Source organism: Halorussus caseinilyticus (assembly GCF_029338395.1).
Taxonomy (GTDB): Archaea; Halobacteriota; Halobacteria; order Halobacteriales; family Haladaptataceae; genus Halorussus; species Halorussus caseinilyticus.
In genome coordinates this window covers 283,273-393,955 of sequence record NZ_CP119810.1, presented here as the reverse complement: position 1 = coordinate 393,955, position 110,683 = coordinate 283,273, and the positions used below count along the sequence as shown (strand labels likewise).

The window sequence follows — 110,683 nt, the reverse complement described above, 5'->3', positions numbered from 1 at the left end:
GCGAGGTGTATCAGCTCTGTGACCCGAACCCGCCCACCGTCGCGGGGATGGTCCGGACGTTCGCGGCGGCGACGGGCACCCGGATTCTCCGGGTGCCCGTGCCGGGCGGCGCGAGTCTCGCCCGGCGCTCGCTCGACGCGATTCCGGGACTAGCCGACGCGCTCGGGGTCGAACCGGCGGTTCTGGACTACTTCGTCCACCCGACGAGTTACACCTGCGCGAACGCGATTCGGGACCTGCACGGGAGCGGGGTCGCGTGCCCGGCGTTCGAGGAGTACGCCGACGCGCTGGTTCGGTTCTTCCGCGAGAACCCCGACGTGTCCGCGGACGCGATGACGTAGACGCGGCGTCAGAGAACGATTTACCTTCGGTGGAGACGTGTTCTTCTTTCTCTACAGTATCTATATCCATTTTATAGAATTGTATATCAGTCTCTAATCGGTCGCGGCCGTCGCCGACTCGTCGGCGACGGCCGCGTGATTGTGGCGACCGCGACGACTGCGCGGTGGCCGTGCGACCGACGAACCGTTCTGTCGAGTCGAGTCCTCCTCTTCGGAAATCCCTCGCGTTTCGGTCGCTCGCCGAGAATTTTTCAATAAGCATTTATAGGATTCATACGAAGAATGTGGCCATGCGACGCCGCGAATTTATCGCTGGTACCGGCCTCGTGGCCGCCTCCGCGCTCGCAGGCTGTTCCAGCGGCAGTAGCTCCCCACCGCCGCGAAAGTCGAACGTCTTCCGGAACATCGAGACCGAGAACGGAAAACTCCAAATCGACCTCGAAGAGAACACGTGGGTCGTGTCCCGGTACGACTCCGACGGCCAGAGCGCGCTCGCCGACCCCAACGAAGTCGGCGGCTTCAGCCCCGTCGGGAGCGCCCGCGCGAAGGGCAAAGGCGGGAGCGGCGGCCGCGGTGCCACCGGCCGCGCGGACGGTGGCTACAGTAGCGCCCCCAAGACCGGCCACGGACGCGCGTGGTGGCACGGCGGCGCGTACGCCGACGACTGGTACGACGACCACGACGACGACGTGTCGAGGTACAGCGTCACCGCCGCGACGCTCGGGGTGGCTTACCTCGGGAGTGACTTCGAGATGGAGGACGACGCGCCCGGCGCGGGACCGGTGCCGTGGGACTGCCGCGTGAGCGACCCCGACGGGACCGAGACCTGCGAGATTCGACGGGACGGCTGGTACCGCGTCGGCGCGGAACTCGTCGGCGGGCCGAACAACCACGACTTCGAGTGGGAGTGCGTGGACCTGAAAGTGGACGAGGGTCTCGGGACCGACGCCGGGTACGAAGTCGAGAAGCAGTGGAAAGTTTCCCCACGGATTTAACTCCGTCCAGTTCGCGGGTGTTTCCGACGCGAAGACTCCGCCGCCTTCCCCGACTCCCTGACCTATGCCGAACGTCTCCACGCGGACCAAGACGCTGACCCTGCTGGCAATCACGTACGTCGTGTCGTTCTGTAGCTTCGCCTACGAGTTCGTCTACTCGGAGTTGCTGACCGTGATGTACGGCGGCACCGTCACCCAGTACGTCATCACGGTCGGTCTGTACTTCTTCAGTCTCGGCGTCGGGTCGGCGATGTCCGACGACTTGCAGGCCGACGCGCCCTCGAACTTCTTCCGGACCGAGGTGTATCTGGCCGCAGTCGCGCCCGCGGGGTTCATGCTCGTCGTCGGTCTCAACAGCGTGACGATTCCGAAGGCCGTGCCTGCAGAAGCCGTGTGGGTCGCCGCGCGACTCCCCGCCATCGCGGTCGGGTTCCTCTCGGGCTTCGAACTCCCCTTGCTGACCCGGATGGTCGAACGGACCGACGAGTCGGGGCGCGTCCTCCCGACCGCGGTCACGCGCGGGTTCGGCCGCCTCTACGGGGCCGCGCTGGGCGTCCTCGGACGGTTCTGGAGCGTCGAGCGCACGCCGGGCGACCGGAGCGGTCTCTCGGTCGTGCTGGCGATGGACTACGTGGGCGGCCTGTTTGGGGCCGTCGTCTACGCGAAGGTTCTCTACCCCGCGCTCGGACTCGTGCCGACCATCTTCGTGCTGGCCCTGCTGAACTGCGTGGCCGCGCTGGTGTTCGTCGCCCGGTTCAGCGAGCGCTCGTGGGGCCTGTTCGCGGGCGAGCGCCGCGTGCTGGCGAGTCGGGAGTCGGCCGCGCTCCTCGCGGCGTGTCTCGTCCTGACCGCCGGGTACGCGGGCGCGGTCGCCAACCACCGGCAGGTTGACCGCGGCGTGACCGAACTCTACCTCGAACAGCAGATAGAGTCCGAGTACGCGAAGGGCGCGATGGACGCCGAAATCACCAGCCAGTGGACCACCCAGTACCAGCACGTCGTCCGCTACGACCGGACGTGGACCGGAAGCGGAGCGAACCCTTACTTCCCCGGCGAGACCGAGCAGTGCCTCCGACTCGGCACCGCGGTCCAACTCTGCGAGAGCTGGGCCGACTCCTACCACCGGGGACTCGTGGACGTGCCGATGTCGATGTACGACCGCGGACCGGAGACGAACGTCCTCGTCGTCGGCGGCGGCGACTGGATAGCCATCGACCACCTCCGGAAGTACGACGTGAGCGTGGACCACGTGGACTTGGACGCCGAGTTCATGGCCCACGCGCGAAACGACTCGTTCTTCGCGCGCTGGCACGACGACGCCTACGAGTACGACCGACTGAACACCACGGTCGGCGACGGCTACGCCTACCTCAAGAACACCGACGAGACCTACGACCTCGTGTTGCTCGACATCCCCGGCGCGACGGACGACGACCTGCTCAAGCTCTACTCCAAGGAGTTCTACGGGTCGCTCCGGCGGCACCTCGAACCAGACGGCGCGGTGGTCGCGTGGGCCTACTCCCAGTACGGCTACCCCCAGCACCACAAGGCGTACCTGAACACGGTCCGAGCGGCCGGGTTCGACCGCTACGCGCCCTACTGGGCGTGGGAGGACGTGGACCGCGACGGCGACGTAGAGCGCGTAGAGCAGTTCTACGTCCTCGCGCCCGGCGAGCGAGCGCCGTTCCCCGACCCCGATTCGGCCCGCGCCACCGAGTACGTCCGGCGCTACGCCGACCGCTACCGCGACCTGCGGTGGCGCGCGATTCCGGGCTACCGCGGCGTCGAAGTCAACTCGCTGTTCGACCCGAACTACGACATCATCGTAGATACCTGACGACCGACCACCAACACCAATGTCATCGCAACACGCATCCCGACTCTACTTCGCGTACGCCGCCAGCGAGCCGAATCTGGAGGTGTTCGACGTGAAGCGCGTGGTCCCGAGCGAACTGCTCGGCGCGCCCGCGGCGCTGACGATTATCGGCGAGTCCCACTACGTCGGCGTCCCGGCGCTGGGATTCCACGAGGTCTGTTCGTGCAAGCCGATTTCGGGCGACTCGACCGCCGAAACACCGCTCCGGCGCGGCGTCGAGCGCAACTTCGCGTTCGAGAACGACCGCCTCCGGGTCGAGACCAGCGCCGAGGTCCGGCCAATCGAGGCGTTCCCCGGTCCCGAGGGGGCCGACGCCGCCTTCCGGTTCGGCCCGGACGCGTGGACGACCATCGAACTCGGCGAGGCGGACGGGACCGACGCGTCGGTCCCGTCCGCCGGGTCGCCCGCGGGCGATGAGGCGACCTACGAGACCTACCACACCTACCCCGAACACGGGATTGCGGTTTACACGTATACCATATTGTCTCCCGCACGCGAGCGCGCGAAAGACGAGCGAACGGACGAACCGACGCGAACGGACGAACCGACTTCGACCGCTCTCCGACCGACAGACGACTGACACACCACCGATTCATCATGACCGACCACACCGCAGAGACCTACGACGGCGACGTAACGCTCACCGGCCACGAAGACGCCCCGGTCGAAGTCCGGGACCCCGAGGACGTGTACCTCCGGACCGGAAGCGTCGAGGGCGACCTCGAACTCCGGAACCCCGAATACGTCTTCACTCACCAACCCACCGGCGACGCCGACGTGGGCGACCCCGAGACGGTCGTCCGGGGAAACCTCGAAGACGGGTACGCCGAACCCGGCGGCGTGACCGGCGACGCAATCGTGGCGGACGCCGAAGACGTGTTCGTCTCGGCCGAAACTTCGGGCGGCGACCTCTCGGTGGTCGGCCCCGAAAACGTCTACGCCGACGACGTGGCACTGCCCCGCGACCCCGACGACTACGACGTGTCGCTCACCGGGTGGAAGCAGTCGGGCAGTGCCAGCGACCCGGACGCGGGCGTCCGGGTCGCGGGCGCAGACCACGAGGTCAGCGTCGAGAAGGCTCGGACCGACCTCGACGTGTACGTCGTGGGCCGCGACCACGAAATCGAGATTACGGGCCGGAGCGCCAGCGTCTCGGTTTACCTGCTGGGGTACGACAACACCGTCAGGGTCGGGGCGTACCTCGACAGCGAGGTAGTCGCCGACACCGGGTTCGACAACGAGGTGATTTCCGAACCCTATCCCGTTGAGGACCTCATCGAGACATCGAAAGACGAGGCGTTCGACCGCGCCGGGTTCGGCCGCCGGAAGGTCACGTATCAGGTTCCCGCGGAGGGCGACGACTGGTGTCCCAACTGCGGCGAACCCGCCGACGCCATCGTGGAACGCCACCAGATGGAAGCCCTGTTCGTGTTCGGCCGCCCGGTCAAGACCTACGACCGAAGCACCAACCCCGCCAAGGAGTGCGAACACTGCTCGCGGAGCGCCTTCGACGCGAGTCTCACCGAGCGCGAGCGAAAGGACGTGTTGAAGTGACGACGCTTCGCGGTTGGATTCCGGCCGGAAGAGACCGAATCTATATATCGGAGGGGTGAGCAATGACGGTACGTGTGACAACCCCCCTCGAATCGCCCGCCAACCGACCCCCGGCCGCTCGGCCACCCGACTCCACCCATGGCACGAACTGAAGAACGCTCGGCCGCCGACGCGACGACGACCTGTCAGTACACGTTCGACCCGGCGAGGCACACCGACGCGCGCCTCCAGACGACGTGGGAGTGCCCCCACGAGGCCCACGGCGACAGCGACTACTGCCGGTTCCACATGTCCCGCGACGAACGGGCCAGCAACGACGTGACCGCCGAGGACATCGTAGCGCGACTCAAGCGGAACCTCGAATCCGACGACGTTCGCGCCAACGAGTACGTCGGCGCGAACCTCCCGCATCTCTCGCTGACCTATCAGGACATCAACGGCGGGACCAACCACGTCCTCAACTTCCAGTACGCCGACATCGACGGACTCGACATCACTCATGGCCGCCTCGAACAGGGTCTGAACCTCCGGGGTGCCACCGTCGGCACACTCAAGTTCGAGGGCGCGACCATCGGCGGCGTCCTCGACGGCGACCAGTTGTCGGTCGAAGGAACCCTCTCGGCCTACGAGACCACCTTCCGCGAGGACGTGTCGTTCGTCGGCGCGAGTTTCCACGGAGAAGTGAACTGCGACGAGACGACGTTCACCGACGACACGAGTTTCGAGGGCGCGACGTTCCACGACGTGGCCCACTTCCGGAACGTCGAGACGACAGGCACCAGCCACGTCTTGGACGACCACATCTCGTTCGCCGGGGTGGAGTTCCGCGACGACGCGAGTTTCCGGCAGGCGACGTTCCAGTACGTCACCTTCGAGGACACGACGTTCCACGCGGCGTCGGACTTCGAACACGTCGAGTTCGAGGGCGACACCCGCTTCGGCGGCGTCGTCTTCGACCGGATGGCCGACTTCGACGAGGCCCGCTTCCACGACGACGCCTGCTTCGAGGACGCCCGGTTCAAGGCGCTGGCGGAGTTCCGCGGCGTCGAGTTCAACGGCGGCAGTCGGACGACCAACGACGACGTGACCTTCGAGGGCGCGCGCTTCGAGGGCGAGGCCGACTTCAAACTCGCGCGCTTCCGGTTCGCCGACTTCAAGGACGCTACCTTCGAAGGCGAGTTCAACCTCGACCGGGCGGTGTTCGACGCGCGGGCCGACTGCCACCGCATCGAAATCTCGGGTCTCGCCAACCTCGAGCGCTCGGAGTTCCGCGAGGGCGTGACGTTCGACGGGAGTACGTTCGCTGGCGACGTGGAGGCGGTCGAAGCCCAGTTCTACGGCGACGCCGATTTCGTGGGGGCGACGTTCCGGTCGCGCGTCCGGTTCACGGAAGCCCGGTTCCGCGAGGACGCGAGTTTCAGGGAGGCGGCGTTTCACGACGCGGCCATCTTCCGCGGCGTCGTCTTCGAGGGCGAGGCCAAACATCTCGAAGAGAACGCGTCGTTCGACGAGGTGACGTTCGAGGCGACCGCGGACTTCGAGGCCGCGAGTTTCACCAACGGGTCGTTCCGGGACGTGACGTTCCACGACGAGGGGAACTTCCGGACCGCCGAGTTCCACAAGGGCGTCGAGTTCCGGATAGTCGCGGGCGGGAGCGGCGACACGTACGTCGATTTGACCGAGGCCACGCTCTGTGGCGGAAGCGTCGTGATAACCGCCGACAGCGTGGTCCTCTACGACCTGACGAAGGCGACCCTCGGCGACCTGAATCTGGAGAGCGAGGGCAACCAACACCAACTGCTGGACCACTTCCGGTTCTGCCTTACGGACTTCGACCACTTCGACTTCAGCAACCACCACGCCTACCTCGAACGCAACGACTGGAACGTCCACGACTTCCTCGGCGACGAGTCGTCGGGTCGCTACGACGTGGAGATGACCAACGAAGTCATCGAAGAGACCTACCGGAAGGCTCAAGACAGCGCCAACGCGGTGGGCGACACGCCCGCGATGCGGGAGTTCGAGTTCAAGCGGTACTTCTACAACCGCAAGAAGAACGTGGACATCGTTCTCCACGAGTACTCGCTTGACGTGTGGGGCCGACTCCGGAAGGGCGCGAGCGTAGGTCTCAACTTCTTCATGCAGTTCACCTGCGGGTACGGCAACCGACTGCCCCGAATCGCGGTGTTGACGTTCCTGTTGCCCGCGCTGTTCGGCGTTCTCTACGTCCTCGGCGGTCCGCTACAGACCCAAGCGGGCGTCATCTGGGACGCCGCCCAACCCTCCACGACGCTGTTCGAGGGGCTTTACTACAGTTACATCAGTTTCAGTACCATCGGCTACGGCGACATCGGCCCGGTCGGGTGGGCCGCGAAGATTCTGGCGGCGAGTCAGGGGATGTTGAACGGGTTGTTCTTCACTCTGCTCACGTTCACGCTGTTCAAGCGAGTCCTCGGCGGGAAGGTTCCGGGCGGATTTTCGGCGGTCGTCGGAGATTTTTGGTCTCCGGCCAACTGTCTCTTTCTGCGCGCTCGTGAAACATCCAACCCGGCGCGCGCGGACGCGACCGCTTGCGTGTCGCGTCCGACCGCGCGAGGGATGACTGAGTAAGCGACCGGAGGGAGCGAACGAAGGAATCGGTTGGGGAGGGTGTGGCCCGCGGTGGCGGTTGCGGTGCTGTGCGGTCGTGATTGGTTCAAGCCTGACGTAACTCTTCGTCGCCGTCGCGGGCGTCTCGGACTCGACCCTACTGTGATTTCTGGGTTCAAGCCCGACGTAACTTCCCGTCGCCGATTCCCGTTCGCGGTGCTGTTCGGCCCTCGCCACTACGGATAACTAAACCATTCCCTAACGAATATATACCTGTCCGAAAGAAACGAAAATACGTCCGAAACCACGAGCGACGTGTCTCGACTCAGGCGTCCACTTCTTTCCACTCGGACTCGCCGTCGTCGTCTTTCAGCAACTCGGGTTTGCCGAGCGGAAGCGACCCGAACAGCGCGTAGTGGACCGCGAACGCGACGGCGAGCAGTCCGACCAGTGCGAACGCACCGCGTTTGAGTTTGGAAGTCATGGGCGACGGTAGGGAGCAGTCCGACAAGAGGTCTCCGGTCCTCGCCGACCGCGGGGCGTCTTCGATACGGTCCGGTCGCGCGTCACCGATTCCGGCAGAAACCTATCTCGACAGAAACTATTTCCCGCGCTCGGGCGTAGGCCCGGCCATGAGCGACGACCGAAGCGAACTCCGGACCGCCGCAGAGAAACTCCACGAGGCCCGCGAGGGCACCGACCACGCCGACGCCGCCGAGCGCCTCGAAACCTACGCCGAACAGGTCGAGACGATGGCTGACGCCGACCGCGGACCGGACCACGGCCGACTCGCGCGCCTCGAACACAACCTTCACGACGTACAGTCGGACCTCGACGCCGACGCGACCGAGGCCGTGAAGTCCGCGCTCGAACACGCCCAAGCGTATCGCTCAACCGTCGAAGGCGTCTGAGAGGGCGTCTCGCGTCGGCTCGCTGGCGTATCGCACAGGACTTTGTGTTTTTTGCCGGGTTGGACGGTGACGAGGACCGACGGAGAGGAAAGTCGGTGAGAGGGGACTACGGAGAAAAGTCGGTGACGGAGTAGCTAGCGACAGGCTCGAACCAATCAGACCGCGACCGCACCGCACAGCACCGCGACGGCCACGTCCTCCCCAACCGCCTGCGGTCCTCACTTCGTTGCGGTCCTCGGCCCTCGCGCGGATGGGCGCGGCCACTTGCGGGCCGCGCCCGCGCGCGCCGGGGTCGAAAATCGTGCCGGAGTGCCGAGTCGAAAGTCGTCCCGAGGCGTTCCGTCGTCGGTCGCCGTCAGTCGTCGGCCGTCGTCGCCTCGCGCTCCCGAACCGGCCGCAACTCCGCGCTGAAGTGGCGGAGTTCGGCCATCTCGGGTTCGTCCACGATTTCGAGACCCGAAATCTCGCCCGCGTCGCGGCGCTCGGCGACTCGCTCGAACGTCTCGGCGACGTGTTCGAGGTGGTCCGCGCCGTAGGTCCGGCGGGGGAGCGACAGGCGGACGAGTTCCGGCCGGTCGGTCTCGGGGAACGCGAAACTCCCCAACTCGACGCCGCGGACCGCGCCCTCGCGGTAGAGTTCGCAGACCAACGCCTGACCGGGGAACTGCTCGGTCGGAATCTCGGGCAGGAACTCGGCGGCGTTCACGTACACCGCGTGGCCGCCCGTGGGTCGCTCGACCGGCACGTCGCGGTCGGCCAGCAGGTCGCCGAGTCGCTGGACCTGCCCCACGCGGTCGGCGACGTAGGACTCTTCGACCGCTTCGCGGAGACCGACCGCCATCGCCTCCAAGTCCCGACCGGCCATCCCGCCGTAGGTCGTGAACCCCTCGTAGAGGATGCCTCGCTCACGGGTCTTCGCGTAGAGGTCGTCGAGTTCCGGGTCGTCCCGAATTCCGACGAACCCGCCGACGTTGACCAGTCCGTCTTTCTTGCCGCTCATCACGATTGCGTCGGCGTACGAGAGTTGTTCGCGGGCGATGTCCGCGACAGACCAGTCTGCGAACTCGTCTTCGCGCTCCCGGACGAAGTAGGCGTTCTCGGCGAACCGGCAGGCGTCTACGACGAACGTCGCGTCCAACTCGTCGGCCACCGCGCGGGCCTCTCGGACGTTCTCGACGCTGACTGGTTGGCCCGCCAGCGAGTTGTTCGTGATGGTGACGAGGACCGCGGGGACGTTCTCCGCGCCCACCTCGTCGGCCAACTCCCGGACTTTCTCCACGTCGAGGTCCCCCGCGAACGGCCGGTCGCCGTCCAGCGCACCCTCGCGGGGGCAATCGACCGGTTCGGCCCCGTTGTTGGCGATGTGCGCCCGCGTCGTGTCGAAGTGGGTGTTGTTCGGCACGTAGTCGCCTTCTTCGACCAGCGCGCCGTAGAGAACGTTCTCGGCCCCGCGTCCCTGATGGGCGGGGATGATGCGCTCGAACCCCATCACGTCCGAGATTGCCTCTTGCAGTCGGTCGAAACTCCCGCTCCCGGCGTAGGCCTCGTCGCCGACCATCATCGCGGCCCACTGGGACTCGCTCATCGTCCCGGTTCCGCTGTCGGTCAGCAGGTCCACGAACACCCCGTCGGAGTCGAGATTGAACACGTTGTACCCCGCCGTCTCCAGATTCGCCTCGCGTTCGTCGCGCTCCGGAAGTCGAATCGGCGAGACCACTTTCGATTTGTACGCTCGCATGTCCGGGACGACGACCCCGCGGAACGTATTGCTTGCGAGACATCTTTGGGCGGAAGTGGTCGCCTGCGGTTGTCGCGTTCCGAATCTGGACACTGACCGACGGACCTGTCCGCGGACCGTTCGGGAGCGTTTCGTGAACGTTTACGTAAACGCAAACGCTTTCGATGCCGAGATTTGATTTTATCTCTGTCGGCGTGTTTGCCCGACAGACCTAAGACAATCGTCCATCTGTCACTAGTTATCGTGTCTGACGAAACCTCCGACGGCGGAGGCGACGACAGAACTCCGCCGTTCGACTCCGAGGTATTGGACGGGTCCGGGCGAACCGACGAACTCTTCGAGGCGGTGGCGGACCCGCGCGCCCGACGCGTCCTCTCGTATCTCGAATCGGTCTCGGTGAACGTGGTCGAACTCGATACTCTCGTGGACCACGTTGTGGAATGCGAAGCGGCGTCCGAAGACGACGACTCCGACACCCACCGGTCCGACGACGCGGACCGACATCGCCAGCGCGTGGCGGTGGCGCTTCACCACAACCACCTCCCGAAACTGGACGACGCCGCCGTCATCGACTACGACCCGCGGACGAAGGCGGTCCGCTACTGGGGCGACGACCGCGTGACCGCGTACCTCGAGATGTTCGAGGCGGTCGAACGCTCCTAACTCGGCGGTCCGATTCGATGCGTCTTCGAACTGTCTAATTCGAGCCACGTAGCCGATAAGTATATGTGGGTCCGCATACAATAGGTTCCTCGTTAACGAGGCGGAAGCGACCGAATTGGTGGGGACGAGAACGGGGAGCATCCCTTCTGCCCCGCGTTTCGCCGAGACTGCGCCACTCAGAGATGATAGATACCAACGAAACCCGAGACGATTCCACCGAACGCCGAGCGGAGACTCACCACGTCCACTACGACCCGACGGCCGACGAACGCCCGAGCGAGATGCTCGTGATAGCCGTCGCCGACATCGCCGACGCGGACCCCTTGGAGTTGGAACCGCTCTTCGAGACGGTGGACCCGGACACGCTGAACGACTTCGTGGGAACCGACGGACTACCCGAGGTAGGTGGTCACATCTCGTTCCGATACGCGGGACACGACGTGACGGTCTACCCCAGCGGACTGCTCGAAATCGAACCCGCGAGCTAATCGGCCGCCCGAGACGACCGGGAGCGTCGGTCTTCGCGCCCGAACCGCGCCCCGCGGCGTAGCCGAGCGGAAACGAAAACGCGGCGCTCGTCGGTTCGAGCGTCGAAGAAGGCGAGACCGAGAATTGGACTCGGACGGGAGACGTTTTCCACGACCCGTACGACCGTTCCGGCTTGCGCCAGTTTCACGAACGCCGCTTACGTTGCGTCCGTTACTTGGTCTTCGTACCTCGCCACCATGGTGGCTAGGTTGTGGGTCGATTCGGTTCCCCTTCAGGGCTTTGACCTCGTGACCGTTTTACCGGTCCTTTAGTGTTCACCCTTAAACAGCCTCGTCGCGTCCTTGCGGACGGTTCGAGACCGCTCGTCCGATGTGTCCTCCCGACCTCGCCGCAACTATACGTAGGAGCGAGTCGGTATTAAGCGTTTTTCGGCATTTCGTGATATGTGTTACCACATGGTAATCGGCGACGACAGGTCCATCTTACGACAGCGACGAGTTCTTTACGTTCGGGGCGAAACTGCCGAACGATGGCCGAGCATCCGCTCAAACAGCGGTTCGTCCTCGATACGTCCGTCTTTTTCACCGACGAGCTGCTCCGGGAGGGCGAACGGCGAGAGGACGCAATCGTCCGCCTGTTGGACCGCATCGCCGAGGCGAAACTCTCGCTGAACATCTCGTGTTACGTCCCGCCGTCGATTTACGACGAACTCACCGCGATGCTCGAAGACCGGGGGGTCTCAGACGAGGTGTTCTCGAAACTCAACACGTGGGTCATCAAGAAGAACCCGGCGCGCTTCGAGGTGATGATTCCGGCCGAAATCGTCTTCGAGTTCATCGACGAGATGAGCGAGAGAGTGGACCGGGGACTCCGGGTTTCGGAGGAGGCGGTCCGCGAGGCCCAAGAACTCGACGGCGAACCCATCGAGGGCCAAGAGTACATGACCGACGTGGACCAACTCGTCTCGGACCTTCGGGAGAAGTACCGCCGGGCGCTCCGACGGGGGGTCTTGGACTCCCACGAGGACTTCGACCTGCTGATTCTGGCGCGCGAACTCGACGCGGGCGTCGTGACCGAAGACGTGGGCATCCTCAACTGGTCGGAGGACTTCGGACTCCGGTACCTCCGCGGGCGGGACTTCCCGGCGCTTCTGGACGAGTATCTCGACGCGAGCGAGAACGTCGAGTGAGAGTCGGCAACCCGGAAACGTCGAGGCGACGGCGTTACCAGTGGCCCAACAGCGAGAGGGTCGAGAAGAGCCAGAGGTTGAACACGACGATTATCGAACCCGAGTTGAGTGCCGACAGCGCGAGTTTCGTCTTGCGTCCGGTCCGGGGCCGCCACTTCCAGAGGAAGTACTCGATGTCGTTGTTCGAGGGACCGGCCTGCAACGCGATGCCAGCACCCTGCAATCCGAGAAAGGCGGCGAGGAGAAGACGCCACGTCGTTCCGGGCGCGTACACCAGTTTGACGAGGAGACTCGTGACGAACGCCGGGACCAGTAACGCGTAGGGCGCGACAATTCCCGCGAGGGCGTCCTGTCTGCGCGTCGATTTCGACTCGACGACTACGTGACTGCGTTCCGACGCGAAGGCGAAGTCGCTCCACGAAATCTCGGTCTGGTTGCCGAAGCATTCGTAGGCCAGCGAGTGACTCATCTCGTGGAGTACGGTCGATGCGAAAAGGAGCGTAGAGAGTAGCGTGTCCGACCATCGGTAGAGTCGCTTCACTGCTTCCATGCTCACGCCGTTTGACGTGTCGAGAACTAATTACTACCGGAACTGGGTACTATCGACGCCGACATCACGGTGGCCGGAGCGTCTCGAATCGTGTCGTCCCGTAGCCACCACTCATTTGAATGCTGAAAGCCCTACACGTATGATAATGAACTCTCTCGAAGTCGCGGGTCGATTAGCCGCCGGAATCCTGCTGATACTGGCGAACGGGTTCTTCGTCGCAATCGAGTTCGCGCTCACCCGCGCTCGCCAGTTCACCGAAGAGGAGTTCGTCGGCGGCGACTCGGCCGACAACTCCGCGTTGGAACGCGCGTGGGAGATGACAAACAATCTGGAAATCTACCTCACGACCTGTCAGGTCGGAATCACGGCCTCCAGCATCGCGGTGGGTATCGTCGCCGAACCCGCGCTGGCGGCCATTTTCGACCCGCTGTTCTCGGGCACGGTGCTGGCGTCGGTCGGGTCCGGCGCGATTATCGCCTTCCTCATCATCAACCTCGTCCACCTGACTCACGGCGAGCAGACCCCGACGTATCTGGGCGTCGAACGCTCCCGGATGGTGTGTCGGTACGGCGCGACCCCGCTGTACTGGTTCAACTACCTCATCTCGCCGCTCATCACGCTCGGCGACTGGGTGGCGAAAGGGACGCTCAAACTCTTCGGCATCGAGATGACCGGCGCGTGGTTGGAGACCGAAGAGGACGCCATCGAGTCGCGGGCGGACCTCCGGAACCGACTCGGGTCGGTCCTCGAACGCGGCGACCTGCCCGAGGAGCGCCGCGACGAGGTGATGAACGCGCTCCAAATCGGCGAGCGGTCGGTCCGCGAGGTGATGATTCCCGCCGACGAAATCGTCGCGCTCTCGACGGAGGCCGACACCGACGAGAACTTCCGGCGGATGGCCGAGCGACCCCAGACGCGCTATCCGCTGGTGGGCGAGGACCTGACCGACTTCCGAGGCATCGTCTACTCGCCGGTCCTCGCGCGCCACCGCGAGAAGGTGGCCGAGGGCGAGGTGGACTTCTCGGAGTTGGCCGCGCCGCCGATGACGCTCTCGCCCGACGCCGACGTGAGCGACGCCATCGACCAGTTCCAGACCGAGAATCAGGAACTCGCACTGGTGGTCGAAGACGGCGAAGTCGCCGGTCTCGTCACCGTGACCGACACGCTGGAGTCGGTGATGGGCGACGTGGAGGACCCGCTGGACAAAGACGGGCAACCCCTCGCGGCCGACGGCGGATAGCCTCGCGCGACCGACCCGAACCCACCACTCAAATGCCCGGCCTCCCTCGGTCCGGGTATGAACGTGAACCGCGAGCGACTCCGCGAGGACATCGAAGCCAACGCGGAGTTCGGCGCAATCGAGACCGACGAGGGCCGCGGGCGGACGGTCCTGACCGGCACCGAGACCAACCGCGAGGCCCGCGAGTACCTCGTCGCGCGACTGGAGGACGCCGGACTCGACGTGCGGACCGACGCCGTGGGGAACGTCGCCGGGCGGTGGACGCCCGACAGCGCCGACCCCGACGCGGCACCCGTGGCGGCCGGGAGCCACCTCGACTCGGTGCCGGAGGGCGGCATCTTCGACGGACCGCTCGGGGTGTACGCCGCGCTGGAGGCGGTCCGAGCGATGCAGGACGCCGGGGTCGAACCGTCGCGCCCGGTCGAAGTCGTCTCGTTCACCGAGGAGGAGGGCCAGCGGTTCGCCTCCGGCCTTCTGGGGTCGTCGGTCGCGGTCGGCGAGCGAAGCGTCGAGGAAGCGCTGGCGCTCGAAGACGGCGACGGAACGACCCTCGAATCGGCGCTCGACGCCATCGGCTTCCGCGGCGAGGGACGCCTCGACGCGAGCGAGTGGGACGCGTGGCTCGAACTCCACGTCGAGCAGAGCGAGCGACTGGAGCGAGCGGACGTTCCGGTCGGCGTCGTCACGTCCATCACGGGCATCACCCACTGCGAGGCGGTGGTCCGCGGCGAGGCCGACCACGCCGGAGCGACCCCGATGGGCGACCGGACCGACGCGCTCGCCGCCGCCAGCGAGTTCGTCCTCGACGTGGAGCGAGCGGCCAACGAGGTGGTCGCCGACGTGAGCGACACCGCCGTCGGCACCGTCGGCAGTCTCGACGTGCGCCCGAACGCGACCAACGTCGTCCCCGGCGCGGTCGAGATGGGCGTCGATATTCGGGACGTGGACCGCGAGGCGATGGCGGAACTCGTCCGGCGCGCTCGTCAGAGCCTCGCGCGCCTCGAACGCGAGCGCGGCGTCGAGACCGAGTTCCGGCGGCCCTTCGACCTCGCGCCCACGCCCATGAGCGACCGAGTGCGCGCGTCCGCCCGCGACGCGGGCGGACGCGCCGGAATCGAGACGATAGACCTCCACTCGGGCGCGGCCCACGACACGATGCACGTCGCGGGCGTGACCGACGCCGGACTGCTGTTCGCGCCCTCCCGAGACGGCATCTCGCACAACCCCGCGGAGTGGACCGACTGGGAGGACTGCGCGACGGCGACGAGAGTGCTGGCGGGGGCGCTGGCGGACCTCGCTAGTGGGGAGTGAGGTTAGAGACTGGAAATTATTTCTTTAGCAATTCTGTAGGGTGCCAAAAGGCGCATTTAGGTGTCCGAGCGCGCGGCCGTCGGCCGCGCGCTCGTCGCCGCCGACGGTTTCGGCCCGGCGCGTCCGACGCCAGTCGCGCCCGGCGCCACCGACGCGCGTTCCGCCCGGCGCGTCCGACTCCGCGTTCCGCCCGTCGCGCCCTACTCCGGTTTCAGTCCGTCGCCGGTCACTCGCATCACCGCCTCGCCGTCCGCGAGGTTCGGCGCGTCCACGAGGCGGACGACGCGCTTGTCGCCCTTCGACTGGCGGAGGTAGATGCGGACCGTCGAGGCGTGGCCGAGGATGTTACCGCCGATGGGTTTGGTCGGGTCGCCGAAGTACGAATCCGGATTCGACTGGACCTGATTGGTCACGACCACCGCGGCGTCGTGGAGACTCCCCAACCGCACGAGGTCGTGGAGGTGCTTGTTGAGTTTCTGCTGGCGCTCGGCGAGTTCGCCCCGGCCGACGTATTCGGCGCGGAAGTGGGCCGTGAGCGAATCGACGCACACCATCCGAATCGGCCACTCCGAGTCGGCGTGGTCGGAGACGAGTTCGTTCGCCTTCTCCGCCAGCAGCATCTGGTGGTTGGAGTTGAACGCCTTGGCGACGTGAATCCGTTCGAGCATCGCCTCGACCAGCGCGTCCTCGGATTCGACGCCGTGGGACTCCATCGCGCCGCGTTTAGCGTCGTCGGCGAGGCCCCGAACCATGTCGTCGATTCGCTCGGGCCGGAAGGTGTCTTCGCTGTCCACGAAGAGGACCCCGCCAGCGAGTCCGCCGTGTTCGCGCGGCAGTTGGGCGTTGACCGCGAGTTGGTGGGTGAGTTGGGACTTGCCGGTGCCGAACTCGCCGTACACCTCCGTAATCGACTGGGTTTCGACGCCGCCGCCGAGCATCTCGTCCACCGCGGGCACGCCCCACGTCGCTTTGCCGATTTCGGCCCTGCGCTCCAGCACCTCCGAACCCGTCTCGAACCCGCCCACGTCGGCGGCGTCCCGCGCCGCGCGGATGATGTCGGCGGCGCTCGACTCGCCCACGTCCGCGGTGTTCGAGAGTTCGCCGGGGCTTAGCCACCGCGATGGAGACGAACGAGTCGTAGCCAGCGCCGCGAAGTTTGTCGGCCGTCGCCGGTCCGACGCCGGGGAGCGCGTCGAGTTCTTCTGTGGTTGCCATCGAACGTGGTTAGCGCCGGGGGGGAGATAAGGGGGCGTATACAGGAGACCGGAAGTGAAACTGATGTCGGTCGTAAGTCGAGCCTAACCCGCGCTCCGGCCGAGTCACCCGCCGTATTCGGACGTTACGAGCGTGAAAGCGGCGAAACGGTCGGTTTCGTTTATTCGCCGCGGGACCGACGGTTACGTCGGGAATGACACGAAACGCGACGCTCGGTGCGCTCGTCTTCACGCTCCTGTTGGTCACGACCGGTCTCTCGGGAGCGGTCGGAGCGAGCGAGACCGTCCAGAGCGGACCCGCGGAGGCCTCGGCCGCGCCGCTGGCCCGAGGGACCACCGCGACGCAGAGCCAGACCGCCAACGAGTCGGCGACCATCTCCTTCGGCGACCAGTCCTCGAACGGGTCGGCAGTCACCGTCGAGTCGGCCAACCTCTCGGCGGGCGGGTACGTCGTCGTCTTCGCCCAGAACGGCACCGCCCTCGGCAACACGTCGTACCTCGAACCGGGGACCCACGAGAACCTCACCGTCTCGCTCGGCACGCCAATCGGTCGCTCGCAAGTGCTGATTGCGGCACCGCACCTCGACACCGACGGCGACCGGACTTTCGACTTCAACGCGACGCAGGCGCAGGCCGCGGGCGCCCAGAACGCCACCGACAGGCCCTACCTCCAACCGAACGGCCTGCCGGTCAACGCCGTCGGGTTCGTCACCGTCGGGAACGCGTCCCGTCAGGGAACCGCGACGGAGTAGAATCGACGTTCGGCGGGCGCGCCCCGTCGGTTGGTCGGCCGGGCGCGTCCGCGAGTCCGGTAAGGATTACTGTTCGACTCCCGACTCTTCGACCATGAAGTTACTGCCCGAGGAGACCCGACGGTTCGTCAGCGCGATGGTGCCAGACCGCGACGACACCCTCCGGGAGATGGAGACCCACGGCGAGGAAATCGGCTTCCCGACGGTCGGTCCCGAAGTCGGCGGCTTCCTCCGAGTCGTCGCCCGGATGGTCGGGGCCGAGCGAATCTTCGAGTTCGGGTCGGGGTTCGGCTACTCGGCCTACTGGTTCGCCGGGGCGCTCCCCGACGACGGTGAAATCGTCCTGACCGAACACGACCCCGACGAACTCGACGACGCCCGCGAATACCTCGAACGCGGCGGGTACGCCGACCGCGCCGTCTTCGAGGACGGAGACGCCCTCGAAACCGTCGAACGCCACGACGGTCCCTTCGACGTGGTGCTAATCGACTGCCACAAGGACGGCTACCCCGACGCCTTCGACGCGGTGCGCGAGAAGGTGGCCGAGGGTGGCGTCGTCGTCGCCGACAACGCGATGGAGAGCGGGATTCAGGACTTCGAGACGATACTGGAGATTCTCGAAGACGGCGACCCCGACGACGTGGACGACCAGACGCGGGGCATCGCCGACTACCTGCTGGCGGTCCGCGACGACCCGGACTTCGAGACGGTGGCGATTCCACTCGGCGAAGGAATCGCGGTAAGTTACCGAACGTAACTCGGGTCGAAACCAAGTTCCAATTACAGAATAAGGAAATTTTATAACTTAGCGTGACATAGTGTATCGCAGTACGAGCGATGGCGAGAGACAGTTCCGGCAAAGTAAACTGCGAATCCGCGTTTATCGACTTCCTGAGCCTCTTGAACGAACTCAAGGCCACAGGGTGTAACCTCTTGGTCGTCGGAGACGCTCGTCCGGAACTGTTCGCCCGCGCGAGCGCGAACCTGTTCGGCGACCCCGAAGCGGTTCGCTACCGTCTGCTAGCGGCGACGGATGCGAGTCCCCAGAGTATCGCCGAGCGACTGCCCGACCCCGACGAGGCACCGCGTCCACTGGCCGAGACGACGAGACTCGTCAACCACGCGGTCACGCCGCGGTCGGTCGCGTCGGCCTCCGGGTCCGACGCTATCGGTCTCGCCGGTATTCCCGAGACGCGAGTCGCCGACTCGGAACTCGAAGGGCTACAGTCCGCGCTCGTGGACGGAATCGAGGAGTTCGCGCGCCGCACGGACGGTTTCCGCCCCGGCGAGTTGCGCATCGGCATCGACTCGCTCGGCATCCTGTTCGACCACTCCGGCGAGGACGTGGTGCGGAGATGCCTCCAGACGGTCGGCGGGCGAGTCTACGACCACAACGCGATGGCTCACTACCTCCTGAACGACGACTACGACAGCGAGCGAGTGCAGGCGCTCGTGGACGACGTGGACGCCGTTATCGAACTCCGGTCGGTCAATCCCGTCAACCACGACCACGACGCCGAACAGCGGTGGCGCGTTCCGAACCGGAACTTGGCGACCGATTGGGTTCGGCTCTGAAACGAAACTGACCCCGGTCTTTTAAACGCTGGAGTTCCTCGACTATCTACGGTCCACTCCGTCCGGAACCATAGAGCATGCATCCCGAGTTCGACTCACTGACCGCCACCGACGGAATCGAGATACTCGACCCCATCGAGTCCCGGCGGTTCACGCTCCAGACCTCCTCGCCGGTAGCTCCGTCTCGGGCGACCACCGACGAGTTTCCGTATCCGGTGGACATCGCCTGTGAGATTCGGACCGGCGAACTCGCGCTGTCGTACACGGTCCCGATAGACGTTCGCTCGCCCGACGGGACCCACCGCGACTCCATCAGTCCGCCGACGGACCGCGAGTTTCCGCCCGGCGAGTACCTGCTGGACCTCCACGCGCCCATCAAACTCTACGTCCGGGTCGCCGGTTCGCTGGCGATAACCGCCGACGCGGACGGCGTGACCGTCGAGTTCGGCGGGGAGACCGCGGTCCGAATCGGCGCGCGGTCGTATCACTCTTCTCCGGCGGAGACTATCACGGTGCCCGAGGACCCGAGAGCGATGATGAAAGCGGTGACGGCGTTCTCCTCGACGCTCAAGACCACTTCGCCCGAGCGGTCGTGGCCCACCCTGCGGGGTCATCCCCCGCGGGTCGAACTCGGCGACGAACTGGTGATTCCCGAGCGACTGGAACCCCCCGACACCGGCGTCTCCCTCCGGGTCCCACCGGAGTACGGCAGTATCTACGCCGTCGCACCGCTCGCCTACTATCTCGGGGCAGACGTGATGCCGAGCGAGACGGCGCGTCTCACCGCCGATAGCGGGATAGTGCGGCACCTCGGCGACGACCCGACCGAAGTCTCGAAGACCGCCGGGGACATCCTGAAACGCGTTCTCCTGCTCGACTGCGTGACTCGGACCGAGGGCTACTATCCGGTCGAACTCCACGAGCGGAAGGTCATCGAATCGCGGGCAGACCTCGACTTCTCCGGACTCTACGACGCCTCCCTCGACGAGCGACTGGCGGCGTACCTCTCGGTATCGGACGAAGCAGTCGCCTCGATTGTACCGACGTGGCATCGCGTCACCCACGTTCAACCGAACGCGTCGGCGGTCGAACTCATCCCCTACGTCGTCAGAAACCTCTCGCTCGTCCGGGTCGAGACGCCTTGCGAGGAGGCGTGGACGCCGACCGAGAGTCAGTGCGCGACCGAGGACGCCCTCGAGTCGTTCGTGCGCCGGAGCGAACTTGCAGACGGCGACGACTTCCTCCGGTCGGCCAATACTCGCGGACCGCGCTCGCCCGCGGAGGACGCGGCGGGCGAGCGCGGAATCCCCGGCGCGGGCGAGTACGTCCCGCTTCCGGGGGTGGACGCGCTGGAACAGGCCTACGTCGGCGACAAGACGCCCGAACGCGGCTCGAAACTGCTCGCCGAGGCGTTCGAGAACGAAGACCCCGAACAGAGCGAGGGCGTCATCGAAATCTCGGTGGTGTGCAACGACGACGAGATGCGCGCGGAGTTGGAAGCCGTCTCGAAGATTTACGGCTGTCGGGACGACGTGTACGTGGACGTAGACCGCCGGTTCGACGTTTCGACTGACGACCTCAGAGACCTGTTGGCCGCGGACCACGACGTGTTCCACTTCATCGGCCACATCGACGGCCGCGGATTCGAGTGTCCTGACGGCGTTCTCGACGCGAAGACGGTCGAAGAGACCGGGGCGACCGCGGTGCTTCTCAACGGGTGTCGCTCCCACGACCAAGGTGTCGCGCTCGTCGAGGCGGGGGCGAACGCCGCCGTCGTCAGTCTCGGGGACGTGGGGAACAACGGCGCGGTGGAAGTCGGCGAGACGCTCGCAAAACTACTCCACCACGGCTTCAGCGTCGGCTACTCGATGGAAATCGTTCGCCAATACACTACTATCGGGCGGGACTATCTGGTTCTCGGCGACCCCGGAGTCACGATAACGCAAACCGAGTCCGGAATGCCGTCGATGTACCACGTCTTTCCCGATGCCTCCGACGACGACGGGACGATGAAAGTCGAGTTCTACGCCTATCCCAACCGGAAGTTCAACGCAGGAGCGGTCATCGAATCGTACTTGCCCGGTATCGACGGCATGTTCTTCGGTGTCGGAGCGTGCGGCGACACCGAACTCTCTCGCGGCGTGTTTCGGGAACGTCTAAACGGACGGACGAGACCGCTAATCGTGGACGAAAAACTAGTGTGGAGTGACGACTGGTTCGAGGACCTCTAAGGTCCGACGACGCCGCCGTTGTCGGCGGCGACCTGTCCCGTCTGCGCGAGTAGGAGAACGAGCGCCCAGAGAGCGCCCATCAGTTTCGGATTCTGTGCGAGCCAACTTCGGAAGTCGGGTTTCTGTGCCATCGCAATCACTTTTATTTCCTCTGTCATTATCTAATTTTCTAAATGTTATAGACAATAAATATATAATAAAAAGGGTTTATAGTACGGCCAGTATAAATATTACGTATTAAATTCTATCTATTTGTCAATTATGCCGGCGTCGAACTTTCAAATAGTCAAATTTCGAACCTGACCAGTTATCGCGGTCGAACGCCACCGATAGTTTCGGTTGGCGCGTCACCGTGGGTATAAGTTCTGGTTCGTCGTGGCCTACGGACGCCACCCCCACAGACGACCGAGGGTCGCCGGTACGTGGTTCGCCTCGCGCGTGGCGTACCTCTCGGACTCCCGCACGCACATCCACGGACCCGAGCGAGTCGGTCGTGCTGTACGGTAGCCTTCGTCGAGTCGAGGTTACGCGCCGCGATGCCCGCGGCGCGTCTGGCGGGGCGAGCGACGACCGTTTCGGTCGTCGCTCGCTTGAAACCGGCCGTCCGCGCTCAGCAGACGTGGCCGCCGCCGTCCACCCACACCGTCTCGCCGGTGACGTACGAGGCGTCGTCGCTCGCCAGAAAGAGGTAGGTCCCGGCCAGTTCCTCGGGGTCGGCGGCCCGCAGGGGAAGGTCCGGCGTCTCGCCGTCGGGTCCCATCTCCTCGGCTTCCTCCGACCAGCCTTCGCGGATTTCGGTGGCGACCGGTCCGGGCGCGACGGCGTTGACCCGCACGTCCTCGGTGGCGAGTTCGAGAGCCGCGCTCCGGGTTATCATCCGAATCGCGCCCTTCGTCGCGGCGTAGTGGGAGTGGTCCCACGCCGCCCGGCCCTGCGTGTCCGAGGCGGTGTTGACCACGACGCCGGGGTCGCCCCGGTCTATCATGTCGTTGGCGGCGATTTGCGTGCCGAAGAAGGTCCCGCGGGCGTTCACGGCGTGGACCTCCTCGAACTCCTCGGGCGTCACCTCGCGGAACCGCCGTTTGGTGTAGACGCCCGCGTTGTTCACCATCACGTCCACGCCTCCCCAGTCGCGGGCCGCCTCGATTACGGCCCGAATCCGGTCGGGGTCGGCCACGTCGGTTTCGACGTACTCGGCCCGGCCGCCCGCCGCGCGTATCTTCTCGTGAGTCGGCGTCGATTCGCCCGCGGCCTTCGGGTCCTCACGAACGTCGGCGTTTACCACCGTCGCGCCCGCGTCCCCGAACGCGAGTGCGACGGCGCGTCCGATGCCCGCGCTCGCGCCCGTGACGATTACCGTCGAGTCGGCGAAGTCGGGATTCAGCGTTGCCATCTCGTTCGCGTCGTCGCGCCGAAGGGCCGTAACCGCACCGACCTCCCGTCACATCGCCCAGTTCGCAATCCACGCCACGACGCCCATCGCGACCATGGCGATGCCGACCGCGGAGGTGGCGGGTTCTGGGAAGAAAAAGAGGGCGACGCCGACGAGCAGGAAGGTTCCGATGAGACCTTCGCTGAGCCACGAGTCGTCGTCTTCGTCGGCGTCGGTGGTCGCGGTGTCGGTCCTCGGGGTCTCGTCGGTCGCTTCGTCGGTATACTGGTCGCGCGTGGGTTCGTCCCCGTGGACCTTCTCGTACGTGTCGTCGTACTCGTCGTCGGTGTAGGGGTCGTTCGTCACGTAGGGAAACAGGGTTCTCACGCGGTTAGGACCTGTGGCCGATTGGGTCCGGGTTCGGCGTCCTCCGAGCGCGGGGAAGCATTTTACCCCTTCGACACCGGTCTACCGGTATGTACCTCGCCGACCAGACGTGGCCGGAACTGGGCGACTACGTGGCCGAAGAGTCGCTTGCAGTCGTCCCCCTCGGTTCGACCGAACAGCACGGTCCTCACCTCCCGCTCTCGACCGACCACCGAATCGCGGAGGGTCTCGCCCGCGAAGCGGCCGACCGGACGGGCTACCTCTGCACGCCGACCGTCAACGTCGGCGTGAGCGTCCACCACAAGCAGTTCCACGGCACGATGTGGACCGACGCGCCCGAGTTCCGCGACTACGTGGAGAGTTTCTCCCGGAACCTCGCGTACCACGGCATCGACCGCATCGTCTTCGTCAACGCCCACGGGGGCAACCAGACCCACCTCCGGGAGGTCGGCCGCCGCCTCCGCGAGGACCGGGTGGCCTACGCCGTCGAGTGGATGTGGGACGAGTCCATCCCGGACCTCGTGGACGACCTCTTCGAGACCAACGGACCCCACGGAGGACCCAAAGAGACCGCGATGATGATGCACTTGGACCCCGAGAACGTCCGGACCGACAGACTGGAAGACGCCCGCGACGGCGGTCTGGTGGACTGGGCCAACAGCGACGACGCCTCCGTCCACGGCGCGCGAAACTTCTACGACGCCATCGACAACACCGACAACGGCGTGTTGGGCGACCAGACCGACGCCACGCCCGAGAAGGGCGCGAGACTCTTCGACGCCGCCAGCGAGCAGTTGGCCCGCCTGCTGGAGTGGCTGGACGACCGGCGCTTCGAGGACCTGATGGCGAAACCGCACGTGGACCCGCAACCGGGGAGTCGGCGGTAGGGACCGCTCTACGGGCGGACGCTCGGTGAGACGACCCACCGAAGACGGTCGGCCAACCAACCGCCAGTGAGGGCGCTCGACCAACCGCCAGCGAACGCCCGGCCCACCGACCGACAGGGTGGGATAAAGGGGCCGCCCGCTCGCGTTTATCTTGGTCGCCTCAGTGACCCCTATTCGAGCGCCGAACGAAGTGAGGCGCGAGAATATGTCACTGAGCGACCGCGAGCGGGCGGGGGCTTTCGAGGCGTTCGTCACCACGATTCCGGCGGTCGCTGTCGCGTTCCAACGAGACGTAACGAGTCGTCCCGAAGGGCAGTTACCTCGACGTAACCTCGTTTCACGCAGGTTAGCAAACGTATAATTCAGTCGCGGCCCACGCTTGGAACACGATGTCTGACTGCCTCGACGACGACGCCCCGCCGAGTGCGAAACTGGTCGTAAAAGTACTCGAATACAGCGACGACCCGCTGACTCAACAGCAGATTGCCACCCGAACGCGACTCTCTCCGCGGACGGTCCGGAGTTCCATCAAGCGCCTCAAAGACCGCGGGGTACTCGAAGAACGCGTCTACATCCCCGACGCGCGCAAGCAACTGTACGTTCTCACCGACTCCATCGAGGAGTGTCTACAGGCGGGCGACCGGACGGCCGAGAGCGCCGAAGCGGTCTAACCCGGTCGTCGCGGAACTCTTCTGTTCTCCCCGGACGTAGCGATACAATCTTTACAGCAACCTTTCCAATTTTTTAATATATACATGAGTGGTTTAGAGAAAGAATTTTGTTTGCCTAACGCTCGCTAGTCGTCCGCCGAGGGGTACTCGCGGCCGAGGTCCACGTCCGCGAGCGACGGGTCGCCGTCCGTCTCGTGGGTTCCGACCGGCGGGCGGTTGACCTCCGCGGCGGACTCGTCCGCCGCGGAGGTCCCCGTTTCGAGTTCGGTCATCTCGCCGTCGGCGTCTCGGGCGTCTCGGTCGATGCGCATCGAGCAGAACTCGACGCCGCACATCGAGCAAAAGCGCGCTTCCTTGTAGTTGTCGCCGGGGAGCGTCTGGTCGTGGTACGACCGGGCGCGCTCGGGGTCCAACGCGAGTTCGAACTGGCGCTCCCAGTCGAAGTCGTAGCGGGCCTCCGAGAGGGCGTCGTCCCAGTCGCGGGCACCCTCCCGGCCGTCGGCTACGTCGGCGGCGTGGGCCGCGATGCGGTAGGCGGCGAGTCCCTCGCGCACGTCCTCGGCGTCGGGCAGGCCGAGGTGTTCTTTGGGCGTGACGTAGCAGAGCATCGCCGCGCCCGCGCGGGCCGCCTCCGTCGCGCCGATGGCGCTGGTGATGTGGTCGTAGCCCGGCGCTACGTCGGTCACGAGGGGACCGAGGACGTAGAACGGCGCGCCGTCGCAGACCTCCTGCTGGCGTTCGACCTGCCCCGAAATCTGGTCCATCGGGACGTGGCCCGGTCCCTCGACCATGACTTGTACGCCGTGGTCCCACGCGGTCCGGGTCAACTCGCCGAGCGTCTCCAGTTCGGCGAACTGGGCGTCGTCGCCCGCGTCGGCGAGACACCCCGGCCGGAGACCGTCGCCGAGGCTGAAGGTCACGTCGTACTCCGCGAATATCTCGCAGATGGCCTCGAACGCGGCGTACAGCGGGTTTTGCGTGCCGTTCTCTTCCATCCACTGGGCCAGAATCGACCCGCCGCGCGAGACGATGCCGGTCTTTCGGCCGTCGGTCAGCGGCAGGTGTTCGGCGAGGACCCCGGCGTGGACGGTCATGTAATCGACGCCTTGGGCGGCCTGCTTCTCGATGACCTCCAACAGGAGGTCGGTGGTGATGTCCTCGACGCTCTCGGCGCGCTTGACCGCCTCGTAGACGGGCACCGTGCCGACGGGAACCGGCGAGTGTTCGACGTTGGTCTCTCGAACCCGGTCCAACTCCCCGCCGGTGCTGAGGTCCATCACGGTGTCTGCGCCGTAGTGAACCGCGGCGTGCAACTTCTCTAACTCCGCTTCGACGCCGCCTGCCTCGTCGCTGTTGCCGATGTTGGCGTTGACCTTCGTGGCGAACTCCCGGCCGATGACCATCGGGTCGAGTCGGTCGTGTTCGACGTTCGCGGGAATCACGGCCTGCCCGTCTGCGACCTGCTGGCGGACGAAATCGGGGTCTACCTGCTCGCGTTCGGCGACCCGTTCCATCGCGTCTGTCACCGTACCCTCTCGGGCGCGCTGTAACTGCGTCACGAATTACTAGGTTATACCACTAGATAATAAAATCGCCGGTCGGCCGGAAGTCGGCTACCCGACCGGCGCACCCGAAACGGGCGACAGCTTCAATGGCGATGCTGTGGAAGTGGCGTCAATGGCTACCCCGCGTCGATGGCGGTTCGTCCACGGCCAGACCGCGTGGATGCTCGCGACAGTCGTCGTCCTCGCGGCCCTCGACGCTCTCACGGCCCGCGTCTTTCTGGTCGCGTCACTGGTGGGCTTTCTCGTGATGATGGAGTTCACCGCTCCCTTCGACGTGACTCCGGCGTGGCGCAGGCGACTCAAGTGGTTCGTTCTGTTCGGTCTGCTCGTCTTCGCCTACTTGCTCGGCAAGCGCGTCCTCGCGCTCCTGCCGGAAGGAGGGTTCCCGTGAACCCCTCGGACCTCGACTGGTCGGACCTCGACTGGCCGCGGGTCGTCCTCGCGGCCCTCGTCGTCGCAGTCGTCGCCGCGGGCGCGACTGCGGCCACCACCTCGGACGCTCCGCTCGGCGCGTACAACTACGGGTGGGACGGCGCGTCGGCGCTCCGAACTCAGGCCGAAGCGGGCGGGACCGACCCGCAAGTGGCCCGGAACGCGGAGGCGTACCGCGCCGCGGACCCGGCCGAAACCGTGGCCGTCGTTCTCTCGCCCGACGAGTCGTACCGACCGACCGAAGTCGCGCCCGTCGTCGAGTTCGTCGCTCGCGGCGGCACCCTCGTCGTCGCGGCCGACTCCGGCCCTCACGCCGACGACTTGCTGGCGGCCGTGGGCGCTGACGCCCGCATCGACGGCGCGCCGGTCCGGGACGACCGGTACAACTACCGGACGCCCTCGCTTCCGGTGGCGACCAACGCCTCCGACCGCCGACTCGCCCGCGGCGTCTCGTCGCTCGCGCTGAACTACGGGACCGTCGTGGAACCGAACGGCGCGACGGTGCTGGTCAACACCTCCGAGTACGCCTACCTCGACCGCAACCGCAACGAGACCTTAGACCCCTCCGAGACGCCCGAGCGCCGCCCGGTGGCGACGGTCGAACGCGTCGGAGAGGGCCGGGTAGTGGTCGTGAGCGACCCGAGCGTCTTCGTCAACGCGATGATGGACCGGTCGGACAACCGCGCGTTCGCCCGGAACCTCCTCGGGACCGCCGACCGCGTTCTTCTGGACTACTCTCACTCGGCCGGGGTGCCGCCGCTGGTCGCGGCGACCCTCGCTTTGCGCGGGTCGCCACTCGCCCAAATCGGTCTCGGCGCGCTCGCGCTTGCTCTCGTCGGCGTCTGGTCGCGGCCGGAACTCCTGACGCGAGTCTCGACGCGCCTGCGCCGACCCGCCGCGGCGGACCGCGGCGAGTCGGCGTCCGAAACCGCGCCATCCGCGACCACCTCGCTCGCGCTCTCGACCGAGGAAGTCGTCGCGGCCGTCCGACGCCGACAGCCCGACTGGAGTGACGACCGAATTCGCAGAGTCGCCCGGCGAATCGACCGAATCGAGGGCGGTCGGTCCGGGCGAAAAGCGGGCACATCCGAGCGAGAGGGTGGCGAAACCGAGCGAGAGGCGCGCGAGAAATAACCCGTTACCGGCAAAAGACGTATCATCGGCCGTCCCGACACACTTGGCCGAATGACTGACCCCGCGGAACTCTACGAGGCGGTCGCCGACGAGACCGGTCGCGTCCTCGTGGGGAACGACGAAGCCGTCGAATTGCTGACTATCGCGCTTCTGACCGGCGGCCACGTCATCCTCGAAGGCGTTCCGGGCGTCGCCAAGACCACCATCGCTCGCCTGTTCGCCCGCACCATCGACTTGGAGTACAACCGGATTCAGATGATGCCCGACGTGCTTCCGGCCGACGTGACCGGGACCCACGTCTACCGGGAGACGACCGGTGAGTTCGAACTCCAGCGCGGTCCCGTCTTCGCCAACGTCGTGATGGTGGACGAAATCAACCGCGCGACCCCGAAGACCCAATCCGCCCTGCTCGAAGCCATGCAGGAACAGCAGGTCACCATCGAAGGCGACACTCACAACCTCCCGACGCCGTTTCTCGTCGTCGCCACCCAGAACCCCATCGAGATGGAAGGCACCTTCGAGTTGCCGAAAGCCCAGCGCGACCGGTTCCAGTTCAAACTCACCGTGGACATCCCGGACCGCGAGGAGGAACGAGCAATCTTAGACCGGTTCGACCGCGACCACGACCTTTCGCCCGACGACGTGGAACCGGTCGTCTCGGTCCGAGAACTGCAATCTGCCGCGGATACGGTTCGGGACGTTCACGTCGCCGAGTCGGTCCGCGAGTACGTCTTGGACGTGGTGGCCGCGACCCGAGAGAGTTCGCAGGTCGCCTACGGCGCGTCCCCACGGGCGACGCTGGCTTTCCTCCACGCGAGCAAGGCGCGGGCCGCCATCCACGGCCGCGACTACGTGATTCCCGACGACGTGAAGGCGCTGGCCGAACCCGTGCTGGTCCACCGCCTCGTCCTCGAAACCGACACCGAACTCGCGGACGTATCTCCGGCGGGCGTCGTCGGCGACGTGATGGACGACGTGGAACCGCCGGGCGGCGAGGCGGCGGTCGAACTCGCGGACCGGGCCAGTACCGACGCCACGGACTGACGGGTTCCGTCTCCGCACGTCTCTCACGACCGCCAGCGACACGTCACCAGATAGTCGTAGTCGGCATCGGCGGCATCGGCGTCGGTCTCCGACGCCGATGCCGCCGATGACGAGACCGATTCGGTCTCGACCGCTACGGGGCGGTCGAGACCCCGCGCGAGTCCGACCCCGAGGAACGACTGAATCGGGTGGTCGAAGCGGTCCACGCGTCCGAACGCGCTTCCGGTGACGCCCACCGTGACGCGCCGGTCGTCCGGGTCGGCGTCGAGTCGGTCCGCGAGTTCGAACTGCTCGGCCGCGCCGTCGGCGAGTTGGTCGGCCAGCGTCTCGGGGTCCTCGGCCAGCGACCCCGACAGTGCGCGCTCGAACTCCGCGACCAGTGCGAGACCGGCCGGTTCGAGGGTCACGCCGCGTTGCCTGTCGTCGCTCGTCACGAACGTTCGGGCGAGCGACTCGTCGTCGGGCAACTCGTAGTCGTCGCGCCGAGGCACGAACACCCGTTCGTCGCGGCTTGCGCGCTCGGGGGCCGGGACGTAGACCGTCTCGTCGGCCAGACCCAGTTCGGCGCGAATCGCGGTCCCGTTCTCGGCGAGGGCGGCGTAGACGCTCTCGCCGACGCTCGCGGGGAGGAACCGCTCGGGTGTGAGGTAGTAGGTCAGCACGCCAGCGAACAGGCCCGTGCCGCCGAGCGCGAACAGCACGTCCCTGCTGGCCGGGAGCGCGAGACCAGCGACCACCGCGAGCGCGCCGACCGCGAACAGGCCGAGGGCGGTCCGGCGGTGGCGCGCCCGCTTCGACCGGGCGTACTCGCGCCGGAGTTTGTCGTTCTCTTCCTCCAGCACGGCCACTCGCGCCCGGAGTCGCTCGGTCTCGGTCACGGCGTCGTCGCCCGAGCGGTCGGTGCCCGGAGACCCCGGCGAGTCGGCGTCGGCGGTCTGGGACCGCGAGGAACTCCGGCGACTCACGGGTCGGCCTCCACGAGGTCCAGCGCCACGAGTTCGTAGCGGTGGAGCGCGTAACTCACCAGTGCCACCGCGAGAGCTACCGCCAGCGCCGCGGGCCAGAGGTCGCCGGTCACGTCGCGGACGCCAGCGCCGACGCCGACCAACCCGGCGCTGGCCACGAGGAACGCGCCGACGGTCCGGAGCGTGGCGTTCCGGCCCACCGGCACCGCGAGTAGGGCAAACAGTCCGGCCTGCGCCGTCCCGACCGCCGCGGCGGTCGGAGACGGCGCGAGCGCGGCGAACAGAATCTGGCCCAACGCGAAGGCGTAGACGGGTCCCGCGAGCGCCCACGCGAGGACGAGCGCACCCGACGCGAGCGGCGCGGCGAGTCCGCCGGACGCGAGACCCCCGGCGACACCGCCGCCTGCCGCGACACCGCCGTTCATCGTCCCGATGCTCACGGCCAGCGCGCCCGCGGCGACGAGCGTGGCGACCCCGCTGGCGGGCGTTCGATGCTCGGACGCGGAGTCGCGGGTCGTCGGCTCTGTGCGCGCCGGGTCGCGGTTCGTGGATTCGTGGCTCGTGGATTCTCCGGACATGGTTACGTTTTGGGTCGGCGTCGTCGCTCGTCGAGGACGGCATCTACTCGGTTGCCCGGTGCGACTTCGAGGGCCGACACGCGGTCGAGGCGTTCGAGTCGGCGGCGGAACTCCTCGAACTCGACGTACCGGGCGTACGCCCGCTCGAAGTCGGCCAACCCTCCCGACTCGAAGAGGACGCCCGGCGCGAGAAACACCAGCACGCGGCCCCCGCCGCGGTGTAGAAGTTTGACCGTTTCCAGCGTCTCGGCGAGGTCGGCGTCGTCGGTCAACAGCACGCTCGAGTCGGCGTTCCGGAACCGAGAGTCGGCGACGCGAACCGTCTCGACCAGCGGCCGGTCGTCGAGTTGTGAGGCGTAGTCGTCGGCGCTCTCGACGTAGGGCCGGAGCGTGGCCGCGAAGTCGTCGGTGCCCGTGAGGTCCTCGGCCATCCGCCGGGCGGTCGCTGGCGTCACCGTCTGTTTCTGATTTCGCTCCGGGCCGCGGTCGGTCCCGGTCGGGGACGCCTCCCGAATCGCCCGGCGAACCTCGTCGTAGCGGTCCTCCTTCGCGCCGGGCCGGAGTAGCTCTGTCGCGCCTCCGTCGCCGACCGCGTAGAGACCCACGGGGTCGTCCCGGTCGTGGGCGTCCCGCGCGACGGCCAGCGCGACCTGCCGGAGGTAGTCGAGTTTGGTCGCGCCCTCGGGTCCGTCGCCGAGGGAGGCCCGGTGGTCGAAGACGATTGCGGTCGAGTTGGTGGTCTCGGTCTCGTACTCCCGGACGTAGGGTTCGCCCATCCGCGCGGTGGTCTTCCAGTCGATTTCGCTCGCGGGGTCGCCCGTGACGTACTTGCGGAGTTCCGCGAATTCGAGACCGCTCCCGCGTCGGCGCTCGCTCTGGCCGCCGTAGGCCGCGACGACTTGCTCGCCGCCCTCGCCGACGTGGAGGTCCCGCGGCCGTCGCGGTTCGACCGCGACGGTCCGGCCGGTGCCGTGGGTGAACCGCTGGCTGAACAGACCCGACGGGTCCGAGACGGTGACGCTCGGCGGGTCGAAGGCGTGGTCCCCGGCGACCTGCGCCTCGTAGGTATCGGTCCGTTCGGCCGCTATTTCGCCCGGCGGGAGCGTGACCGCCGGACCCCCGACCCGCGGGCGTTCGGACGCCGACTTTCCGGCGTCCGAACGCCCGATGTCGGAGTGCCCCGCGACCGAACGCCCCGTACCGGAGCGCCGCATCGACACCGGCGGTCGCTGTTCGACTCGGAGCGCCAGCGCCGACGGCCAAGCGAGTCGAACCCGGAACGACACGGGAATCGGTCGGCGGACGAGTGCCGCGGGTCGCTCGGTCTCCTGTTCGACACGGAGCGCCGAGCGAGTCGCGGCCGCGGCCCGGACGAAGGCGTACTGGCGCGACACCAACCACGCGCCGACACCTGCCGCTCCGACGACGAGTACGGGTCGTTCGAGGGCGACGGCCGAGAACGCGAGCAACGCGCCGACGACGGCCACCCCCCAGTAGCGCCGCTCTGCTCGCACGCCGGTCCCTAACTCCGTCGTCACCTTTGAAGATACCGGTCGTTCGAGCGGTAATGGCGGCTTTTCGGTCTCGGAGCGTAGAGCGCCGCGCGTCTCGAAGGCCCCGACCGAGGACGGTCGTGGGGTTCGACCGGAAGCGGTGGAACCGAGCATCCGCGGGCGGAAAGCACTGCCTAACCGGAGCAGGGAAATAGATACGTTTCCTAGAGAAATCTATTTATTGCTTTCACAATGACGGAGAATTCTCTATCGTAGAGGTTGCGAGCGGCGCGCGACCACGGTCGCGCGCCGCGAGCCGCCGCCGTCCTCCGAATCCGACGGCGCGCGATTCCCTCCGAGCGATTCGGGCGCGAGAAAAACAGTCACCTTCAATAAAACCCTCGTAGTTCATCTTTGCGTCTGCGACCCGTTCGTCCGTTCGGAGTGCGAGGAGACTGTCCCATGAGAGACCCGCTCGCCCGAGTCGCCGCGATAGCACGCCGCGTAGCGGTCGCTGTCCTCGTCGCGAGCCTCGTGACCGGGACGCTCGCCGGGGGTATCGTCGGGAACTCGTCGGGTGTCGAACCGGCGGGCGAGTCGCCGGGTCCCGGCGACTCGCCCGCCCTCGCCGACGCCCCGCGTTCGGCGGGCGCGGACTCGGCGAACGACGCCGCGTCCGAGCGAAACAACTCCACGCCCGGACAGGTCAACCCCGCGAACGTCGAGGAGAGCGACAGTCTCGGGAGCATGGAGGCGTGGCTAGCGAGCCAACTCGGGTCGCGCTTCGAGCGGAGTTCCGCCGAGTTGAGCGACGGCCAGTATGCCGCCGCGAAGAAGGCCGTCGGCGGCGAGTACAGCGACGAGTACGAACGCTACGCCGACATCGCCGACCGGATGGAGGGCGGGCCGACCGACCCCCAAGCCCTCGAACGCGCCCAGCGGAAACAGCGGGCGTTTCTGACCGCCGTCGAGCGATACGAGCGGACCTACGACCGCTACCGGACCGCCCGCGAGAACGGGAGCGAGGTCCGCGCGCGCCGATTCGCCCGCGAACTCCGCCGCCACGCCGAGCGAGTCCAGCGCCGCGGGAACGCACTGGGCGGTAGCCTCCGGGCGGCCGCGAACCAGACCGACGCCGACCTCACCGAAAGCCGCCGCGTCGTCCGCGAGCGGTCGGCCAACGTCACCGCCCGCCAGCGCGAAGTCGAACGCGAGTCGTTCGTCCGGACCGAGTTGACCGCGGCGGCGACCGACCGGACCGTCTCGTTCGCCGACCCGCTGGCCGTCACCGGGCGACTCCGGGCCGCGAACGGGACGCCGCTCGCGAACCGGACCGCGACGTTCCGCGTCGGCGCGACCAACCTCACCGCCACCACGAACGCGACCGGCGGGTTCCGACTCACCTACCGACCCACCGCGCTCGCGTCGAACGCCTCGTTCGTCTCGGTCCGGTTCGTCCCCGAGAGTCGCTCGCTCTACCGGACCTCGAACGCCTCGGTCCCCGTGAGCGTCCGGCAGGCCGACCCGACCGTCAGACTCGCGGCGACCCCCGACCGCGCCGCCTACAACCGAACCCTTCGCGTCCGGGGTACCGTCACCGTCGATGGCACTCCGGTCGCGGACGCGCCGGTCCGACTCACCGCGAGCGACGAGTTCGTCGGGAACGCCACCACCGCCGAGAACGGCACGTTCGCCCTCGCTGGCCGGTTCCCCGGAACCCCTGCCGAAAATCGGACGGAACTCGAAGTCTCGCTTCCGCTCGGAGACGCGGCGCTGTCGTCCGGAAACGCCACGGCGACGGTCCCGGTCGAACGCGTCGGAACCTCGCTCTCGCTCGACGCCTCGCGCGACGGGACGACGCTCCGGGCGACCGGCAGACTCACCGCCGACGACGGGGACCCGCTTTCGGACCGCGCGGTCCACGTCCGAGTCGGCGGCGCGGTGCTCGCGGTGGTCGAGACGGACGACGCGGGCCGGTACCGCGCGACGATTTCGGTCCCGAAGTCCGCCCGGCGAGACGGGAACGTGACCGCGAACGCGACCTTCGACGGGAACCGCGGCCTGACCCCGGCGCGGGCCAGCGAGCGAATCGGGTTCCCGCCGTCGGGCGGTCCGGAGTCGGTCCTCGAAACCGCGGTTCTGGCCGCCGTGACCGCGCCGTGGTGGGCGCTCCTGCTCGCCGGGTCGGGAATCGCGGTGGCCGCGTACCTCGCCGTCGGTCGGTTCCGGCCGACCCGCGACGAGGGGGCCGAGAGTGGGCCGACTCCCACCGAACTCGACGCTGGAGTCGGCGAGTTCGCCGACTCCGGCGGTCGGTTCCCCGACGAAACCTCGGGCGCGTCTCGGACTCACCTCTTGGCGCTGGCCCGCCAGCGACTCGACCGCGGGGACCCCGAGTCGGCCGCCAGCACGGTGTACGCCGCAGTCCGTCGCCGACTCGCGGTCGAAATCGAGACCGACCCCGCCGTCACTCACGTCGAACTCTACGCTCGCTGTCGTGACGCCGGACTCCCCGAGGACCGACTCGACGACCTTCGAGAGGTCACGCAGGCCTACGAGCGCGCCCAGTTCTCGTCGCACCGACTCCCGACCGAGACGGCGGCGGACGCGCTCCGGGCCGGGTCGTCGCTGGTCGAAGAGAGCGAGATAGACGCCGACGCGACGGCGAGGGGAGCGGACTGATGCTCGACGCCCGGACCCTCCGGTTGATGGTTCCCGGCCCGGTCCGACGCCTCCCCGCGGACCTCGCGGCGGTGCTGGCGCTCGACGCGGCGGCCTGTCTCGCCGTCTTCCTGCCGGTGGTCTCGGAGTCGCCGGGCCGGGCCGGTCTCGGACTCGCGTTCGCGTTCCTCGCGCCGGGGTACGCGCTCGCGGCCGCGCTGTTTCCGGAGCGCGCCGAAACGGGTGCCGACCTCTCCGAGGACGCGCCGCGGGACGACGACGTTTTCCGGCGACTCCGGCGCGGGAGCGTCGGCGGGTGGGAGCGCCTCGCGCTCTCGGTCGGTCTGAGTCTCGTGGTCGTTCCGCTCGTCGGCGTGGCGCTCAACTTCACACCGTTCGGCATCCGACTCGTGCCGGTCGTAGTCTCGGTGGGCGCGTTCACGGCCGCCGCGTCGGTGTTCGCCGCGGTTCGCCGGTGGAACCTCCCGCCGGAGCGTCGGTTTCGCGTCCCGTACCGGGAGTGGTACGCCGAGGCGCGGGCCGGACTACTCGGGGGCGAGACTCGGACCGACCGGGCGCTGAACGTCGCGCTCGCGGTGTCGCTAGTGCTGGCGCTCGGGAGCGTCGGGTACGCGGTCACGTCGCCGAAACCGAGCCAGCAGTACACCGAGTTCTACCTGCTCTCGGAGGCCGACGACGGCCGACTCGTCGCCGACGACTACCCGACCGAGTTCGCCCGCGGCGAGGGCAAGCCCCTGACCGTCGGCGTCACGAACCGCGAGGGCGAGCGGACCAACTACACCGTCGTCGTGGAACTCCAGCGAGTCGCGGGCGGGCCGAACGACTCGCGCGTCGTGGAGCGCCGGGACCTCCACCGATTCCGGGTCGTCCTCGGCCCGAACGAGACGTGGCACCACCGCCACACCGTCGAACCGACGATGACCGGACCGAGCCTCCGGCTCCAGTACTTGCTCTATCGCGGTTCCGCGCCCGCGGAACCGCGCGCGGCCAGCGCGTACGAGGAGACCAACCTCTGGGTAAACGTCACCCGCGAGGGAGCGGGGAATCGGAGTCGGTGACAGTTCGGTAGCGCCGTCGCCGACCGCCCGACTCGGGCGGTCGGCGACAGCGCGGTCAGTACCGGTCGGCGAGCGACGACACGTCGCTCGCCTCGGCGAACAGGACCTGATGGACGTTCATCGGCCAGACGGCGAGGGGGTCGGTCGTCCCCTCCTCGGCGAACGGTTCCTCGAAGATTTTGTGGCGCGCGACGGTCTCGAATCCGCGGTCGGCGAGCGAGTCTGGCAGGTCGGGTCTCGGGTGCAGGCCCTCGTAGTCGTCCAGCAGGTCCCGGACGTAGAGTCCGATGGCGGTGACGCGACTCACCTCGTCGCGGACCGCCTCGAAGTTCTCGTCGTCCAGCACCTCGAAGACGCCATTGAGCAGGGCGTAGTCGAAGAAGTCCTCGCCGTAGTCGAGTCGGTCGGTCGCGTCGGCCTGTTCGAAGGTCAGGGTAATCTTCTCGTGGGGTGACTCGGCGAGTTTCCGGGCGTTCCGGACGCGCGACTCGTTGAGGTCCACGCCGACGATTTCCATCGGCGCGCCGTCGTACCCCGTCTGGGTCCATCGCCCCGCGACGAACTCGGCGACTCGCTGGGTCACGTCGCCGTCGCCGCACCCGAGGTCCAGAATCCGCGAGGCGTCGGTGGCCGCGAACCGACCCCACTCGACCGGCGGGTGGAACCACGCCTTCCGGCGCTTGAGGAACGCCCACTTCCGCCGGTCGATGGGTCTGTCCATCGACCGGTAGTAGGCTTGGGCGTCGGCGAGGAACTCCTCGGACTGGTTCTCGGCGTGTTCGCGGTGGGCGCGGCAGTGCCGGTCGTTGTCCCACCGGCGCTCCGCTCGCTCGTCGGAGTAGTCCGCGATGGCGGCCATCGGGTCCTCGACCAACCCCCACGATTCGAGTTCGGCGAAGTCCTCGGTCGTCGGTATCCGCATGGCACTCCCTTCAATCTTCGAAGGTTTCTACGTTCGGGCGGGCTTCGGGTCGTCCGTCTCAGCGGTCGTCGCGGGCATTCCGACGCAGACGACGCCGAAGGAGACGGAAATCGCGGAAACCGCCGAAAAGAAGTCTCAGAAAGCCCCGCCCGGTCGCGGCCTGTAGCCGCGACCGGGCGGGCTTTACCCCACGGTGGCCGACCAGCCAAGCGTTTCTTTCTGAAAGAATGATTTCTAATCAGTAAAGAACGAAATACATACTTTAAAGAAACATTTCTCTTTCTCTACCCTCAAAACGCCAGTCGCTTCCGGAGCAGGTTCTCGCCGAGTTCGACCGACGCCAGACGCTCGGCGATGCGCTCGCCCGCCCCGCCGTAGTCGTAGGGGTTTTCGCACTCGGCGGCGCGCCGTCGGACCGACTCGTCGGTCAGCGCGCGCTCGACGGCCTCGCGTATCCGCTCGCGGTCGTGTGGCACCGAAATCGTGTTGTCCGCGCGCTCGCGGCCCTCCTGTCGCGGTCCCACGTCCACGACGGGCAGGTCGAACGACGGCGCTTCGATGACGCCGCTACTGGAGTTGCCGACCATCGCGTCCGCGGCGGCCATCAGGCCGAGGTAGTCCGCGCGCGGGAGGCTATCGAACGTCCGGATGCCGCGCTCGGCCGCGAACTCGTCGATGACGGCTATCATCCGGCGGCCGCCCGCGTCGGAGTTGGGGTAGACCACGACCGGGCGAGCGCCCGCGTCGGTGACGGCCTCCAGCGTGGCCCGCATCTGGTCGCCCGCCGCGTCGGGCATCGTCGTGACCGGATGCTGGACCACGAGCGCGAGCGGTCCGTCCGCGTCGAGACCGTACTTCGAGACCACCGACTCGGGGTCGGCGTACTCGCCGTCCAGCACCGCGTCGAGACCCGGCGCGCCGACCGTGGTGACGCGCCACTCCTCCTCGCCGAGGTTGCGCACGCGCTCGGCGCTCTTCTCCGAGACGGGGAAGTGGAGGTGAGCGAACTTCGTGAGGGCGTGCCTGATGCTGTCGTCGATTATCGCGCCGTGCATCGAGTCGCCGCCGTGGACGTGCGCGACGGGGACGTTCATGTGCGCCGCCGCGAGACCCGCCGCCAGCGCCTCGTCGCGGTCCCCGAGGACCAGCACCACGTCGGGGTCGATGCTCCCCAGCGCCTCGGCCACCCCCTCGGTGCCGAGACCGAGCGACTTCGCCATCGAGAGACCCGTGTCGCCCGCGACCAGCGTGTGGACCGTCTCGGTCACGTCGAAGCCGTCGGCCCGAATCTCCTCGACGGTGTTGCCGTGTTCGGGCGAGAGGTGCATCCCGGTGGCGACGGTTCGGAGCGCCACCCCCTCGGTGTCGCGTATCGCCGCCATCGAGGACTGGAGCAGACCGTACTCCGCCCGAGTCCCGGTGACGACGGCGACGACTCGCTCGTCGCCGTCGTCGGCCCCCGAACCGCCGGTGTCGGCGTCGTCACCGCGCCTCGTCGCGTCGCCTCTCTCCCCCGTCATACCGACTCGCGCACCTCCCTGACGAGGCTGAACGCCTCGGCCGCCTCGACGCCCGCGGCGGCCCCTCGCGTCCGGGCGCGAGCGCGCAGGCTCTCGGCCGAGCGCGGGTGCGGAAACTCGCGGGTTTCGGACTCGTACTCGGCGAACGCCTCGACTTTGGCGTCGAGGTGGTCCGAAACATCGACGTAGACGTTCGGTGCGAACTGGGGTCGGTCCCCGCCGGTCCAGTCGGTCGAAGACGGCACCTCGTAGGCCAGCACTCGCTCGACGCCAGACCCCGGCCGGGTCGCCACCAGCGTCGAGTCGTAGAGCGCGCGGTGGTCGGCGTTGACCTCCCGGTCGGAGTGGGTGTAGACGACTTCGGGCCGGTACTGCTCGACTGCCTCCTCCACGACGGCGTTGACCTCGACGTGTGGTACGTCGTCCAGACGCATGTCCGGAAGGTCGCCGAAGTGGACCTCCGAGACCCCGAGTCGGCGGGCACAGGCCTCGGTCTCCCGGCGCTTCTGGGCCACCAGCGACTCGTCGTCGTACTGCTGGGTCGCGCCCTCGGTCACGACGAGGACGTGAACCTCGTGGCCCGCGTCGGCGTGCTTCGAGAGCGTCCCGCCAGCGCCAAGCACCTCGTCGTCCGGATGGGCCGCCACCGCGAGGACGGTCCGCTCGCCCGCGCTACTCACTCCGCTCACCCCCGCTCTCGGCCGTCTCGCTCGCCGGGGGACCGTCCGCCCGCGTCTCCATCTCGGGGTCTCCCTCGGCGTCCACCTCAACGTCCACCGCGTCGGCGGTAATCGCCTCGCCGGGGTCTAAGGTCTCGCGCGCGCGCCCGCCGACGACCGCCTCGTAGTGTCGCGGGGCCACCCCGTCCGCGGGCCGGGTGACGGCGACGTTCTCGCGGGTCAGCGACTCGCCCGATTCGACGCGCTCGGCGGCGTGGAGGCTCTTTCGGATGACCGACCGGTTCTCTCGTTCCTCGTCGGTCGGGACCTTCTCGGGACTCCCCATCGCGGTGGCCGCCTCCCGGACCAGCGACACCGCCCGGTCGAGTTCGTCGGGTTCCAGCGACGCCCGGTGGTCCGGACCCGGAAGGCGCTTGCTCAGCGTGAAGTGCTTCTCCACGACAGTCGCGCCCGCCGCGACCGCGAAGGCGGGCGTCTCGGGGGCCGTGGTGTGGTCTGAGTAGCCCACCGGCACCGGGAGTTCCTCGTCCATCGTCCCCATCGCCCGCAGGTTGGCGTCGGCCATCTCGGTCGGGTACGCCGACGTGCAGTGGAGAAAGACCAGCGGCACGTCCGGGTTCGCCGACCGAATCGCCTCGAACGCCTCGCGCACCTCGTCCAAGGTCCCCATCCCGGTACTCACGACCATCGGCGTGTCGAACTCGGCGACGTGTTCGAGTAGGGGGTAGTTGTCGAGTTCGCCCGACCCGATTTTGAACACCGGCACTCCGAGGTCGGCCAGCAGGTCGGCGCTCCGGGCGTCGAACGGCGTCGAGAGGAACGTAATCCCGCGGTCGTCGCAGTAGTCCTGCAGGTGTTCGTGGTCGGCCCGCGACAGTTCGTAGTTCTCCAGCATCTCGTACTGGGACCGGTCGTCGGTGGTCTCGTCCTGATAGTCGGCCTTCGGCGCGCTCTCGGTCACCAACCTGTCGGCCGCGAACGTCTGGAACTTCACGGCGTCGGCCCCGCTCTCGGCGGCCACCTCGACCAGTCGTTCGGCCATCTCCACCTCCCCGTTGTGGTTGACTCCCGCTTCCGCGACGAAGTACGCCGATTCGGGGTCGTCCACCACGTCTCGAAACGAACGCATGGAGTGTACAGCAACGTTTCTCCCTATAGGTTCTTCGTCGTCCCCGAGATTCAAGCGGGTCGGCGTCGTGGCGGTGGGCATGCGAGTCGTCTTCGTCACGCACAACGACCTCGGGTTGGCCTGCTTGGAGGAACTGGACGCGCTCGGCGCGGACATCCGGGGAATCTTCACCCGGCCTCGGCGCGAGGACATCGCCGACCAGACCGACTTGGCGGCGTTCGCCGACGACCGGGGCGTTCCGCTCCACGAGACCGAATCGGTCAACGACGACCCGTCCCGCGGGCGAATCGCCGACTGCGACCCGGACCTGCTGTTCGTCGTCGGGTGGTCGCGCCTCGTGAAGCAGGAGGTCCTCGACATTCCCGAAGTCGCGGCGCTCGGGATGCACCCCGCACCGCTCCCGCGGGGCCGTGGCCGCGCGCCAATCGCGTGGAGTCTCGTCAAGGGTCTCGACCGGACCGCGCTCTCGTTTTTCCATCTGGTCGAGGAGGCCGACGCCGGTGACTTGGTGGGCCAGCACCCCATCGAAATCGACCGCGAGGACGACGCCGCAACCCTCTACGAGAAGGTGGTTGCGGCCGGGCGCGACCTGATTCGGACCTACTACCCCCAGTTCGAGGACGGCGCGGTCCCCCGGCGACCGCAGGACGACGACGCCGCGACGTGGTGGCCCAAGCGCACGCCCGACCACGGACTCGTGGACTGGACCCGGCCGCCCGGCGAGGTGTACGACTGGATTCGGGGTCAGACGCATCCCTACCCCGGCGCGTTCTCGTTCGTGAACGACCACCGCGTCACAATCTGGGCCGCGAACCCGCCGGACGACGAGTCGGCGTTCTGCCGACCGGGTGAGATTCTCCACCGGGAAGGGGATACCCTCGCGGTCGGCGCGTGGGAGGGGAGCGTCGAACTCACTCGCTTGCAGGTCGGCGACGGCGACGAGATTCCGGCGGGCGAACTGGTAGAGCGGTTCGACGTGGAAGTGGGCGACCGGTTCGAGAACGCCCGCGACAGACGGTCGTAGCGGGAGCATCGGCGAAAACGGGTCCGCGCGGGCCGAGCGCCGTGCGCTCGGCCCGCGCTTCGAGCATTATATATGATGTTTCGCGCGAGCGCGAGCGAGCTCGGACCGTCGAGTACGCCGCCGTCAGTACGACGACAGCGACCCGAACTCGGCGTCCTCGTCGGCGTCGTCCTCGTGGCGCACGTCCACGTCCACGAAGTACGTCTCGCCGTCCACCTCGATTCGGGCGTTGTCGAACGGCGGGAACGTCAGCGCCCGGAGTCGGTCGAGCAGTTCTTTCACGGTGTACTCGGCGTCTGCGTCGAGTTCGCAGAGGTCCGTGAACTCGCGCTTTCGGTGGGTGGTCGCCCGGTCGTCGTCCTGCGGTTCGGTCTCGACGGTGCCCGATTCCACGTCGGGCCACGCCTCGGTGAACACCTCGAAGCAGGCGCGTTCGAGGCGCTCGTAGAGGTCCCGGCCGGTGTCGTCGAAGCGCTTTTCGACGCGCTCGCGGGCGATTACGTCGCCGGTGTCCACGCCGTCGTCCATGTAGTGGAGCGTCGCCCCGGCGGGGTGGCCCTCCACGATGCTCCAGACGTTCGGGTTGAAGCCTCTCGTCTCGGGGAGCAGGCCCGGGTGGAGGTTGAGACACCCCTTCTCGGGCACCGCCAGAATCTCGGGCGGGACGATGTGCTGGAACCCCACCGCGACCACAACCTCGGGTTCGAGGTCCGCGACGAGCGACAACTGGTCGGCCTCGGTCAGCATCGCCCGGACCGCCACCGACTCGCGGTCGCAGAGCCAGTCGTACACCTCGCGGCCGACGTTGTTCGCGCCGAGGAAGACGACTTCGGTCGGGTCGGTCATGCCAGTCACGTCACCTCGTCCAGCGAGACCCGCCTGTCCTCTCTGTCCGCGATGCGACCGGCGATAAGGGTGCGAACCACGTCCAGCGTCTCGTCGGGGTCCAGCGCCGGGTCGCCCGACCGGACCGTCTCCACGAACCGCCAGAGGGTGCGCCGGAACGCGGTGAAGTTGTCCCGGAGGTCGTAGCGACCGGTCCGCTCGGTGCCGTAGAACTCCACCGAGAAGGTCATCGGCACGTCGCCCAAGGTATCGACCTGCACGAGCGTTCCGCCGTCCATCCGAATCGCGGCCGAGGTGTGTCCGTTCGCGGCGTCCCGGTCCGCGGCATCCCCCTCCGCAGGGTGCCCCTCCGAAACGTCCCCGCCGGTCGCCGTCTCGACGGCGACCGGACGCTGGTCTAAGACGCCGAAGATGGCGTCTAGCATGTGCGCGCCGTACTTCGGCCAGTCGTTGATGACCGTGCCGCGAACGAGTTCGATGCGGCCGAACCGGTCGGTGTGCGCTCGGGGTTCGTCGAGGGCTTGGGCGTATCGCATCCCCGAACAGGACATCAACTGGCCGCGTTCGAGGTAGGGCCGGAAGTCGGCGAGTTCTCCGGGGTCCATCGTCAGCGGCTTGTCGCAGAACACGGGAATCCCGCGTTCGAGCAACGGCAGGACCATCTCGGCGTGGGTCTCGTAGTCGTCGCGGGCGACGATTACGGCGTCCACCGCGTCGCCGAGCGATTCGAGGTCCGGAGCGGCGTTCGGGATTCGGGCCGCCTCGCGGAGTCGGTCGGTCTCGGCGTCGTCTTGGGTCCACGCGTGGGTGACGCGCACGCCGGGAAAGCCGAACTCCGAGGCGTCCTTCTCCCGGAGGTAGTCGTGGATGACCCCCCAGTCGGTCCGCTCGAACCCCTCGTCCGAATAGCCGTTGACGATGGACGCGAACGAGTAGGGGTGTCCGTTGCCCGGACTCACGCCGACGATTCCCAAATCGAGGTCGTCTACCACACCGTCCACCCCCCGTCGAGGACGATGTTCTGGCCGGTCATCCACTTACTGGCGTCGGAGGCGAGGTAGGCCACGATGCCCTTCATGTCGGTGTCGTCGCCCATCCGACCCAGCGGCGTCCGGTGTTCGTAGTTCGGGACGAACACCTCTTCGTAGTCCTCCACGTCCTCCATCTCCTCGCTGTAGAACCCGCCGGGACTGACGGAGTTGACCCGAATCCCCTCGCTTGCGAGATACGACGCCAGCCACCGACTGAACTGGATGACGCCCGCCTTCGCCGACCCGTAGGTCGGCGGGTTGTTGATGTCGCTGTCGCCGTAGACGCGGTGGTCGGGCGCGACGACGCTGTAGTGACTCCCGATGTTGATGATGGTACCGGCGTCGCTCTCGCGGATGGCCGGGAGCGCCGCCTGCGAGCAGAAGAACGTCTGGGTCAGGACGCCTTCGAGCGTCTGCTCCCACTCGTCTCTGGTCAACTCCTCGAACGGGACGCCGTAGCCGCTGGCGTTGTACGCGTTGTTGACCAGCACGTCTATCTTGCCGAACCGGTCTACGACTTCTTCGACCATCTCCTCGACCGCTTGCTCGTCGGTCACGTCCACCGAGACGGCCATCGCCTCGTTGTAGCGGTCGGTGAGTTCGTCGGCTTTCTCCCGGCAGTCCTCGTAGGTCCGGGAGGCGACCACGACGTTCGCGCCCGCCTCGGCCAGCGCGTCGCACATCTGGGACCCGAGTTTGCCCGGGCCGCCGGTCACGACGGCGACTCGTCCGGTCAGGTCGAACAGGTCCCAAATCGTTCCGTCTTCGGGTTCACTCATGGATACCTTCCTCCAGTAGCAGTTCCGCGAGTCCGAAGTCGAACTCCGTGTCGATGTCCACCGCTCGCTCGCGGGGCATCGTGACCGCGCCCGCCTCGCCGAACAGCAGGCCGGTCCCCTCCTCGGGCAGGCGGTCGATTTCGAAGGCGTACACCGCGCCGGTGAGTTCGTAGCCGTCGGGTTGCTCCTGCCGGGGGAGCCACGGGTCGGCCCCCTCCACGAACGGTTCCGGTTCGCCGTCGCGGATGTCCCAGAGTCGGTGTGGACTCGGGTCCGCTTCGGTGAACGTCGCCACCGAGTCGTAGTCGGCCGACGGGTCTGCGAGGCGGTCCAGACACCGGCGCACGTCGCCGGGCGTCCGGAGCGGACACGTCGGTTCGAGCATCACCATGTACTCGGCCGTCTCACCCTCCGCGCGGAGTTCGCCGACGAGGTGCCGGAGGGCGTCCACCACCAGCGAGTCGTCTTCGGCCAGCGAGTCGGGTCTCTCGACCACCTCCGCACCCCACTCGCGCGCCGTCGAAGCGATGTCGTCGTCGTCGGTCGTCACGACGGTCCGGTCGATTTCGGGCGTCTCGGCGGCCACGTCTATCGGCCACGCGACCAGCGGTTTGCCCGCCAGCGACCGGCGATTCTTGTTCGGTACTGTCGTACTTCCCCCACGGGCGGGGACTGCGGCGACTACCCGCTTGTCGTCTATCATCTGACCCCCGGTGCTGGTTCAATAGCGTCCCGTATAACTGTTCAGGGCGGTCTGCGGGGTCGTGGGCGGGAATCAGGGGGTTCGGGAATCGCGGTGCTGTGCGGTCGCTGTGCTGATTGGTTCGGTGGTCGTCCTCGGAGTCGTCGCTGTCTCGGTCGTCGTGACCGGAGTCGCCAGTGACGGCACTGCAGGGGTCGGAGACCCGGAGTCTTCCTCGAAAGTCCCCCGGTCGCCCCGCTGTCGTCGAAAATCTCCGATGTTCGGGGTGACGAGAGCGTCGCTAGTGTAAACCCCGGCCGGTTCGACCTCGGACGTAGGCGACGGCGAGTCGGTCGCGGACCGGCGACTGCCGAAGTCGCGTCCGTATTAGAGAAACCTATACAATTCTAAAACAATTATAAATATTGTTTTAAGGATTGAGAAAGTGTCTCAGGCCCCTCTCCGCCGTCAGCAAATCGTCCACCCGCCGTCCACCACGAGGTTGTGGCCGGTGACGTACCGCGAGGCGTCGGACGCCAGATAGACGACGGCCCCCTCGAAGTCCTCTGGGGTCGCCATCCGGCCCAACGGGGTCCGGTCCTCGTAGCGGTCCACGAACTCAGGGTGCTGGTCGTCGAACACGCCGCCGGGACTGACCGCGTTCACGCGGACGCCGTGTTCGCCGAGATACGACGCCATGTAGCGCGTCAGGTTCAAGATGCCGCCCTTGATGGCCGAATACTCGACGGGACTGGTCATCTCGGTGCCCTCGTACACCGAGAAGTCCGGGGCCTGCACGCCGTAGGTCGACCCGAAGTTCACGATGCTCCCGCCGTCGGGTTGGTCCATCATTGCCCGCGAGACGGCGCGAGCGGCTACGAAGTAGCTATCGAGGTGGAGTTCCACGTTCTCGCGGAAGTCCGCGGCGGTCACGTCCTCGTAGCGCCGCCCGTAGTTCTCGTTTCGCGGGTACGAGCAGTTGACGAACGCGTCGATGCGTCCGTGGCGGTCCAGCACCGTCTCTACCAACCCGACCACGGAATCCTCGTCGGTTATATCGACGCGACAGAACTCCGCGCGCTCTCCGAGTTCGTCCGCGAGTGCTTCGCCCCGTTCTACCGCGGCGTCCGCGACGACGACCGTCGCGCCGTGGTCGGCGAGTCCCTCGCAGAGCGCGGTCCCGATGAGTCCCGCACCTCCGGCGACGACTGCGATGCTGTCCGACAGGTCGAATGCGCCCCCCATACGTCGCTTCTCACCGTACCGCGGGAAAATAGTTCGGGCGAGATGCGGGGATGATGTGGTTGCCGTGGCGGTTCGCTTCTGCGGTTTCGTCGGTCCGACGCTGGTGGTCGCGGTTGTAGTGCTGTGCGGTGTGAGTAATCCGACGGCAGTGGTCGGTGTCGATGAAGTCGTACGGTTCCCGGAATTCCCGCACCGCTACAGCTACCGCAGGAACTGCGACGAAGAAGTCCTCGAAAGCCCCCGCCCACGGTAGTTCGTCGCGCTGGGCGAATCCCGTCGGTTGGTCGGCCGAGCGTTCGCTCGTGGTCCGGTCCGCCGAGCGTTCGCGGCGGAGAGCGGGTAGTCGAATCCGGTCTCACGCCCCGAAACGCTCACTCCCGGTCGCCGACGAACACCATGTAGTCGCTCTCTTCGTCGTCGTCTATCACCTGCTGGAAGTCGTTGAGGTTCTCCATCAGGTACTCGTAGAGGTCCGAGTGCTGGAAGTCCTCGACTTCGAGACAGAGGTGGGTGAGCAGTTCGTAGAAGTCCAGTCCGAAGAACCACGCCGCCTCCGGCGAGAACCCCACGCGGTCGAACGCTTCCGCGACGGACTCTCTGGTGAACTGCTGGAGGCCGACGGGCGGAATCGAGTGGCGGACCGCCTGCTCGGGTATCGCCCGGTGGACCATCGAGGACATCGAGTCGGCGTTCATCACGCCGATACCGACGTTCCCGTCCGGGTCCAGCATCTCGTGGGCCAGTCGGAGGTCACGCATCGAGTGAGGTACCATCTCCAGATAGCCGAAGAACGTCACCACGTCGAACGTCGCGTCGGGGTTGCGGTCGGCGTACTCGTCTATCGGTCGCTGTTCGAGTTCGACGCCGAGAACGTCGCGCGCGACCGAGACGCACTGGTCGCTGATTTCGAGACCGACGGCGTCCCACCCCTGCGATTCGAGGTAGTTGATGGATGCACCGACGCCACACCCCACGTCCAGCCATCGACCTTGCTCGGCGTCTACGTGGTCCAACACGAAGTCGATTTTCGGCTTGGTGATGTTCTCCAGTCGGTACTGGATTTGGTCCTCGTCGGTGTAGATGCTGGCGAACTCGGTGTCGGTCTCGTAGTACTCGTTGAGAACGTCGTCCGGGAGTCGCGGCGTCTGGTAGACGTGCGAGCAGTGGTCACACTGGGCGTACTCGTAGCCGAACATCTCGCGCACGATGTCGGTCTCGGTCGAACCGCAGACGTAGCACTCTTCCACCTCGACGTTCGCTCGCTCGCGGAACTCGCGGGCACGCTGGCGCTTGGCCGAGACTCGCTCTCGGAGATTCGAGAGGTCCCGGTGCTTGAATTCCCGCGGGTCCACCGGCTTTCCGTGGAACGTCTTCACGACCCACTCACCCCCCGACCGGACGGCCCCCCGTCGGACTCGCTGACCGTAGTTGTCCCCCTACGACTGTTAATTCGGATACTCCTAACCGGATTTCGCATATTGTCCAACCAGAGGCACGACACCCACCCACTTATACTTACCATATAATTGACAATTCTGTTACGATAGATAGTCCGGGGTTAGGGGGTCACGGCGAGAGGTCGAACGTCGCGCCCCCGTGGGGAAACTCGTTGCAGTCCGTTCGCGGGAGGGCCAACCGCGAGTTCCGGAACCGCTCGGGAGTCGCACGACCGGAAACCGTCGTGAACGCCGCGTCACACCCGACCGCTTCGAGGAGACTCTTCGTCTCGTCGGTGAACGTCCGGTCGCTCCCGTAGGGGTACGCGAACAGTCTCGCCGACAGACCTCCGACGCGTTCGGCCAGCGTCTCGAACGACGAGGCAATCTCGGCACGCTGGTCGGCCGACGAGAGGCGCGAGAGGACGGGATGGCCGACCGAGTGGGCACCGACCACCATCCCGTCGTCGCGGAGTTGCCGGAGTTGGTCCCCCGAGAGGTAGTAGTCGTCGGCGCTCGGTCCGCCCCCAAAGCTCGCCTCCACCGCGTCGAGTACGTCGCCGAGTCGGTCGTAGGGCACCTCGAAGTTGAGGACGCGCTTGAACGTCGTCAGCGCGTCGTCTGTCGAACGGCCGCCGTAGGGGTCGCCAACGGTCCCTCCGTCCGCGTCGGCGAACTCGCCTTCCGCAAGCACGTCGAATAGCGCGTCTCTGAGTTCGGTCGCGCCGTGTCGTCCCGCCAGCGAGTGGACGCGATGCACCGGAAGTACCCCGTTGCCGACCAGCGGTCCGGTCGGAACGAAGAACACGCCGAAGAGGTCCCGAGACCGGAGTTCGGGCAGGACCCACTCGTAGTGGTCGGCCAACCCGTCGTCGAACGTGAGAACTACCGCGTCGTCGGGCGGCGACCGGTCGTTTTCTGACGACCGGTCGCCGGTCGCACAGGCCAGAAACGTCTCGCGGTCCACGAAGTCGTACTCCGCTTCGAGGTGGTCCAACTGTCGCCGGAAGTCCTCCAGCGCGAGGTGGTAGTAGCCGTGGGGCGGCCTGTCGGACGACGGCCGGACGTAGTGGTACATCACCACCTGCATCGTCACCCCTCGACCATCGTCTCGTAGGCCGACGTGTTCTCTATCATGGCGATAATCTCGGACTTCGAGAGCGGGTCTACGTCCGCGGAGGTGTACTCGGCGTCGAGCGAGTTCCGACTCTCGTAGTCCAGCGGGTCGTAGCCGCAGTCCTCGATGAGCGGCGTGATGACGAACATCTCGTCTAACTCTATCGTCTGCTGAATCTCGTCCTTCGAGATGAGTTTCTCGTGGATGCGCTCGCCGGGCCGCTTGCCGGTCTTGTGAATCTCGACCTCCGAGGGGTCGTAGCCGAACTGCGGGGCGTACTCGGTCCGCATCGCCTCCGCGAGGTCCATCAGTCGGAAGACCGGCATCTTGAGAACGAACGTCTCGCCGCCCTCCATGCGCTCGTAGGCGTCGAACACCAAGTCGGTCGCCTCCTCGATTGGCATGATGAACCGCGTCATCTCCCGGTTGGTGACGGTCATCGGCCCGCCGTCGCTGATTTGGTCGAGGAACAGCGGGACGACCGACCCGCTGGACCCGAAGACGTTGCCGAACCGGACGCATCCGAACTCGGTGTTCTGTTCGCCCTTGTAGGTATTCGCGGCGATAGTCAACCGCTCGGAGAGGAGTTTCGTCGCGCCCATCACCGAAGTCGGGTTCGACGCCTTGTCGGTGCTTATCGTGACGAAGGCTTCGACGTTCTCCTCCATCGCGGCCCGGATGAGGTTCTGTGTCCCGAGCGCGTTCGTCTGGACCGTCTCGAAGGGGTTGTACTCGTTGAGTCCGACGTGCTTGAGCGCCGCGGCGTGAAACACCACGTCGATGTCCTCCATCGCCATCTCCAGTCGGTTTCGGTCGCGCACGTCGCCGAGCAGGAATCGAAGTCGGTCCGAGTCGAGTGTGGTCTTCAGGTCGAACAGGCCCGCCTCGTCGTTGTCGAAGACGCGCACGACCGCAGGCTCCTCGTAGTCGAGCAGTCGCTCGACCAACTCGGAGCCAATCGACCCGCACCCCCCAGTGACGAGTACTTGTTTGTTCTCTAAGTCCGTCATCCCGACCGCAGTACCACAGAACAGCTAATAAATTTCCGGGAAGGTTTGAGATAGTCGTGAGCGATTCGCGCGTTTACGCTCTGCCGACCGCCGCTCGAACCGCTTCGGCGATGTGGTCGGTCCCCGACTGCGACAGTTCGGGGTACATCGGCAACGAGAGGACCCGCGATGAGATGTCGTCGGTGACGGGCAGGGCCGCCGACCCGTGGCGCTCCCGGTAGTGGCCGGTTCGGTGAACCGGCGGGTCCCAGTACACCTTCGAGGCGACGTTTTTCGACGCTAACGTCTCGATAATCGCGTCCCTGTCGAGGGAATCGTCGAGCGTCACGGTGTAGAGTTGGTTGACGTGCCGACCGGACCCGTCGCCGGTGTGGGGTTCGATGCCGTCGATTCGGCCGATTTCGTCGGTCAGGCGGTCGGCGGCGCGCCGCCGACCGCCGACGAGACGCTCGATTTTGTCGAGTTGCGCGCACCCGATGGCCGCAACCACGTCCGCCATTCGGTAGTTCGTCCCGGCCGAGACGTACCGACCGCTGTCGGCCGACCCGAAGTAGTCGCCCGACACCCGGCCGTGCGAGCGATACAGTCTGAGTCGCTCGGCCACGTCGTCGTCGTCGGTCACGACGGCACCGCCCTCGCCGGTGGCGACGACCTTGTTCTGACAGAAACTCAGCGCGGCGCTGTCGCCGAACGTCCCGACCATCCGGCCGTCGGCGTCGGCACCGAGCGCTTCGGCGGCGTCCTCGACGACGGTCACGTCGCGTTCCCGAGCGACCTCCACGATTCGGTCGATTTTGCAGGCGGCCCCGTAGGGGTGGACCGGCAGGACGGCGGCCGTCGAGGGCGAGATTGCGTCCCGGACGGCTTCCGGGTCGAGTCCGTAGGTGTCGCGCTCGATGTCGGCGAACACGGGTGTCGCACCCACCAACTCCACGACGTTGGCCGTGGCGACGAACGTGAACGAGGGGACGATTACCTCGTCGCCCGGTCCGACGCCGTGAGCGACCAGCGCGCTTTCGAGGGCCGTCGTGCCGGAGTTGACGGTTATCGCGTGTTCGACCCCGAGATACTCCTCCAGTCGGTCCTCGAACTCCGACACGTACGGTCCCTTCGCCCAGTACCCCCCGCGACAGATAGATTCGACGGCGTTGCGGACCTCGCCGCCGTCCCACGAAATCTCGAACAGCGGTATTTCGTCTGGCATCGCTTCGGACGCCATTCAACGACCGGGGGTTTAGGCTTTGTCGCGGCCGGTTCGCTTGCGGCCGGAATCAGTCCGCGCTCGCGGTCGGCGGCGATTTCGGAGCCACAAAACGAGTCGTTACCGGAACCGCGCGCTTTCCTCCGACGGTTTCGGTCGTTTCGGTCGCGCTCTCGGACGGAGTTCAACGGACGAATACCGGAACTTCGCGCGTCGATAATCGGCGTTACCGCGATATTCGGGCTAAATAGGCACGATAACGCCTGTAGCCGTAGTTCTACGGAACACGTAACTAAGTATCTCATGATGTAACTCGTGCAGGAGTCGAGCGGGGGGAAACGACACGCATGAAGAACGTAGAGGAGCAACCAGTCTCCGCCGAGGAGACCCAAAAACCGACAGTCGCCATCGACGCGACGAACGCGACTCCGGCCGAAGTCGCCCGGACGAGTCTCCGCGCGAAGATACGGGACCATCCCGTCCTCGTCAGTCACGACGGGAACGCGACTCCGGAGTCGATTCGAATCGCCGACCGAGCGGGTGCGCTCGTCCTCGACACGTCGGACTCGACCGAGGGGACTCAATCGACGCTCGTGAAAGTCGCCAAAACGTACGGCTTCTGCGGGCTGATTTGGCACGGCGTGCCGTCCGAACCGATAGACTACGACCGGAGTATCCACGACTTCGAGAACTCCGAGGAGTACGTCGTGTCGGCGGCTATCGGGTCGGCGGCGACCGAAGGAACGGGGTCCCGAACCGAGGTGTTGGTCGCTATCCCGGCCTACAACGAGGCCGAGACCATCGGCGAAGTCGTCACGGAAGTCCGGCAGTTCGCCGACCGGGTGGTCGTCGTGGACGACGGGAGCGGCGACGACACCGCCGAACGCGCCGAACAAGCGGGCGCGAGGGTCGTCGTCCACCGACGGAATCAGGGCTACGGCGGGGCGCTCCAGACCGCCTTCGAGGAGGCCGACCGCCTCGGTGTCGAGCATCTGGTGATACTCGACGGCGACGGCCAACACGACCCGGCGGACGTTCCGAAGTTGGTCGAGACTCAGCGCGAGACCGGCGCGGAAATCGTCGTCGGGAGTCGGTTCCTCGGTGACAGCGACGTGCCGCTCTACCGGCGGTTCGGTCTGTTCGTGGTTAACACGCTGACCAACGTCGGACTCGGCGCGTTCCGGCCCGAGTCGTGGATACGCGACACCCAGAGCGGCTTTCGGGCCTACGACGCCGACGCGATTCGGTCGATTGCCGAGGACGACTCCATCGGGACCCAGATGAGCGCCAGCACGGACATCATCCACCACGCGTTCAACCGGAACTACTCCGTCGAGGAGGTCGGCACCCGAATCACCTACGACGGCGAGAACGCGAACAGTCAGCATCCGCTCTCCCACGGCGTGGTCTTGATTCGGAACATCCTCACGCTCATCGAACAGGAGCGACCCATCATGCTCATCGGGGTGCCGGGGTTCGTGGCGACGTTCGTCGGGTTCGGACTCGGCTACTGGGCGCTCACCAACCTGTTTCGGTCGGGTGACTTCCCGGTCGGACTCGCCATCGCGTCGGTGTTTTTCGTCCTCGCGGGGGGACTGGCCTGCTTCTCGGCGGTCATCCTCCACTCCATCGAGGTCCACCTCGGGTGAGCGCCGGAGTCGCGTTCGTCGCGTCGGTGTTGGTGGTGGTCGCCGTCGCGTTCTCGCTCCTTCTGGTCGGACGCGGCGTCCCCTCCGGTTCGGAACTCGACCGGTAGATTCGAAGCCCGCCGTTGGCGTACACCTTCGACAGACCCTCGTCGCGGTCGAGTCGCCGGAAGTCCTGTGGGGTGTACCGCCAATACTCGGGGTAGTCGGGGTGGAGCGACGGGTAGTACGTTTCGAGACGCCGAGTCACGAGGAGGTAGCTTCCGGTTCGGTTCGGCGTGGCGAACGTCGAAGCGTTGTGGTAGCCGAAGTGCCGTGGTATCGGTCGCTCCGTGTACGCCCTCGGATTAGGGGAGACGCCGAGGAAAGCGTGTTCCCAGCGACGGCTAAACCCGTAGGCCAACCGGTTTTCGTCCCGGTGGTCCACGAACCACTCCATCCCGTCGAGTCGGGTCTCGGGGACGTGCGTCGTCGTCTCGCGCTGGAGAGGCGAGTTGTAGACGCCGAACGCGACCAGACTGAACAGGACGACGACGAGAGTCACGACCACGGCGTCCCGCCTGCCGAACGACCGGCCGGACCCGGCGGCGTAGACGTACGCCGCCGTCGCCGCGAGCAAGACGGCGAAGAACTCGGCGAACTTGAGCAGTCGCGTCCACGTCAGCATGATTGGCTTGACGAGGAACGCCGCCGCCAGCGCGGAGAAGAGCGCGAATCCGGCGACCCAGAAGAGGTCCTGCCAGCGGAGTTCCCGCTCGCCGTACCGGACGTGGTAGGCGAGATAGAGGACGACGACCACGGTGCCGACCATGAGGACGATTTCGGACCCCTTCCGGAAGACGACGACCGCCAGCAGGTCCACGGGGTCTAGCGGTACGTTCCGGAGCGCGTTCGAGTACTCGCCGAGTTGCGACGTGCCGATGCCCAAGAGCAACGACCCGAGCATGCTCAGGGTCATGGTCAGAATCTTCAGGAACGAGTAGTACCACGAGACGAACACCACGCCGACGGCGACGGGTATCGTGACCACCGACAGCGACTGCTTGACCGGGAGTCGCTCGCCGTGCCACCGCGCGGCGGCGAGTTTCGACGCCGCCACGAGCGCGACGGTGAACAGGCCGAGCAGAGTCGTGACGGGGTGAGTGAAGACGAAGTAACAGAAGACCAGCGCGACCAGCGCCGCGAACCGGTTGCGCGACCGGCGGACGCTGAATAGCGCGTAGAGCAAAAGCGGATAGAGGCTGAAACTCAGCATGTTCGGGCCGAAGTACACCTCCGAGCGCTTGAAAACGGGCAGGAGCGCGAACGGAACGAGATAGTGGAACGCGGCGGGTTCGTCGGTCACGCGAACGCCGAGCGCCAAGATGCCGAGCCAGTAGGCCACCGAGAAGACGGGCGCGACGACGTTCTTGACCGCGTAGTAGTCCAGTCCCGTCACCTCCATCACCATCACCGCGTGGACGTGGATGCCGGGGTAGTAGTTGCCCTCGTTGACGTGGCCGTTTTCGAGGATTTCGAGGACCCGACCGAGGTGGGTGAACATGTCGCCGCCGCCGTAGGCCGCGTAGCCCCGAACGACGGGCATCAACAGCAGGAAGACGTTGGAAAACAGCATGACTCCGACGCCGAGCGCGAGATACCGCTTCCGGTGGGCCACGTCTTTCGACCGGAGGGCGACGACGGCCCCGAGGACGAAGGTGGCGACGAGACCCCACCAGAACCACCACGGGTACGCGGCGTAGATGGAGACTTCGTAGCCGGTGGCGCTCGAAGAGGCCGCAGTCGCGCCTAAGACTGCGAGTAGCGCGAACGCGACCGTGCCGAGTGTCTTGAGTACTTTCTCCCCCACGCTCGTCCCCCGAGTTCCCCGTTCGACTGCCGTCCCGCGGCGGTTTCGCATCTCGCGTCGATTCTCGCCGCTCGCGTCGGCTGGAGCGTTGTAGGCCGTTCGACGACGACCGGGATAAGTATACTGTCCGTCGTCGGGTTCTCGGGTCTGAGGGTCCGTGTTCCGGCCCGTCCGTTTCGGGGTTCGTGCGGCGCGTGCGGGTGCGACCGCGGAGCGCGTCGCACCCGCACGCTCGCGTGACCGCGAGCGGGCGGTCCCACCCCGCCGGTTGGTCCCCCGAGCGTTCGCGGTGGTTCGGTCGGCCGTCGCGCGACCGGTCGTCGGCACCTCCGACGCGCAAAGGAAATCTATATCCCCTCTAATAAATTGAGAATGTCTTTCTAAGCAATCTAAATATTGTCTAAAGACAGGGAAAGATGTCTACCGGCGAATCGGAATCTGGCCCACCGCCGAGCGATTTTCCGGGACGTGGATGCCCAGTCGCTCGAACACCTCGGGGAGTTCGCGGTTCGACTGGTCTAGGACCTCCGTCAGCGAGACGACGGTGGCGTCGTCCAGCAACCACCGGGCGGTCAACAGCGCCGTGGACATCCCGCCCACCACGAAGTCCAGCGTCGGGTCCGCGACGTAGAGGACCTCCGCCGAGACGCCGCGGGAGACGACTTCCACGTCGTCCCTGTCGAGTTCGAAGGCCTTCCGACTCTCGCGGGGGTGGTACTTCAGGCCGACGCGGTAGCCCCGTTCGGTCAGGCGGTCCACCAGCGTCTCCAGCGTCTCGACGTAGCGCGGGACCCGGTTCACGTAGTTCGAGTGAGTCACGAACACCAGCGCGTCGAGTCTGTCGAGAACGTCGTCAACGTCGTTGCGTTCGACGTAGCGGCCGAACCAGTCGGCGTCCGCGAGCGACAGCACCGACTCGCGGGGTATCCGGGAGACCGGCCGGTCGCGCAACTCCGCCAAGAGGTGGTCGGGGAAGACGGCCCGCACCTCGTCTATCCAGTCGGTCGTGCCGAGGATTCGGGGGTTCCTGCGCCACGGCCCGTAGAAGAGTTTGGCCTTGAGATAGCCGAGGCGGGTCCACTCGTCCGCCGGAGGGAACCGGGCGTAGGCGGCGGTGCCGTCCTCGACGTAGACCCGGCGCACGTCGTCGCTCAGCGCGTCGAAGGCGGCTTGGGACTCCGGGCGGTGGTCGTTGAACGAGTAGAACTCGTCGGGCCGCTCGCGGTTCACGTACCGCCGGACGCGCACGCTGTTTACCTTCTTTCGGACCTCGCCGCGCCGTCCGGTCGTGTCCAGCGTCCCCGGAAGCGACTCCATCCGGTCGAAGGGTACGTCCTCGCCGACTTCGAGCGAGCGCAGTAACTCCGACATGTCCGAATCGCGGACGCTCAGCAGGTGTCGCTCGCGGTCCGACCCGTCGCGCTCGCGGTCCGTGGCCGCGAGCGCGCTGGCGAGGACGACGTGGTACGGCGTGTGGACGAGGTAGAGCGACTTCATCTGGACCCCCTCGGCGTCCGCGTCGGCGGCGTCGGCCGCGACGGTTCACCGTCGCGGCCGTGCCTGAAGCCGGAGCGTCTGGAACGCACGGAGCGCGTGGAGCGCATGCCACACCAGACTATGGTCTCGTACAATAGCGTAACGGCGACCACCGGACTTTTCCGCTCACGGCGCTGTCAACCCGCCGAGAGCTATTTGAGCGTCCCCGTCGTCGCACCGTCGGGGGAGCATGAGAGGCGACGACTCGACGCTCGACTTCGGCGTCATGTGTACCGGGACGACGTTCGAGGACTGGCAGGCCGACTGTATCCGTCACCTCCTCGACGTGAAGGGCGTCCGCCCGAGACTGCTCGTCGTGGACGAGCGACGGGCGGGCGTGGGGGACGAGACCGGCGGACAGACCGACGACCGAATCCGCGAATCCCGACTCGGCCGGGTCGCGGGGAAGGCGCGTTCACTGGCCGAACTCGTCCGGTCGGAGGGCGCGAGCGAGACGGTGAACAAAGTCGCGTGGCGCTTGCGCAAGCGACGTGCGGACGACGGCGAGGCCCGGACCCCGGTGGACCTCGCCGACGAGTTGGCGGGCGTCGAACGACTCCACTGCGAGGTGCGCGAGGAGGGGTACGCCGAGTACTTCGCCGAGTCGGACGTGGACCGGATTCGGGAGTTCGACCTCGACTTCCTCCTGCGGTTCGCGTTCGGCATCGTGAAAGGCGAGATACTCGACGCGCCCCGGTACGGAATCTGGTCGTTCCACCACGACGACGAACGGAAGTACCGCGGCGTCCCGCCGTGCTTCTGGGAGATACGCGAGGCCGACCCGGTGACGGGCGCGGTGTTACAGCGACTCACCGAGCGACTCGACGGCGGCGTCGTCCTCCGGCGGGGCCACTTCCCGACGATTCCGTTCTCGTGGACCGCGAATCTGGACCAAGCCCTCTACGGAACCACCCGGTGGCCCGCGCAGGTCGCCACCGACCTCCTGAACGGCAACGGCGACTACGTGGACCGGTCGCCCTCGAAGACCGACGCGCCGGTCTACCGCGCGCCGAGTCCCGGTCAGATTCTGCGGTTCGACGCCGCGCGCGCCGCGGCGATGGCCCGCGAACTGACCCGCGGGTACGAGAAGTGGAGCATCGGCGTCTCGGACGCGCCAATCGAGCGGTTCGCCGACGACTCGCAGGCGACGGTCCAGTGGTACTCCTCGCCGCGCGCCGACGAGTTCGTCGCCGACCCGTTCCCGGCGGAGATAGACGGCCGAACGTACGTCTTCTACGAGCGGTACTCCTACGCGGACGAGACCGGCGACATCGCCTACGCGACCGTAGACGGCCCGAATCCGACCGTCGGCACCGCCCTCGGCAGGGACTGTCACCTCTCGTACCCCTACCTGTTCCGTCACGACGGGACGCTCTACGCGACGCCCGAGACCCACGAGGCGAACGAAATCGCGCTCTACCGGGTCGAGTCGCCCGACGAGTGGGTGCGCGAGCAGACCCTGATTCCCGACGTGGCGGGCGTGGACCCGACGCCGGTCCGCCGCGACGGGCGGTGGTGGTTGTTCTTCACCAAACAGGACGACATGGTGAACACCAACCTCCACCTCTGGCACGCCCCGGACCTGACCGGCCCGTGGCGACCCCACGAGAACAACCCGGTCGAGACCGACGTTCGGTCCGCGAGACCCGCGGGAACGCCGTGGGTGTCGGACGGCGACCTGTACCGCCCGGCTCAGTACTGCGCCGACTGGTACGGGAAGAAAATCGTCGTCAACCGCGTGACCGAACTCACGCCCGAGACGTTCGGGGAGGAACCCGTCGCCGAAATCGCGCCGAGCGAGGACGGTCCCCTCCCGGCCGGACGACACACCATCTCGTCGGGCGGCGGCCTGACGCTCATCGACGGCCACCGATTCGTCTGGAACGCCTACAACGTCCGGCGGACCGCCGACCAGTTGGCCCGGAACCTCGGTTTCGGGGGGTAGCGCCGCCGCGAGTATCGCGGCGGCGCTACCAACTCTCGGCCAACAGGTCGGCGTAGGCCGCCGCGGTTCGTCCGGCCGCGTCGTCCCACGAGTACCCGACCGCAGTCTCGTAGTTGCGACGACCCATCGCGGCCGCGTCCTGCGACAGGATTTCGCGCATGGCCCGCGTCAGGTTGTCGGGTCTGTCGGAGTCGTCGGACCGGTCCGACGACTCCGACGAGTTCGACGCGCCCGATTTTTTGGAGTCGTAGAGGACGCCCCCCGCCTCGCCAACCACGTCCGGGAGACACCCCGACGCCGGGGCGACGACCGCGTTGCCGAACGACATGGCGAGCAGGACGCTCCCCGAAGTGAAGATGTCCCGGAAGGGGAAGACAACGGCGTCGGCCGCGTTCATGTACGTCTGCACGTCCTCGTCGGGGACGTATTCGAGGACCGACAGCACTCGGTCGTCGGCGTCCGCGCGGTCGGCGACTCGCTCGCGCAACTCGTCGTCGGTCGCGTTTCCGGCGACCACGAGGCGGGCGTCGGCGTCGAGTCGGCCGAACGCCTCCACGAGTTCGGGTACCTGCTTGTAGGGTCGGATGCGCCCGAAGTAGAGGAAGACGAACTCCTCGGGGCCGAGTCCGAGTCGTTCTCTGGCGGTCCGGCGGTCGATTTCGTCGTCGTAGTCCGCGGCGTAGTGGCCGTGGGGAATCGTCACGAGGTCGGCGCGTTCGTCTCCCGAGAGGTCGTACTCCGCGGCGAGTCGGCGGCGCGCGCTCGGCCAGTGGACGAACACCCGGTCGAAGACGCGTCTGACGAGGTGTCGCTTGCAGAATCGCTCGAATTCGGGGCGTCTGCGCTCGTGTTCGACCAGATTGTGGGCGGTCCAGACGACTCGGGTGCCGACCAGTCGCGCGAGGAGTAGACCCACGAGGAACACCGCGGCCTTCGCCACGCTCCGGAGTCGGCCGTCGGCGACGAGGTAGGGCGAAATCCAGTGGAGGTGAACCACGTCCGGCACCCCCTCGGAGGCGACGGTGCGAACCGTCCGGAGGGGGTACCCGCTCGCCAGCGTCACCGAGACGCCGCGGTCTTCGAGCGCGGCGGCCAGATTCGCCTGATACGGGTTCGAGTCGAAGTGGGGCAGGTGCAACGCCTGCAACTCGCTGGCCGACTCGCGTTCGCGGGTGCGGTCGCTCGCGCGTTCGCGCTCGCTCTCGGGCCTCCCCGCAGACGGTTCTGCGCGCCCGCGCGACGACTCGCTCACGTTCCACCCTGCGGGTTGGCGGCGTTCGCTTCGCTCGCGTCTGCCTCTTCGGGTCGCTCGTCGGTGTCCCACGTCACGATGTTGCGACCACGGAGGAAGTTCGAGAGACCGACGACCAGACTGTAGTTCAGGAGCGCGAAGTAGTGGGCCGCCTGCAACGGAAGCGGCGCGGTCCGACCCCGGCGCTTCGCGGCCTCGGTTAGACCGACCGAGAGCGCGAACGCCGCGAACCCGCCAGCGAACGCGAGGTGAAGCCCAGTCGGTTCGAGAAGCGCCAGCAAGAGCGCCGACGACCCAGCGACGCCCAACGCGACCGGCGTCAACCACAGCAGGGCGGTCCGCGACCAGAGCTTGACCGAGTAGGTGCCGTACTCCGCCGGATTCAGCAACTCCGAGAACGCAGACAGGGTGTGCCACGACCGGGTGGTGATGCGGTTCTCGGCGTCGCGCTGGGAGTCGAGCGAGTCGCGGGCCTGTTCGCGCGCAATCGCGTCGGGCGCGAACTTCACTTGCTTACCGCGGGACCGAATCGCCAGCGGTTCGCCGAAGTCGCTCATCAGGTCCGCCGAGAGGGGCACGTATTCGTCGGCCCGGACCGCGTAAATCGCGCCGTTGCCCTTCACGACGGACCCGGTTCGGGATTCGGAGCGCTGGACGAACCGCTCGAACCGCCGGTAGACGGGGATGCCGCCGGTGTCGTCGCCGACGTTCTCGTAGTGAAGTCCGCCGACGACGCACCCCACGTCGTCGTCGAACTCGGCGACGAGTCGGCGTATCGCGTCGGGTTCGTACATGCTGTTTGCGTCGGAGAAGACCAGAATCTCGCCGTCTGCCTGCTCCGCGACGACGTTCTGGCACTGGGTCTTGCCGACCCGCCCTTCGACTCGAATCAGTTCGACGCCCTCGTCGGCGTAGGACCGAACGATGTCGTCGGTGGCGTCGTTCGACGCGTCGGAGAAGACGAGCAGTTCTAACTGCTCGTCGGGGTAGTCGAGTTCGAGGCTGTTCTCTATCTTCTCGGCGATGACATCCTCCTCGTTGTACGCCGCGACGATAAGCGAGACAGACGGGAGGTCCGACTCGTCGCCGTCCGATTCGGCAGTAATACCAATGCTTTTAGAATTGTTTAGCTCGTATTCGGAATTGTTTAGTGATGTTTCAGCCTCTTCTTTATTTTCTCCGGCGCTTTCGGGGCGCTTCGCGGACTCCGGTCCGCGAAGCGCCCGAGAAGCGCGACCAAGACCGGATAGAGGACGTTCGTGTACAATACCGTGAGCAACGACCCGGCGAGCGCGGCCCGCAGGAACGCGATTACGGTTCTCATCCACCGTAACGGCAACTCCCGAGTATAAAAATCTCGGTAGATATTTGAATAGGTTTGCGGCGGGTAAACGGAGTCGGCCGGGCGTCGTCTACTCCGCGGTGGTTGCGGAGTCGGTCGTCTCGGTGTCTTTCTCCTCGGTCGTCGTCTCGGTCCCCCCTCCGGCGGTCGTTTCCTCTGCGGTGGTCGCCTCGGTCTCTTCTCGCGTCGTCGTCTCCGGCCGCGGCGTCATCCCCGTCTCGGTGCCGCCCCAGTCGTTGGGTCTCCGTCGCTCCGAGAAGAGCGCCAACTTGTCGAAGTAGACGTGGTTGTCCGCGGGCGGGTGCCACCCGCCGCCCCAGTAGCAGTCGAACCAGTACTCGCCGATTCGAAGTCGGGGCACGTCGCGGAACCGGAGGTCGCTCACGTCTAGCGCACGCTCGCCGTTCACCCATCCTTTCAGTACGCCGTCGTCTTCGCCGGGGGTGTTGAGTCGCAGATAGTTATCGATTCGGTACCACTTGCCGACGTGCAGTCGCCCAGCGTCGGAGTCGTTCCACTCGAAGATGTCACCGTACGGCCCACCCATCTCGGCGTGATAGACGTAGCTCGAAAGCTGAATCGGGTGGTCGTCGTCGTAACTCGGATGGAAGTACATCCGCGCGGACCATCCGTTCGTCCCGTCGGCCTCCCGGCCGCCCCACCCCGCTTGCCCGTAGGTCCCCGACGGTCCGGGTAACTTCCCGCCGCCGTGCGAGAGGTCGAACGTCTCGGCGAAACGGAGGTAGTAGCGCGCGTGCAACTCGTCGGGTTCGGGGTAGCCCGCCTCGTCGAATCGGTAGTGAAGCGACGTGCCGTAGTGTCTGCCCTCGGGGAACGTCACCCGGAGCGAGTTCGACTCGGAGACGACGCCGCGCTCGTCGATTTCGACGTTCTCCGTCACGTCGAGTTCCGTGAACTTCTCCAGCGAATCGCGGGTGTCGAACGACATCCGAACGAACTGATCGGGAAACTCCACGTCGCGTTCGGTCGTGGTGGCTTCTTCCGTGGTGGTCTCCGCGTCGGTCGTCGTCGCTTCTTCGGCGGTGGTCTCGCTCGTCTGCTCCGTGTCGGTCGCCCGGTCTCGCACGCCCATCCGCGTGCGCTCGCCGTCGCGTCCGGCGTACGCGAGACTCCCGCCACCCACGACTGCGCCGAGGCCGAGAAGAACCCGTCGTCGCGTCGGTTTCATCGTTACTCCCGGTCCAGTCGCATCCGGCGATTGGGCCGTAATCGGTGCTAGAGGCTCCAATACGTATAAAAGAGGTGTAAGTGTGCAGATAGTTTCGGCGCGATTCGAGGTCAGTCCGAGTACTGGCGACTGTAGAGGTCGGCGTAAGTACCCTCGTTGTCGAGTAGCGCGTCGTGACTCCCCTTCTCGGCGATGTGGCCGTTCTCGATTGTGTTAATCTGGTCGGCGTTCCGGATGGTCGAAAGCTGGTGAGCTATCGTGATGACGGCGTATTCGCGGTCCATCGACTCGATTCCGGCCTGCACTCGCTCTTCGGTCACGGAGTCCAAGTCGCTGGTCGCCTCGTCCAACACGAGGATTTCGGCGTCCTCCTTCAGGAGCGCGCGGGCGAGGGCGATGCGCTGTTTCTGGCCCCCGGAGAGACGGACGCCCTCCTCGCCGAGTTGGGTGTCGAACCCGTCGGGAAGCGAGTCGAGGAACTCGTTCACCTCGGCGATGTCGCACGCTCGGGCAACCTCCTCGCGCGACGCCGACCGGTTGCCGACCGTGAGGTTGTACCAGAGGGTGTCGTCGAAGACGTACGGGTCCTGCCTGACGATGGCCAACTTCGAGCGCCATTCTTTCAAGTCGATGTCGGAAATCGGACAACCGTCGGCGACGATTTCGCCCTCGTCGGGGAGGTACATTCGACTCAGCAGCGAGACGACGGTCGATTTCCCGGCCCCCGACTGGCCGACGAACGCGACGAACTCGCCCTTCGAGACCGAGAACGAGACGCTATCGAGGACTCGCTCGCCGGTCGGATACGAGAACGACACGTCGCGGAACGCCACTTCGTTCACTTCGCCGATGTCCTCGAAATCGCCGTTGGCCGGTTCCTGATTCCGCTGGAGGTCCTCGATGAACTCGTTCGTCCTGACGACGTGCGGAAGGTTCCCCTCCAACTGGTAGACGCGGTGGTTGAGCATGCTCAGTATCGGTGCGAGTCGGAACATGGCGAACAGGAACACGCCGAGCATCCCGAGGTTCATCGACGTGAACGTGACCGCGAGGTAGATGAGAACGAAGATGGAGATTGCACTGGCGAACTGGTAGACGTTGTTGACTGCGGCCTCGTTGCGTCGGAGACGCACCGTCGCGCCCACGAACGTATCGACTGCCTCCCGGAAGTCCCGACGAACTTCGTCGGTGACGCCGAACAGTTTCACCTCCCGGATGCCCTGCGTTCCGGCTTGTGCGGCCTGCTGTATTCGCTCGTTCGCTTCGGTAACTCGGTCGCCGACGGAGTACCCGGACTCCAGTCCGTACCGGATTCCGACCGCGACCGCGGCCAACACGACGCCGGTCACGAGCGTCAGCACGGGAGCGAGGTACAACGCGATGGCACCGTACATCCCGGCCAAGAGCGCCCGCTCCAGCAGTTTCACGAACCACGAGACGCTCCGACCGGCGTACTTCGACTGCGTGACGATGGCGTTCAGTATCTCGTCGGACCCGCTCCGGTTGAAGTACGCGATTCGCGCTCCGAGCGCCGAGTCGAACGCCCGTCGTTTCAGGTCGCCCTCGTAGTAGGTCCGGAGTGCCTGCCCCAACCACATCACGCCGAACCCGGAGGCGTACCGGACGCCCATCACGACGACGACGCCCGCCACGACGGATTCGAGCGTGAACGGGACGCCGAGAGTAGCGTAGACGCGGGCGAACGCGCCCACTACCCCGCCCTCGGCAGACGCGGTTCCTCCGGATTGAATCATCTCGATTATCGGAATCAGAAAGCTGAGTCCGATGCCTTCGAGGAGCGCGGCGACGACCCCGAGGGTCAGTATCGACCCCATCAGGAGCGGTCGGTACGTCAGTATCTCTCGAAGCGCGGCCAACTTCTCGGTGTTCGAAATATCCCCAGTCATTCTCCCCCAGTCGGTTGATTGGCTAACCACACGGCGCGTCTTATATCTGGGCCTCGGTTACACGCCCGGGCGAGCGACCGACGCCGACGCCACGGAAGTTACGGTCCGGTATGGAGTCGTTACCGTCGCGCTACGATGCGGGAGACGGCGGCGAGTAGTTCGTCGCCGACTCGCTCGTGAGCGTTCTCGTCCCGAACCGTCCGCGCCGCGTTCCGTCCTAATCGCTCGCGTAACGACTCGTCGGCGAGGAGTTTCTCGACCGCTCGCCGGTAACTCGCGTCGCCGTCGTCCGGGACAAGCAGTCCCGTCCTGCCGTGGGAAATCTGCTCGCCGATGCCGTACGCCGGGTTTGCGATTACCGGGAGTCCGGCGGCCTGCGCTTCGAGAATCACGTTCGGATAGCCGTCGATGTACGACTTGTAGACGAACACGTCGGCCGCGGCGAGTAGCGAGGGAACGTCGTCTACGTATCCCAACAGGTGGATTCGCTCGGCGGTCTCGTCCGGGACGCGGGTCTCGACGTAGGTTTCGAGCGCGTCGAGATACGTCCCGTCGCCAGCGACCACGTAGGTCACGTCGTCGTTCTCGGCGAGTACGTCGGCTACGGCGTCGATGATTTCGACCGTGCCGCGACACTTGCCCTCGAAATCGAGGTTGGTCACGGTGACGAGGACGCGGTTCCCGGCGAGGTCTACATCCGACTCGTCCGGTCGGTCGGCGTTCCGGAACTCCGCCGCGTCCACGGGGTTGTACACCGTCGCGGTCGCCCGGTTCGGGTAGGTCGTTCCGAACTCGATTCGCTCGCGCAGGTCCTCGGAGACGGTCACGTAGCCGGTGGCGACCCGATACGTGAGACGCGTCAGGAGGTGGTAGAGCAGGAACACCGCGGTGCGGGCGTACTCGTCGTCGCTCCGGAGTTCGTCCAATCTGTCGGCGTGCTGTCGGTAGATGTCCCCGTTCACCCGCACGACGAGGGGTACCCGATAGAGACCCGCGAGTAACACGGAGACCAGACCGAGGACCCCGGTTCCGTTGTAGAGCAGTATCGCGTCCACCTCCGACTCGCGGAAGACGCCGACTCCACGGACGACTGCGCGGACGAACTTGGCGACTGGACCCGTCCCCTCGAACGAGAGGATTCGGCCGGGCGCGTTCGTGGCTTCCAGCGGCGTCACTAACTCCTCGGACCGCATGTCGGTGAACCCCAGAACCGTCGGTCTACCCCCTGACATACTGACCTGCGTCGGCGTGGCGGTACGACTCCTCCGCGCTTAACTGTGCTGGCGGTCGGCGTCCGACAGCGACGAGAAACGTCTAGACGAAAGTGCGCACCTCACAACTCACCAACACCAAACGAGACGTTTCGGTAAATATTTAAAATGTCTACAAAGCATTGAAAACTGCATGGCACGCGACGAAACGGCACGCGAGTCCGAATCAGAGACATCGCTACTCGACCGGCGGAGTTACCTCCAACTCGCGGGTGCGGCCGCCGCATCCGTCGCCGGACTGAACGCCGCAAGTTCAGCGAGTTCGGCCGCGAGTAGCACCAGTGACCTCGTTTACGAGGAGTTCGACGAGTCGGGGTACGGAGACATCTTCACGAACGCATGGCAACAGGGCACGTACGACGAGCGAGTGAGCGACCCCGTGAAAGACGGGAGTAACGCGCTCCGCGTCAGTTTCCCCGAGGGAAGCCACTACGGGATGGCCGCGATATACGACCCGGTGGATGCGGGTGACTTAGACTCCGAAACCACCGAACTGTACGCGAACGCGTGGGTGCGGTTCTCGTCGGGGTTCACCGGCCGGACCGGGAAACTTCCCGGTCCCGCGAACATCGAACCCGGCGGTGCGAAGGGCGGCGAACCCGCCGACGGGACGAACGGGTGGTCGGCCCGCGCGACCTTCGACGGTTCGCCGAGCAACGGGGTCAAAATCGGCTACTACACCTACCACATGGACCAAGGCGGAACGTACGGCGACCACTTCTGGGCGGCGACCGTTCCGACGGGCGAGTGGGTGAAGGTCGGCCAATACATCAAACTGAACTCGGTCGACGGCGGGTCGGCGAACGCCGACGGCCAACTCAAGATGTGGGTCAACGACGAGTTACAACTCGACAAGTCGGGGATGCGGTTCACCGAAGACCTCTCGCTCGGGTGTAACTACTGGTTCAACGCCTACTTCGGGGGCAGTTGGACCTCGCCACAGGACCAGTCGGTCTACTTCGACCGGTGGGCGCTCAGCGACACCGAGATGCCCGACATCTCCGGGGATGGGTCGTCCGGCGGCGGAGACACCACGCAGGGTACCCCCTTCGAACTCGTCGCCGACTCCGGCACCGAGGGTCTGACCTACGAGTTCACCGTCGAGGGGAACGTGGTCAAGAACACCTCGGCAGGCGACAACTCCGCGGAGGGCAACGACAGCGTGACCGACAACGGCGACGGCACGGTGACGGTCTCCGGGGCCGGAGGCAGTGGCTACGGCGACGCCTACTACGTTGACGGCACCATCACGTCGATGAAGATAGACGACAGCAAGTGGACGCTACGCTACGACGGACAGGAAGTGAGCGTCGCGGACCTCGTGCCGTCGAATCCCCCGACCGTCAAGAAGTTCGACGTGTCCAAGAGTAACCGACTCGGCGGTGACCGGATGTTCTCGGTCCGGTGGGCGGCGTCCGACGCGGACAAGGACCTCGACACAGTGGAAGTGGTCGTCAACGACGGGTCGGCCGACGTGAACTTCGCGGTAGAGGACGTGAGCGGCAAGCGAGCCTCCGGATGGGAACTCTTCCAGTTCCCCACCGGAAGCACCATGGACGTGCGACTCCGCGTGAAAGACTCGTCGGGCAACGTCACGAAGCGCTCGCAGTCGGTGTCGCTGTAGGCGAGGTCTCTCGCTACGAACCGGCGACACCGGAGGGCGGCGGCCGCGTTCGCGGCCGCCGCCCACCGTTACTTCGCTTCCCCCGCGACTGGCCGTCGGTCGCTCCGCTCCCGACGGCCGCCCACGGCGCTGGCGCGGCCGTTCGCCGCCGCGCCAGCGCGCACCGATGAGAAATTCAATTATTTCCTAAAGAAATATTTTGATTTGTTTCGCAACGATAGAGGTTGCTGACCGCGGCGGAGCGACCGTCAAGCGAGCGAAGCGAGCGGGGACTCCCGGGACCGGCCTACCGCGAGAGTTGGTCGATGCCGACCGTCCGGAGCGTCCGCCAGCCAGCGACTGCGGCCGCCAGCGTCCCGATGACCAGCGCGATGGCCGCGCCGAGAGCCAGCACCGACCCCGGTGCCTGCACCAGTCCCTCGAAGCCGACGATTTCGGCCGCGACGAAGTTCAGCGCGGCCACCGACGGCGGGGTGGCGACCACGCCGACCAGTCCGCCGACAGCGCCGAGCAGGACGCCTTGGGCGGCGACCATCCCGACCAGCGTCTTCGCGGAGACTCCGAGCGCGGTCAGCGCGGCGAGTTCCTCCTTCTGCTGGAACACGACGATGGAGAGGACGTTGAGCGTGAGCGCGAACCCCGCGACCACCGAGAGGAACACCAGCGCACCGCCGACCGCGATGACGACGGCGTTGTGCTGGAGGACCGAGCGCATCTGCTCGTCGTTCGTCCGAATCGTGTAGTCGGGGTACTCTCGCTGTAGCGTCTGCTCCATCGCGTTCCGGTTCGCACCGTCGGCCAGCGAGACGGTGACGAACGTCGCCTTGTCGGTGCCCGTCGTGCCGGTGACTTCTTGGAGTTCGCTCAGGTGGACCGTCGCGGTGGGCGCGCCCAAAAAGCTGGAGAACGTCGGCGAGATGCCGACCACGGTGAAGATGTGGTCGCGCGCGCTCTCGGCGGACCCGCCGACGTGGAGCGTGTCGCCGACGCCCACGTCGAACATCTCGGCCGTTCGGGAGTCGATGACGACCGAGTTGGTCATCGGTCCGTCGTAACTCCCCTCGGCGTAGTGAACGTCGGACTGCTCGAAGCCCGGTCCCTCCTCGATGCTGACGAACGGGCCGCCGCCGGGGACGCCCACGCCGACGAGCGTCTGCATCTCTCCGGAACCGTTGCCGACGTAGACGGCCCGGAACGCCATCGGAACCGCCGACTGCACCTGCTCGCGGGACTCGATGTCCCGGGCCACCTCGTGGGCGTCGAGGATTGACGTGCCGAACCCGCCGGGTCCCTCCGAGAGCGACCCGCCGGTCACCCAGAGGTCCCGGCCCGAGGCGTCGAACTTCTGCTGGCCGGTCTCGAACACGCCGTAGCCGAGGCTGGCGAGCAGGGTGGTCGAGAGGACCGCCACCGCGATGCCGACCACCGCGAGGACGGTCCGAGCGCGGTCGTGCCGGAGTTGGGCCGCCGCGACCGAAATCGCGACCCGGAGTCTGCTCATCGGTCCACCCCGCGGCGGCCCGGTTCCGGGCCGCCGCGACGAGCGGACTTCTTCGAAGTCGGCTCACCGAATCACCTCCGCGACCCCTTCGGTCCGACCCTCCATCGCCAGCAGGTAGGGCGCGACCAGCAGGCCGATGAGCGCCGAGACGACGAACCCGTAGCCCACCAGCAGGGGGTGGAAGTCAGCTATCGGCACGGGCGCGATTGCTCGCGTGGCGGCGTAGTTCGTCGCCGCCGTCGTGAGATACGCCAGCACGATGCCGAGCGCGCCGCCCGCGAGCGTGAGCGCGAGCGCCTGCACGACGAGCAAGAGCGCACGCGCGCGCCGCGAGAACCCGATTGCGGTCAGGGCGGCCAACTGCTCGCTGTCGGCCTCGACCTGCAACCCCTGCGTGGTCGCCACGAACAGGGTGCCGACCACGACGGCGATGAGCAGGGCCGCCAGCCCCATCGCCAGCGGGAGGTCCGAATCCACCGAGTTTTGAGCGGTGAACCCCGAACGAGTCACCGCGGTCGCCCCGGGGAACCGGCTTTCGAGCGCCGACCGGAGTCCGCCCGCGTTCGACTGGACTAGCAGTTGGTCGGCTTGGTCGCCCGACTGCGCGCCGGTGATGGTCTGCAACTCGCTCAGGTGCGTTATCATGACGGGCATCCCCGACAGTCCGGACTCGACGGCGGCGCTCTCGACGGCCGCGACCCGCAGTCCGCGACTCCCGGACCCCGAGACGGCCCCGCTGACCGAGAGGTTCGCCGACCGGTTCGCGCCCAACCGTTCTGCCGCGCCCGCCGAGAGGACGGCCTCGCCGGTCCACTCGCCGTGGTAGCTTCCGTTCGCGTAGTAGGGGTCGCCAGACGAGAGCGCCTCCGTCGGGAGTCCGGCCACCCGGTCGAGTTTCGGCGAAGGGACGACACCGACGCCGAGGACGTACTCGCTCGCGCCGCCGGAACTGACCTTCAGCACCGAGATTTGGACCGGGGTCGCGTACTCGATTCGCCGGTCGTCGTTGAGCGCGGCGCTCTTGTCGTGAACGTCACCGAGTTGGGCCGACGCGGTGGAGACGACCATCGTGGACGCGCCGCCCCCCTCCGGGACGACCCAGTAGTCCACGGCGTCACCCCGGACCGTCGTCCCTTGGACCAGACCGAGACCCGTCGCGGTGACGACCAGCATCAGCGCGACGGCGATGGCGACCCCGAGGACGCTGACCGCGGTCTGGCGCGGAGCGGTCTTGGTCGCCTTCGTCGCGGTTCGGCGGAGCGCGACCCCGACGAGACCGCTCCAGCGCGCGAGTCGGCGACTCACGCGCGGCCCCCCTCAGGCATCCGTCACCCGCCCGTCGCGGAGGCGAATCACTCGGCCGGTCCGAGCGAGCGCTTGCTCGTCGTGCGAGGCGAGGACGACGGCGCGGTCCTCGGCGAGGTCCGCGAGCAAGTCGAGGATGACCTCGCCGGTGTCGGTGTCGAGTTCGCCGGTCGGTTCGTCGGCGAACACGACGAAGGGGTCGCCCGCGAGAGCGCGCGCGACGGCGACTCGCTGTTGCTCGCCGCCGGACATCTCGCCGGGGCGATGGCTTTGGCGGTCGCCGAGTCCGACCCGTTCGAGCAGGTCCGCGGCCTCCTCGCGGCGCGCCGACTTGCCCATCCCGCGTTCGACCAGCGGGAGCGCGACGTTCGCCCGCGCCGACAGCGACGGGAGCAGGTGAAACCGCTGGAAGACGATGCCGACCCGTTCGAGTCGCAGGCGGGTGAGTTCCTTCTGTGAGAGGTCCGACACGTCCTCGCCCGCCAGCGTGACGGTGCCGCCGGTCGGCGCGTCGAGTCCCGACAGCAGGTGGATGAGCGTGGACTTGCCGCTCCCGCTCGGTCCCGACAGGCCGACGAACTCCCCGCGTTCGATGGTCAGCGACACGTCTTCGAGCGCCGTCACGGTCGGCCGGTCCGCGTCCGCGTCGTCGCCGAACGGGAACCACCCGCCGCCGCTTCCCCCTCGCTCGTACCTCCGCGTGACCTCCGAACACTCGACCACCGCCTCTCTCCGGTCCGATTCCTCCGTCGCTGTTCGTGTACTCGCGTCCATCAGTCCCCCCAGAACGGGAGTGAAGAACACGCCGACCCACTTATCGTTTCAGGCCGGTCGTCCACGAGAAAGGGTTAAATCAACGCTGAGCGGCGTTTCGGTCTTCGTCGGGCGCGTGCGCCCGGCGAGTCGTCTCGACGCTCGACGGCGGTGAGACGCCGCACTCTCAGCGGCGATGGGAGGTCGTACTCGACGCCGCCGGGGACCGGATGACGATGCGGCCGTAACTCTTGACCGTGACTTCGTAGCCGTGGTAGCCGAACGTCACACGACACTCCGGCGCGATACCGCTCGCGTTCGGACGGAACAGGTCGTCCAAGGCGTCCGGGTCCACCCCTTCGGCGTCGTACAGCGGTTCGAGGTCGGTCAGTCCGCATCCGGTCGTCTCGGCGATAGCGAGCGGAACGGCGATGCTCGGCGGGTTCGACGGGTAGTCGTACGTCACCCGATACGTGCCCGCGTCGGGGTCGGCAGTGAGTATCTCACTGCTGTCTTCGGCGTTCATACAAGTACTTTCGGCGGGACACTCTTGAACGAGTGAGTCCGTCTCAAACGTCCCACCACGTAACGTCTGAATTACGGCGGCGTCCGCAAGTGTTACGCTTCTTACTCCGCCGTTGGACGCACGGAAAGGGGCGGAAACGTGGCGTTAGACTCGTTTTGAATTCGTCACGAGGTACGCGGTAGCACCGTCTTCGACGGACCACCGTTTCGACCGTCGCCACACCGTTTTTTCCGCTCGAAGCCGTCGAAGAGAGGGAGGGTGTGAAATGGGGACCAAAGACCAGTGGTACGAGAACGCGACGTTCTACGCAATCGACGTGGAGGCGTTCGCGGACGGAAACGGCGACGGGGTGGGCGACCTCCGCGGACTGACCGAGCGACTCGACTACCTCGAAAGTATCGGCGTCGATTGCGTGTGGCTCTTGCCGTTCTACCCGTCGCCGAACCGCGACAACGGGTACGACGTGAGCGACTACTACGGCGTGGGCGCCGAGTACGGCACGCTCGGGGACTTCGTGGAGTTCGTGCGCGAGGCCGACCGTCGGGGTATCCGGGTCATCGTGGACCTCGTGGTCAACCACACGTCCGACCAACATCCGTGGTTTCGGGCCGCACGGAGCGACCCCGACTCGAAGTACCGCGACTACTACATCTGGCGCGAGGACCTGCCCGAGAATCCCGACCCCCACCGCGGGCCGGTGTTTCCCGGCGAGGAAGACGCGGTGTGGAGTTACGACGAGGAGGCCGAGGCGTTCTACTACCACCGGTTCTACCACTATCAACCGGACCTGAACGTCGCCAACGACGACGTGCGCGAGGAGATTCGGAAAATCATGGGCTTCTGGCTCCAACTCGGCGTCTCGGGCTTCCGGGTGGACGCCGCAACGCTGATGATAGACAACAAGGGCGGTCTCGAATCGACGCGACTCGACGACCCCCACGGCGTCCTCCGGGACATGCGCCACTTCGTGGAACGCCGCGGCGACGACGCCATCCTCTTCGCGGAGGCCGACGACGCGCCCGAACACCTCGGAGAGTACTTCGGTACCACGACCGGCCGACGCCCAGACGAGGCCGAGGCACGCGAGGAACTCGGCGAGAGCGACGAGATGAACGTCCTGCTCAACTTCCTGCTCGACGCCTACCTCGTGTTGGCACTCGCCGAGGAGAAAGCCGAACCGATTCGGGAGGTGTTGGACCTGCTCCCGCCGCGACCGGCGGGCGGCCAGTGGGCCAACTTCCTCCGGAACTACGACGAACTCAACGTGGGGCGTCTCCCGCAGGACGACCAGCAGACGGTGTTCGAGGCGTTCGCGCCCGACGAGGGGATGCGAATCTACGGCCGGGGCATCCGCCGACGCCTCGCGCCGATGTTGGACGGCGACGGGGACCGCATCCGCCTCGCCTACAGTCTGCTGTTCTCGCTCCCCGGCACGCCGCTGGTGGTCTACGGCGACGAAATCGGGATGGGAGACGACTTGAACCTGCCGGGGCGGACCGCGGTCCGGACCCCGATGCAGTGGTCGGCGGACCGAAACGGCGGATTCTCGACGGCCGACCCCGAGGACCTCGTACGCCCCGTCGTCTCCGACGGCGAGTTCGGCTACGAGTCGGTCAACGTCGCCGACCAGCGCGGCGACCCCGATTCCCTGCTCCAGTGGTTCTCGCGCCTCAACCGCCTCCGCGGGGAGTGCCCCGAAATCGCCACCGGCGACTGGGCGGTGTTCGACACCGACGACCCCGCGGTGTTCGCCCACCGGATGGTCAGCGACCACGGACGAGTCGCCGCGGTCCACAACCTCGGCGACGACGACGCGACGGCGACTCTCGAACTCGACGGCGAACCGACTCGACTCTTCGGCGAAGCGGAGTTCGAGCGGGTCGAGTCGGAGGACAAGACCGATAAAGATGTCTCTCAGAAAGATAAAGATACGTCTAAGAACGATATAGGAGGTTATGGGAACGATAAAGAAGGCTCGGACGGGTGGCGCTTCGAGATGGGTCGGTACGGGTTCTGCTGGGTTCGGTTGGGGTGAGGCGGTTCGAGAACCCGCGTCGATGAGAGAGAGCGGGAGTCTATCCGCTTCGAGACCCGACCCTCACGCCGTCTCGCCCAACTCCTCTTCCAACAGCGCGACGTTGCGCTCGTTGGCCTTCCACACCGCGTCGATGAGCGTCCCGAGGACGGGAATCGACCCGAGAACCGCGTCAACGCCGACGTTGAACAGCATCTTCAGCACGGTGTCCCGCGACGCGCCCATCCGCGCGCCCTCGGCGACGATGTAGAGCGAGATGGCCGCAGAAACTGCGTCGCCGCCGACCGGCAGGATGCCGAGGATGGGGTCGAGTCCGATTTTGTAGTCGATTACCGGAAGCTCGATTGCCTCGTCGAGCAGGTCGGCGACGGCCCGGACGCGCTCCATGCCGGGCGGTTCGTCTTCGACCGAGACTTCGATTGGTTGCCCGTCTTCGTCTGGTCCGAGTTCCATAGAGAGACGGTGGTCCCACGCAGGCAAAGGTTTGCTGGCCTCGTCACGCTAGCAGTTTCAGAACGGGGCCGCCGATTCTACCGACACCGGAAGCGCTGGCCGAAATAGCTAAACCGACATCTGTCGGTACTGGTGCCATGACACGGGACGCGCCGAACGTCGTGTGGCTGACGCTCGAAAGCGTCAGAGCCGACCACACGCCGATGGGGGGATACGACCGGGACACCACGCCCGCGATTCGGCAGTTGGCCGAGGAAGACGATGCCACCGCCTTCGAGAACTGTTTCGCCCACTCGATGTGGACGCCAGCGTCCAGTGCCTCGATTTTCACCGGGACGTACCTCTCGGACCACGGCGTCGGGAAGGAGGGCACCGGAATGAGAAAGCTCCCGCCGGACCTGACGACCCTCCCGGCACTGCTCGCCGACGAGGGGTATCGCACCGCCTGCCTCTCGCCGAACGGTTACCTGAGTTCCGCCAACGGTCTCGACCGGGGGTTCGAGGACTTCTACTGGCTCTCGAAGAACCTCGGCGACGGCGGCGTCGCGGACCTGCTGAAGTACGGTCTCAACCTCGGGTCCCACGAGGGCCGACCCCTCAACGAGAAGACCCGCGCGCTGGCCAAGTACGCGCTCAACGTCCGGTCGCACGGGCCGGGGTTCACCCTCGACAGGAACCGGCACAACCTCTCGTACGTCACGACCGAGATGGCGAAGCAGTGGACCTCGAAGGCCGCGAACGGCGACGACCCCTTCTTCCTCTACGCCCACGTCGGCAACCCCCACCACCCCTACTGCCCGCCGCGGCGGGCGCGCGACCGGTTCCGCGACTCACTTCCCGTGCCGATGGACGAGGCGATAGCCCTCTCGCTCGACCTCTACGGGAGCGCCGACCGAATCCAGCGACTCAACGCCCACGGGAGCCAACTCACCCCCGAACAGTGGGAGACCATCGAGACACTCTACGACACCGAAATCAGCTACGCCGACGACTGCGTTCGGGAAATCGTCAACCACGTCCGGGCGCTCAACGGCGACACCATCGTCGTCGTCACGGCCGACCACGGCGAGTGCTTCGGCGAGTACGGACTCGTCGGCCACAACCTCGCGCTCCACGACGCGCTGACCCACGTTCCGCTGGTCGTCGCGGGCGCGGACCTCGACTGCGACGGCGACGAACTCGTCCAGCACGTGGACGTGACCCGAACGATTGCGAGCATCCTCGGGTGCGACCACGACCAGTTCCGCGGCTACGACCTCCGGACCGAGACGCGCGACTACTGCCTAAGCCAGCGCGGACGCGCCGACTTCGACGAGTTCTTCGCGGTGAATCCGGAGTTCAACACCGAACTTCTCCACGAACAGCCGTTCAGCGCGATTCGGACCCGCGAGTTCAAGTACCTCGAAAGCGAGGGGAAGTCCCAGCTCTTCGAACTCCCCGACGAGGAGACCGACGTGAGCGACGAGCAACCGGAGGCAGTCGAGGAACTGTCGGCCGTCGCCGACGACTGGGTGGACTGGACCGCGGCCGAAACCGACGAGGCGGAGTTCACCGACGAGATGAAAGAGCAGTTGGCTGACTTGGGGTATCTGTAGCGTCGGGCGTTGCGCTCTCTCGCTCTCACTCGCAGTCGCTCCGGCCGAAAAAGAGGCGGCGAGCGGAACTATCCTTCCGCGGTCGTGGTGTCCGAGTCCTGTCTCCGGTCCTCGACCGTGATGATGACAGTCTCGCCGAAGTCGTCGGTGAGGACGCCGAGGAAGGCTTGGCCCGGTTCGAGTCCGAGGTCGGACTTGCCGAGTTCGAACTGCACCTGTCGGGTCTCGCCGGGTTCGGCTTTCACCGTCTGTTGTGCCACGACGGTCCCGTCGATTCGGAGTTGGACCGTCTCGGTCACGGTCCGGTCGCTCGGGTTGCTAACCTCCGCGCCCACGACCAGTTGACTCCCGTTCAGGACCACAGTCTGGGGCGCGTCGAGCGCGGGCACCCGAAGCGACGGCTCTGCGGCGGTGGTCGTCTCGGTCGTCGTCTCGGTTTCAGTCAGTTCCTCCGTCGTCGTCTCGGTTTCAGTCGGTGTCGCAGTCGTCTCGGTCAGCACTTCGGTCGTCGTCTCGGTGGATTCCTCCGTCGTCGTCTCCGTCGGCGTGGTCGTCCGCTCGGGCAGGCGAGTCTCGACGCCCTTCGGCGCGGTCACGACGAACTCGACGTTCTGAATCGTCACGTCGCGGAAGACGAACTCGACGGTCTGGAGTTCGGACCGAGACACCTCCCCGTCGGCCGCGGCCTCGCCGAGACTCTCTTCGAGCGACGCGCCGCTCAGGAGTTTCGTGAGGTCCACGCGGACCGTCCGGTCGCTAATCGTGACGTTCTCCACGACGACCGTCCGGTCGGGTTCGTCTGCGCTCCCGACGATGAACGAGAACCCCTCGACGTTGGCGTTGTCGATTCGGAACGAAATCCGGCGTTCTTCGACCGGTTGCTCGGCCATCGTCGTGGTCGTCGTTTCGGTCGTCGTCTCTATCGTGGTCGTCTCGGTCGGTTCCTCGGTCGTCGTGGTCTCGGTTTCGGTCGTCGTCTCTATCGTGGTCGCCTCGGTCGTCGTTTCGGTCGGCGTCTCAATCGTAGTCGTCGTTTCGGTCGGCGTCTCAATCGTAGTCGTCGTTTCGGTCGGCGTCTCGGTTGTCGTTTCTGTCGTGGTCGTCGTTTCGGTCGGCGTCTCGGTTGTCGTTTCTGTCGTGGTCGTCGTTTCGGTCGGCGTCTCGGTTGTCGTTTCTGTCGTGGTCGTCGTTTCGGTCGGTGTCTCGGTTGTCGTTTCTGTCGTGGTCGTCGTTTCGGTCGGTGTCTCGGTTGTCGTTTCTGTCGTGGTCGTCGTTTCGGTCGGTGTCTCGGTTGTCGTTTCTGTCGTGGTCGTCGTTTCGGTCGGTGTCTCGGTTGTCGTTTCTGTCGTGGTCGTCGTTTCTGTCGGCGTCTCCGTCGTAGTCGTCTCGGTGGTCGTCTCCGTGGTAGTCGTTTCGGTCACTTCCTCGACGGTGACGAACGCCTCGTCCACGACGACCTGATTGTCCACCGTGTACGCGCCGTCGTCTTGACCCTGCGTCTCCACGAAGTCGAAGCTCTGGTTACCGTTCGTGTCCCGGTAGGCGAGCGCGAGGAGACGCTGGGACTCCTCGATTGGTTGGTCGAGCGTTACCTCGACGTTCTCGTGGGACCCGGCTTCGAGGTACTCCGAGGACCCGCGAACGCTGTCGAGGACCGACCCGTTCAGGAGGCTCCGGTCGTGGACGACGACGAATCCGCCCTCCGACAGACTCACCTGCGAGATGGTGACGACGGTGCCGCCGCTCGTCTGGTTCTCCAACGTGACCGACGTGTTGGTCGCTTGCGTCTCTCGCACCACCTCGCTCGGCGGCGACTGGACCGGCCCGGCGTCGGTCCCCGTCGCGGCGAAGGTAGTGGCTACACCCCCGAAAATCGTGGCTGTGGCTAACAGGATAGCCAAAGATGCGTGCTTACGGCTCATTGATTTCTCCCCCGCCAGACAGTCCACGACGATTGGTATAAATCCGCTGGCGGACGAAACGCGAGGTTTCAGGCCGCCACCCAGCGCGTTCGACGGGCCGCCTGTGCGCCCTACCGAAGTTAGACCGAGAGCTTTCGGCCGACCCATCGGGGAATCGCGGCGACGACTCGGAGACCCGGCGCGCCGTCGTAGGCCCAGACGCCGAAGACCACGAGCGCCAGCAGTCCCTCGACGGCGACGAACGAACTCAGCGAGAGTCCCCGGAGGTGGGCCGCGAAACTCGGTTCGGTCGCGTACTCGACGGCGGGCACGACCGGCCACGCGAGAAAGCCCAGCGAGTAGAAGTCGCCGGTCAGCGCGGGGTAGAGCGCGTCACCGAGCAGGTGTGAGAGGTAGCCGATGGCGAACGCAGTCGCCACGGCCGGGCGGTCGAACCGTCGGAGCAGGGCGTGGACGACGGCAATCACGACGGCGGCGCTCAGAAGCGAGTGGGCCAGCGACCGGCCGTTGGGAATTAGACCGAACGTCCACGCCAGCGGTTTGTCCACGAGGTCCGGAAACTGCGTGCCGAACGCCAGCGCGACGGTGGCGTAGCCGTCTGGCGCGCGGCGACTCCGGAGGTGGACGAAGGCGGTGTAAAGCAGGTAGCCGACCGCGAGATGTCCCCATGGCCACATGGGACGCTCTTGGAAACGCGACGGGTTAGTCCTTCGGGCGAGGTGCCTTCGGCCCGCGAACGCGGCCGACGGCCGCGTTCGATTCAGTCGTCCGTGCGGGTTCAATCGCCCGTGCGGTGTCTCGTGCGCGCAGTCCTGCGCGCACGAGACCGGAATAACCCAACGTGTCGGGCCGAGAGCTATTTACCGGTCGAAGTAGTCACCCCGCAGAGAACCATGAAAGCCGTCGTACTCGCCGCCGGAGAGGGAACCCGCCTGCGACCGCTGACCGACGAGAAGCCCAAGGGGATGGTCGAGATAGACGGGGAACCCATCCTGACACACTGCTTCGAGGAACTGAGGGCGCTCGGTGCCGACGAATTCGTGGTAGTCGTGGGCTACCGCAAGCAGGACATAATCAGCTACTACGGCGACGCGTTCGAGGGCGTCCCGATTACGTACTCCCACCAGCGCGAACAGAAGGGACTCGCCCACGCCCTCCTCACTGTCGAAGAACACGTCGAAGACGACTTCATGCTGATGTTGGGGGACAACGTGTTCGACGCGAACCTCGGCGACGTGGTGAAACGCCAGCGAGAGGACCGCGCGGACGCCGCGTTCCTCACCGAAGAAGTGCCCTACGAGGAGGCCGGACGCTACGGCGTCTGTGCGACCAACGACTACGGCGAGATTACCGACGTGGTAGAGAAACCCGAGAATCCGCCGTCGAACCTCGTGATGACCGGGTTCTACACGTTCACGCCCGCCATCTTCCACGCCTGTCACCTCGTCCAACCCTCCAATCGCGGCGAGTACGAAATCAGCGAGGCAATCGACCTGCTCATCCAGAGCGGACGCACCATCGACGCGATTCGGATGGACGGGTGGCGCGTGGACGTTGGCTACCCCGAGGACCGAAAGAAGGCCGAGCGTCTGCTCCGCGGCGAGGACGCAGACGGCGACGAGACCGAAACCGGCGGCGAATCCGAGTCCGGTTCCGCAGAGTTCTCGGCGGAGAGCGACTGAACCCCGGTCCACTCCCGAAGCGCGGGGCTACTCGGGGAGGACCTCCGACTGGGTGAACTCCCGGTCACAGCCCGTGCAGTAGTAGCGTCCGAGACCCCGTTTTCGAACGGGGGATTTCCGGCCGCAGTCCGGACACCCGATTTCCACGAGGAGCGTCATTCCGTCGTCGGTAAACGACGCGGAGCGACTTCAACGTGGTCCCGGCGGGAGCGCGGCGACGTTAGAGAATTGTATACTTGTGTTTAGACAACGTTTTTGATTGGTATACATAATATTATACGTCTCCAGTCGGACGAGCGCGGAACTGGCTCTGGAAGCGACCTGTCGAGTCGCGGTTACGCCGCCTTTATGAACGACCCTCGGACTCCACTATCCATGGGTCGGTGGGGCGAACTCGCTGGTCGGAGGCGTACCGGAACCGCGGACGAGCGACCGCCGTCGATAGAGGAGTTCCTCGAAACCAACCACCAGTTGTTCACGGTCATCGGCATCTTCGGCGCGCTCTCGGTCTACCTGATGAAGTTCCAGCAGTCCACCGCCACGTCCACCGGCGCGGTCGGTGCGGTCCTCCTGCTGTTTCTGCTCACGTCGGCCGTCGCGGTTCGGAACTCCTACCGTTGCACCGAACGAGCGCGCAGGCACGGCGACTACCTGCTGATATTCGGCTACGCCGTCTTCATGTACGCGTTCGTCACGCTCGTCGTCTCCGTCGTGTTGGTCATCCTCAGCAGGTACGCGCAGGGGGCCGAGAGCGTCCTCGGGTCGAGTTTCGTCTACGCGCTGGCGTTCGTCTACGTCCCGTTCGTCTTCGGGACCGACCGCCTCCGGGAGTTCGAGGGGACGACGCCGATGGCCGCCGGGGTCCGGTACGCGCCCCACCTCGCGGCCCTCGTGCTGGCCGGGTGGTACGCGATGCAGTGGTACCGCGGGGTCCCGCCGACGCTGAACCTCGGGAGCGCGGCCTACTCCATCGGCATCGCCCTCGGTCTAGTCGCCAACCACTTCGTCATCACCGCGGTTCTGGTCGGCGTGCTGTGGACCGCCGACGCCGCGGCGTCGGCGGTTCAGAACTAAACCGGAACGCCTCCGACCGCAAGACGGTTGGGTGTAGATTTCGAACCGTCAGTAAACATGAAATTCGAGGACAGAGTATGAGCGACTTCTCCAATCTTGAGGAAAAACACGCAGACAACCGCGAGGAGCGCATCCAGTTCATCAAGGAGTGGGCCGAATACGTCCGTACGCATCCCGACGACGAATGGGGCGAACAGGTGAACAAACTCGTCAATTCGCAAATTCGGGCCGCGCGCCGCGTCGAAGACGAACGACCCGACATGCACAGACTCCGCGAGGAGTCGCCACTATTGAATCCCGAGAAGCGTGACGAAGGCGACGACGCGAGAGACGACGACGCTTAGTAACTCCCGGCCATCCGGTCGATTTCGGGGTCGGTGAACACGTCCTTCTCGTCGTAACTCGGCGAGGAGAACTCCGAGACGACTGCGCCTTGCTCGCCCGCCACGAACCAGTGGCGGGTGTCCGGCGGAATCGTGTACTGGTCGCCGGGTTCGAGGTGAATCTCCTCGCTTGCGGTGTAGAACTCCTCGCGCATCGGCGGCGAGACCGACCAGCCGTCGCGGTCGGACGCCGACGCGTCGTCGGCGTCCTCGGTCTCTACGTACAGATAGACTTCGCCCGCGCGACACCGGAAGGTCTCGCGCTTGCCGGGGTAGTCGTCGAACGGCGGGTGGCGATGCTCCGGGCAGGTCTGGCCGGGGAACAACACGAGTTCCTTCGCACAGTAGCGGTCGTCGTTGACGTAGACCACGATTTCGGTCCCGACCGATTCGAGGTCCCCCAGTCCGTAGTCCACGACTTCCATCCCCGCACGCTCGTCGTCGGTGAGGACCACGCCCGCGTCCGCGAGCATGCTCGCGGCGCGCTCTCGGGCGCGCTCCCGTTCGGTCTCGCTGGTCACGCCGGAACTACGACCCCGAGAACAAAACGGTTGGCGACTCGGAGAGTCCCCGGTCCGGTCTCGTCTTCCCTCGCTTCTTCGTTGCCACTCGGCGTGCCCAACAATGTAGGTCCGAAACGTCGAAAATTCCGCTCCGAGTTTCGCGCCGACCGGCGCGAAACGAACTGTTATTCGAACAAGTCACCGTGTCGCGCCGCGAGGTCGGTGTACTCGCCCGACGAGTAGTCATCGAACGTCTCGGCGGCGTCCACGTCCGTCTCTTCGAGCGGCGTCACGCGCGCGGGCACTCCGCGGGCGAACGACTCGGGCGGAATCGCGTACTCGTCGGGGACGACGGTGCCGGACGCGACGATGCACCTCTCACCGACCGTCACGTCGGTGTTGACGGTGGCGTTGAACCCGACCAGCGCGCCGTCGCCGACTTCGGCGTCGTTCAGAACCGCGCCGTGGCCTACCATCACTCGGTCGCCGACCGTCGCCCCGTGCAGGACCGCGTTGTCGCCGACGTGGGACTGCTCGCCGATTCGGACCGGGGCCACGTCGCCGCGCAACACGACGCCCGGCCAGACGCTGGCGTCCGCCGCGACGGTCACGTCCCCGACGAGGGTCGCCTCCCTGCTCACGCGGGCGTCGTCGTGGACGGTCGGTTCGGTACCTTCGAAGTCGTAGCTACCCCCCATGACGGGGTAGACGGTATCATTCGCCAAAAGGATTCGTCGTGAAGAAATTCCTCAGCGTCGGAGAGACGACAGTTTACGAAGCCCCCGCCCGCTCGCGGCGCCGCGAGCGGGCGGGGTAGGCGCACGTCGGGTCGTACGTCTCGTCGAAGTCCACCCAGTCGCCGTCGTTCCGGTGGTCGTCGTGTTCGTGAAGCGCGAGGGCGAACCGGTAGTCCCCGACGATGGGGTCCCGCCGACAACCATTTGTCCGACGGCGTTGCCAATAGGCTACGGATGTACAAAGCCCAAATCTCCGACGGCGAGCAAATCGAGTGCGAGGACTACGAGGTCGGCGACAACGGCGTCGAACTCTACGACGCGGACGGCGAGTTCATGGCGTTCGTGCCGTTCACCCATCTGCTGTACGTCGGCAACGTCACCGAGAACGGCCAGATGGTGTGGTAGTCAGACGCGCTCGACCATCGCTTCCTCGCGGCTTCTGACCCGGACGGGTTCCGCGCGGTCGGCGAGGGCCACGGCGTCTTCGAGTTTGCTCGCGGTTTCGGCGTAGACGGTGAACAACTCGTCTCCCGCCGAAACCTCGTCGTCCACCCTCCGGGCGAGGGTCAGACCCGCGCGCTGGTCTTTCGGGGCACCGGCGCGGCGGCCGAGTTCGCTGACGAGGCGGTTGTCCACGTGGGTTACGACGCCCGAGCGGTCGGCTTCAATCGTCGCGCGTTCGTCGCCGGGCACGAGGTCCGCGAGCGTCACGTCGGGGTCGCCGCCCTGTGCGGCCACGATGTCGCGGAAGGCGGCCTCCGCGCGGCCGGATTCGAGAATTTCTGCGGCGTCGGCGTCCACGTCGCAGTCGTCGAGGAGAACTTCCGCGAGTCGGACGGCTTTGAGTCGCAGGTCCTCGGGACCGTCCCCGGCGAGGACTGCCAGCACGTCGCGCGCTTCGAGAACCGGGCCGATGCCGCGACCGATTGGTTCGTCGCCGGGCGAGACGGCGGGCGTGACCTCCATCCCGAGGTGGTCGCCGACGCGCTCGAAGTCGTCGGCGAGTTCGCGGGCCTCGGCGGTGCCGTCCACCTTCGACCCCTCGCCGTAGGGTACGTCCACGACGACGTGGGTCGAACCCGCGCAGTGTTTCTTCGAGAGGACCGACGCGATGAGTTGGCCGGTCGGGTCTAGCGAGAGGGGGTTCTCCGCGCGGATGATTTTGTCGTCCACGGGCGAGAGGTCCACCGCGCCGCCCCACACCAGACACCCGTTCGTCTCCGCTACGATGTCCCGAATCTCGCCGACGGAGAACTCGACGCCGCAGAAGACTTCCATCGTGTCGGCGGTTCCGGCGGGCGAGGTGACCGCCCGCGAGGAGGTCTTGGGAATCTTGACGCCCGCGGCGGCCACGATGGGCACGAGTATCGGCGAGACGCGATTGCCCGCCACGCCGCCGATGGAGTGTTTGTCGGCGACCACGGGGTCGTCCCACGAGATGTGGTCGCCGACTTCGGCCATCGCCTCGGTGAGGTGAGTGGTCTCGGCGTCGGACATGCCGTTCGAATAGACGCCCGAGACGTAGGCGGACAGTTCCACGTCGTTGAGTCGGTCGGCCTCGATGTCCCGGACGATGGCCCGAATCTCGTCGGCCTCCAGTTCCCGGTCGTCGAGTTTCTTGCGGACGTACCGGGCGGAGTTTGGTTTGGGCGCGTGGGTGACTTCGACCCGGCCCTCTACGTGCCCGAGTCGGCGCGTGACTCCGAGCGTCCCCGGCGCGACGAGTTCGTCGGTCATCTCCACGATACCGATAGTGGTCGTGCCGTCGGTGGTTATCTGCACCCGGTCTAAGGGGTGGACGCCCAACTCCTCGGCGTCCGCGCCGTTGAGCAGGACCGTCGGCAGATGAGTCCCGATGTCGATTTCGCTGGCGACCAGTTCCATGCCGGTCGTTCGACGCCAGCGCGTATAATCGTGGGGAAGCGACGCCGAGGCGGAGTAAGAAGTGGCGCCTCGGAAAGGTTTAGATTTGTTAAACACGTGTTTTTATTTTTGAGAACAATAATTCTATTTTGCCGTCCGCGCTTCGGCCCGCACGCGCTGGCACTCGCCAGCGCGTGCGGGCCGCTCGTCGGCCGATTCTTTCGGGCGCGGTTCCGCGGTCCGTCCCGCCGGGCGCGTTCGCCCCGTCCCGCCGCGTGCGGGCGCATCCGGTCGGTCGCCGGGCCGACCGGTCGGCCCGGCGACCGTTTCCCACGTTCCGTTACTCGGGTTAATCCCGGTTAATTCGGTTCGACTGGTCCCAAGAATCGAGCGCGTCTAAGGCCGCGGCGACCGGAGTACCCACCGATGAGTTCCGGACTGACCGAGGACGACCGAGAGCGCATCGAGGCGTTCTGCGAGACGCCGCCCTACGACCGCTCGCCCGAGGACCTGCGACCCGACCCGCAGTGCGCCGACGACGTTCGGTCGCCGGACGGCGAGTCCGACGGGTCGCTGGTCGCCGCGGTGTACCACCGCCTCCGGCGTCGGTTCTGACGCGGGACCGCGACTAGGTTTAAGCTCACTGCCACCGCCGCTCTACGGGGGGAACGATGTTTCAGGACCGAACCGACGCCGGACGACAGCTGTCCGACCTGCTCGACGACCGGGACGTGGAGGCCGACGTGGTGCTGGCGATACCGCGCGGCGGCCTACCGGTCGCGCGCCCGGTCGCGGACGCCCTCGGCGCACCGCTGGACGTGGTGGTCGCCTCGAAAATCGGCGCGCCGAACAACCCCGAACTCGCCATCGGCGCGGTGGCCAGCGACGGGTCGCTCTGGCGCAACGAGAACCTCATCGACCGACTCGGCGTCGAAGACGCGTACGTCGAACGAGAGCGCGATTCGGAGGCCGCGGCCGCGCGCGAGAAACTCGAACGCTATCGGGGCACGGCCGACCTGCCCGACGTGGCCGAAAAGCGCGTGGTCGTCGTGGACGACGGACTCGCCACGGGCGCGACCACAATCGCGGCGCTCCGGCAAGTCCGCGCGGCGGGCGCGAGCCACGTCGTCCTCGCAGTGCCCGTCGGGTCGCCCGACTCGGTGGAGCGACTCCGAACCGAGGTCGACGACGTGATAGCCATCGAGACGCCGCCCCACTTCAGCGCCGTCGGCCAGTTCTACCGGTCGTTCGACCAAGTGACCGACGAGCAAGCGATGGCGTACCTCGAAGACTGACCGGTCGGAACTCTCCTCGCGGCCGGGGACCGACTCGGAGCGCTCGCGTTCACACGAAGGCGCTATTTTTAATCGGTTTCGCCTCCCGACGCCGAGAACCCGGCGATTTCCAGAAATGAAATTGTTCTCTTATCGCAATACTGTTCGGAAATCGCCGTAGCCCCTCGAAATCGGCTATCGGCGCTCGAAAGCCGACTTTATCGGATGGTAGACCGTTCCGTTTCGTCTCATCTTTCGGCCGGAATTGCCGCGTCTGCGTGCAAACATCCCACACGATAGCGAAATATTTAAGTACTTGTCGGCCTAACTGTTGGTTAGGAAGCGAGGCTCCGGAGATTCTTTTGGTTCTCTCCCCTCCCTGTGCCTCACCCATCCATCCAATCATGACGAGTACACGCATCCAGAGCTACGACGAACAGACCGACGTAACCGAACGAACCGAGGAGACCGAACGAGCCGAGACCGAACGCGAAGACGAACAGGTGTGCCCCGAGTGCGGCGGCAACCTCGCCACCAGCGACAGCGAAACCGTCTGCGAGGAGTGCGGTCTCGTAGTAGAGGAGGACAACGTGGACCGCGGACCGGAGTGGCGGGCGTTCGACTCGAAGGAGAAAGACGAGAAGAGTCGGGTCGGCGCACCCACGACCAAGATGATGCACGACAAGGGTCTCTCGACCAACATCGGCTGGCAGAACAAAGACGCCTACGGCAAGTCGCTCGGTAGCCGCCAGCGCCAGAAGATGCAACGCCTGCGCAAGTGGAACGAGCGATTCCGCACCCGCGACTCCAAGGAGCGCAACCTCAAGCAGGCGCTCGGCGAAATCGACCGCATGGCCTCCGCGCTCGGTCTCCCCGAGGACGTGCGCGAGACCGCATCGGTCATCTACCGGCGGGCGCTCGACGAGGACCTCCTGCCGGGCCGGTCCATCGAAGGCGTCGCCACCGCCGCGCTCTACGCCGCGGCGCGCCAGACCGGGACGCCCCGGTCTATCGACGAGGTAGCCAACGTCAGCCGAATCGACGAGATGGAGTTCAAGCGGACCTATCGCTACATCGTCCGGGAGTTGAACCTCCAGATTCAGCCCGCAGACCCCGAAGACTACGTGGCGCGGTTCGCCAGCGAACTCGGCATCTCCGACGAGTCCGAGCGCCGCGCCCGCGAACTCCTCCGCAACGCCAAGCGGCAGGGTCTCCACAGCGGGAAGTCCCCGGTGGGTCTCGCGGCCGCCGCGGTGTACGCCGGACCGCTCCTGACCAACGAGAAGGTGACCCAAGCCGAGGTCAGCGAAGTCGCGCAGGTCAGCGAAGTCACGATTCGGAACCGCTACCACGAGTTGCTGGAGGCCTCAGAAAGCGGCGCAGCAGCGGCCTAATTCGGTTTTTCGCGTCCGGCGTGGTGACTCCGAGTGAGACTACCGGCGACACCTATTTTCACCTCCCCGCCGTACCCCTTTCGGGGAATACCCATGCCCGGAAAGAAACTCCTGATGATAGTCGGCGACTTCGGCGAGGACTACGAAATCATGGTACCGTTTCAGGCCCTGCAAGCCGTGGGTCACGAGGTAGACGCGGTGTGCCCCGAGAAATCCGAGGGCGAGACCGTCAAAACCGCGGTCCACGACTTCCGGGGCGACCAGACGTACGTCGAGTCGCGGGGTCACGACTTCCAGTTGACCGCCTCGATGGACGAGGTAGACCCGGCCGACTACGACGGACTGGTCCTTCCCGGCGGGCGCGCGCCGGAGTACCTCCGGACCCACGACGAGGTGCTTTCGGTGGTCCGGCACTTCTTCGAGGAGGACAAACCGGTCGCCGCAATCTGTCACGCGGCCCAGATTCTTGCCGCCGCGGACGTTATCGAGGGCCGGACCTGTTCGGCGTACTCCGCGCTGGAGTCCGACGTGGAGGGCGCGGGCGGCACCTACTACGACGGCGTGACGACCGACGGGAACCTCGTGACGGGCCGCGACTGGGGCGACCACGTAGAGTGGATTTCCCAGTTCCTCGACGTGTTGGGGACCGAGATTCACCACGGCGAGTCGGCGCAGGCCGAACCCGCCGAGGACTGAGCGAGTTCGAGACCGGACCGCGCTCGTCCGAGGGCGCTTCTACTCGGCGTCGTCGGCCTGCACCGTGAGGACGGGGGCCTCGGAGAGGCGGACGACCTTTTCGGTGACGCTCCCGAGGAGGTAGCGGTCGATGCCGGTCCGGCCGTGAGTCCCCATCACCACGAGGTCCACGTCGTGGGCGGCGGCGTAGTCGAGGATGGCCCGGTGGGGTACACCCGGCACCACGCTCGTCTCGACGCGCGAGACGCCCGCGTCCTCGACCCGTTCCGCCGCACCGTCGGTGACGCTCTCGCCGTAGCGGTCGAGTTTCTCCTCGACCGGCGCGGCATCGACTTCGGCCGGGACCGACGCCACGTCCACCACGAACACGAGGTGGACCGCGGCGTCGTAGGTGTCTGCGTGGCCGACGGCGTGTTCGAGGGCGCGACTCGACTGCTCGCTTCCGTCGATTGGGACCAGAATGCTGTCGTACATATCTCACGCTTCGCGGGGACCGAACGCAAAAGGGTGGGGCGATTCCCGACGTTCGGGAACCGGCATGCGCCAAACCTTTGCGAGTCGGCGTCGTGAGTCACGACGATGGCATCAGTTCGCCGAATCGTCGCCGACGTGTTGAAACCTCACGACCCCTCGCTCGCGGAGTTCGCCCGACGGATGTCGGACGTAGAGGGCGTGGCGGGCGCGAACGCGACGCTCATCGAACTCGACAAGGAGGTCCAGAACGTGAAACTCACCGTCGAAGGCGACGACATCTCGGAGGACCGACTCGAAGCGGCCATCGAGAACGTCGGGGGAAGCCTCCACTCGATAGACGAGGTGGCGTGCGGCGAATACGTCGTCGAAGAGCGACGGACGCCGCAGGATTAGCGTGGCGTCGATTCGTCGCTTCCTCGACCTGCTTGGGCGCGAGGACGTGCGTTCGATTTCCCGTCGGTACTTCATCTCGAACGGGTTCGACGGGACCCTGACCAGCATCGGCGTCGTCATCGGTGCGGTCCTCTCGGGGGTCCCCGACGGTCTCACGGTGGTCAAAATCGGCGTCGGCGCGGCGGTTGGTCTGGGCACCTCGGGCGTCTGGAGCGTCTGGGAAATCGAGCGCGCCGAGACCAGAGCCGAGATTCGCCGGACCGAGCGCGCGATGCTGACAGACTTGGACGACACCCAGTTCGAGCGCAAACAGCAGGGTGCCCGGACGGTTCACGCGATAGCCAGCGGTCTCGGTCCCCTCATCGGGATTTTGCTCCCGCTACTCCCGTTCTTCTTCGAGGGCGTCCTGTTGACCCTCTGGCAGGCCGCCGCCGTCGCAGTCGCACTCGGAGTGGGTCTGCTGGCCTCGTTCGGCGCGTACATGGGCCGGATGTCGGGCCAGCGGTGGTACGTCGCCGCGTTCCGGATGGGACTCGCGGGTCTCGTCGTGGCGGCCATCAACATCTTCCTGCCGGGGTGAGGAGAATCGACGATACGATTCTAAATACGTCCGAGAGCAATATTATCCTGTTTCTGACGCGCAAATACATTTCTTTCAGGTAGTCGTGTGCGTCTCGAATCGCGTTCCGCAATTCGAGACGCGCGACGGCGGGCCGACCAACTCCAGAACGCGCTCGGTGGAAGGGACCACGGGATGCGCTCGACCGACAACCGAGGGTGGCGAAGCCGATAGCCCCGACGCGACGGACTGCCGCGACGCCCGTCGTCTACGACTCCTCGTCTCCGCGCACCGTCAGCACCGGCACGTCCGACTTCCGGACCACGCGCTCGGTGACACTGCCGAGGAGGTAGCGGTCGATGCCGGTCCGCCCGTGGGTGCCCATCACCACGAGGTCCGCGTCGTGGTCGGCGGCGTAGTCGAGGATGGCCCGGTAGGGGACGCCCTCGGCGACTCGGGTCTCGACGCGCGAGACGCCCGCCGACTCCGCTCGCTCGCGGAGTCGCCTCGTAATCTTCCGGCCGCTCTCTTCGAGTTTGTCCACCACGGTCACGGCGTCGAACTCGCCCGCCAAGGCCGACACGTCAACGACGTAGAGGACGTGGAGTTCGGCGTCGTAGGTCGCCGCGAGGTCCAGCGCCTGTTCGAACGCGCGTTCTGCCGGGTCGCTCCCGTCGGTCGGGACGAGGATGCGGTCGTACATATCGCTCCGTTCGCCGTCGTCTGACAAGAGCGCTCCGGCGCTTCCGGGAGGGGTGAACCCGCCGTTACGTATTTTCGACCGTCCGTGGTAGGACCGCACATGAAGTACGACGACTTCATGGGAGCAGTCCAGCACCGACTCGAACTGCCCGACACCGGGCGGACGGTCCGCGCGACCCGCGCGGTCCTCCAGTCGCTCGGCGAGCGATTGCAGGAAGGCGAGGCCGCGGACCTCGCGGGACCGCTCCCGATGGAGGTGGACTACTACCTCGAATCGGCCGACTCCGGACAGCGATTCGACTACGACGAGTTCGTCGGGCGCGTGGCCGACCGCGCTAACGTCGAACGCGCCGACGCCGCCTACTACGGGAAGGTCGTGGTCGGACTCGTCAGCGAGTTGGTTCCCGCCGGAGAAATCGAGCAGGTCCGCGCGCAACTCCCCGAGGACTACGACGACCTGTTCGACCTGATGGACGCCGAGGAAGTAGAGGAGTGAGAGACCGGCGACGAACCCGAGGCGTGTCCCGCGGTCAGTCGGCCCCGACGGGGCCGACGACACCGCGTGACCGCCGGACGAGGACCGCCAGTGTGACGACCAGCAACCCCGCCCCGACCACGAACGGCGTCCAGAACGCGACCACGTAGAGCGCCGCCATGACCGGCGGACCGACCGTCCGTCCGAGACTCCCCGCTCCCTGCGTGAGACCGAAGGCGCTCCCCTGCACCGCCGCGCCCGCGGCCTTCGAGACGAGCGTAGTCAGCGACACCGAGAGGAGCGCGTTCCCGAGCGAGAGTCCCGGCAGAACGAGGACGAGCGCGAGGAGTTCGCGGGTCAGGAACGGCGGGCCGACCGCTCCGCCGAGTGCCGGAAAGAGCGTCCGGCCGAGTACCGGTGAGAACGGAAGCGCCGCGAGTGACACGAGCAGGAGGGCCGCACCTGCCACCGCGAGCGACGAGTCCGGGTAGCGCCGCGAGAGTCGCCCGACGAGGACGCCCTGAAACGCGACGCCGAGGACGCCGATGTACGTCAGGAGGAGGGCCGTCTCGCTGGCACCGAAGCCGAACTGGTCGGCCGCGAACGGGATGAACATCACCTGTACGCCCGAGAACGCGACCGAGAGCAGGAAGAACGCCACCACCAGTCCCCGGAGCGCGTCGTCGGCGAGCGCGTTCCGGAAGGTCTCGACCCATCCGACCACCGCTCGGGTCGCCTCGGTGGTCTCCCGTCGGACGCTCGACTCTTCGAGGAACAGGACCGTGAAGCCGAAGTTCAGGAGACTCAGCCCCGCGGCGGCGAAACTCGGGAGGGAGAACCGAGTCGCCGGAATCGCGGCCGGGAGTACGTCGCGGGCGAGCGCCACCACGGGGTCGCTGGCGAAAAAGCCGCCGAGCGCCGGGCCGAAGACGAACCCGAGACCGAACGCCGCGCCGACGAGACCGAACGCGCCCGCCCGTCGCTCCGGCGGCGTCACGTCCGCGACGTAGGCTTGCGCGGCCGCGAGGTTGCCGCCCATCGCACCCGCGAGCATCCGGGAGGCGAACAGCACCCAGACGGTCCCGGCGAGTCCGAAGACGGTCCACGCGACGACGCTCCCCAGAATCGAGACGAGGAGGACTGGTCGCCGCCCGCGGCGGTCCGAGAGCGAACCGAGCGCCGGGGCGAACGCGAACTGCATCGCCGAGTAGGACGCCGCGAGCAGGCCGATATACACGTCGCTGACGCCGAAACTGCGGACGTAGAACGGGAGAATCGGAATAATGATGCCGAACCCGAGTAGGTCGAGAAACACCACGGCGACGACCGTCGCCAGCGCGCGCCGCGGATGTGCGAGGTTCGCAACGTCGGCGGTCCCGGCTCTGGGGGTACTCATCAGACGACCAGTCGGTTCGAGAGCCAGACGGTTAAATCACGTCGAACCGCGGCAGTAGAGTCACCGTCGGGAAATCGGACTGACCGCGCTTACAGGGTCATCTGCATCTCCGACATCTGGACGAACGCCGTCTCGTACCCCTCGTGGCGCGAGACCTGCGGCGGCGCGTCCACCGTCACCGTGAGCTGGTCGCCCGACTCCACGCCGTCAACCGCCGCGCCGTAGTGGTAGCCGAGTTCGGGGTCTACCGCGGGTCGGAGGATGTCGTCGTAGACCGCCGACCCGTCGCGGTTCAGGGTCGCCGACAGCGACATGAACGGCAGGGGGTAGCGGTTGTACGGCGTCCGGGCCGACACCGCGAGGTAGGACTTGCCGTCGGCGACGAAGTGGGGCGTCTCGTCGGGCGAGAACGCCACGAAGTTGGCGTCGCCCGTGGACCCCTCGCCGAGGACGCCCGGCAGGTCTCCGGACTCGGGGACCTGCGCGATGGGCATCTTCATGTCCATCGGTTCGATTGCGCCCGCCGTGCCCTTCTTGTCGGGGAGGTTCTCGTACGAGATGTTACCCAGTTTGTCGCGGGTGTGTTCGAACTCCACCTCGAAGGTGGTCTGTTCGCCGAACGCGCCCTGCAGGTCGCCCATCCGACGGGCCTGCATCGCGCCTATCGAGAGTTCCGCGGTGTAGGTGCCGTCACCGTCGAGTTCCACGTTGTCGCCGAAGTGATACCCCATGTTCTGGGAGAGCATCGGCCAGAGGCTCCGGGAATCGACCTCGTTGCCGTCCTTCAGAATTTTCGCCGAGACGTTCGCGGTCGGGAGAACGGTCTTGGTCTGCTTGTCCCAAATCGTCGCCATCAGGTGGGCGGTCACGTCCTCGCCGACCTGTGCGAGGTTGGTGTCGGTGCCCGTAATCGTCCAGAAGGCGTGGGGTGCGCTGTACATCAGGCCCGCCTTGTAGCGGCCCGACCCGCCCATGCCGACCATCTTCATCCCGTCGATGTGAGAGGGGTAGTAGACTTTCTTCCCTCGGTCGGCGACAGTAGTGAACTGCCCGGACGACGATTCGGTTTCCAGCATTCCGGTGCATCCTGCGAAACCAGCGAGACCGAGCGGTGCGCTGGCACGAAGGAAGTCGCGTCGTTGCATTAGTAGACACATGCGGGAGGGGAAAAATACGGGTTCTGGTTCGGGCGTCGAAAAGGCGACCACGGACGACAGAGCTTTCGGCACGTTTCGCCGTTATCACCGATAACAAAGACCGACGAGCCATAAATCGTCGCCCACGGGACGTTATTGGTACAAACTAAATCTATAAAATAAAAATTATTTAAGAGAAAGATTTATATTAAAATTTATTCAAAAAGAACTATGACCTCGGATATTCACACAATCCGTTCCAAAGAGCAGTGTACGACCATAGACGACGAGACGTTCTCGACGGTCGAACGCCTGATTCTCACGCACGACGGGACCGTGATGCGACTGCTCGAAACGCTCACCGGGCAGTCGGTCGATGTGGACATCGTTACGCGAACCGTCCGCGAGGACATGCTCTATCGACACGTGAAGCTAAAACCGCCCGGCGACTCCGAACCGCTGGCGTGGGCCGAATCCGAAGTCGATTTGGCGAGTCTCGACGCCGAGTACGCCGACGAACTCCGCGAGGGGAACGTCGGTATCGGGAAGTTGTTCCGGGAACAGCGTTCCGAGACGTTCCGGGAACTCGTGGACGTGGGTCTCGTGACCGCCGACGACCGACGCCCCTCGTTCGTCGAACCCGACGCGGAAGTGCTGTTCGAGCGAACCTACGACATCTACCACGACGACACCGACATCATGACGATTACCGAGTACTTCCCGAAGGGCGAGTTCGAGCAGTTCCTCCCGTAGCGGTGCCGTCGGAGAGTCGCCCCGCGGCCTCCGTCTCGGCGCGGAACGACCGAACGACCAGAACGCCTAAAAACGTTCTTTTCGAATTAGTTGCTATGTCAGAGAAGGCGGAAAAATCACCGGTCGTCGTGGCTGGCGCTGGTCCGACCGGGATGACCGCGGCGCTCGCGCTCCGGGCCCGCGGCGTCCCGACGACGATTGTAGAGGCCGACTCCGAGGACCGGAACCGGGACGGCACTCGCGCGATATACGTCCACGGTTCGACGCTCCGGACCCTCGAACGCATCGACCCCGGACTCGGCAAGCGGCTGGTCGAGAGGGGTCTCGTCTGGCCGACGCGACGGACGCTCTGGCGCGGCGAGGAAGTGTTCTCGCGGACGTACGACGACCCCGGCGGGTCGGGCGACATCCCCCACTTCACCAGTCTGCCCCAGACCGACACGGAGACGTTCCTCCGGGACGCACTCGAAGAGAACGGCGTCGAAATCCAATGGGACTCGGCGGTCGAACGCGTCGAATCCGGTCCCGACGGCGTTCGCCTCGAAACCGCGGGCGGCGACGTGTGGGAGACGGAGTACCTCGTCGGTGCCGACGGTGCCGGTTCGACGGTCCGAAACGAAATCGGCGTGGACTTCCGGGGAAGCCAATCCGAGAACTCCTTCGTCATCGTGGATGTCGAAGAGACGCCCGAGAACCCCCTGCCGAACGAACGGGTGTTCCACTACGAGCATCCCGGCGTTGGCGGGCGAAACGTGCTGGTCGTCCCGTTCACGGGCGGGTGGCGCGTGGACATCCAGTGCAAGGAGTCCGACGACCCGGACCGACTCTGTAGCGAGGAGGTCCTCGGCGAGATGATAGCCAGAATCCTCGGCGAGCGATACCGGTCGCGGGTGTCGTGGGTCTCGGAGTACAAGTTCAAGCAGGTGACGGCGAACTCGTTCGTGGACGACCACCGGCGCGTCCTGTTGGCGGGAGAGGCCGCCCACCTGTTCGCGCCCTACGGCGCGCGAGGGATGAACTCGGGGGTCGCCGACGCCGACGAAGCGGCGTCGGCCATCGCGGTGGCGAACCGCGCGGAGACCGAACCGGTCGCGCGCGCCGAAGTCGAACTGTACGCCGCGCGACGGCAGAAGGCCGCCGAGTTCAACAAGGACGCCGCGGGACAGGCCCTGAAACACCTCCGGGACGACAGTATCGTGACGAGGACCAAGAAAGCCGCCGCCGCGAAACTAGCCGACTACTGGGAGGACGCGGGCGAGTGGCTAGACGACGCCCCTTACGGACCCCACGGTAGCCCCCCGATTACGAGCATCGGCCAGTACTGACCCGCCTCGCGCGAAGACTCGGAACATCGAGCGGTCGGCGTCCGTCGTCGCCGACGACGGACGCCGACGTGACGAGACCGGTTAGAGGACCGCCGGAACGCTCGCGCCGACTGCGAACAGCACCGAGTAGAGCGTGGTCAGGTGTCCCTCGCGGACCAGCGCCCGGTTCAGCACCTCGTCGGTGTTGTTCAGCACCTGTCGGGTAACGCTGACCGCGTAGGGAATCGACGCGAGGGGGAGGAGGACCCAGATTTCGAAGCCGTAGTTCGCCCACAGTACGACGGGCGCGAGGTAGACGAGTCCGAGCATCGCCACGAACTCCGCGCGACTGAAGCCGTAACCGAATCGGACCGGCATCGTCCGCTTGCCCGCCTCCATGTCGGTCTCCCGGTCGCGCATGTTGTTGATAATCATCATCGCGGTGGCGAGACCCGCGGGTGCCAGACTAGCGACGAACGCCTCCATCGGGACGGTGCCCGCCGGGATTTCGACGGGGAACGCGCCGACGCCCGCCGACTTGACCGCCATCAGGTAGTAGGTCGCACCCGCGGGGAACACGCCGAAGACCCAGAAGATAGCCAAGTCGCCGAGTCCGTTGTCGGCGTAGTAGACAGGCGGTCCGGCGTAGAGGAACCCAGTCACCGCGAGGAAGACGCCGGTGACGAGCATCGGGACCCCGCCGACGTAGACGGGGTAGATGCCCGCGATAAACGTCAGCGCGTAGACGACCCAGATGCCCTGTTTGACGTGTTCGGCCGGGAGCAGTCCCGCTTGGGTGACGCGGGTGAATCCCTCCCTGTCGTCGGTGTCGATGCCTCGGATGGCGTCGTAGTAGTCGTTGACGAAGTGGGTACCCTGCTGGTTGAGTAGCATCGCAACGAGCGAGGCCACCGCGAGTTCGAGGACGAAGATACCTTCGTGGACGGCCAACCCCGCGCCGACGAGAATCGGCGACACGCCGACCGGTACCGTCATCGGCCGAGTAGCCAGCAACCACGCTTTCGTCCGCGATACTTTGTCTACGTCGGTAGTTTCCATACTAATCTAATGTATGATATTTACACTTAAATTTATCTATAGAAATAATAAGATAATAATAAATGGTAGGAGCAAACAAATCTTCGAGACGAATCGCGTCGAACGAGTGTCGAGAGAGGACGGAGCGAGTGCCACTCGGTGGACGAGAGGACCACCCGTGTAAAACATACAATATTTAAGTTCCGGAATAAAACAGGGGAATCGAAATGACGAAACTCACGCAGAATCCACGCTCGAACGTCGAACGCCGAACCGACGCGGACCGCGAAGAGGGGGTCCGCCGATGAGTGTCGTCGGCACCGCGGTTCTCGGTATCAAGGGACTGCTCGGGATTGCGATGCTGGGCGCGGGAGGCATGAAAGTCGCGGGGGCCGAACAACTCGTCGAGGACTTCGACCGGTTCGGCTATCCCCAGTGGTTCCGAAGCGTGACCGGCGGCATCGAAGTGGTGGCGGGTCTCGCCCTGTTCGCCAGTTTCGTCACGACATCGACGGCGGCGCTCGCGGCGGGTCTCGTCGTCGCCGCGGTGATGGCCGGGGCCGTCGTCACGCACGCCCGAGCGGGAGACGCCACTTCGGAGATGGTTCCGCCCGCGGCGCTGTTCGTGCTGGCACTGGTCGTCAGTTCCTACAGCGCAGGTTTCCTCGGATAAGGAAACCGCGTTCGTCGGGTCGAAAAAGAAGCGAGCGAGTCGATTAAACTTGCTGTTCTTCGAGGTCTTCCAGCACGACGGCCAACCCTTCGGTGCCAAGGTCGTACACCGTATACGTGTTCGGGTACCACCCGTCGTAGGGGTAGACGGTGGGTTGGGCGACCGGTCGCGCGTCCTCGCCGCTCAGGTTCGAGAGGTACTCGCGGGTGAGCATCGGCTCGACGAAGTTGAGTTCGCCCGCGCCGTCGCCGTTCAGGTCGTAGGCACCCCAGAGCAGGGTGTTGGTGAACTCGCCGCCGTTGAGTTCCGGCGTCGTCGGGTCGATGAGGTGTTCGCCCATGTGCTTGACCGTCACGTACTCGCCGGTCTTCGGACTCGGAACGCGGGCGAATCCCTGCGGCATCCGTTCGGCGGGAATCTCGTAGTCAGCGACCGACTGCTCGATTCCGTAGACGGTCTCAACGTCCTCGAAGTGGAAGTGAACGTCGAAGTGGGGAACGTCGTGAACGCCGCTGGGCGGGTGGCCGTTGGGGTTCCAGTTGAATCCGAGGAACTCGAACGGCGCGGGCGCGGTGTCGGGGAACGGCACGGCGAACTCCTTGCTCATCGCGCCGTGAATCACGGTTCCCTCGCCGCTCTCTTGGAGTTCTTCGGCCGACGGGAGACCCGAGAGCGCCCCGTCGCTGAGGTGGACGCCGACGAACTTCGGCAGACCGGTGAAGTCCACCGACGAGAACGTGGTGAGTCGGCCGTTACCGAGTTCCACGGAGTACTCGTCGGCGTAGTCGTCCAGCACGGTCTGGGGGTCGTCCAACAGCGACGCCCTGCCGTCGCTCGCGCTGGCGACTCCCGTCGCCGCACCGAACGCGACGGCAGTGCCGAGTCCTTTCAGAACGCTTCTTCGAGTCCGTCCGCCAATCCGCGAGTCGTCATCGTTCGACATGGTAAACACGATGGTAGTATCGTATAAATTATTATTGAGTGATTGTATTTTTCTTAAAATATATTCTTTCGAAGTAGAAATTTAATGTGGGTCGCCCGCCACGTCAGTTTTCGTCGCGGTCCGTGCGCGGCGGGAGGTTCATCTCGACGGTGCGGAGAACGCCGCGCAGTTGCGCGGCGTTCCGTTCGAGGGCCGGAATCTCGCAGTCCTCGGCGAGTCGTTCGAGCGAGGCGAGTTCCTCGCCGATGGTCTCTACGTGTTCGCGCATCTGTTCGTGTTTCTCTGCCTCGGGTTCGAGCGATTGCTGTCGGTCGGTCATTGTTCGTACTGGGTTCGGCGGGTGCGGGCGTCGGTGAATCGGTCGCTCTTCAGTTCGTTGCGGTCCAAGGTTCCGGGACTCGACACGTCCACGTCGAAGCTCAGGTGGGTCCGCTTTTTCAGTTCCTTGTCGAGTTCGGTCGCGATTCGGTCGGCGTCGTAGTCGTACTCCCCGTCGGCCTCGACCCGGAGTTCGAGAGTGTCGAGGTCCTTCTCGGGGTGGTCCTCGATGCGCACGCGGAACTCGTTGGTCACGGGGTCGTAGCCGTGAACCACGTCCTCGACGGCACGGGGCGACAACAGCGTGCCGTTTATCGTCCGGAACTCGTCTTCGCGGCCCAGAACGCCGCCGTCGGTCACCCGGAACGTCCGGCCGCAGTCACAGGACTCCTCGGCGAGTCGAATCCGGTCTTTGAGTTCGAAGCGGACGTAGGGTTGGGCGGAGCGATTCAGCGGCGTCACGACGAGACGGCCCGTCTCGCCGGGACCGACGGGTTCGTCGTCCCCGTCGAGGACTTCCACGAGGAAGCGGGCCTCGTTGAAGTGGAGTCCGAGAGTGTCGCCGTCGCAGGCGAATCCCCACGCTCCCGCCTCCGTCGCCCCGGCGTGGTCGTACACGTCTGCGCCCCAGAGCGCTTCGAGTTCGTCCTTCGTACTCGGGACGCTGGCACCCGGTTCACCCGCGCAGACGACGGTCTCTATCGCCGTCTCCGCGAGGTCGATTCCCTCCTGTTCGGCGACTTCCGCGAGGCGGAAGGCGTAGGTCGGCGTCACCGCGACGACGGTGGGGTCCAGCGTCTCGATTTTCTCGACTCGCTGTGCCGAGGACATCCCGCCGCCGGGGATGACCTCCGCGCCGATTCGCTCGGCGGCGGCGTGGGCGGCCCAGAACGCCACGAAGACGCTGTAGGAGAACGGGAGAAACACCCGGTCGTCGGGTCGGACGCCCTGCGCCCAGAGGACCGTCGCCCACGAGTCGGTCCACCACTCCCAGTCGGGGAGCGAGTCGGCCTGTCTGACGGGTCGGCCGGTGGTTCCGGAGGTCTGGTGGTACGAGACGACCGACTCCGCGTCCTCGGCGAGGAGGTCCCCGTAGAGTCCGTCGCCCTCGCGTTGGGCCTCCCGGAGTTCGTCTTTCGTCGTCGTCGGGAGTTCGCGCACGTCCGCCAGCGACGTGATGTCGTCGGGAGAGATGCCCGATAGCTTCTCGGCGTAGAACGGGGAGTCGTCTTTCGCGTGTTCTACCTGCTCTCGAAACTGGTCGAGTTGATACGCCCGAAGGTCGTCGAGCGCCATGGTTTCGAGGATTGGATTCCACATCTCGCTCATTTTTATCAACTACTGTAAGGTAACGTAATATAATTATGTTACTTCAACGTTGGTACTCCGGCCAGATGTAACGAGTTCGGTAGTTCGAACGGCGACGCTATCCGGACGGACAGCGCCGTCTCGTCCGAGCGCCGCTTTTCTGATAAAAAATCAGATGTTTCGAGCTACGCCACGTCGTGGCGAAGCACGCCGACGCCCTCGACTTCGACTGCCACCTCGTCGCCGGGTTCGAGTGGGGCCACGCCCGCGGGCGTGCCGGTCGAAATCACGTCGCCGGGTTCGAGCGTGAGGTAGGTCGTAATCTCCTCGACGAGTTCCGGGACAGACCAGATGAACTCCTCGCGCGAAGACGATTGGCGGGTCTCGCCGTTCACGCGCAACTCGACGCTGGCGTCGTCCGGTACCTCGTCGGGGGTTGCCAGCACCGGGCCGAGCGGTGCGGAGTTGTCGAAGGCCTTCCCGCGGACCCAGTTCTGCTCGCGGTCTTGGTCGTCGCGGTTCGACACGTCGTCCATGCAGGTGAATCCGGCGACGTACTCCATCGCCTCGTCCGCGGCGACGTGCCGGGCCTGTTCGCCCATCACGACGGCTAACTCGGCCTCGTGGTCCACCCGCTCCTTTCCGGCGGGGAGCGACACGGTGTCGCCGTGGCCCGACACCGCGTTGGGGGGTTTGAGAAACAGCAGGGGTCGCTCGGGGGGTTCCTTGTCTCGCTCGGCGGCGTGGTCGGCGTAGTTCAGGCCCACGCAGACGATTTTGGTGGGGTCGCTCGGCGGGAGGACCTCGACTTCGGACTCGTCGTAGGTCCGGTCGGCGAACTCGATGCCGTCGTCGGTCCACTCGCCGACGCGGGTGCTTCCCGCCGGGTCGCGGAATCTGACTTTTCGCATGGTCCGAGGTGCGCGTCGGGGCGGTAAAGAGGTTCGCGGTCCGGCGAAATCTTCGCGTTCTTCGCGGCGGGGACGCGGCGAGGGGTGACGAGAGTAATGGAAGCGACCGGCCGCAGGGGACGCGCTCGGCCGACCAACCGACAGCGAACGCTCGGCCGACCAACCGACAGCGAACGCTCCGCTGACCAATCCACCGGGGGGATAAAGGGGCCGCCCGCTCGCGTCCAGTTCAGTCGCCTCAGCGACCCTTATCCGAGCGAACACAGTGAGCGAGGATATGTCGCTGAGCGACCGCGAGCGGGCGGGGGCTTTCTGAGCGTTTATTACGACGGTTCCTGCGGTTGCGATGACTGTACGAAGCGAGCGGGCGGGGGCTTTCGAGGACTTCTCTCCGGCAGTTTCGGCGGTAGCGGTACGGAGCAAGACGGCCGAGACGAACAGCAGAGACGGAGAAGCTAGCGACAGGCTTGAACCAATCATACCGCACAGCACCGCCGCCGCGGGCCACGTCTTCCCCAACCGACTCCCTCACTCGTCCCCTTCGGGGACTCGTTCAGTCGTCCACCGTCGGAAGCGAGTCCCGACGACCTCGCACGGATGGGCGCGACCACTTGCGGGTCGCGCCCGCGCGCGCTGAGTCGTATTAGGTTAGTCTCGTGAAACCCGAGCAATATATAGACAGTTCTAAGACGTATAAACAATTGTCAAGCAAAGTGAAAAGCACGTCTGAAATAGCGAAATTAGTCCCAAAGCCAATTACGGATTCGGCTTCGGGAGCGACCGGTGTTTCCGCGGCGGGAGCAGGAAGTTCCCGCGCCGGAGGACCTCCATGTACTGGAGGATGCCGTTGTTGTTCTTCTGACCGACCGCCGACTTCTCGGCCACGTCCTCGCCGTTCATCGCTTCGCGGGTGTCCACGAAGTCAGAGATGGTGCGCTGGACCGAGACGAAGTGCAGACCCGCTTGCCCGCCGTCCGTCGAGTCGAAGTCGCGGCGAATCATCAGCGGCGAGTCGTCGTCGTCCCGCGCGCGGGCCGACTTCTGGGAGTGGCCGACCATCCCCTTCGTTCGGGCGTGGTCCTCGGTGTGGGCCGGACACCCCTTCTCGGACATCTTCGCGGAGTCGCCGAGGTTCTCGCCGACGCCCTCCACGAGGTCCTCCTCGGCGTGGACCGGGCAGAACATCTTCGAGACGCGCTGTGACCGACTGTCCTGCTCGTACCACTGTTCGAGTTTCAACTGAATCTTCGAGAGTTGGTGGGTCGTCCCGTCCGCGAACGGCCCGTCCTGAATCGTCACGCGGTCCTCGCTGGCCTGATTCTTCTTGAATCCCGACTTGAAACCCATGAACAGCGGCGAGTCCTCCGAGACCGGTTCGTCGTCCGGGATGCCCTCCGCGTCCTGATTCTCGGCGGGCAGACCGCTACCGACGAATCCCGTCCGGCGGTCGGCCTTCTCGAAGACGCCGGTGAGGTCGGCGTCCATCTCGACGCCGTTGACCTCCGACTTCTCGCCGAGGAGAGCTTCCTCGGCGGCCAACACGACCGACGCGTGGTCGCTGGCGAGGTGGACCACGGCGTCCTGCTGGTCGAGTTCCGGGTCCTCGAACGGCGCGAGCGCCTTCGGTTGCTGTAAATCGACCGACTCGGGGAGGTCGGCGTCGAATCGCTCGAAGTACGACGGCGAGTAGCCCACGGTAAAGAGCAGGCCGTCGTTGCCTCGCTCGTAGGCGCGTTCGAGGCTCTCGAACGCCGACTCGACGGTTTTCCGGTCGCCGTCGCTCGGCGTCCCGTCGCTGGCGTAGTTCAGCAAGAGCAGGACGCGGTGGCGCGGCGCGACATCGTTGCCGTGGTCGTCGGTCGGCAGGAATTCGTTCCACGCGTGCTGGCGCGCGGGGAGCGTCGAGAGGTCGTCTGGTCCGTTCGACACGTCCGGTTCGCCGTTGCGACCCATGCACGCCGACAGCGCCGAGGCACCGCCGATGGCGACGGCGGCCTTGGCGAACTGTCGTCGAGAGAGTCGTCCGGGTTCGGTTGGTTCGCTATCGTCCATTAGTGTTCACTAAGAAGACAGTATGAAAGGAAGTTTTGGTTCGGGCGTCGAAATCGGAGTTACGGCGAACCGTCGTTCGCGTACGTCGTCCGGGAAATCTTGGGCAGTAGCCACGACAGGAAGGCGTCGGGACTCCGGGTCTGCAACCACACCCGGCCCGGTCCCTCGAACCGACACACCAGTCCCTCGCCCGAGAGTATCGTGGACTTCAGGCCCGCCACGCGCCGGACCGCGAAGTCGGCCGACGCCTCGAACGCGACGATGTGGCCGGTGTCCACGGTGTACGTCTCGCCGTCGTCCAAATCGACGGACTTGATGGCCCCGTAACTCGACGCGAACAGCGGACCCGACCCCGAGACTTTCAGCAGGAACAGGCCCTCGCTCCCGAAGAACGTCTTCGCTCCGCCGAACTCCGTGTCCACGTCGAGGTCGGTGTCGCCCGCGACGTACGACCCCGACTGGACGTAGACTGTCTCGTCCGACAGTTCCTCGTGAGTCACGTCGCCCGGCAACGGCGGCGCGAGCGTCACCGTGCCCTCGCCACCCGTCGCGGTGAAGGTGTTCTGGAAGAAACTCTCGCCGCCGAAGACGCTCCGGCGAAGCGACCGGAGGAACCCGCCGGTCGCGTTGGTGTCCATCGAGACGTTCTCGCCGTGACTCACCATCGCGCCGCCCTCGGCCTGAATCTGCTCGCCGTCTTCGAGCGTGACGTTCAGAAGCGAGTACGCCGGGCCGGATTCGACTTCGTGTCGCATGGCGGGACGACGACGGAGCGAGACAAAACGGTTCCGACGCGAGCGCGTGCCGGGACCGGAAACCGGCGGCGTCACTCCGAATCGTCGAGGCGATACCCGCAGTTCGGGCACTCGGCGTCCGCGTCGGCGGAGCGCGTCGGTTCCGATACGTCCTCGTACCCGGCCGCGAGGATGCTCGCGGGAAGCGCGAACAATCCGATACCCCCGAGCGCGGTCAGTCCGGCGAAGAGGCGGCCGAGAAGCGTGACGGGAACCACGTCGCCGTAGCCCACCGTCGTCAGCGTGATGACCGCCCACCACATCGCGTCCGGGATGCTGGCGAAGGTACCGGCGGGTCGTTCGGCGTAGTACAGCAGGCCCGACGAGACGAAGAACACGAGGACGGCGAGCATCACGGCTATCGAGAGGTCGGCGCGCCGCGCGCGGACGACCCGGACGAACCGCTGGCGCGACTGCCAGACGGCCGACTCGCGGAACAGGCGCAGGAACCAGAACGCCCTGACGACGCGGATAAACCGAAGGTCGAGCGCCGCGACTCCGAGGACGAACGGGAGAATCGCCAGCAGGTCGGCGACGGCGTAGGGATTGACGAGGAACCTGAGACGCCCGAGAACGGGACCCTCGTAGCCCGGTCTGGCAGTCGATGCCCAGAACCGAAGCGCGAACTCGACGACGAACACCACAATCGAAAGTAGCTCGAACAACCGAAACACCGTCCGATAGCGAGCGTACACCGGGTCTATGGTCTCCAAGACGACGGCGACGACGTTCAGCAGAATCAGCGCCCCGACGAAAGCGTTCGTCGCTCTGCTGGCCGAACTCTCGCCCGAACTGTCGAGGAGGACGGCCACGCGGCGTTTCGAGTCTCCGGTCATGTCATCGAACTACCACGGGCAGGGTAAAACGAGTAGCGACCGAGGGACCGACGCGGCGGAGGGTCACGCGGTGAAACGGCGACTGCCGCTCCGCCGACCCTACTCTTCGACCAGACTGTCCACGAGCGTCGTGAATCGGTCCACCATGCGCTCGGGGAGCGACGGCGTAATCTCGCCGAGCAGGTCGGCGGTGGCCTTCGGGCGGGCGGGTTCGAGGTAGACGCGGTTCCCCTCGCGGCGCTTGTCCACGAGGTCGTAATCGGTCAGGTTGTCGAGGTGCCACTCGACGGTACTCCGGGCGAGACCCAACTCGTCGGTGAGTTCGGCGGGCGTCGTCTCCCCGGCGTCGAGCAGGAAGGCCAGCACGTCGCGGGCGGTTTCGCGCCGGAACATGGCGAGCGCCGACCGCTCCCAGTCGTCGTACTCCGGCGGGTAGAGGTGGGTCCGGCCCTGCACCTCGTCGGTCACGACTCGCTCGTCGGCCGAGAGTCGCCGGAGGTGGTACTGGACCTGCCCCGGCGCGAGGTCCAGCGCCCGGACGACGCCGTTGAAGTGAACGCCGGGGTTCGACCGAACGTGGTCGGCGATGGACCGGCGGGTCTCGTTCATCGCTCGCCCTCCCGCAAGTCGTCGCGTCCGCGTTCGTGCGCGCCGTGCGCGGACTCACGGCCGCGTTCGTCTGCGCTCCCGCGTTCGCGCGCCGTCGCGCTCTCGCGCGACGGCACGCGCTCGGATTCGACCGGTTCGGACCCGCCGTCGCTCCGAATCGGCGGACTATCATCGGCCGCGGACTGGCGGGCAGAGCGGGCGTCGTAGACGGCCGCGACGACCAGCGAGGCCATCACCGCGTCGAGTGCGTGTTCGAGCAAGTGGTGCGGTCCCGCGGCGACCGAACTGGTGAGCGTCAGCACTGCGACGGCGGTTCGAGCGAGCAGGGTCGCCAGCGCCAGCGTCACCAACAGGTACGACCGGGAGGGTCGCCGGACCAACGCCGCCAGCGCGAGACCGAGGAGGACGACCGACCCGACCCCCGCCAACGCGAGCAGACCGACGAACGCGAGGTCCACGCTCTCGACGTGCCCCGCGTCGAGAAGCGTCCACGTCGTAGGTGTGAAGTTCATGCTCCCCCGTACTCATCGAAGGGACTTACGAATTAGGGTCGAAAGCGCGGGTCACGTTCGGAGACGGGCGTCTCGAACGCTCCAGTGGGGAGTCAGACGCGCGGCGGACGATTCGAAACAACGGAAACGCCGGTGTCAGGCGAGTCGGGGGTCGAGAGCCTCGACTTCGTGGTCGCACCGCGGACACCGGTAGCGCGCGCCGTCGTCCGCGACGAACTTCCGGGTCGGACCGACGTACCGGCAGTTCGGACACCGCCGAATCGGGAGTCGAAGCACGTCCGAACGGACGGGCCGACCGCCCAAAAGTGAGTCGCCGAGCGACGGCACACCGTCGCTCGGCGACGGGAAAAACAGCGGAAAGACCGGTGTGACTAGCCGAGGTGTCGCCGACGGAAAGACAGCGGAAACGCCGGAGTCGCGGGGCGAGCGCACGACTCGGAGCATCGAAAATAGTTGGATAGCAACGAAATACACGTCTTTTCACTCACTTTTTCAGTCCTATCGGCGAGTCGGAGCGCGAGACTGATTACCCTCCGGCACCCACCTCCGGCGATGACGGTCCGACGCGACGACGGCATCCGAATCGACGCCGGGCGGACCTACGTCGCCGACGCCGCGAGCGCCGTCGGCGACGTGAACATCGTGAGCCACGCTCACGCCGACCACACCTTCCGGAAGACTCCGGAAACGGTGGTCTGTTCGGCCCCGACCGCGGCGCTGGTCGAGGCCCGAACCGGCGCGTCGGTGCCCGAGTTCCGCGAGGGCACCGAAAGGGTGACGCTCCACCCCTCGGGCCACGTCGTCGGGTCGCGGGCCGCGCTGGTGGAGGCAGACGGCGCGGACCGGCCGGACGGGGCCGCGCGCCGGTACCTCTACACCGGCGACTTCTCGGTCCGGGACCGCCTCTACTTGGAGGGGTTCGACCCGGTTGACGCCGACGTGCTGGTGACGGAGACGACCTACGGCGACCCGGCATATCGGTTCCCACCCGAGGAAGAGCTTCAGGGCCGGATTCGGGACTGGATGGCCGACAACGACGACCGACCGCTCGTGCTGTTCGGCTACTCGCTGGGCCGCGCCCAGAAACTCCAGCGACTCGCGCGACAGGCGACGAACCGCCGAATCGTCGTCCACGACGCGATTCGGACCGTCAACGACGCCATCGAGGACGCGACGAACCTCGAATTTCCGGCCGAGTCGATTCCGTCACCGCTGTCGGTAGAAGCCGACAGCGGTGACGAAATCGCAGGCGACGAAATCGTGGTCCTCCCGACCAACCTCGCCCGGAGCGACTGGGTAACGAATCTCGCCGAGCGCCACGACGCGCTGAAGGCCGGATTCTCCGGGTGGGCGGTCGAAGAGTCGTTCCGCTACCGCGGGGGCTACGACGCCACCTTCCCGCTGACCGACCACTGCGACTTCGACGAGTTGGTCGAAGTCGTCCGAGCCGTGGACCCCGAAGTCGTCTACACCCACCACGGGTCCGCGGCGGCGTTCGCCGACCACCTCGCCGTCCACCACGACTACGACGCCCGACCTTTGCTCGGCGACCAGACGCGACTGGACCAGTTCTGAGCGCGGCGTTCCGAACTCGCCCGACCCCGACCGCGACAACGTTTACGTCGATGAACGTCGTCCACGAGGTGTATGCCAACAGTCGCAATCGTCGGCGGCGGCCCCGCCGGACTCAGCGCCGGACTGTTCACCGCGAAGAACGGCCTCGAAACCGTCGTGTTCGACACCGACGAGACGTGGATGCACAAGGCCCACCTCTTCAACTACCTCGGCATCCGGTCCATCGCGGGCGACGAGTTCCAAGCCGTCGCCCGCGGGCAGGCCGAGGACCGCGGCGTTGACCTCCGGATGGGCGAGGCGGTCACCGGAGTCGAAGAGGACGGCGGAGGCTTCACCGTCACGACCGAAGAGGGCGAGTACGACGCCCGGTACGTCGTCTTCGCCACCGGAACCGATACCGACCTGCCCGAGTCGCTGGGGTGCGAGATGGACGACGAGGGTCTCGTGGACGTGGACCTCTCGATGGAGACCAGCGTCGGGAACGCCTACGCCACCGGCGCGATGATTCGCAATCAGGAGTGGCAGGCCGTCATCTCGGCGGGCGACGGCGGCGCGGCGGCGCTCGACATCCTGAGCGAAGAGAAGGGCGAACACTTCCACGACTTCGACACGCCGGCGGACGTGCCGAGTCTGAGCGACCTGCCAGACGAAGAAGACGAGTAGACGGGAGCGCGGATTGGCTCCGTTCACCGCGAGACCCGCCAGTCCGACCGGCGGGAAGTCGTCGCTCGCGGCGAGCATCGCCGCTGGAGAGTCCGAGCTGGAGAGTCAGTCCGACTCGCGTCCGGCGGCCAACTTGTCGGCCAGCGACCGGGACACCCCCGCGAGGTACGCGCCGCCCCAGACCGCGACGAGGAGTGCCCCGAACAGGTCGAACACGAGGTCGGTCATCGTGTTGGCGAGACTGTGCTGGGCGAGGACGCTCGCGGTGCCGGTCCACGAGGCGAGTCCGTCGAGACCGAACTCCAGCAGTTCCCAGAGGACGCCGAACGCGAGCGTGAACACGAGGATGAACGCGGCCACGAACTTCCGGGGAAGGTACACGTCGGGGTCGTGAACGTCGAACGCCCGGACCGTCGCGTACCCCGCGGCCGCGACCAGCGACGACGACAGGGCGTGAGTGAGATTGTCCCAGAGACCGATAGCGCCGTAGAGTCCGAACGACCCGAGGGCGTGGAGGAACACGGGAATCACTATCCAGAGCGTGAGTCGGGTGTCGATGGGCAGGCCGTAGTCGCGTTCGAGCAGACCCGGCAGTTCCATCACCGCGAGCGCGACCCCGACGTTGACGAGGACGCCGACGCGCCGCTGGTAGAGGCCCGCGAGGAAGACGACCACCAGCGCGAGTTGGAACCCGCGGACGACCTGTCGCTGGCGGCGGTCCGAGAGGCGAAACCCATCGCCCGATTCGCTTCGGGCCACCTCGCGGGGCGAGTCGGACTGGTCCGACTCGCCCCGCGAGCGCTCGACCCGCTCCGCGCGCTGGCGTCGGCCGACCAGAACCCGAGGCGCTCGCGGTCCACCCGCCGGAAGTACGCGGCGAAGGCCACGCCCGCGACGACGCCGACGCCGGTCGCGGCGGTCAGCGACCACATCGTCCGCTGGAGACCGCGTAGCGTCCGCGTGCCGAGCGCGAGGTCCGAGACCCACTGGACGACTGCCCACGCGCCCGCGGCGGCCATCGTCATCGTGACGACGAACGCGACGGCGAACTCGGGCGACATCTCGACCGGAGTGAAGGCGTCGAACTCGACGGCGGCGGCCAGCGCCAGCGACGGGACGACGAGGAACGCCGCGACCGACCGCGGCAGGAGGAGGTCGAACGACTGGAGCGCGTACGGGACCGCGACGAACAGCGCCACCTCCCACGGGAGCATCGCGGTCCAGCGCCGGTAGGCCGCGACCGGGACCAGCGCGACACCGACCGCCGAGAGTCCGAGACCGACCCAGAGCAAGTCACCGTCGCTCGCGCTCGCGGCCACGGCGACCCCGAGAACCGCGACCAGCGCCCACGCGACGAGCGCGTTCCGCCGCCGAGCGACGATGCCGTCCGCGATTTCCGTCCCCCCGGACACCCTCCGGAGTACGGGTGGCGAGCGTAAAAACGTAGAGCCTTCCGGGAGTGTTAGTAGGTGGTTACTCCCGGTCGACGCGTGAACCGGGCGATTTCGGGCGCGTGAAGTGTTTGAACGATTCGTGAACTATCCGTGAAACGGAGAACTACCGCTTCAAACACACGTTGTCCCGGCGTGAAACCGGTCGAACCGGTGAAACGTCGTTCAACCGAGTTACCACTTCATGGGGCTGTAACCCGAGAAGTCAATCGGGGGAAACTCGATGGCAACACAAAACTCGGCGTTTTCCGAGACGACAGAAATCTGTGACGACTGTGGCGAATCGACGCCACACGACGTAAGTATCGAGATTCAGACCGAGAGCAAGAAGTCCGAGAACACCGAGTTCTCGCGCGAACCGTACCGAGTCACCGAATGTCTGGAGTGCGGGGAGACGACGAGCAAGCGGATGAACAACGCGTAAGCTAGTTTTTTGCGTCGTCACGACGCACCCGTTTCCGAACACCGAGTAGCATCCACTGTCGGATTTTCGTATAGCAAAATAGAGTTTACCGCATCTCGAACGCCTCGGCCAGTTCCGACCGCATGAACTCCCGGCGAACTCGGCGAGCGCGCTCCTCGGAGAGGTAGTTCGAGAGGACGACGCGCGGGTCGTCGCTTCCCTGTTCGGCCGCGATGTCCTCGACGCCCTCCAAGACGCCTTCGAGAACGGAAGTGTAGGTGTCGTACCAGTACCGACGGCAGAGTTGCGGACTCGGGCGCTCGCCGTCGATTTTCTCGGGGAGACCCGCGCGCTCGGCCAACTCGCGGAACCACGACCAGACGGTTTCACGGGTCGCGTGGGGAGTTTCGCCTCGCCCGGAGGGGAAGAGGTAGCCGGACCAGTCGCCACCCGCGAGTCGGTCGGTTCGGGCGTCTAAGGCGTCGAGTCCGTAGACGAGGTTAACCTCGCCCGGTCCGTTCTTTCGCTCCGCGAAAGTGACGTAGGGTACCTCGTCGTCGCCCACGTCGCGGACGATTTGGGAGACGTGGAGGCTGGCGACTTCGTTCGCTCGGAGGCCCCACGCCGCCAGCGCGACCACCAGCAGGCGCTCGCGCGGGGACTCGGCCGCGCGAGCGAGGGCGCGGACGTGGCGCGCGGCGAGACTCGACGGGTTCGAGTCCTCGGTCTGCCACTTGAACTCGTCGTAGAGGCCCGTCGCGGGGTTGACCGCGGCGAGGCGGCGGCCGACGAGGTGCTGGTACCAGTCGTCCACGACGCCGCGGACGCGAATCTTCGTCCGGGCGCTGTAGGACTGTTCGTTCAGCCAGTCGAACGCGGCGTAACAGCGATTCACCGCCTCGTGGGTCGGCGTCGCGGAGTCGCTGGCGACAGGCGAGAGCAGGTCGTCAGCGTCGTTAGCTTCACGGTAGGCCTCGACGTAGCAGTTCAGTCGGCGGCGTTTAGCGTCGATTGACGACTGCTGGAGTGAGTGCCGGGTTCGCCGCCGGTCGAGGAACGTCTCCAGCGCCTCGCGGGTGTCGGGGTCGTCGGTGGCCCAGTCGTATCCCTCGTCGTCGCCGAGCGCGAGGTCCTCGCGCCAGAACTCGCCGAACGAACGGTCGTGGTGACGGCGAAGCGCCGCGAGGAACCCCCGCAGACCCTCGTCGCGGAACCACTGATGGGTCGGCCGGTGGGTCTCGGGGTCGCGGCCCTCCGCGTCGAGGCGCGGGGCGACGACTTCCCAGTAGAGGTCCCGGAAGTCGTCGAGCGAGCAGGTCGTCCAGCGAACGTCCGCGAACGGGTCTTCCTCCGCGGGACTCGGCGATTTGGTCACAGGTCTGTCCCTCCCGGCAGTGACGCTTGGGCGGTGAACGTCGAACGCTTCGGACTCCTCGACTTGAAGACCGGCATATTCGGGTCGTAGAGCTTTTCTCACTCTTTGCATATATTTTTGTGGAAATAACAGACTGGTGGAGTCTGTTAAGCCCACGAACTATCGGACGCGAAACGGCGTCAAGCTCGTAAATTATATCCTGCTATATCAAATTTTCCGTCGTGGTCGGCGTCGCTCCGAGGCGTTCGGCAATCTCTACCCACCTAAAAGCAATATGTGAAATCTTCTAAGAAACGAAAATCGTTCTTTCGACCCTACACTAACGTCTCCGGACGGTCGCCGAGGTAGTCGAACACCGCGCCGAGCGTGAACCCGTACGAGAAGTGCGCGCCGAGCGTCAACACGAGGTACAGCACCAGCGCCAGTCCGGTGTAGTCCGCGTAGAAGGCGGGCGCGAACCCGGTCCAGAGGACGAACCCGAACGGGATGCCCTTGACCGCGTACTTCTCGCCCGGCAGGTACGACCCGATGGACGCGAACAGGAGCGGCCACATCACCATCCCAGTCAGCAGGAACAGGACGTATCCGACCGCCGCGGGGTTCGACTCGAACAGGACGTTGAGTCCGGTGAGTTCGGCCAGCGTAGCGAACTCGTTGATGTCGAAGACGCCGAGAGACGCCGCGATGAGCAGTCCCACGGTCAGCGACCCGGTGCCGACGAGACCCCCGACGGCCCCGATGAGTCCGTCGGTGACGATACCCCACAGGTGGTCGAAGTCCGGTTCGGTCCCCTCGTTTACGTCGTCACGAAACTCGGGCGAGACTTCTGTTTCTTCCCCATCCATGACGACTGGTAACACTCAGCGAGGGAAAAGCGTTTCTCACGAAAGTTCGTGGGAAACCGATAAGTACGCGTAGAGTGTTATCAACTATCATGATTCCGTCGGTCGGAGCGATACTCCTCCCCGTCGGTGAGTTGCTCCCGGCGCAGTCCGGGATAGTACCGAAGGGAACCCGAGTGGAGGTGTTTCGACAGATATTCACGGTGTTTCTGGCGCTGGGGACGCTGGTGGGGGTCGTGGTCGTGGGTTACATGGTGTACAACGCCTACAAGTACCGCGACCGGGACGACCGGTCGGGCGACGACGAAGCGCCCAGACTCGGCGAACTCCCCACGGGCGGCGGCGGCGGCCGGAAACTGTTCCTCTCGTTCGGACTGAGTACCATCATCGTCGTCTCGCTCATCGTCTGGACCTACGGAACCCTGTTGTACGTCGAGGAGAACCCGCCCGGCGACGCCGAGGAGGACGTGCGAATCGAAGTCGTCGGCTTCCGGTTCGGGTGGGAGTTCGTCTATCCCAACGGCCACACGTCGAGTACCCTGCGCGTCCCCGAGGGCGAGACAGTCCACCTCAGCGTCACCTCCGACGACGTGTTTCACACCTTCGGAGTCCCGGAGTTGCGGGTGAAGACCGACGCGATTCCGGGCCAGCGGACCGACACGTGGTTCGTCGCCAACGAGACGGCCACCTACGAGGCCAGATGCTTCGAACTCTGCGGGGCGGGCCACTCATACATGACCGCGGACGTGGTGGTCGTGGAACCCGACGAGTACGAGTCGTGGTACGCCAACACCACGGGGTCGAACGAAACGGCGTCGAGCGCCACAAATAACTCCGCGCTCGCCGCGCCCGCGGGCGCGGCGAGCGCAGGCGTCGAAGCAGGCGTCGGCGCACGTAACGCAGGCGTTGGTGCAAGCGCCGGAGTCCGCGCGAGCGCACCAGCGGGTGCGCTCGCGCGGGGGTGAGCGCATGACCGACGGAGAAACCGACGCGCAAGCGGACGGCGGGTACGCCGAGACCACCCACGGGGCCGACCACCACCACGACCTGCCCGACCCCGGGAGCGTCAAGCGATGGCTGGTCACGACCAACCACAAGGACGTTGGCGTTCTCTACACCGTCACGGCGCTGTTCTTCCTCGTGTTCGGCGGCGTGCTGGCGCTGTTGATGCGCCTGCAACTCTGGACGCCCGGCGCGAACCTGCTCGAACCGCTCCAGTACAATCAGGCCGTCTCCGCCCACGGTCTCATCATGATTTTCTGGTTCCTCTCGCCGTTCGCGTTCGGGTTCGCCAACTACGTCGTCCCGCTTCAAATCGGCGCGAAGGATTTGGCGTTTCCCCGACTCAACGCGCTTTCGTACTGGCTGTATCTGTTCTCCGGAATCCTGCTCGGCGTCTCCTTCTTCCAAGGCGGCACCTTCGCGGGCGGGTGGACGATGTACGCGCCGCTGAACCTCCCGGTGTACACCCCGAACATCGGTGCGAGTACCGCGGTGCTGGCGCTGGTTATGTTCACCGCCTCCGTCACCATCGGGTCGGTCAACTTCCTGACAACGATGCACCGGATGCGCGCGGAGGGTCTGACCCTGCGCCGGATGCCGCTGTTTACGTGGACCATCCTGCTCACGACGTGGATGATGCTGTTCGCGTTCGCCGCCCTGCTCGCGGCGCTGATGATTCTCTCCGCGGACCGACTGCTCGGCACCCAGTACTTCGCGGCGACGGGTCACGCCGGGTCGCTCCTGTGGGCGCATCTGTTCTGGTTCTTCGGCCATCCGGAGGTGTACATCGTCTTCTTCCCGGCGCTGGGCGTGATGGCCGA

At 66.1% G+C, this 110,683-nt stretch carries 111 protein-coding genes (2 of these 111 running past the window's edge); 49 read left to right on the top strand and 62 right to left on the bottom strand.

Features of this window, described 5'->3' with window-relative positions; translation table 11 throughout:
- The 6 genes from P2T60_RS19435 to P2T60_RS19410 all read left to right on the top strand — a co-directional run.
- Positions 1-341 carry the end of an SDR family oxidoreductase gene (locus tag P2T60_RS19435; RefSeq protein WP_276282419.1) on the top strand. It extends 829 nt beyond the left edge of the window, so only the last 341 of its 1,170 coding nucleotides appear in the window; its start codon lies beyond the left edge, outside the window; its stop codon occupies positions 339-341.
- A 290-nt stretch (positions 342-631) separates the two neighbouring features.
- A complete protein-coding gene (locus P2T60_RS19430; RefSeq protein ID WP_276282418.1) occupies positions 632-1,336 on the top strand; it encodes a hypothetical protein in 705 nt (234 codons plus the stop codon).
- Positions 1,337-1,400: 64 nt separating this feature from the next.
- Positions 1,401-3,173 (top strand): spermidine synthase, encoded by a 1,773-nt coding sequence (locus P2T60_RS19425; protein ID WP_276282417.1) that lies wholly within the window; start codon positions 1,401-1,403, stop codon positions 3,171-3,173.
- Positions 3,174-3,192: 19 nt separating this feature from the next.
- Positions 3,193-3,792, top strand: a complete 600-nt coding sequence (locus P2T60_RS19420; RefSeq protein ID WP_276282416.1) for a hypothetical protein — start codon at positions 3,193-3,195, stop codon at positions 3,790-3,792.
- 17 nt (positions 3,793-3,809) lie between these two features.
- A complete protein-coding gene (locus P2T60_RS19415) occupies positions 3,810-4,766 on the top strand; it encodes a hypothetical protein (protein ID WP_276282415.1) in 957 nt (318 codons plus the stop codon).
- Positions 4,767-4,904: 138 nt separating this feature from the next.
- Complete coding sequence (locus P2T60_RS19410) at positions 4,905-7,376, top strand: pentapeptide repeat-containing protein (RefSeq protein WP_276282414.1); 2,472 nt, start codon at positions 4,905-4,907, stop codon at positions 7,374-7,376.
- A gap of 304 nt (positions 7,377-7,680) precedes the next feature.
- Here P2T60_RS19410 and P2T60_RS19405 read toward each other — a convergent pair whose 3' ends face one another.
- Positions 7,681-7,839, bottom strand: a complete 159-nt coding sequence (locus P2T60_RS19405) for a hypothetical protein (protein ID WP_276282413.1) — start codon at positions 7,837-7,839, stop codon at positions 7,681-7,683.
- 148 nt (positions 7,840-7,987) lie between these two features.
- Here P2T60_RS19405 and P2T60_RS19400 point away from each other — a divergent pair, with 148 nt between their 5' ends.
- Positions 7,988-8,266: a DUF7553 family protein gene (locus P2T60_RS19400; RefSeq protein WP_276282412.1), complete on the top strand. Its 279-nt coding sequence runs from the start codon at positions 7,988-7,990 to the stop codon at positions 8,264-8,266.
- 355 nt (positions 8,267-8,621) lie between these two features.
- On the opposite strand, the gene P2T60_RS19395 is transcribed toward P2T60_RS19400, so the two are convergent.
- Entirely contained in the window at positions 8,622-10,004 is a 1,383-nt protein-coding gene (locus P2T60_RS19395; RefSeq protein ID WP_276282411.1) for a tryptophanase, read from the bottom strand.
- 243 nt (positions 10,005-10,247) lie between these two features.
- On the opposite strand from P2T60_RS19395, the gene P2T60_RS19390 reads away from it, so the two are divergent.
- From P2T60_RS19390 to P2T60_RS19380, 3 genes are all read left to right on the top strand, one after another.
- Entirely contained in the window at positions 10,248-10,667 is a 420-nt protein-coding gene (locus P2T60_RS19390; protein WP_276282410.1) for a DUF7344 domain-containing protein, read from the top strand.
- A gap of 182 nt (positions 10,668-10,849) precedes the next feature.
- Positions 10,850-11,155: a HalOD1 output domain-containing protein gene (locus tag P2T60_RS19385; protein WP_276282409.1), complete on the top strand. Its 306-nt coding sequence runs from the start codon at positions 10,850-10,852 to the stop codon at positions 11,153-11,155.
- A gap of 530 nt (positions 11,156-11,685) precedes the next feature.
- Positions 11,686-12,345, top strand: coding sequence for an RNA ligase partner protein (locus tag P2T60_RS19380; protein ID WP_276282408.1), 660 nt, complete (start codon positions 11,686-11,688; stop codon positions 12,343-12,345).
- Between the two features lie 34 nt (positions 12,346-12,379).
- On the opposite strand, the gene P2T60_RS19375 is transcribed toward P2T60_RS19380, so the two are convergent.
- Complete coding sequence (locus P2T60_RS19375) at positions 12,380-12,895, bottom strand: hypothetical protein (RefSeq protein WP_276282407.1); 516 nt, start codon at positions 12,893-12,895, stop codon at positions 12,380-12,382.
- A 145-nt stretch (positions 12,896-13,040) separates the two neighbouring features.
- Between P2T60_RS19375 and P2T60_RS19370 the strand changes: the two genes are divergently transcribed.
- The gene (locus P2T60_RS19370) at positions 13,041-14,135 is read left to right on the top strand and encodes a CNNM domain-containing protein (protein ID WP_276282406.1); all 1,095 of its coding nucleotides are present in this window, start codon (positions 13,041-13,043) and stop codon (positions 14,133-14,135) included.
- 57 nt (positions 14,136-14,192) lie between these two features.
- Complete coding sequence (locus P2T60_RS19365; protein ID WP_276282405.1) at positions 14,193-15,446, top strand: M20 family metallo-hydrolase; 1,254 nt, start codon at positions 14,193-14,195, stop codon at positions 15,444-15,446.
- 200 nt (positions 15,447-15,646) lie between these two features.
- Here the strand turns inward: P2T60_RS19365 and radA are convergent, their stop codons facing one another.
- Positions 15,647-16,525: a DNA repair and recombination protein RadA gene (radA, locus tag P2T60_RS19360; protein WP_382208604.1), complete on the bottom strand. Its 879-nt coding sequence runs from the start codon at positions 16,523-16,525 to the stop codon at positions 15,647-15,649.
- 329 nt (positions 16,526-16,854) lie between these two features.
- Between radA and P2T60_RS19355 the strand changes: the two genes are divergently transcribed.
- The 4 genes from P2T60_RS19355 (at position 16,855) to P2T60_RS19340 (ending at position 21,218) form a co-directional block, all read left to right on the top strand.
- Positions 16,855-17,412, top strand: a complete 558-nt coding sequence (locus tag P2T60_RS19355) for a DUF7282 domain-containing protein (RefSeq protein WP_276282404.1) — start codon at positions 16,855-16,857, stop codon at positions 17,410-17,412.
- 94 nt (positions 17,413-17,506) lie between these two features.
- Positions 17,507-18,169, top strand: coding sequence for an O-methyltransferase (locus P2T60_RS19350; protein WP_276282403.1), 663 nt, complete (start codon positions 17,507-17,509; stop codon positions 18,167-18,169).
- An 80-nt stretch (positions 18,170-18,249) separates the two neighbouring features.
- The gene (locus P2T60_RS19345; protein WP_276282402.1) at positions 18,250-18,987 is read left to right on the top strand and encodes a DUF7504 family protein; all 738 of its coding nucleotides are present in this window, start codon (positions 18,250-18,252) and stop codon (positions 18,985-18,987) included.
- Positions 18,988-19,064: 77 nt separating this feature from the next.
- On the top strand, positions 19,065-21,218 hold the full coding sequence (locus P2T60_RS19340; protein ID WP_276282400.1) for a CHAT domain-containing protein: 2,154 nt from the start codon (positions 19,065-19,067) through the stop codon (positions 21,216-21,218).
- Here P2T60_RS19340 and P2T60_RS19335 read toward each other — a convergent pair.
- The 3 genes from P2T60_RS19335 to P2T60_RS19325 all read right to left on the bottom strand — a co-directional run bounded on the left by P2T60_RS19335 (position 21,215) and on the right by P2T60_RS19325 (position 22,956).
- Positions 21,215-21,376: a DUF7503 family protein gene (locus tag P2T60_RS19335; RefSeq protein WP_276282399.1), complete on the bottom strand. Its 162-nt coding sequence runs from the start codon at positions 21,374-21,376 to the stop codon at positions 21,215-21,217. The genes P2T60_RS19340 and P2T60_RS19335 overlap by 4 nt on opposite strands.
- A gap of 452 nt (positions 21,377-21,828) precedes the next feature.
- Positions 21,829-22,611 (bottom strand): SDR family NAD(P)-dependent oxidoreductase, encoded by a 783-nt coding sequence (locus tag P2T60_RS19330; RefSeq protein WP_276282398.1) that lies wholly within the window; start codon positions 22,609-22,611, stop codon positions 21,829-21,831.
- Between the two features lie 48 nt (positions 22,612-22,659).
- Entirely contained in the window at positions 22,660-22,956 is a 297-nt protein-coding gene (locus P2T60_RS19325; RefSeq protein WP_276282397.1) for a hypothetical protein, read from the bottom strand.
- Positions 22,957-23,066: 110 nt separating this feature from the next.
- Between P2T60_RS19325 and P2T60_RS19320 the strand changes: the two genes are divergently transcribed.
- Together P2T60_RS19320 and P2T60_RS19315 are read left to right on the top strand one after the other, a co-directional pair.
- Entirely contained in the window at positions 23,067-23,864 is a 798-nt protein-coding gene (locus tag P2T60_RS19320) for a creatininase family protein (RefSeq protein WP_276282396.1), read from the top strand.
- 389 nt (positions 23,865-24,253) lie between these two features.
- Complete coding sequence (locus P2T60_RS19315; RefSeq protein ID WP_276282395.1) at positions 24,254-24,535, top strand: winged helix-turn-helix transcriptional regulator; 282 nt, start codon at positions 24,254-24,256, stop codon at positions 24,533-24,535.
- A gap of 125 nt (positions 24,536-24,660) precedes the next feature.
- Here P2T60_RS19315 and thiC read toward each other — a convergent pair whose 3' ends face one another.
- Positions 24,661-26,094 (bottom strand): phosphomethylpyrimidine synthase ThiC, encoded by a 1,434-nt coding sequence (gene thiC / locus P2T60_RS19310; RefSeq protein WP_276282394.1) that lies wholly within the window; start codon positions 26,092-26,094, stop codon positions 24,661-24,663.
- Positions 26,095-26,212: 118 nt separating this feature from the next.
- Between thiC and P2T60_RS19305 the strand changes: the two genes are divergently transcribed.
- The 3 genes from P2T60_RS19305 to P2T60_RS19295 are packed head-to-tail and all read left to right on the top strand — an operon-like array spanning position 26,213 to position 28,710.
- Positions 26,213-26,491 carry a DUF8044 family membrane protein gene (locus tag P2T60_RS19305; protein WP_276282393.1) on the top strand — a complete coding sequence of 93 codons (279 nt, stop codon included), beginning with the start codon at positions 26,213-26,215 and terminating at the stop codon, positions 26,489-26,491.
- On the top strand, positions 26,488-27,666 hold the full coding sequence (locus P2T60_RS19300; protein ID WP_276282392.1) for a DUF4350 domain-containing protein: 1,179 nt from the start codon (positions 26,488-26,490) through the stop codon (positions 27,664-27,666). Before P2T60_RS19305 ends, P2T60_RS19300 begins: the two co-directional genes overlap by 4 nt.
- A 51-nt stretch (positions 27,667-27,717) precedes the next feature.
- Positions 27,718-28,710, top strand: a complete 993-nt coding sequence (locus tag P2T60_RS19295; RefSeq protein WP_276282391.1) for an AAA family ATPase — start codon at positions 27,718-27,720, stop codon at positions 28,708-28,710.
- Positions 28,711-28,733: 23 nt separating this feature from the next.
- On the opposite strand, the gene P2T60_RS19290 is transcribed toward P2T60_RS19295, so the two are convergent.
- From P2T60_RS19290 to P2T60_RS19280, 3 genes are read right to left on the bottom strand one after another with little or no spacing between them, the layout of a single operon-like run.
- The gene (locus P2T60_RS19290; protein WP_276282390.1) at positions 28,734-29,675 is read right to left on the bottom strand and encodes a DUF7982 domain-containing protein; all 942 of its coding nucleotides are present in this window, start codon (positions 29,673-29,675) and stop codon (positions 28,734-28,736) included.
- Entirely contained in the window at positions 29,672-30,253 is a 582-nt protein-coding gene (locus P2T60_RS19285) for a DUF8163 family membrane protein (RefSeq protein ID WP_276282389.1), read from the bottom strand. Before P2T60_RS19285 ends, P2T60_RS19290 begins: the two co-directional genes overlap by 4 nt.
- Before the next feature lie 2 nt (positions 30,254-30,255).
- Entirely contained in the window at positions 30,256-31,791 is a 1,536-nt protein-coding gene (locus P2T60_RS19280) for a DUF58 domain-containing protein (protein WP_276282388.1), read from the bottom strand.
- A gap of 417 nt (positions 31,792-32,208) precedes the next feature.
- Between P2T60_RS19280 and P2T60_RS19275 the strand changes: the two genes are divergently transcribed.
- Positions 32,209-34,428, top strand: a complete 2,220-nt coding sequence (locus P2T60_RS19275; RefSeq protein WP_276282387.1) for a transthyretin-like family protein — start codon at positions 32,209-32,211, stop codon at positions 34,426-34,428.
- Positions 34,428-35,486 (top strand): DUF1616 domain-containing protein, encoded by a 1,059-nt coding sequence (locus tag P2T60_RS19270; RefSeq protein ID WP_276282386.1) that lies wholly within the window; start codon positions 34,428-34,430, stop codon positions 35,484-35,486. The genes P2T60_RS19275 and P2T60_RS19270 overlap by 1 nt, the downstream gene beginning before the upstream one ends.
- 55 nt (positions 35,487-35,541) lie before the next feature.
- Here the strand turns inward: P2T60_RS19270 and P2T60_RS19265 are convergent, their stop codons facing one another.
- On the bottom strand, positions 35,542-36,408 hold the full coding sequence (locus P2T60_RS19265; RefSeq protein WP_276282385.1) for a class I SAM-dependent methyltransferase: 867 nt from the start codon (positions 36,406-36,408) through the stop codon (positions 35,542-35,544).
- On the opposite strand from P2T60_RS19265, the gene P2T60_RS19260 reads away from it, so the two are divergent.
- Positions 36,407-36,574: a hypothetical protein gene (locus P2T60_RS19260; protein ID WP_276282384.1), complete on the top strand. Its 168-nt coding sequence runs from the start codon at positions 36,407-36,409 to the stop codon at positions 36,572-36,574. The genes P2T60_RS19265 and P2T60_RS19260 overlap by 2 nt on opposite strands.
- Positions 36,575-36,698: 124 nt before the next feature.
- Here the strand turns inward: P2T60_RS19260 and neuC are convergent, their stop codons facing one another.
- The 3 genes from neuC to neuB are packed head-to-tail and all read right to left on the bottom strand — an operon-like array spanning position 36,699 to position 39,737.
- Positions 36,699-37,928, bottom strand: coding sequence for a UDP-N-acetylglucosamine 2-epimerase (neuC, locus tag P2T60_RS19255; protein ID WP_276282383.1), 1,230 nt, complete (start codon positions 37,926-37,928; stop codon positions 36,699-36,701).
- Positions 37,925-38,608 carry a PIG-L deacetylase family protein gene (locus tag P2T60_RS19250; RefSeq protein WP_276282382.1) on the bottom strand — a complete coding sequence of 228 codons (684 nt, stop codon included), beginning with the start codon at positions 38,606-38,608 and terminating at the stop codon, positions 37,925-37,927. The genes neuC and P2T60_RS19250 overlap by 4 nt, the downstream gene beginning before the upstream one ends.
- The gene (gene neuB / locus P2T60_RS19245; protein ID WP_276282381.1) at positions 38,601-39,737 is read right to left on the bottom strand and encodes an N-acetylneuraminate synthase; all 1,137 of its coding nucleotides are present in this window, start codon (positions 39,735-39,737) and stop codon (positions 38,601-38,603) included. The genes P2T60_RS19250 and neuB overlap by 8 nt, the downstream gene beginning before the upstream one ends.
- A gap of 79 nt (positions 39,738-39,816) precedes the next feature.
- Between neuB and P2T60_RS19240 the strand changes: the two genes are divergently transcribed.
- Positions 39,817-40,761, top strand: a complete 945-nt coding sequence (locus P2T60_RS19240; protein ID WP_276282380.1) for a methionyl-tRNA formyltransferase — start codon at positions 39,817-39,819, stop codon at positions 40,759-40,761.
- A gap of 123 nt (positions 40,762-40,884) precedes the next feature.
- Here the strand turns inward: P2T60_RS19240 and P2T60_RS19235 are convergent, their stop codons facing one another.
- The 10 genes from P2T60_RS19235 to P2T60_RS19190 all read right to left on the bottom strand — a co-directional run bounded on the left by P2T60_RS19235 (position 40,885) and on the right by P2T60_RS19190 (position 50,111).
- Positions 40,885-41,607 carry a methionyl-tRNA formyltransferase gene (locus P2T60_RS19235; RefSeq protein WP_276282379.1) on the bottom strand — a complete coding sequence of 241 codons (723 nt, stop codon included), beginning with the start codon at positions 41,605-41,607 and terminating at the stop codon, positions 40,885-40,887.
- 5 nt (positions 41,608-41,612) lie between these two features.
- Positions 41,613-42,599 carry a Gfo/Idh/MocA family protein gene (locus P2T60_RS19230; protein ID WP_276282378.1) on the bottom strand — a complete coding sequence of 329 codons (987 nt, stop codon included), beginning with the start codon at positions 42,597-42,599 and terminating at the stop codon, positions 41,613-41,615.
- A complete protein-coding gene (locus tag P2T60_RS19225; protein ID WP_276282377.1) occupies positions 42,593-43,417 on the bottom strand; it encodes an SDR family oxidoreductase in 825 nt (274 codons plus the stop codon). The genes P2T60_RS19230 and P2T60_RS19225 overlap by 7 nt, the downstream gene beginning before the upstream one ends.
- Complete coding sequence (locus tag P2T60_RS19220; RefSeq protein ID WP_276282376.1) at positions 43,410-44,120, bottom strand: acylneuraminate cytidylyltransferase family protein; 711 nt, start codon at positions 44,118-44,120, stop codon at positions 43,410-43,412. Before P2T60_RS19220 ends, P2T60_RS19225 begins: the two co-directional genes overlap by 8 nt.
- 447 nt (positions 44,121-44,567) lie before the next feature.
- A complete protein-coding gene (locus P2T60_RS19215) occupies positions 44,568-45,344 on the bottom strand; it encodes an oxidoreductase (protein ID WP_276282375.1) in 777 nt (258 codons plus the stop codon).
- 10 nt (positions 45,345-45,354) lie between these two features.
- Positions 45,355-45,537, bottom strand: coding sequence for a hypothetical protein (locus P2T60_RS19210; protein ID WP_276282374.1), 183 nt, complete (start codon positions 45,535-45,537; stop codon positions 45,355-45,357).
- A gap of 178 nt (positions 45,538-45,715) precedes the next feature.
- The gene (locus P2T60_RS19205; protein ID WP_276282373.1) at positions 45,716-46,720 is read right to left on the bottom strand and encodes a class I SAM-dependent methyltransferase; all 1,005 of its coding nucleotides are present in this window, start codon (positions 46,718-46,720) and stop codon (positions 45,716-45,718) included.
- Between the two features lie 190 nt (positions 46,721-46,910).
- Entirely contained in the window at positions 46,911-47,870 is a 960-nt protein-coding gene (locus P2T60_RS19200; RefSeq protein ID WP_276282372.1) for a polysaccharide deacetylase family protein, read from the bottom strand.
- A gap of 2 nt (positions 47,871-47,872) precedes the next feature.
- Positions 47,873-48,907 (bottom strand): polysaccharide biosynthesis protein, encoded by a 1,035-nt coding sequence (locus tag P2T60_RS19195; protein WP_276282371.1) that lies wholly within the window; start codon positions 48,905-48,907, stop codon positions 47,873-47,875.
- 73 nt (positions 48,908-48,980) lie between these two features.
- A complete protein-coding gene (locus P2T60_RS19190; protein ID WP_276282370.1) occupies positions 48,981-50,111 on the bottom strand; it encodes a DegT/DnrJ/EryC1/StrS family aminotransferase in 1,131 nt (376 codons plus the stop codon).
- Between the two features lie 344 nt (positions 50,112-50,455).
- Here P2T60_RS19190 and P2T60_RS19185 point away from each other — a divergent pair, with 344 nt between their 5' ends.
- On the top strand, positions 50,456-51,757 hold the full coding sequence (locus tag P2T60_RS19185; protein WP_276282369.1) for a glycosyltransferase family 2 protein: 1,302 nt from the start codon (positions 50,456-50,458) through the stop codon (positions 51,755-51,757).
- Here P2T60_RS19185 and P2T60_RS19180 read toward each other — a convergent pair.
- The gene (locus P2T60_RS19180; RefSeq protein ID WP_276282368.1) at positions 51,723-53,603 is read right to left on the bottom strand and encodes a hypothetical protein; all 1,881 of its coding nucleotides are present in this window, start codon (positions 53,601-53,603) and stop codon (positions 51,723-51,725) included. The two genes, P2T60_RS19185 and P2T60_RS19180, sit on opposite strands and share 35 nt — an antisense overlap.
- A 420-nt stretch (positions 53,604-54,023) precedes the next feature.
- Positions 54,024-55,100 (bottom strand): polysialyltransferase family glycosyltransferase, encoded by a 1,077-nt coding sequence (locus P2T60_RS19175; protein ID WP_276282367.1) that lies wholly within the window; start codon positions 55,098-55,100, stop codon positions 54,024-54,026.
- A gap of 229 nt (positions 55,101-55,329) precedes the next feature.
- Here P2T60_RS19175 and P2T60_RS19170 point away from each other — a divergent pair, with 229 nt between their 5' ends.
- Positions 55,330-57,084, top strand: coding sequence for a glucosamine inositolphosphorylceramide transferase family protein (locus tag P2T60_RS19170; protein WP_276282366.1), 1,755 nt, complete (start codon positions 55,330-55,332; stop codon positions 57,082-57,084).
- 25 nt (positions 57,085-57,109) lie between these two features.
- Here P2T60_RS19170 and P2T60_RS19165 read toward each other — a convergent pair whose 3' ends face one another.
- The 5 genes from P2T60_RS19165 to P2T60_RS19145 all read right to left on the bottom strand — a co-directional run bounded on the left by P2T60_RS19165 (position 57,110) and on the right by P2T60_RS19145 (position 64,006).
- The gene (locus P2T60_RS19165; RefSeq protein ID WP_276282365.1) at positions 57,110-58,336 is read right to left on the bottom strand and encodes a glycosyltransferase family 4 protein; all 1,227 of its coding nucleotides are present in this window, start codon (positions 58,334-58,336) and stop codon (positions 57,110-57,112) included.
- Positions 58,333-59,664: a glycosyltransferase family 2 protein gene (locus tag P2T60_RS19160; protein ID WP_276282364.1), complete on the bottom strand. Its 1,332-nt coding sequence runs from the start codon at positions 59,662-59,664 to the stop codon at positions 58,333-58,335. The genes P2T60_RS19165 and P2T60_RS19160 overlap by 4 nt, the downstream gene beginning before the upstream one ends.
- A gap of 84 nt (positions 59,665-59,748) precedes the next feature.
- Entirely contained in the window at positions 59,749-60,867 is a 1,119-nt protein-coding gene (locus tag P2T60_RS19155; protein ID WP_276282363.1) for a polysaccharide lyase, read from the bottom strand.
- 110 nt (positions 60,868-60,977) lie between these two features.
- Positions 60,978-62,774, bottom strand: coding sequence for an ABC transporter ATP-binding protein (locus P2T60_RS19150; protein ID WP_276282362.1), 1,797 nt, complete (start codon positions 62,772-62,774; stop codon positions 60,978-60,980).
- A gap of 119 nt (positions 62,775-62,893) precedes the next feature.
- On the bottom strand, positions 62,894-64,006 hold the full coding sequence (locus P2T60_RS19145; protein WP_276282361.1) for a glycosyltransferase family 4 protein: 1,113 nt from the start codon (positions 64,004-64,006) through the stop codon (positions 62,894-62,896).
- Positions 64,007-64,178: 172 nt separating this feature from the next.
- Between P2T60_RS19145 and P2T60_RS19140 the strand changes: the two genes are divergently transcribed.
- Positions 64,179-65,669: a polysaccharide lyase gene (locus tag P2T60_RS19140; RefSeq protein WP_276282360.1), complete on the top strand. Its 1,491-nt coding sequence runs from the start codon at positions 64,179-64,181 to the stop codon at positions 65,667-65,669.
- A 286-nt stretch (positions 65,670-65,955) separates the two neighbouring features.
- Here the strand turns inward: P2T60_RS19140 and P2T60_RS19135 are convergent, their stop codons facing one another.
- The 4 genes from P2T60_RS19135 to P2T60_RS19120 form a co-directional block, all read right to left on the bottom strand.
- Positions 65,956-67,170, bottom strand: a complete 1,215-nt coding sequence (locus tag P2T60_RS19135; protein ID WP_276282359.1) for an ABC transporter permease — start codon at positions 67,168-67,170, stop codon at positions 65,956-65,958.
- Between the two features lie 63 nt (positions 67,171-67,233).
- Positions 67,234-68,475 carry an FtsX-like permease family protein gene (locus tag P2T60_RS19130; protein WP_276282358.1) on the bottom strand — a complete coding sequence of 414 codons (1,242 nt, stop codon included), beginning with the start codon at positions 68,473-68,475 and terminating at the stop codon, positions 67,234-67,236.
- A gap of 12 nt (positions 68,476-68,487) precedes the next feature.
- Positions 68,488-69,249 carry an ABC transporter ATP-binding protein gene (locus tag P2T60_RS19125; protein ID WP_276282357.1) on the bottom strand — a complete coding sequence of 254 codons (762 nt, stop codon included), beginning with the start codon at positions 69,247-69,249 and terminating at the stop codon, positions 68,488-68,490.
- Between the two features lie 166 nt (positions 69,250-69,415).
- Positions 69,416-69,754 carry a HalOD1 output domain-containing protein gene (locus P2T60_RS19120; protein ID WP_276282356.1) on the bottom strand — a complete coding sequence of 113 codons (339 nt, stop codon included), beginning with the start codon at positions 69,752-69,754 and terminating at the stop codon, positions 69,416-69,418.
- 265 nt (positions 69,755-70,019) lie between these two features.
- On the opposite strand from P2T60_RS19120, the gene P2T60_RS19115 reads away from it, so the two are divergent.
- Positions 70,020-71,789: an alpha-amylase family protein gene (locus P2T60_RS19115; RefSeq protein WP_276282355.1), complete on the top strand. Its 1,770-nt coding sequence runs from the start codon at positions 70,020-70,022 to the stop codon at positions 71,787-71,789.
- Positions 71,790-71,852: 63 nt separating this feature from the next.
- Here the strand turns inward: P2T60_RS19115 and P2T60_RS19110 are convergent, their stop codons facing one another.
- Positions 71,853-72,242 (bottom strand): DUF4112 domain-containing protein, encoded by a 390-nt coding sequence (locus tag P2T60_RS19110; protein WP_276282354.1) that lies wholly within the window; start codon positions 72,240-72,242, stop codon positions 71,853-71,855.
- 137 nt (positions 72,243-72,379) lie between these two features.
- Between P2T60_RS19110 and P2T60_RS19105 the strand changes: the two genes are divergently transcribed.
- Complete coding sequence (locus P2T60_RS19105; RefSeq protein WP_276282353.1) at positions 72,380-73,837, top strand: sulfatase; 1,458 nt, start codon at positions 72,380-72,382, stop codon at positions 73,835-73,837.
- A 68-nt stretch (positions 73,838-73,905) separates the two neighbouring features.
- On the opposite strand, the gene P2T60_RS19100 is transcribed toward P2T60_RS19105, so the two are convergent.
- Positions 73,906-75,759, bottom strand: coding sequence for a DUF7282 domain-containing protein (locus P2T60_RS19100; protein WP_276282352.1), 1,854 nt, complete (start codon positions 75,757-75,759; stop codon positions 73,906-73,908).
- 119 nt (positions 75,760-75,878) lie between these two features.
- Positions 75,879-76,436: a metal-dependent hydrolase gene (locus tag P2T60_RS19095; RefSeq protein WP_276282351.1), complete on the bottom strand. Its 558-nt coding sequence runs from the start codon at positions 76,434-76,436 to the stop codon at positions 75,879-75,881.
- Between the two features lie 216 nt (positions 76,437-76,652).
- Between P2T60_RS19095 and aglF the strand changes: the two genes are divergently transcribed.
- The gene (aglF, locus tag P2T60_RS19090) at positions 76,653-77,441 is read left to right on the top strand and encodes a UTP--glucose-1-phosphate uridylyltransferase AglF (protein ID WP_276282350.1); all 789 of its coding nucleotides are present in this window, start codon (positions 76,653-76,655) and stop codon (positions 77,439-77,441) included.
- 27 nt (positions 77,442-77,468) lie between these two features.
- Here the strand turns inward: aglF and P2T60_RS19085 are convergent, their stop codons facing one another.
- Entirely contained in the window at positions 77,469-77,600 is a 132-nt protein-coding gene (locus tag P2T60_RS19085) for a hypothetical protein (protein ID WP_276282349.1), read from the bottom strand.
- Positions 77,601-77,816: 216 nt separating this feature from the next.
- On the opposite strand from P2T60_RS19085, the gene P2T60_RS19080 reads away from it, so the two are divergent.
- Both P2T60_RS19080 and P2T60_RS19075 read left to right on the top strand, forming a co-directional pair.
- Positions 77,817-78,515, top strand: a complete 699-nt coding sequence (locus P2T60_RS19080) for a hypothetical protein (protein ID WP_276282348.1) — start codon at positions 77,817-77,819, stop codon at positions 78,513-78,515.
- 77 nt (positions 78,516-78,592) lie between these two features.
- Entirely contained in the window at positions 78,593-78,859 is a 267-nt protein-coding gene (locus P2T60_RS19075) for a DUF8150 family protein (protein ID WP_276282347.1), read from the top strand.
- On the opposite strand, the gene P2T60_RS19070 is transcribed toward P2T60_RS19075, so the two are convergent.
- A complete protein-coding gene (locus tag P2T60_RS19070) occupies positions 78,856-79,419 on the bottom strand; it encodes a D-lyxose/D-mannose family sugar isomerase (protein ID WP_276282346.1) in 564 nt (187 codons plus the stop codon). The genes P2T60_RS19075 and P2T60_RS19070 overlap by 4 nt on opposite strands.
- Positions 79,420-79,586: 167 nt before the next feature.
- On the bottom strand, positions 79,587-80,099 hold the full coding sequence (locus P2T60_RS19065; protein WP_276282345.1) for a gamma carbonic anhydrase family protein: 513 nt from the start codon (positions 80,097-80,099) through the stop codon (positions 79,587-79,589).
- Positions 80,100-80,372: 273 nt separating this feature from the next.
- On the opposite strand from P2T60_RS19065, the gene P2T60_RS19060 reads away from it, so the two are divergent.
- Positions 80,373-80,543, top strand: a complete 171-nt coding sequence (locus P2T60_RS19060) for a hypothetical protein (RefSeq protein WP_276282344.1) — start codon at positions 80,373-80,375, stop codon at positions 80,541-80,543.
- Here the strand turns inward: P2T60_RS19060 and P2T60_RS19055 are convergent, their stop codons facing one another.
- On the bottom strand, positions 80,544-82,022 hold the full coding sequence (locus tag P2T60_RS19055) for an AMP phosphorylase (RefSeq protein WP_276282343.1): 1,479 nt from the start codon (positions 82,020-82,022) through the stop codon (positions 80,544-80,546).
- Between the two features lie 405 nt (positions 82,023-82,427).
- Between P2T60_RS19055 and P2T60_RS19050 the strand changes: the two genes are divergently transcribed.
- The 4 genes from P2T60_RS19050 (at position 82,428) to P2T60_RS19035 (ending at position 85,365) form a co-directional block, all read left to right on the top strand.
- Positions 82,428-82,616: a hypothetical protein gene (locus tag P2T60_RS19050; RefSeq protein WP_276282342.1), complete on the top strand. Its 189-nt coding sequence runs from the start codon at positions 82,428-82,430 to the stop codon at positions 82,614-82,616.
- Positions 82,617-82,672: 56 nt separating this feature from the next.
- Positions 82,673-83,296, top strand: a complete 624-nt coding sequence (locus tag P2T60_RS19045; RefSeq protein ID WP_276282341.1) for a phosphoribosyltransferase — start codon at positions 82,673-82,675, stop codon at positions 83,294-83,296.
- Positions 83,297-83,679: 383 nt separating this feature from the next.
- Positions 83,680-84,669: a transcription initiation factor IIB gene (locus P2T60_RS19040; RefSeq protein ID WP_276282340.1), complete on the top strand. Its 990-nt coding sequence runs from the start codon at positions 83,680-83,682 to the stop codon at positions 84,667-84,669.
- A gap of 93 nt (positions 84,670-84,762) precedes the next feature.
- Entirely contained in the window at positions 84,763-85,365 is a 603-nt protein-coding gene (locus P2T60_RS19035) for a DJ-1/PfpI family protein (RefSeq protein WP_276282339.1), read from the top strand.
- A gap of 39 nt (positions 85,366-85,404) precedes the next feature.
- Here the strand turns inward: P2T60_RS19035 and P2T60_RS19030 are convergent, their stop codons facing one another.
- Positions 85,405-85,839 (bottom strand): universal stress protein, encoded by a 435-nt coding sequence (locus P2T60_RS19030; protein WP_276282338.1) that lies wholly within the window; start codon positions 85,837-85,839, stop codon positions 85,405-85,407.
- Between the two features lie 105 nt (positions 85,840-85,944).
- Here P2T60_RS19030 and P2T60_RS19025 point away from each other — a divergent pair, with 105 nt between their 5' ends.
- Together P2T60_RS19025 and P2T60_RS19020 are read left to right on the top strand one after the other, a co-directional pair.
- Complete coding sequence (locus tag P2T60_RS19025) at positions 85,945-86,232, top strand: DUF211 domain-containing protein (protein ID WP_276282337.1); 288 nt, start codon at positions 85,945-85,947, stop codon at positions 86,230-86,232.
- Between the two features lies 1 nt (position 86,233).
- Positions 86,234-86,812: a VIT1/CCC1 transporter family protein gene (locus tag P2T60_RS19020; RefSeq protein WP_276282336.1), complete on the top strand. Its 579-nt coding sequence runs from the start codon at positions 86,234-86,236 to the stop codon at positions 86,810-86,812.
- Positions 86,813-87,059: 247 nt separating this feature from the next.
- Here the strand turns inward: P2T60_RS19020 and P2T60_RS19015 are convergent, their stop codons facing one another.
- Complete coding sequence (locus P2T60_RS19015) at positions 87,060-87,494, bottom strand: universal stress protein (protein ID WP_276282335.1); 435 nt, start codon at positions 87,492-87,494, stop codon at positions 87,060-87,062.
- A 99-nt stretch (positions 87,495-87,593) separates the two neighbouring features.
- Here P2T60_RS19015 and P2T60_RS19010 point away from each other — a divergent pair, with 99 nt between their 5' ends.
- Positions 87,594-87,989: a DUF2267 domain-containing protein gene (locus P2T60_RS19010; protein WP_276282334.1), complete on the top strand. Its 396-nt coding sequence runs from the start codon at positions 87,594-87,596 to the stop codon at positions 87,987-87,989.
- Between the two features lie 34 nt (positions 87,990-88,023).
- On the opposite strand, the gene P2T60_RS19005 is transcribed toward P2T60_RS19010, so the two are convergent.
- Together P2T60_RS19005 and P2T60_RS19000 are read right to left on the bottom strand one after the other, a co-directional pair.
- Positions 88,024-89,364 (bottom strand): MFS transporter, encoded by a 1,341-nt coding sequence (locus P2T60_RS19005; RefSeq protein WP_276282333.1) that lies wholly within the window; start codon positions 89,362-89,364, stop codon positions 88,024-88,026.
- A gap of 89 nt (positions 89,365-89,453) precedes the next feature.
- Complete coding sequence (locus P2T60_RS19000; RefSeq protein WP_276282332.1) at positions 89,454-90,509, bottom strand: iron transporter; 1,056 nt, start codon at positions 90,507-90,509, stop codon at positions 89,454-89,456.
- A 222-nt stretch (positions 90,510-90,731) separates the two neighbouring features.
- Here P2T60_RS19000 and P2T60_RS18995 point away from each other — a divergent pair, with 222 nt between their 5' ends.
- Both P2T60_RS18995 and P2T60_RS18990 read left to right on the top strand, forming a co-directional pair.
- The gene (locus P2T60_RS18995; protein ID WP_276282331.1) at positions 90,732-91,253 is read left to right on the top strand and encodes a chorismate--pyruvate lyase family protein; all 522 of its coding nucleotides are present in this window, start codon (positions 90,732-90,734) and stop codon (positions 91,251-91,253) included.
- Between the two features lie 95 nt (positions 91,254-91,348).
- Entirely contained in the window at positions 91,349-92,578 is a 1,230-nt protein-coding gene (locus P2T60_RS18990; RefSeq protein ID WP_276282330.1) for an FAD-dependent monooxygenase, read from the top strand.
- Between the two features lie 81 nt (positions 92,579-92,659).
- Here P2T60_RS18990 and menA read toward each other — a convergent pair whose 3' ends face one another.
- Positions 92,660-93,616 carry a 1,4-dihydroxy-2-naphthoate octaprenyltransferase gene (gene menA / locus P2T60_RS18985; RefSeq protein WP_276282329.1) on the bottom strand — a complete coding sequence of 319 codons (957 nt, stop codon included), beginning with the start codon at positions 93,614-93,616 and terminating at the stop codon, positions 92,660-92,662.
- Between the two features lie 283 nt (positions 93,617-93,899).
- On the opposite strand from menA, the gene P2T60_RS18980 reads away from it, so the two are divergent.
- On the top strand, positions 93,900-94,268 hold the full coding sequence (locus P2T60_RS18980) for a DoxX family protein (RefSeq protein ID WP_276282328.1): 369 nt from the start codon (positions 93,900-93,902) through the stop codon (positions 94,266-94,268).
- A gap of 43 nt (positions 94,269-94,311) precedes the next feature.
- Here the strand turns inward: P2T60_RS18980 and P2T60_RS18975 are convergent, their stop codons facing one another.
- The 10 genes from P2T60_RS18975 to P2T60_RS18930 form a co-directional block, all read right to left on the bottom strand.
- Entirely contained in the window at positions 94,312-95,211 is a 900-nt protein-coding gene (locus tag P2T60_RS18975) for a hypothetical protein (protein WP_276282327.1), read from the bottom strand.
- A gap of 103 nt (positions 95,212-95,314) precedes the next feature.
- Positions 95,315-95,530, bottom strand: coding sequence for a hypothetical protein (locus P2T60_RS18970; RefSeq protein WP_276282326.1), 216 nt, complete (start codon positions 95,528-95,530; stop codon positions 95,315-95,317).
- The gene (locus P2T60_RS18965; protein ID WP_276282325.1) at positions 95,527-96,858 is read right to left on the bottom strand and encodes a phenylacetate--CoA ligase family protein; all 1,332 of its coding nucleotides are present in this window, start codon (positions 96,856-96,858) and stop codon (positions 95,527-95,529) included. Before P2T60_RS18965 ends, P2T60_RS18970 begins: the two co-directional genes overlap by 4 nt.
- A gap of 164 nt (positions 96,859-97,022) precedes the next feature.
- Entirely contained in the window at positions 97,023-97,748 is a 726-nt protein-coding gene (locus P2T60_RS18960) for a fumarylacetoacetate hydrolase family protein (protein ID WP_276282324.1), read from the bottom strand.
- Between the two features lie 756 nt (positions 97,749-98,504).
- Positions 98,505-99,800, bottom strand: coding sequence for a DUF7405 family protein (locus P2T60_RS18955; RefSeq protein ID WP_276282323.1), 1,296 nt, complete (start codon positions 99,798-99,800; stop codon positions 98,505-98,507).
- 59 nt (positions 99,801-99,859) lie between these two features.
- Positions 99,860-100,555 (bottom strand): TIGR00266 family protein, encoded by a 696-nt coding sequence (locus tag P2T60_RS18950; RefSeq protein ID WP_276282322.1) that lies wholly within the window; start codon positions 100,553-100,555, stop codon positions 99,860-99,862.
- A 71-nt stretch (positions 100,556-100,626) separates the two neighbouring features.
- Positions 100,627-101,430, bottom strand: a complete 804-nt coding sequence (locus tag P2T60_RS18945; RefSeq protein WP_276282321.1) for an ion transporter — start codon at positions 101,428-101,430, stop codon at positions 100,627-100,629.
- A 99-nt stretch (positions 101,431-101,529) separates the two neighbouring features.
- The gene (locus tag P2T60_RS18940; RefSeq protein WP_276282320.1) at positions 101,530-102,039 is read right to left on the bottom strand and encodes a winged helix-turn-helix transcriptional regulator; all 510 of its coding nucleotides are present in this window, start codon (positions 102,037-102,039) and stop codon (positions 101,530-101,532) included.
- Positions 102,036-102,551: a DUF7471 family protein gene (locus tag P2T60_RS18935; RefSeq protein ID WP_276282319.1), complete on the bottom strand. Its 516-nt coding sequence runs from the start codon at positions 102,549-102,551 to the stop codon at positions 102,036-102,038. Before P2T60_RS18935 ends, P2T60_RS18940 begins: the two co-directional genes overlap by 4 nt.
- 135 nt (positions 102,552-102,686) lie before the next feature.
- The gene (locus tag P2T60_RS18930) at positions 102,687-102,827 is read right to left on the bottom strand and encodes a hypothetical protein (RefSeq protein ID WP_276282318.1); all 141 of its coding nucleotides are present in this window, start codon (positions 102,825-102,827) and stop codon (positions 102,687-102,689) included.
- Positions 102,828-103,103: 276 nt separating this feature from the next.
- On the opposite strand from P2T60_RS18930, the gene P2T60_RS18925 reads away from it, so the two are divergent.
- Both P2T60_RS18925 and P2T60_RS18920 read left to right on the top strand, forming a co-directional pair.
- Positions 103,104-104,126 carry an MBL fold metallo-hydrolase gene (locus P2T60_RS18925; protein WP_276282317.1) on the top strand — a complete coding sequence of 341 codons (1,023 nt, stop codon included), beginning with the start codon at positions 103,104-103,106 and terminating at the stop codon, positions 104,124-104,126.
- 72 nt (positions 104,127-104,198) lie between these two features.
- Positions 104,199-104,789: an FAD-dependent oxidoreductase gene (locus tag P2T60_RS18920; protein ID WP_276282316.1), complete on the top strand. Its 591-nt coding sequence runs from the start codon at positions 104,199-104,201 to the stop codon at positions 104,787-104,789.
- 105 nt (positions 104,790-104,894) lie between these two features.
- Here P2T60_RS18920 and P2T60_RS18915 read toward each other — a convergent pair whose 3' ends face one another.
- Together P2T60_RS18915 and P2T60_RS18910 are read right to left on the bottom strand one after the other, a co-directional pair.
- The gene (locus tag P2T60_RS18915) at positions 104,895-105,464 is read right to left on the bottom strand and encodes a DUF2238 domain-containing protein (RefSeq protein WP_337250853.1); all 570 of its coding nucleotides are present in this window, start codon (positions 105,462-105,464) and stop codon (positions 104,895-104,897) included.
- Entirely contained in the window at positions 105,389-106,201 is an 813-nt protein-coding gene (locus P2T60_RS18910; RefSeq protein ID WP_276282315.1) for a hypothetical protein, read from the bottom strand. The genes P2T60_RS18915 and P2T60_RS18910 overlap by 76 nt, the downstream gene beginning before the upstream one ends.
- Before the next feature lie 262 nt (positions 106,202-106,463).
- On the opposite strand from P2T60_RS18910, the gene P2T60_RS18905 reads away from it, so the two are divergent.
- Complete coding sequence (locus P2T60_RS18905) at positions 106,464-106,664, top strand: DUF7835 family putative zinc beta-ribbon protein (RefSeq protein ID WP_276282314.1); 201 nt, start codon at positions 106,464-106,466, stop codon at positions 106,662-106,664.
- 85 nt (positions 106,665-106,749) lie between these two features.
- On the opposite strand, the gene P2T60_RS18900 is transcribed toward P2T60_RS18905, so the two are convergent.
- A complete protein-coding gene (locus P2T60_RS18900) occupies positions 106,750-108,018 on the bottom strand; it encodes a tyrosine-type recombinase/integrase (RefSeq protein WP_276282313.1) in 1,269 nt (422 codons plus the stop codon).
- A 314-nt stretch (positions 108,019-108,332) separates the two neighbouring features.
- Entirely contained in the window at positions 108,333-108,863 is a 531-nt protein-coding gene (locus P2T60_RS18895) for a DUF6789 family protein (RefSeq protein ID WP_276282312.1), read from the bottom strand.
- Between the two features lie 89 nt (positions 108,864-108,952).
- Between P2T60_RS18895 and coxB the strand changes: the two genes are divergently transcribed.
- Positions 108,953-109,825, top strand: coding sequence for a cytochrome c oxidase subunit II (gene coxB, locus P2T60_RS18890; RefSeq protein WP_276282311.1), 873 nt, complete (start codon positions 108,953-108,955; stop codon positions 109,823-109,825).
- 4 nt (positions 109,826-109,829) lie between these two features.
- A protein-coding gene (locus tag P2T60_RS18885) for a cbb3-type cytochrome c oxidase subunit I (RefSeq protein ID WP_276282310.1) crosses the window boundary here: on the top strand, positions 109,830-110,683 show its 5' portion. It continues 1,666 nt past the right edge of the window; the window shows 854 of its 2,520 coding nt (coding positions 1-854); it begins with the start codon at positions 109,830-109,832; the stop codon falls past the right edge of the window.

What these genes read in the sequence shown, in the direction of transcription:
- P2T60_RS19030 (WP_276282338.1), bottom strand. Translation starts at nt 85,839, where the DNA reads ATGTACGACAGCATTCTGGTCCCAATCGACGGAAGCGAGCAGTCGAGT.
- P2T60_RS19005 (WP_276282333.1), bottom strand. Translation starts at nt 89,364, where the DNA reads ATGAGTACCCCCAGAGCCGGGACCGCCGACGTTGCGAACCTCGCACAT.
- P2T60_RS19350 (WP_276282403.1), top strand. Translation starts at nt 17,507, where the DNA reads ATGAAGTTACTGCCCGAGGAGACCCGACGGTTCGTCAGCGCGATGGTG.
- P2T60_RS19345 (WP_276282402.1), top strand. Translation starts at nt 18,250, where the DNA reads ATGGCGAGAGACAGTTCCGGCAAAGTAAACTGCGAATCCGCGTTTATC.
- menA (WP_276282329.1), bottom strand. Translation starts at nt 93,616, where the DNA reads ATGGAAACTACCGACGTAGACAAAGTATCGCGGACGAAAGCGTGGTTG.
- P2T60_RS19015 (WP_276282335.1), bottom strand. Translation starts at nt 87,494, where the DNA reads ATGTACGACCGCATCCTCGTCCCGACCGACGGGAGCGACCCGGCAGAA.
- P2T60_RS18905 (WP_276282314.1), top strand. Translation starts at nt 106,464, where the DNA reads ATGGCAACACAAAACTCGGCGTTTTCCGAGACGACAGAAATCTGTGAC.
- P2T60_RS19190 (WP_276282370.1), bottom strand. Translation starts at nt 50,111, where the DNA reads ATGCCAGACGAAATACCGCTGTTCGAGATTTCGTGGGACGGCGGCGAG.
- P2T60_RS18920 (WP_276282316.1), top strand. Translation starts at nt 104,199, where the DNA reads ATGCCAACAGTCGCAATCGTCGGCGGCGGCCCCGCCGGACTCAGCGCC.
- aglF (WP_276282350.1), top strand. Translation starts at nt 76,653, where the DNA reads ATGAAAGCCGTCGTACTCGCCGCCGGAGAGGGAACCCGCCTGCGACCG.
- P2T60_RS19065 (WP_276282345.1), bottom strand. Translation starts at nt 80,099, where the DNA reads ATGGGGGGTAGCTACGACTTCGAAGGTACCGAACCGACCGTCCACGAC.
- P2T60_RS18970 (WP_276282326.1), bottom strand. Translation starts at nt 95,530, where the DNA reads ATGACCGACCGACAGCAATCGCTCGAACCCGAGGCAGAGAAACACGAA.
- P2T60_RS19060 (WP_276282344.1), top strand. Translation starts at nt 80,373, where the DNA reads ATGTACAAAGCCCAAATCTCCGACGGCGAGCAAATCGAGTGCGAGGAC.
- P2T60_RS19080 (WP_276282348.1), top strand. Translation starts at nt 77,817, where the DNA reads ATGGGTCGGTGGGGCGAACTCGCTGGTCGGAGGCGTACCGGAACCGCG.
- P2T60_RS19215 (WP_276282375.1), bottom strand. Translation starts at nt 45,344, where the DNA reads ATGGGGGGCGCATTCGACCTGTCGGACAGCATCGCAGTCGTCGCCGGA.
- P2T60_RS19220 (WP_276282376.1), bottom strand. Translation starts at nt 44,120, where the DNA reads ATGATAGACGACAAGCGGGTAGTCGCCGCAGTCCCCGCCCGTGGGGGA.
- P2T60_RS18965 (WP_276282325.1), bottom strand. Translation starts at nt 96,858, where the DNA reads ATGAGCGAGATGTGGAATCCAATCCTCGAAACCATGGCGCTCGACGAC.
- P2T60_RS19400 (WP_276282412.1), top strand. Translation starts at nt 7,988, where the DNA reads ATGAGCGACGACCGAAGCGAACTCCGGACCGCCGCAGAGAAACTCCAC.
- P2T60_RS19150 (WP_276282362.1), bottom strand. Translation starts at nt 62,774, where the DNA reads ATGACTGGGGATATTTCGAACACCGAGAAGTTGGCCGCGCTTCGAGAG.
- P2T60_RS19240 (WP_276282380.1), top strand. Translation starts at nt 39,817, where the DNA reads ATGCGAGTCGTCTTCGTCACGCACAACGACCTCGGGTTGGCCTGCTTG.
- P2T60_RS19320 (WP_276282396.1), top strand. Translation starts at nt 23,067, where the DNA reads ATGTACCTCGCCGACCAGACGTGGCCGGAACTGGGCGACTACGTGGCC.
- P2T60_RS19195 (WP_276282371.1), bottom strand. Translation starts at nt 48,907, where the DNA reads ATGACGGACTTAGAGAACAAACAAGTACTCGTCACTGGGGGGTGCGGG.
- P2T60_RS19415 (WP_276282415.1), top strand. Translation starts at nt 3,810, where the DNA reads ATGACCGACCACACCGCAGAGACCTACGACGGCGACGTAACGCTCACC.
- P2T60_RS18940 (WP_276282320.1), bottom strand. Translation starts at nt 102,039, where the DNA reads ATGAACGAGACCCGCCGGTCCATCGCCGACCACGTTCGGTCGAACCCC.
- P2T60_RS19175 (WP_276282367.1), bottom strand. Translation starts at nt 55,100, where the DNA reads ATGAAGTCGCTCTACCTCGTCCACACGCCGTACCACGTCGTCCTCGCC.
- neuB (WP_276282381.1), bottom strand. Translation starts at nt 39,737, where the DNA reads ATGCGTTCGTTTCGAGACGTGGTGGACGACCCCGAATCGGCGTACTTC.
- P2T60_RS19235 (WP_276282379.1), bottom strand. Translation starts at nt 41,607, where the DNA reads ATGACCGACCCGACCGAAGTCGTCTTCCTCGGCGCGAACAACGTCGGC.
- P2T60_RS19075 (WP_276282347.1), top strand. Translation starts at nt 78,593, where the DNA reads ATGAGCGACTTCTCCAATCTTGAGGAAAAACACGCAGACAACCGCGAG.
- P2T60_RS19115 (WP_276282355.1), top strand. Translation starts at nt 70,020, where the DNA reads ATGGGGACCAAAGACCAGTGGTACGAGAACGCGACGTTCTACGCAATC.
- P2T60_RS18990 (WP_276282330.1), top strand. Translation starts at nt 91,349, where the DNA reads ATGTCAGAGAAGGCGGAAAAATCACCGGTCGTCGTGGCTGGCGCTGGT.
- P2T60_RS19375 (WP_276282407.1), bottom strand. Translation starts at nt 12,895, where the DNA reads ATGGAAGCAGTGAAGCGACTCTACCGATGGTCGGACACGCTACTCTCT.
- P2T60_RS19010 (WP_276282334.1), top strand. Translation starts at nt 87,594, where the DNA reads ATGAAGTACGACGACTTCATGGGAGCAGTCCAGCACCGACTCGAACTG.
- P2T60_RS19055 (WP_276282343.1), bottom strand. Translation starts at nt 82,022, where the DNA reads ATGGAACTGGTCGCCAGCGAAATCGACATCGGGACTCATCTGCCGACG.
- P2T60_RS19425 (WP_276282417.1), top strand. Translation starts at nt 1,401, where the DNA reads ATGCCGAACGTCTCCACGCGGACCAAGACGCTGACCCTGCTGGCAATC.
- P2T60_RS19330 (WP_276282398.1), bottom strand. Translation starts at nt 22,611, where the DNA reads ATGGCAACGCTGAATCCCGACTTCGCCGACTCGACGGTAATCGTCACG.
- P2T60_RS19140 (WP_276282360.1), top strand. Translation starts at nt 64,179, where the DNA reads ATGGCACGCGACGAAACGGCACGCGAGTCCGAATCAGAGACATCGCTA.
- P2T60_RS18955 (WP_276282323.1), bottom strand. Translation starts at nt 99,800, where the DNA reads ATGGACGATAGCGAACCAACCGAACCCGGACGACTCTCTCGACGACAG.
- P2T60_RS19185 (WP_276282369.1), top strand. Translation starts at nt 50,456, where the DNA reads ATGAAGAACGTAGAGGAGCAACCAGTCTCCGCCGAGGAGACCCAAAAA.
- P2T60_RS18935 (WP_276282319.1), bottom strand. Translation starts at nt 102,551, where the DNA reads ATGAACTTCACACCTACGACGTGGACGCTTCTCGACGCGGGGCACGTC.
- P2T60_RS19275 (WP_276282387.1), top strand. Translation starts at nt 32,209, where the DNA reads ATGAGAGACCCGCTCGCCCGAGTCGCCGCGATAGCACGCCGCGTAGCG.
- P2T60_RS19260 (WP_276282384.1), top strand. Translation starts at nt 36,407, where the DNA reads ATGGCACTCCCTTCAATCTTCGAAGGTTTCTACGTTCGGGCGGGCTTC.
- P2T60_RS19430 (WP_276282418.1), top strand. Translation starts at nt 632, where the DNA reads ATGCGACGCCGCGAATTTATCGCTGGTACCGGCCTCGTGGCCGCCTCC.
- P2T60_RS18925 (WP_276282317.1), top strand. Translation starts at nt 103,104, where the DNA reads ATGACGGTCCGACGCGACGACGGCATCCGAATCGACGCCGGGCGGACC.
- P2T60_RS19050 (WP_276282342.1), top strand. Translation starts at nt 82,428, where the DNA reads ATGAGTTCCGGACTGACCGAGGACGACCGAGAGCGCATCGAGGCGTTC.
- P2T60_RS19025 (WP_276282337.1), top strand. Translation starts at nt 85,945, where the DNA reads ATGGCATCAGTTCGCCGAATCGTCGCCGACGTGTTGAAACCTCACGAC.
- P2T60_RS19270 (WP_276282386.1), top strand. Translation starts at nt 34,428, where the DNA reads ATGCTCGACGCCCGGACCCTCCGGTTGATGGTTCCCGGCCCGGTCCGA.
- P2T60_RS19395 (WP_276282411.1), bottom strand. Translation starts at nt 10,004, where the DNA reads ATGCGAGCGTACAAATCGAAAGTGGTCTCGCCGATTCGACTTCCGGAG.
- P2T60_RS19040 (WP_276282340.1), top strand. Translation starts at nt 83,680, where the DNA reads ATGACGAGTACACGCATCCAGAGCTACGACGAACAGACCGACGTAACC.
- P2T60_RS19110 (WP_276282354.1), bottom strand. Translation starts at nt 72,242, where the DNA reads ATGGAACTCGGACCAGACGAAGACGGGCAACCAATCGAAGTCTCGGTC.
- P2T60_RS19035 (WP_276282339.1), top strand. Translation starts at nt 84,763, where the DNA reads ATGCCCGGAAAGAAACTCCTGATGATAGTCGGCGACTTCGGCGAGGAC.
- P2T60_RS19045 (WP_276282341.1), top strand. Translation starts at nt 82,673, where the DNA reads ATGTTTCAGGACCGAACCGACGCCGGACGACAGCTGTCCGACCTGCTC.
- P2T60_RS19170 (WP_276282366.1), top strand. Translation starts at nt 55,330, where the DNA reads ATGAGAGGCGACGACTCGACGCTCGACTTCGGCGTCATGTGTACCGGG.
- P2T60_RS19340 (WP_276282400.1), top strand. Translation starts at nt 19,065, where the DNA reads ATGCATCCCGAGTTCGACTCACTGACCGCCACCGACGGAATCGAGATA.
- P2T60_RS19380 (WP_276282408.1), top strand. Translation starts at nt 11,686, where the DNA reads ATGGCCGAGCATCCGCTCAAACAGCGGTTCGTCCTCGATACGTCCGTC.
- P2T60_RS18945 (WP_276282321.1), bottom strand. Translation starts at nt 101,430, where the DNA reads ATGACCGGAGACTCGAAACGCCGCGTGGCCGTCCTCCTCGACAGTTCG.
- P2T60_RS19000 (WP_276282332.1), bottom strand. Translation starts at nt 90,509, where the DNA reads ATGCAACGACGCGACTTCCTTCGTGCCAGCGCACCGCTCGGTCTCGCT.
- P2T60_RS19410 (WP_276282414.1), top strand. Translation starts at nt 4,905, where the DNA reads ATGGCACGAACTGAAGAACGCTCGGCCGCCGACGCGACGACGACCTGT.
- P2T60_RS19155 (WP_276282363.1), bottom strand. Translation starts at nt 60,867, where the DNA reads ATGAAACCGACGCGACGACGGGTTCTTCTCGGCCTCGGCGCAGTCGTG.
- P2T60_RS19120 (WP_276282356.1), bottom strand. Translation starts at nt 69,754, where the DNA reads ATGAACGCCGAAGACAGCAGTGAGATACTCACTGCCGACCCCGACGCG.
- P2T60_RS19285 (WP_276282389.1), bottom strand. Translation starts at nt 30,253, where the DNA reads ATGTCCGGAGAATCCACGAGCCACGAATCCACGAACCGCGACCCGGCG.
- P2T60_RS19305 (WP_276282393.1), top strand. Translation starts at nt 26,213, where the DNA reads ATGGCTACCCCGCGTCGATGGCGGTTCGTCCACGGCCAGACCGCGTGG.
- P2T60_RS18895 (WP_276282312.1), bottom strand. Translation starts at nt 108,863, where the DNA reads ATGGATGGGGAAGAAACAGAAGTCTCGCCCGAGTTTCGTGACGACGTA.
- P2T60_RS19135 (WP_276282359.1), bottom strand. Translation starts at nt 67,170, where the DNA reads ATGAGCAGACTCCGGGTCGCGATTTCGGTCGCGGCGGCCCAACTCCGG.
- P2T60_RS19125 (WP_276282357.1), bottom strand. Translation starts at nt 69,249, where the DNA reads ATGGACGCGAGTACACGAACAGCGACGGAGGAATCGGACCGGAGAGAG.
- P2T60_RS19145 (WP_276282361.1), bottom strand. Translation starts at nt 64,006, where the DNA reads ATGTCAGGGGGTAGACCGACGGTTCTGGGGTTCACCGACATGCGGTCC.
- P2T60_RS19315 (WP_276282395.1), top strand. Translation starts at nt 24,254, where the DNA reads ATGTCTGACTGCCTCGACGACGACGCCCCGCCGAGTGCGAAACTGGTC.
- P2T60_RS19100 (WP_276282352.1), bottom strand. Translation starts at nt 75,759, where the DNA reads ATGAGCCGTAAGCACGCATCTTTGGCTATCCTGTTAGCCACAGCCACG.
- P2T60_RS19085 (WP_276282349.1), bottom strand. Translation starts at nt 77,600, where the DNA reads ATGACGCTCCTCGTGGAAATCGGGTGTCCGGACTGCGGCCGGAAATCC.
- P2T60_RS19105 (WP_276282353.1), top strand. Translation starts at nt 72,380, where the DNA reads ATGACACGGGACGCGCCGAACGTCGTGTGGCTGACGCTCGAAAGCGTC.
- P2T60_RS18995 (WP_276282331.1), top strand. Translation starts at nt 90,732, where the DNA reads ATGACCTCGGATATTCACACAATCCGTTCCAAAGAGCAGTGTACGACC.
- P2T60_RS18960 (WP_276282324.1), bottom strand. Translation starts at nt 97,748, where the DNA reads ATGCGAAAAGTCAGATTCCGCGACCCGGCGGGAAGCACCCGCGTCGGC.
- P2T60_RS18950 (WP_276282322.1), bottom strand. Translation starts at nt 100,555, where the DNA reads ATGCGACACGAAGTCGAATCCGGCCCGGCGTACTCGCTTCTGAACGTC.
- P2T60_RS19370 (WP_276282406.1), top strand. Translation starts at nt 13,041, where the DNA reads ATGAACTCTCTCGAAGTCGCGGGTCGATTAGCCGCCGGAATCCTGCTG.
- P2T60_RS19095 (WP_276282351.1), bottom strand. Translation starts at nt 76,436, where the DNA reads ATGTGGCCATGGGGACATCTCGCGGTCGGCTACCTGCTTTACACCGCC.
- P2T60_RS19225 (WP_276282377.1), bottom strand. Translation starts at nt 43,417, where the DNA reads ATGAGTGAACCCGAAGACGGAACGATTTGGGACCTGTTCGACCTGACC.
- P2T60_RS19365 (WP_276282405.1), top strand. Translation starts at nt 14,193, where the DNA reads ATGAACGTGAACCGCGAGCGACTCCGCGAGGACATCGAAGCCAACGCG.
- P2T60_RS19385 (WP_276282409.1), top strand. Translation starts at nt 10,850, where the DNA reads ATGATAGATACCAACGAAACCCGAGACGATTCCACCGAACGCCGAGCG.
- P2T60_RS19200 (WP_276282372.1), bottom strand. Translation starts at nt 47,870, where the DNA reads ATGCAGGTGGTGATGTACCACTACGTCCGGCCGTCGTCCGACAGGCCG.
- neuC (WP_276282383.1), bottom strand. Translation starts at nt 37,928, where the DNA reads ATGACGGGGGAGAGAGGCGACGCGACGAGGCGCGGTGACGACGCCGAC.
- P2T60_RS19265 (WP_276282385.1), bottom strand. Translation starts at nt 36,408, where the DNA reads ATGCGGATACCGACGACCGAGGACTTCGCCGAACTCGAATCGTGGGGG.
- P2T60_RS18975 (WP_276282327.1), bottom strand. Translation starts at nt 95,211, where the DNA reads ATGTCGAACGATGACGACTCGCGGATTGGCGGACGGACTCGAAGAAGC.
- P2T60_RS19420 (WP_276282416.1), top strand. Translation starts at nt 3,193, where the DNA reads ATGTCATCGCAACACGCATCCCGACTCTACTTCGCGTACGCCGCCAGC.
- P2T60_RS19405 (WP_276282413.1), bottom strand. Translation starts at nt 7,839, where the DNA reads ATGACTTCCAAACTCAAACGCGGTGCGTTCGCACTGGTCGGACTGCTC.
- P2T60_RS19335 (WP_276282399.1), bottom strand. Translation starts at nt 21,376, where the DNA reads ATGACAGAGGAAATAAAAGTGATTGCGATGGCACAGAAACCCGACTTC.
- P2T60_RS19295 (WP_276282391.1), top strand. Translation starts at nt 27,718, where the DNA reads ATGACTGACCCCGCGGAACTCTACGAGGCGGTCGCCGACGAGACCGGT.
- coxB (WP_276282311.1), top strand. Translation starts at nt 108,953, where the DNA reads ATGATTCCGTCGGTCGGAGCGATACTCCTCCCCGTCGGTGAGTTGCTC.
- P2T60_RS19355 (WP_276282404.1), top strand. Translation starts at nt 16,855, where the DNA reads ATGACACGAAACGCGACGCTCGGTGCGCTCGTCTTCACGCTCCTGTTG.
- P2T60_RS18980 (WP_276282328.1), top strand. Translation starts at nt 93,900, where the DNA reads ATGAGTGTCGTCGGCACCGCGGTTCTCGGTATCAAGGGACTGCTCGGG.